This window comes from Bacillus salipaludis (assembly GCF_030938565.1).
GTDB classification, from domain to species: domain Bacteria; phylum Bacillota; class Bacilli; order Bacillales; family Cytobacillaceae; genus Neobacillus; species Neobacillus salipaludis_A.
Genome location: NZ_JAVGVR010000001.1, coordinates 5647844 through 5762883, shown reverse-complemented (window position 1 = coordinate 5762883; position 115040 = coordinate 5647844). Strand labels below are relative to the sequence as shown.

Below are 115040 nucleotides of genomic sequence, written 5' to 3'. Positions count from 1 at the left end.
TCCTTGTTAACTATTTTCAAAAAGGAAATTGCTTTCAACGAACGTGTTGGAAAGTTTTTTGGGGAAACAGTTAAAAAAGAAACAAATAATTCTTTAAGAAAAAAGAATGATGACAGGTTAAGAGAGCTTTTTGATCGGTATTGGAATAAGGGAACCAATTTATTAAATCAAAAGGTTTCCAAAGTGGAAAGAAAAAAACTAGATATCCTTTTAAGGGATGCGGGCTACCCTTTCAAGTCCGCAATCGATTTTAGGCTTTTTCAATTTGTATTGAGTATTGGTATAAGTGTGCCGATCGTTCTCTTTTTATTGCCAGTTGCGGACAATAAAATGTTAGTGTGGTTGATGGCAATCACTATGGCGATTTTAGGATTCCGGCTTCCTGTGTTCCAGCTTGGGAAGAAAAAAACAGCAAGGGTTAAAGAAATTAATAAATCAATGGCTGATTTTTTTGATACGGTAAACCTTTTGCTTGAGGCAGGGATGGGGCTGGATTTGGCACTCGCAGAGGTGTCAAAAAAATATAAAGGTCCGCTGTCAGAAGAGTTTCTTCGAACATTAGAGGATATGAAGCTTGGTAAATCAAGAAGAGAAGCTTTTTACGAGCTTCGGAAGCGTGTCCCATCTGATTCGTTTCAGAGTGTGATTACCTCGTTGATTCAAGCGGATCAGCTTGGGATTGGAATGGCAAAGGTTTTAGGGAATCTTACCGTACGTGTACGTGAACAGAGACGTGAAGCTGCAAGAGAACAGGCGATGAAGGCACCAGTAAAAATGCTGTTTCCAATGGTGTTTTTCATATTTCCAGCATTATTTATTGTCATATTGGGACCTCTAGTTATTACGTTAATCACAAAGGGTCTAGGAGGATAAATATTTTTTTAAATGTTTTGTTCTTTATTGTGAATGAAAAGTACAACAAAAAGAATCTGCTAGTCAAGGAGAGATTTTATGGAAGGAACTAAACTCAAATTACTTCGTGAAGAAAAAGGTTTATCAATAAGCCAGTTAAGTGAGTTATCGGGTATTTCAAAGTCTTATTTAAGTTTAATTGAGCGGGATATCCAACGGAATCCTAGTATAGAAATATTAGATAAATTAGCAACAACTTTAAAGGTAGACATAGACCAATTCATTAAAGGTAACCAAGATGGTGAAACAAAGATAAGCAGCGGCGTGATAAAGGGTACATTAAAGCTTGAAATCGAATTGTCCGAGGGTCAATTAAATACTCAAAAATTAAGGAAAATAAAGAATTTGATTCAAGAATTGAATACGGAGTAAAACTAAACCATGGTGATTTGTTATAAATCACCTTTCTTTATTTTGTATGAATATTCTCCCCTCCCTTCCCCCAAAAATATTTTCTTCATTGAATTTTTTTCTCTCAAAGTAAACAGCCAATAAATCATTGACAAAATGATTTCATCGCCATTATAGTTAACTTTGTTAATAGTTAACGAGTTGAACAATTAAACAGTAGAATCATTCGAGTGAGGTGAATCGATACATAATGGCTGATAAAAACATTCAAGAATTAGTGGACCGTTATATCACGCTTTCCTTTTCCGTTAATAAAAAAGGGGAATCGCTGGTAAAAGAGCAAATTAGCAGTGATCTCACTAGTGACCAGCACTATATGTTAAGGTATATCCACAAATCAGGTACCTGTACATCTACTGAATTGGCAGAAGTCTTTGAGGTGAAAAAAAGCGCCATCACTGCCATTATTAATCGGATGTGGGAAAAGGGTTTAATTCAACGTACCCGTGATGAGAATGACCGGCGTGTAGTGTATCTAACGTTAACGGAGAAGGGCATTGACTTATTTGAACAAACGGAGGATCGAATCTATAAATTAGTTGAATCCTTAATTACCCAATTCGATGAAACCGAAATCAAACAATTTTTAAATACGTATGAAAAGATAAATCGAATTCTTATCGAAAATAAAAAGCTACAGCAGGAGGAGTAAACGGTGAGGTTTATTATTAAAAGTAAATGGCTCGTGTTAATTGCCTGGATTGCAGTCGTAGTGGGGTTATTCATGATTGCTCCGAATATGGCTGACCTTGTCCGTGATAAGGGGCAGGTCGATGTTCCAAAGGGATATTCCTCCCATTTAGCTACGGAGATTATGAATCAGGTTCAGAAACAGAAGGATGGCGGCAAGGAAACCCAAGTCGCCCTTGTGTTTCATGATAATAAAAAGTTATCAAGTGCTGAAATAATCGAAGCAAAAAAGGCGATTCAAGCATTGGAAGACAACAAAGAAAAGCTTGGTATCACAGAAATCCTAAGTCATTTTAATGAAAAGAGCTTAAAAAATCAGCTTGTTGCTAAGGACGGGAAGTCCATCCTTGCTTCTGTTAAGGTGAACTGGAATGACCGTGAGCCCAAAGAAGTTAGTGCTGCCTTGTATAAAACAATTGAAACTGTAAAGGTGGATCATTATTACACCAGTAACTGGATGATCAATGAGGATTTGATGAAAAGCTCTGAAGAAGGCTTGAAGAAAACAGAGGGAATTACAGTCGTGTTTATTTTAGCTGTATTACTACTTGTTTTTCGTTCATTAATATCACCTTTAATTCCATTGCTAACAGTGGGTATTACTTATCTGGCTGCGCAATCGATTATTGCTATTTTAGTAGATAAGCTGAATTTCCCTGTATCCAACTATACACAAATCTTTCTGGTTTGCGTTTTATTCGGAATAGGAACGGATTATTGTATATTATTGCTTAGTAGATTCAAAGAGGAATTATCTCAAAGAGAAACGATCGTTGATGCAATCGTAGAAACATACCGAACCGCTGGACGAACGGTGTTATTCAGTGGTTTAGCCGTGATGATTGGGTTTGCAACGATTGGTTTTTCTCAATTCATCCTCTACCAATCTTCTTCAGCGGTAGCCATTGGAGTGGCAATGCTTTTGATCGCCTTATTTACAATCGTTCCATTCTTCATGGCGGTATTAGGCAGAAAACTTTTCTGGCCGTCAAAGGGCAGTGCGGAACATGCTGAAAGCAAGCTTTGGGGGGCTGTCGGAAAGTTTTCCCTGGCTCGTCCAGTGATTTCATTATTAATTGTTGCGGCTATTTGTGTTCCATTTTTAGTTACGTATGATGGGAAATTATCGTTTAACTCATTAGAAGAAATCAGCGGAAAAGTTCCATCCATCCGTGCTTTTAATGCGATTGCTGACAGCTTTGGTCCTGGTGAATCAATGCCGACCCAAATCGTGATTAAAAATGATGAGGCAATGAATTCAACAGACTATATGGAATTGGCAGAAAAAATTAGTCAAGAAGTAGAAAAGGTGGATCAAGTTGACACGGTCCGTTCTGTCACGAGGCCTACAGGTGAAAAAATTAAAGACTTTTACGTGAATAAACAAGCTGAAAGTCTTGGGGATGGTTTAGGAAAAGGAAAGGATGGAATTACAAAAATTAGTGACGGCTTGCAAGAAGCAGGCAGCAAGCTTTCAAAATCCGGGCCGCAATTAAAAGGAGCAGTGAACGGAATTAACGGGTTAATTTCAGGAACCGATCAATTGCAAACGGGTTTGACTGATATTCAAACCAACCTTGCCAAAATTGAAAATGGAATCCGCCAAGGCTCAGCAGGTTCTACAGAACTGATAAAAGGTTTAGAAAAAACGAAAGCTGGTGCCGAGGACTTACTTGCTGGCTATAAAAAGTTGCAAAAGGGTTATCATAACATAGATGCGAATCTAAAAACATTAAACACCAAATATAAGGATGTAGGCGGTGGATTAACAGCTTTATCCAGTGCTCTTGCCCAGATTAAGAACGAAGATTTTACCTATTTGGAAAGTCATTATGATGGATTGGCGAAAGAAGGGCAATATCAAAAAATAAAAGGAACCGTTCAAGTACTCCAGCAGCAGCTAGCACCTCTTTCCGGTGGACTTAATCAGTTAAACGCTGGTCTTTCTCAAATTACAAAGGGAATGGATACGGCGAACGCTGGATTTCAAAAAGCAAATGGCGGCCAGCAGGGACTTGCTGCTGGTCTGGAAAAGTTAATTAAAGGAATTGAGCAGCAGCAGGCAGGACTTGACAAGTTGGCAAACGGTCAAGGTCAAATTGTTGCTAATATGCCAAAACTGACTAGCGGTTTGTCTGGAATCAATGATGGACAAAAGCAACTGCTTACTGGATTTGGCGGTCTAACAGGCCAATTAACGCAGTTATCGAACGGGCTTGACCAAAGTGCGAAAGGGTTAAATCAAGTGTCGGATGGTCTTGGTTCTGCTCAAGGTTATTTATCCGATTTATCCGACTCGACCAGTATGTCAGGATTCCATATGCCAAAAGAAGTGGTGGAAAGCAAGGATTTTAAACAGGCAATGGATACCTATCTGTCGGATGACCGAAAAGTTATGACATTGGATGTGGTATTTAAAGCAAATCCATATTCAAATGAAGCGATTCACCAGGTTCCTGAAATTAAGGATGCGGTAAAAAGAGCGGTTAAAGGTACAAAGCTTGAAAATGCGGTTGTTGCCGTTGGCGGTATTACCAGCTCAAACGCAGATTTAAATAAAATGTCCAATCAGGATTTTTCACGGACAGTTGTCCTTATGCTGATTGGAATTACGCTGATCTTAATTCTTTTATTTAGATCTATTATCATGCCGATATATATTATTGGCTCATTGATTTTAACTTACTATACAGCGATGGCCATGAATGAAGCGCTATTTGTAAACCTGTTGGGCTATACAGGAATCAGCTGGGCGGTTCCATTCTTTGGATTTGTAATTTTGATGGCTCTGGGAGTCGATTATAGTATTTTCTTGATGGATCGCTTTAATGAGTATAAGGATTTAAAGGTAGCAGATGCGATGCTGTTATCGATGAAAAAGATGGGTACGGTCATTATCTCGGCAGCGATTATTTTAGGAGGAACATTTGCGGCAATGATGCCTTCAGGGATGCTATCATTGCTCCAGATTGCTTCGATTGTCTTAGTTGGTTTATTATTGTACGCGTTCGTCATCTTGCCATTGTTTATTCCAGTCATGGTTAAAAACTTTGGCAAAGCCAATTGGTGGCCGTTTAGTAATATGACAAATAATTTAAAATAGATTAAAAAAGAGGCATCTAAGTGATGCCTCCAGGCTGTCAAAAAACCTTCGACAGCCTTTATTTTATTCATCTGCTTTAACAATAAACCGCGTTAATTTATTATAATATAATTAACAAAATTATTAATAAAGTGGCGAATTCCAATGTTCAAACCTAAATAGTCCTCTCAAAACGAATATGAATTTGTATCTATAGATGAAATAGTTCTTGATGGAAAAAGTGTGTGGCAATATTTAAATTTATTATCCCTGTTGATTGGAGCGGAAGGTGCGAAGACTCATGCGGGAGTACGGGGCAGGGGAGACCCCGCAGGCGCCTAAGCGCCGAGGAGGCTCCCCGGCACGCCCGCGGAAAGCGAAGCACCTGGAGCGGAAATCAGCAGGACTTTGAGCATGCACAATATTTAATGATAATTCTGTTAGTTAGACTCAAACAAATTAAAAAATGCCGGTACATATACCCTTTCTCGACAATCCGGAGGTATCCAAGTGATGTCTCTTTTTTTAATCTATTTAAAGTAAAAACTTTTAATAGTTTTGTAATATTTTTGATATATTTGAAACATTTTGCGAGAAAAATCGTCTATAATGGGCGTAAGGACATAAAATTACAGCAAAGAGGGATTTAAAAAAATGGGGATGGGGAAAAATAGATGGTTAAAGGGAACCTTTCTGTGCAGTGTCGCTTTGGGCATACTCACTTCAGGGGCCTTTATCATCTATAATTTCGGTTCAAAGGCAGAAGCAAATGAACCTAGTATCGGAGAAAAGGACAGAAGTTTAATGTCTTTAAAAAAGACAGCTGGATCAATTTATCAAGTTACGATAGATGATTTGTTTGAAAAGGAATTATGGCAAGAGAAGCAGCATGCCGCTGATTTACGGCATTGGCAAAAAGTAGATGACGAGATTCATAATAAAGGATATAAAACAACTGTAAAGCATAGTGCTCCAGAACACACAGCCGCAAACAAAAATAAAACTCCTAAATCATCGAAAAAGGACACCGATTTAGTTCAGCCAAAGGATAACAAATTAAAAACAGTAAATAGCAGAAAAAGAACCATTTATTTAACTTTTGATGATGGACCGGAAAGCTTTTCGGAGGATATTCTTGCAGTACTGGAAAAATATCATTACAAAGCTACTTTTTTTATGCTCGATGGCAATATTAAAAGATATCCCCATGCGGTTAAAAAGATGGTGAAGCTTGGGGAAAGCATCGGCATTCATGGTGTAACCCATAATGTTAAACTTTTTTATGCATCGGAAAAATCTGTATTGGGAGAATTAAATAAGACCCAGTATTCTTTAAAAACCATAACAGGGGAAGATTCTCATTTAATTCGAACACCTTACGGAAGCTATCCATATATGACTAAAGAAGAAAAACAGGCAGTCTCAAAAAGCGGGTATAGGATGTGGGACTGGAATATTGACAGTCAGGACTGGTATTACAGGGACGAACGATTTGTAAAAAATGTAATCCAGCAATTGAAGCAGAAATCAAAACAAAAGGGGCCGATTGTAATCCTAATGCATGAAAAAAGGGAAACCTTGAAACACCTGCCTAAACTGCTGGACTATTTAAGCAAGCACGGCTATGAAAGTAAAGCGCTGGACGACTCGATGAAACCTGTCCATTTTTAACGTTGCTGGAAGGAATGTTTTTAAAAAGTAACAATTTTAAAAAATGATTTGTTATAATAAATTTAGTGTATTTAGACTATAAGTACAAACAATGGGGTTAGATTAAATATATGATCACTAAACTTTGGCAGAGCAGCGGTTTTAAAAGAATATTAATCTTCATTTTCATTGCCCTTATCATATATGGGATGAAAGAGATGATTAACTTAATTTTATTTACCTTTATTTTTACGTTTTTAATGGATCGTTTAGTTAAATTTATTGAGGGGAAAGTTCGACTGAATCGAAAGATCATTGTGGTGGTCTCCTATGCGGTGATTGTTGGATTGCTTTCGTATGGATTAGTCGTTTATTTACCGCTTATTGCAGCAGAAATAACGCAGCTTATTAAACAATTAACCACCTTCTATACAACAAAGCATGATAATATTGTTTTAAATTATATCACGGAAAAAATTGAAGAAATCCAAATATCGAATTACTTAGAGCAGGGATTTACCTTCTTAATCAAATATTTTACAGATATAAGTAAGGTAAGTCTGCAAATTCTTTTGGCACTTTTAATGAGTTTATTTTTCCTGCTGGAAAAACCAAGGTTAATTGAGTTTACAAAGAAATTTAAAAAGAGCAAGATTTCCTCCATTTACGTTGAAATTGAGTTTTTTGCCCGAAAGTTTGTGGGGACATTTGGTAAGGTAATCGAGGCTCAATTAATTATTGCAGTCGTTAACTGTATTTTAACAACGATTTCTTTATGGATCTTGGATTTCCCACAGCTGGGCGGACTTTCGATTATGATTTTCCTTCTAGGGCTCATTCCGGTAGCAGGGGTGATTCTATCGTTAATTCCACTGACGATTATCGCCTACAGTATCGGTGGTTTAATGAAGGTTCTTTATGTTGGAATAGCCATCGCGATTATTCATGGGATTGAAGCCTATATTTTAAATCCAAATTTGATGTCGTCTAAGACCAATCTTCCTGTTTTCTATACGTTTATTATCTTGATTTTCTCTGAGCACTTTTTTGGGGTTTGGGGTTTGATTGTCGGAATTCCGATCTTTGTTTTCCTTCTGGATGTTTTAGAAGTGACGGATCAAAAAAAGGTATAATTTGAACCCCCATTCTAAAAAGAATGGGGGTTGTGTTATTCTAAGGGTATTGAAGGAGGTTATAAGCATGAGCGAATGTAAGCTGGACCATTCACATGAAGATGTAAAAATGAAATATGAATCACAGGCAGCCTTTTTGCCTAAAGAGATGCAGCCATTATTTAAGCAGTTTTTTGAAAAAGAACATTCACAGGAATTATTGAATGAGGTTTTCCATTTATTAAAAAAATACGATCTCGTGTCCGATGATGAGAAAAGTGTACGAAACAATCGTTTATTTCTAGTTTTAGAAAATGCATAAAATGAGGGCCCGTTTTTAAGACGGGCCGCTTTAGCAGATACAGGTCTTTTTCTTTACGCCAATTTTTCCTTTTTGGTCAATTTTTTTAATATATTCAGTTGCAATTGGTACTTTACAGGCTGTTTTCCCTACATCGACCTGCACTTTTCCGATTTTTTCTGCCACTTTAATTGCCTCATTATGTAAGGAAACTATATATGCACCGACACATATCACAAAGAGATTCATCACGTAACGAACCCGATTTTTTTCTTCATGAATGGTTGCCTCGACCAGATCGAGTAATTTGCGAATTTCAGTTATATCTAAATTTTCATCAGGGGCAATCGATAAATAGTTTGCATAGGTGCTCCAGCCGCAAACGGCAATCATTTCTTTTTCAGACCTCATCCATTCCCGTGCAAGTTCAAGGGCATATGGACTTTCGGCGGCCACCCCTGCCACCGTGTATTCAGAAAGTAAATACCAATTTGCTTTCTTCACCCAACCCTGAAGTGTTTCTTTTGAGATTTTTTGCGGATTAATCGAAAGTCCTGCCAAATACATTGCATCATGGTTATCAGAATTAAATAACGCTAATGCTAATTCATGATCCTTTTTTACGTATTTTACCAATTTTTTTAAATCTCCAACCTTAACTCCAAAAAGAGGTTCTTTTGCTCCATGGTTGACAAAGGTTTTTTTCGTTTGTTCCGACCCAAGTTCAGCTAGCTTTTTCATCATTTCATCGAAAGTCATGTAATTTCTCCTTTTGTAGATATAAATACATCTTTGTTTCTTAATTTCTTGACGGGTTATTTAAATACCTTCTACAATATACCTTGTTTTCTAAAATATTCCGTTTTTATACAAGGGCTTCTTGAGATTTTTTCATGAATCCAGGTGATTTAGAAAATATTAAGGGTATTAATTATATAAAAAGAATAGGGGATACGATGAGAGAATTATTTCAGTTATTAAAAAAGGGCAATAAGTCAGCGATGCTGGCTGCGATTATTAATACGATCATAGCTATTATTAAAGGGGTTGCCTATTCGTTTACGGGAAATGTAGCGATGTTCGCTGAAACGATGCACAGTTTAGGGGACGCGGCAAATCAGTTATTTGTTTTTATTGGGTCTGCCTTAAGTAAAAAAGCACCAACGGAACGATTTCCCAATGGATTCGGCCGCTTGGTCAACTTAGTTCTATTAGGTGCCGTCCTAGTCGTTGGGATAATGGCATTTGAGACAATTGTGGAAGGCTATCATCATGTCATCCATCCTACAGCATCCCATGGATTTGTCCTTAATATTGTTGTGTTAGGAGTCTCAACGATTCTTGAGACATCCGTTCTATTTAGAGCGATGAAGGAAATTTTGCATGAAGTAGAGGTCCAGGCTAAAGGCTTAAATGTATTTGCTCAAAGTTTTGCGAATTTGGGGAGAGCAAAGCCCGCTACGAAACTGGTTTTTATGGAGGATATGGTCGCAACACTCGGCGGCTTGTTGGCAATTATAGCTGTCCTTATTTCTCATTTTACCGCTTTTCACCAGGCAGAGGGACTTGTTTCGATTATTATTGGAGCGATGATGTTCTTTGTCGTCGGCAGGGTATTTTTAGATAATGCCGCAGGTGTTATCGGGCAGGCAGATGAAGAAATGGAAGACAAAATTGGTAATCTCGTGATGGCAGATCCTGATGTGAAGGATATCCAGGGGATAACCGTTATTAAAGAGGGGGAGGATCTCCACGTTGAATTAGAAATAGAGGTTGATCCGAAATTGACAGTTGCTGCAGCAGATGATATAAAAGACCGCCTTGAAGAAAGAATTATGGCGGAAAAGGGTGTAGTCGACGTCACCATTGAAATTGACGAAGATGATCAGGTCATGAATTGGAAACCTCAGACGGAAGAAACGGCAAAATAAGTATAAAACAAATTGTATGTTGGGAACCTAATTTTAAACCGTGTTTTTAGGGGGGATATAATGGTTTCACATACGGCAAGATTATCCAGTTCAGAAATTGGGGGATTATGGGCAGTTTTTCTCCAAGAGGATATGGGAATTCGGTTATTGGAATATTTTCTTCATCATAATCAGGATGAAGAAATAAAAAGTGTACTAGAGCAAGCCCTTACTGCTTCCATTAGTCGTATTCAGCAAGTAACCGATATTTTTAAGGAAGAAGGAATCCCCCTGCCAGATCGACTCACAGATGAGGACGTCGACTTATCTGTCCCTCCTTTGTTTTATGATGCATTTGCTTTAAGCTTTGTCTATTCGGTGGGCCGTATGAATATGATCAATATGGGATTTGTCACTGCAAATGTCGCAAGAATGGATGTTCTGAATTTTTTTACAACCATAGTGAAAGAATCTGCCACTTTGTATCAAGATGCTACTACTTTAATGCTTAAAAAGGGAATCTATGACCGCCCTCCGATGATTCCGTACCCTAATAAGGTTGAATACATTGAAAAACAATCATATATTTTGGGACTTGGTAAGAAAAGACCGTTAAACACAGCGGAAATTACTGAAATTTTCTTTAATGTCGAACGGAATTATTTTTCAATTCTCATTTGTACGGCTTTTTTACAAATTGTTAAAGACAAGGAAATTAGAAAATATATTAAAGAAGGAAAAAAAATTTCTGAAAAGCAAATTCAAGTATTTAACGATCTTTTTATGAGAGAAGAGCTTTTAGGAGTAAAGCCAACTACAATGGCGGTAACGGATTCACAAGCAGCTCCTTTCTCCGATAAATTAATCGTTCTACTTTTTCATTCTTTAAATGCGATTGATATTACTTTCCTTGGGCACGCCCTGTCCTTATCAATGCGAACGGACCTAGCGGCTCATTATCAAAAGTTTATCCTTGAGATTTTGCTTTATGGAGAGAAGGGTTTTAATATCATGGTAAATAGAGGCTGGCTTCAAATGCCTCCACATGCACCAAATCGAAGAGAATTAGAGGGTTTAACGTAAAAAGGTTCGTCGTCTCGACGAACCTTTTCTTATTCCCATGGTTTATTAATGGTTAAGTGCTCTGCTAATTCTTTGCTGTTTTGTCTATGCACTTTTCGTTCTTCAGCCCGTTTTGAAGCCGTTTCATGTAGTTTTTTTTCTTCCTCAGTTTCAGGAATGATTCCAGGTACTGGTGCGGGTTTGCCGTCATCATCTAAGGCAACAAACGTTAAAAACGCGGTGGCAGCGATTTTTCTATCCCCAGTAATTAGATTTTCAGCAATAATTTTTACAAAGACTTCTAATGAAGTTCTCCCTGTCCAGGTTACAAACGATTCGAAGCAGACAGAATCATCAGGAGTAATTGGACTTAGAAAATCAACTGAATCGGTAGAAGCTGTAACACATTCTCTTCTTGAATGCCTTACAGCAGAAATGGATGCAATCATATCTACATCACTCATTAGTTTTCCGCCAAATAAGGTATTGTGATTATTTACATCATTGGGAAAAACTCTGCTTGTCCTTACTACTACTGACTCTTTACAAGTTTTTGCGTCCATATTTAATCCTCCCGTAAGTGCTCGCAATATATTTATTTTTTACCAGAACTTCTGGCACTAACCGAAAATTCTAATCAAATGTTCATGATAATTTAAGGGAAAAAGTGGTTTAATGGAAGCATTATGATAAAAATAAGAAAAGGATATGGATGGTATGGGGGATTGGAATGGTAAAAAATCTTCTAATTTGTTTTGTTGTCGTATTAATGATTGTTGGTCAAACAGCCTGCCAAAACAATAAAGGATTCATTAATCGTCCTAATCGGACTTTAGCAAAACAGCATGAAGTTAATCTTAAAAAGATTATCCAAAAGGGAAACAATGAACAAGAACGAATTAAAGATTATTTAACTCACATGCATCTTAATGGAAGTGTTACGGTTATCAAGAATCATAAGTTGGTCTTTAACAAAGGAATGGGCTATGCGAATTTCAAGAATCATATTTTGAACCAACCCTATACTACCTATCCAATTGGTTCGATTTCAAAGGCGTTTGTAGCGGTATGTATTTTACAACTGCAAGAAAAAGGCATGCTATCGATTGAAGACCCTTTATCAAAATATATTCCCGGTTTTCCTAATGGCCAAGAAATAAAATTAGTTCATTTATTAAGCCATACTTCAGGAATTCAAAAACCGTTGTGGAAAGTCTGGGATACTAAGCCCGTGGATATGATACACGAGGCGGAAAGAAGACCACTTCTATTTATACCGGGCACAAGATGGGATTATAAGGACATTAATTATCTCATATTGGGCTATATTGTTGAAAAGGTGTCGGGAACAACACTGCATGAATATATTCAACATAATATTTTTGCTCCTGCAGGAATGAAAAGTTCAGGATTTATTACGAGGGAAAATCTTTTTCCTTTTACATCAACTGGGTATTTAAAAATAGGTCAACATCTGCATTCCATTAAAAAGCTGAATCCGTATCCTCTTTTTGGTTGTGGAGATATTTTTACAACTGCCCTTGATTTATCTCGTTTTGATGAGGCATTATTTGGTGGTAAACTTATTTCTAGAAATCGTTTGAAGGAAATGCTTAGGCCAAGAAGTATCTCGAAATATGGACTTGGGCTTTATAACTATGGCAATCGCATATTTAGCAGAGGCGTTTTATTAGGGTGGGAATCACTTCATGTATATTATAATGATAAAACCCAAATTACGATTTTATTGAATATTCATTCCAAAAGGACAAAAATTAAAGCCATTGCAAATGATATTCACACAATCATAAAATTGGGGAAATCCCACAATTTGGAGATGTGACCTAGTAATTTCCTAATGGCAGTGTATAGAATGGAGGAAAAAAGATGAGTATGCAAAACCAAATTATGCAGGAGTTAAATGTATCTTCTGAGATTAACCCTAAAGAGGAAATTAGAAAGCGAATTGATTTTTTAAAAAATTACTTACATAAAACAAAGGCTAAAGGTTATGTTTTGGGGATTAGCGGCGGTCAGGATTCAAGCCTTGCCGGGCGCCTCGCGCAGTTATCGGTTGAAGAGCTGCGGAAGGAAGGAACGGAAGCTGTTTTTATTGCAGTCCGTCTGCCTTATGGTGTTCAACAAGATGAAGACGATGCACAAAGGTCGTTGTCCTTTATTCAGGCAGACCAAGACTACGTTTTTAATATAAAGTCTTCTGTTGATTCTGTTCAAACGGAGTATGATGGGATGTCAAAAGGTAAACCTTTAAGTGATTATCAAAAAGGAAATGTAAAAGCTAGGATGAGAATGATTGCCCAATATGCAGTTGGAGGAATGGAAGGGCTACTTGTAATTGGAACTGATCATGCTGCTGAAGCTGTTACCGGATTTTATACGAAATATGGCGATGGGGGCGCAGATGTTCTTCCGCTTTCAGGTTTAACAAAACGCCAGGGAAAAGCTTTGTTAAAAGAACTTGGAGCGGATGAGCGTTTATATTTAAAAGTACCGACAGCAGATTTATTGGATCATAAGCCAGGACAAGCAGATGAAACGGAATTGGGCATTACATACGATGAGCTTGATGATTACCTTGAAGGTCGACCTGTTTCAAAGGAAATTGCCGAGAAAGTTGAAAATCGTTATCGCATGACGGAACATAAACGCCAACTGCCAGCAACTATGTTTGATTCTTGGTGGAAATAACTTTTAATGACCTATTAGAATTTTCTGATAGGTTTTTCTACATTAATTTTTAATAATCGGATAAAATAACTTTACAGAAGTCATTAGTTGTAATATGATAATCCAAGTAAAACAATAAGAATTAGGGGGTTATATTGTGAAAAAGCTTTCAGTTTTATTTGCACTTTTACTCAGCTTTATGTTAATTCTGTCAGCATGTGGTACAAGTAATAATGATACCACTAAAGATAATAAGAATGATAATCAATCTGCTTCAAAGGATAAAGATTTATTGGCTAAGATTAAAGCAGATGGAAAAATTCTCATTGGTACGGAAGGTACATATGCACCATTTACGTTCCATGATAAAAGCGGTAAATTAACCGGTTTTGATGTCGAGGTAGCTACGGAAGTGGCCAAGCGTCTAGGAGTAACACCGGAATTTAAAGAAACACAATGGGATGCAATGTTTGCCGGATTAGATGCAAAACGTTTTGACATAGTTGCCAACGAGGTTGGAATTCGTCCAGACCGTCAGGAAAAATACGATTTTTCAAATCCATACATCACATCAAGCGCAGTTCTTATTGTACGTAATGACAACAATAAAGTGAAAAAATTTGAAGATATAAAAGGTTTAAAATCTGCTCAATCTATGACTAGTAACTATGCGGATATTGCAAGGAAATTTGGTGCAAATATTACCGGAGTAGAGGGCTTTAACCAAGCGATTGACTTATTGGCATCGAAACGTGTTGATGTAACGGTCAACGATAAAATTTCTTTCTTAGACTATAAAAAACAAAAGCCTGATGCACCTGTAAAAATTGCGGCAACTTCAGCAGATGCTTCACAAAGCGGATTTATGTTTAGAAAAAATAATCAAACACTAGTAGATGCAGTAAACAAAGCATTAAACGATATGATTTCAGATGGAACATACAAAAAAATCTCCGAGAAATGGTTTGGTGAAGATGTACTTAAATAGTATTTTTGCTGACCCGGAAAGAACAGCTCGTTTAATGGATATTGCACAAAGTTCCTTTCTGCCCCTTTTGAAAGGGGCTATTTTTTATACAATACCCTTAACGCTGATTACCTTTGTCATTGGTTTAATCCTTGCCATATTAACTGCGCTGGCGCGGATTTCGCATCTTAAAATTTTACAAATGATTGCTAGGATTTATGTTTCTATCATTCGGGGAACTCCATTGTTAGTCCAGCTGTTCATCATTTTTTATGGTTTACCGACGGTTGGAATTACACTGGATTCCTATGTCGCAGCTATTATTGGTTTTTCTCTCAGTGTCGGTGCTTATGGCTCGGAAATTATTCGTGCCGCGATTATCTCAATCCCAAAAGGACAGTGGGAAGCAGGGTACTCGATCGGAATGTCTTATTCTCAAGTACTTAGAAGAATTATTCTGCCTCAGGCTACAAGAGTCTCGATACCGCCATTATCAAACTCATTTATTAGTCTTGTAAAGGATACGTCGTTGGCATCTCTTGTTCTTTTAACGGAGTTGTTTCGAAAGGCACAGGAAATTGCTGCAACCAATTATGAATTTTTATTGGTTTATAGTGAAGCGGCACTTATTTATTGGGTCATTTGCTTTTTCCTTTCCATCCTTCAACAATCATTGGAAACGAGATTGGACCGCTATGTGTCTTAAGTAAAGGAGAATGACCATGATATCAATTAAAGGACTATATAAGCAATTTGATCAATTAGAAGTATTAAAAGGGATTGATCTTGAGGTGGAAAAAGGAAAGGTTGTTGTCATTATCGGCCCGTCCGGTTCTGGAAAAACAACGATGCTCCGCTGCCTGAATGTTTTGGAAACACCAACGAAGGGTGTAATTTCCATCGAAGGGAAAAGTCTTGATTTTTCTAATCCTGTTTCAAAGAAGAATATTGCTTCTTTTCGCCGCTTAACCGGTATGGTTTTTCAAAATTATAATTTATTCCCGCATAAAACTGCTGTGGAAAATGTGATGGAGGGGCCCATCATCGTAAAGGGGCAGAGTAAGGATACGGCTCGTAAAAAAGCAGTGTCTCTTTTGGAAAAAGTCGGACTTGGTGACAAAATTGATTACTATCCTGCACAGCTTTCCGGTGGACAGCAGCAGCGGGTAGGTATAGCAAGAGCGCTTGCAATGGAGCCGGAGGTTATGTTGTTTGATGAACCGACCTCAGCTCTAGACCCTGAACTTGTCGGAGAGGTTCTTAAAGTAATGAAGGATCTTGCCCAAGAAGGAATGACGATGATTGTCGTTACCCATGAAATGCGCTTTGCCCGTGAAGCAGCGGATGAAGTTATTTTTATGGACCAGGGTGTTGTGGTTGAAAGAAACAAACCGGAAGAGATTTTCACGAATCCAAAAGAAGAGCGGACACGGAAATTTTTAAATATGATTCAGTAAAGTGTTATGGCTACGGTCATAGCACTTTTTGTTTTTCAAGCGAAGAATGATAGTGCCCGTGCAAAGGGAAAAATCGTGAGCATGGGAACAAACAGAAGTTGATAGTGCCCGTGTGAAGGGAAAAATCGTGAGCCCAAGAACAAACAGAGGTTGATAGTGCCGTTTCGGAGAAATAAACCAAGAGCATGGGCACTTACAAGGATTCATAGTGCCTATGAAGAAAGGAAAAAAGAGAGTTCGCACACCATACATTGAGACAATTAACACATAAAAGCAAAGGCTGCCTGTGTTTCTTTCATCACAGGCAGCCTCGTTTTCGTGCTATTCAGCTGTCTTTTTCACTTCTTCAGTCAATTTCTCAATGCTTCTTTTCACATTGGATTTACCTGAATAATTCTCAATTAATTCCTTTACATCAATTCCACTTGAAGCTTTTAATGACTCTTGGAGACTCGCCATTAAGTTCGTCGCATAACTGGTGATTTTATTGGCACCGCCATTCGCTCCCGATTCGCCACCCGTATCAACAACGGTAATTTTATCGATATTCGAAAGCGGGCTCGCCACCTGCTTCGCATATTCTGGAAGCATTTTGATCACCATGTCGAGAATCGCGGCTTGACCGAATTGTTCGAACGCCTCGGCAATTTTTTCTTTTGCTTCTGCCTCAGCAAGACCTTTCAAGCGAATAATTTCAGCTTCGGATTGACCTTGTGCTTTCTGTGCTTCCGCTTTTGCAAGACCATCCATCCGGATACGTTCTGCCTCCGCTTTCGCCATTGCTTCAATCCGGTATTTATTGGCTTCCGCTTCCGCAATCTCTCTTGCCTTATTTGCAGCAGCTGCCTGCTCAACAGAGTAGCGGTCCGCATCCGCTTTTTTCTTTACTTCAGAATCGTACTGGCGCTCACGACGGAGAATTTCTTTTTCTTCCAGTTCAATTTGTTTTTGCCTTTCAATGATCTTAATCTGCATTTCCTGTTCCGTAACTTCTTGTTTCGATCTGGCACTTTCAAGATCATAGGCCATGTCGGCACGCGCCTTGGCAATATCCTGTTCACGGCGGAATTCAGCAATTTTCAACTGATTGATTTTTTCTGCTTCAGCGATTTCTGTTGCTCGTTCCAATTCAGAACGCTTTGCTTCCTTAGATGCTTCCGCTTTTTTGATCCGTGTTTCTTTTTCTGCTTCAGCTGTAGCAATATCGGCATCACGCTTTACTTGAGCAATCCGTGGTTTACCTAATGAGTCTAGATAACCATTTTTATCACGGACATCTTTAATCGTGAACGATACAATTGTTAAGCCCATTTTTGCCAGGTCTTGAGAAGCGACCCTTTGAACTTCCTGCGAGAATTTATCACGGTTTTTATAAATTTCTTCAACGGTCATCGAACCAAGGATTGACCGCAGGTGACCTTCGAGGACTTCACGCGCTTCATTTTCTCGGTCTTCCTTTGCCTTTCCAAGAAATTGTTCTGCAGCTGTAGCAATTTCACTAATCGACCCGCCAATTTTAATGATTGCTACCCCGTCAGCCATAACTGGTACGCCCTGTTCCGTATAAACCTCTGGGGTCGTAACCTCTAACTTACTGGAAAGAAGGCTGAGTGGTTTTGCTTGTTGAAATACTGGTAAAATAAAACTACCTCCGCCGCGGATAATTTTGATTTTATTACCCGATTCATCCACATGAACATTACGGTTTCCAAGGAAACTACCTGTTACAATCAGTGCCTCATCCGGCCCCGCGGTTTTATATTTTGTAATAAAAACTCCGATTAAGGCTATTAGAATTAATGCTACAATCCCAATAATCACCCAAATGATTCCAAAACCCATTGAAACTCCCCCTTATATAAAACTTTCTATTTCTTGATTAATGGTAACCTGAAGGATCCCATTTTCAACTTGGACTACAAGTACCTTTGTACCATTTGGTATGGCCACGTCATCAAAGCTCGAAGCTGGTTTGGCAATTCTGCCGCTAATATTTTCAATCATGACTTCCCCAAATCCGTCTGCTGGAATGGCTGTGATAACTGTGCCAATTCTGCCGCGTAAATCACTTTCTTTATAAACAAGTGACTCTTCTGCCGACGATAAGGGAATAAGAACGAAAACATTTAATAATGTCACCACTATAAAAGCCACGACCGCAGAAATCCCCAAAATCAATCCGTAATGGAGCGATGACAATTTTTCCAGCAGAAATCCAGAGGCTGAGAGTATGGTCACAAATGCAAAAATAAGGACCGGATTGAGAAAATGCAACCCGGCATCCCCGGCTCCATGAAAATGAAATACATCTGCAAACAAAACATACAAAATGGTTAAAACACCTGAAATAATAAGTGCGTATAAATAGATGGTTTCTAAAGGAATGCTTAACGGCTCCATAAATAGGCACCACTCCTTTTCTTTGTCTATATTTGTATATACGTATAAAATATGTAAAAAGTTTCACATTTTCATTTTACCGGAAAAATTTGGTTGAAGGAAAGGTTTTTTAAAGGAAAATTTTGATTTTGATATATTAATATTTTCGCCCATTATAAAGCAAAAAAATAAGATGTCCTTGCAACAGGACATCGGTATATAAAGAGAGAGGTTTAGGGAAAGAGGAGCCAGTGTTTCTTCCACTTTCGTTCTTACACCTACATATTAGCGGGAAAGATTGAAGATATGATGAAGAAGTTGTGGTGAATTTGTGAAGTTGAAAACATCACAGACATCAAATGTTATAGTTAGGGTGAGAGGGAGTGGTGTCCGATGAAAATTTTACTAGTAGATGATGAAAGAAGAATAATCGAAGTTCTCGAAGCCTACCTCGAAAGGGAAGGATATGAGATGCATCGTGCAGATAATGGCATTGATGCTTTAAAAAAGGTGAAAAACGTCCAGCCTGATTTAATTATATTAGATTTGATGCTGCCGGATATTTCCGGTGAAGAGGTTTGCCATCTGGTCCGAAAAGAATCCGATGTTCCGATTCTAATGCTGACAGCTAAATCGGCGGAGGATGACCGGATTAATGGGATCATTATCGGAGCTGATGACTATTTAACAAAGCCATTTAGCCCGAGAGAAGTGGTTGTTCGTGTACAAGCCATTCTACGTCGTGTGAAAAAATCAGAAAAAGTGGAACGGCTAGAATTCAACGGCAAAAAGCTTGCAATTGACCTAGAAAAAAAAGAAGTAACCATAAATGGACACGAAATTATGCTGACGCCGATAGAATATAAACTTTTAACTAATATGGCATTAAATCCGGGGAGAGTCTACAGCAGAATGGATTTACTCGAAAAAATTCAGGATGAAGGCATGTTTTACGAAGGGTACGAGCGCAGTGTGGATACCCATATAAAGAATCTTCGTAAAAAAATTGAGTTGGAGTCACGGCAGCCGGAATTTATTTTAACTGTATTTGGCATGGGCTATAAATTTGGAGGAGTTGCCGATGCTGCAGACATTACGGTCTAAAATTCTTTTTTATTTATTATTAATCTCCATGATTGGCATTCTATTGGTCAGCTTTTTTATCCAATGGGGGTTTGAAGCGAGCTTTAAAAGCTATTTAGATCGTAATCGTGAAAAAAAGATTGAAAGAGTGATTGTTGAGATTGAAAAAGATTATAAAAAAAATGGCCATTTTACAAGTGACCCTGTTTTTAACCTGCTTCATGAGCATGCCATGACTGACCAGCTCTATTTTCAATTATTCGACCGTTTTGGCCGCCTGCAAATGGACTCCTCAAAAATTAGAGGAATGTTAAATAGCTTGGGATTAACAGAACCGGTTACGATTGGCGAGGAGTGGCATACGAAATCCTATACGCTGAAGGTAGACCAAACGGTGATTGGGAAGCTAGTAGCCATATATCCAGAAGGATTAATTGATGATGAGCATACATTTTTGCAAACCATTCAGTTATATATTTATGGAGCTGTTTGTTTGACCATTGTCCTAGCAATCCTTTTTAGTATGCTTTTTTCCAAAAAATTAACTTTGGGTTTGAAAAAACTCTCTTTTGCGGCAAATGAACTGCAGCAGCATAACCTTTCTGTCCGGATCCCTTTGGTAGGATTGCCGACAGAGGTAAAAGATTTAGCGATTTCGTTTAATAATCTGGCCGAATCCTTGGCGAAGGAAGAAATGCTGCGTAAGCAATTTACCGGTGATCTTGCTCATGAACTAAGGACACCACTTACGACGTTAAGGAGCCAAATTGAAGCCTATCAGGATGGAGTTTGGGAACCAACACATGAGCGTTTACAACAGAGCCATGAGGAATTAATGCGTTTGGTTCGCCTTGTAAATGAGCTTGAAAAGCTGCTTGCAGCAGAAAACCCGCAAATTCGCTTGGAAAAAATCGAATTAGAAGCTGGAAGTGTCCTTGCGGCTTTATGGGATATGTTTTTACCAGTGTTTAATGAAAAAGGTGTTCATCTTGATATTGTTGAACCTGGGGAGGAAGAAATGTTTTTTGCGGATAAAGACCGCTTAGTGCAAATCCTTTCAAACGTTCTAAATAATGCATTGAAATACACGGTGGAAGGTAAAAATGTTAGGATTTCGGTTCTTACCAATGAAGAGGGGTATGTTGGATTTCAGATTGTGGATGAAGGCTCTGGAATCGCAGAGGATGATATTCCCCATATTTTTGAACGATTTTATCGGGGTGACAAATCTCGTGACCGTAAAACAGGCGGTGTCGGGATTGGCCTATCCATTGTAAAGGCTTTGATGGACGCCCACCAAGGAATGGTCAAGGTTAAAAGTACAGTAAACATTGGAACAAGCATTACGCTGTGGTTTCCAAGGGAAATTAAAAATTGAAAATGCCCGCCGTCATAGGCGGGTCAGATTAGGTCATTCACATTATAGATTCTGCCGGTTTCTGCTTCACCGCTAAGGGCAAGGTCAACAAGTGCATTCGCTACTTTTTCCGGTGGAAGCAGCAAGCTTTTTTCTTTAAACTCTTTAAAGTGCCCAAGCTCCTTAAATGCTTCATTGGATGAGGAACGAATGGTTTCCTGCATTTTTGTGTCCATAATTCCAGGACTTAGGGCATATATTTTATGAGTCGATTTTGCCGCAGCCTGCTCTAAGGCAACCGTTTGGGTAAACATATTTAACCCGGCTTTTGCGCTGCAATAAACGCTCCAGCCTTCAATCGAACGAACTGCTGCACCTGAAGTGATATTAATGACCTGAAGGCTTGTATTGGCCTGCTGGGCTTTCTTTAAAAATAGATTGGTAATTAGGATGGGGGCAATTAAATTCACATCGATATTGCGAATGATGGGAGTTTGGTCTAAATTGCCTACTGTATGAATCGGTTCAATCACCCCTGCATTGTTAAATAAAAAAATTTCTTCAGGATTTTCAAGAAAAATATAATGGGTGATGAGCATAAAGATTTCCTGTACTTCCTCTTCTATAGACAAGTTGCAGGAATAGTGTTTATAGTAATTTCCTTTTTCAGCTGCTAATTGTTTAATTTCCTCATTTTCTGTCCGGGAAACAGAAATGACTGCTATTTCTTCCATTAGTAATCTTTTCGCAATCGCTTCACCTAAGCCTTTTGAAGCCCCTGTAATAATAGCGTATCTCATGTCATCCCCCTAGATTCTTTTTGAATATTGTATTCCTCTTTTTTTCGTAAATCAACCAATCGTTCAGAAATTGTTCAAAAGTGAGCATAAAAGATTGTAGTACTATAGACGTAAGAACTTTTTATTAAAGGATGAGATTTTGATGATAAAGCTTCTTTATATAACTGTTAACCCAAAAAGGGATGGAAAGCTTTCAAAAGGAATGCAAATTGGTGAGGTTTTTCTTGAGGCTTTCAAGAAAGAAATCCCGGATGTGGAAATTGCACAGATGCATTTATATGACATGGAAATCCCGGAAATTGATATGGATTTAATGTACGCACGTGCCAAGCTATCCTTTATGGGACAAACTTTTGACCAATTATCAAAGGCAGAGCAAACCAAAATAACGAAAATGCATACTCTTGCGGATCAGTTTATTGATGCGGATTATTATGTCTTTGTCACACCGCTATGGAACCTTGGGTCTCCAGCCATATTAAAATCCTTTCTTGATAATCTATTTATTGTTGGAAAAACCTTTAACAACACAAAGGATGGTCCTAAAGGGCTACTAACTGGAAGAAAAGCGATTCATATTCAAACACGTGGAGGCATTTATTCAACAGGACCTATGGCTGATCTTGAATTTGGCGACCGTTTTTTAACGACAGCACTAGGCTTCCTTGGTTTGGAAATGATGGACTCAATTATTGCTGAAGGAACAGATTATAATCCAAAACAGGTACCGGAGATCATGGCAAGGGCCAAACAAGAAGCCATGGAAAAAGCAAAGGCAATGGCAAAAGAAACAGCTATCATTAGCAACTAAAGCGGCTCAGATGATGAGCCGCTTTTTTAAAACTTACCTGTTAATTGGAAAAACAAGACCGCAAATCCTAAAATCCAGACATAAATCGCAAAAGGCTTTAAGGAATGCTTTTTCAAAAATTCAACCATCCATTTGACGGCAATATAACCAAATATAGCGGAGGATACAATCCCAACTAATAACGCCGATAAAGAAATGGTTTCACCCTTACCCTCGAATAATTCAAAAGACTGAAGGACTACAGCACCTGCAATCGCCGGTGTTGAAAGGAGAAAGGAAAAGTAAGCCGCTGTTTCGCGGTCCAATTTTCTCCATAATGCGGCAACAATGGTCATACCAGAGCGGGAGATAGCTGGAAAAATCGCAGCTGCTTGAAAAGTGCCAATAATAAATGCATCCTTATAGCTGATTTGGTCCATTTTTTTATAGCCATTTTTTGCTGAATCCGCAAACCAAAGGAAAACCCCTGTAATTAAGAATTCCCAGCCGATTGTGGCTCCTGTTTTAGAAATTTCATCAAAATAATCCTTAAAGGTCAACCCAATAAGAACGGCTGGAATGGTTCCAATAATTAATAATAAAGTTAATTTGCTAAATGGCTTCTTGATGATATAGATGAACTCGTTCTTGTAAAATACCAATACAGCAAGCAGGGTTCCAAGATGGAGCATGGTATCCAATAAAAGCCCCGCTTCCTGCAAGCCAAACAAATTTCTACCTAAATATAAGTGGCCTGTACTACTAATTGGTAAAAACTCTGTTAATCCCTGAATAATTCCGAGCACCAGTGCTTCAAGTTTGGTTAACATATTTTCCCTCTCTTTTATGGTAATAGAAAGCTTGTTTACTTTATAAATATTCGTAAAAAGGCGGGCTATTCAATTATTTATTAAATTTCTCCTTATCTTCTCTCAAAGATTAGCAAATAATTGGATTGTTTAAGTAAAAATAGTGCAAAAGCTTTTCATTGTCCCATAAAATAGAAGTAAGTATGTTGGAGGGGAGAAGCACAGTGAAAAATAGCCATTTATTATTTAATACATCCATTGGTGTTCAAAAGCCTGAGAATATCCGAAATAAACAGCAAGCTTGCCCTTTTTGTGACCGCGACCAATTGACGGATTTGATCGAAGTCGATGGTCCTATTATTCTGTTAAAAAATAAATACCCTGTTTTGGTAAACGCTTATCAAACTGTTTTAATTGAAACAGATGAATGCCACCGGGAATTATCGATGTACTCGAAAGCACATTTACATAGACTTTTACAATTTGGCCTAAAACATTGGCGTGATATGGAGGAAAGTGGTCATTGGAAATCAGTCATCTTTTTTAAAAACCATGGGCCATTATCAGGAGGAACGATTGCCCACCCCCATATGCAGATTGTTGGCTTAAATGATCTTGATTACAAGGAGAAGGTTTCCGAAGGCGTATTTGAAGGGATTGTCATAGAAGAAACAGACGGGGTGGTCTTTTCTTTATCAACTAAGCCAAGGGTTGGCTTTTATGAATTTAACGTGGAAATGGCTGATGAAGGATACGTCGAGGCTTTTGGGGACTATATTCAAACAGCAGTCCATTATATTCTAAACCATTTTCCATTTAAAGCTACCAGCTATAATTTGTTTTTTCATCATATTCATCAAAGAATTTTTGCGAAAATTGTGCCTAGGTTTGTGACAACACCGCTATATATTGGCTATGGGCTTCCACAGGTACCTAATAATTTGGAATGGATGGTGGAAGAGGTTAAGAAATTCTACTTTCAACCTGAAATTCCCAGTGAAAATCTGGATTAACCATGTAAATTAACCCATTCGAAGGTTAGAAGTTGTGATTTGCGGATAATAAAAATATAATGAAGGAATGTAAAGATTCTTTTAAGGGTTGGTGCATTAAAAGGAGAATGAATGAGCATGACTTCCAATCACAATAACTCAACTTCGAAACTTGATTATAGTCTTATTTTTATCTTATTGTTACTCTGTTTAGCCAGTTGTATTTCGATCTATAGTGCACAGGCAAGCGGCCAATACAAGGAGAATTTTGTATTGAAGCAAATTGTCTGGTATGCGGTGGGAGGCGGAATCATTGCCGGGGTTATGACCTTTGATTCTGACCAATTAAAGAAAATCACATGGTACCTTTATGGCTTTGGTATTTTTCTTCTAGGATTATTGATTATTGCCCCGCCAAGTATTGCACCAGTCATCAATGGCGCGAAAAACTGGTTTAAGGTCCCTGGGATTGGTTCGCTCCAGCCATCAGAGTTTGTGAAAGTCTTTATTATCCTGGCTCTGGCATGGGTGATTGAAAATCATCATCATAAACATCTGGTAAAAACAATGCAATCGGATTTCTGGCTGTTAATGAAGCTGGGAATAGTAACAATGTTTCCGTTAATGCTGATTATTAAGCAGGACTTAGGGACTTCGCTTGTCTTTTTATCGATTATGTTAGGTATGATTTTTATCTCGGGAATCTCCTGGAAACTTCTTTTACCGATTTTTTCAGTCGGAACCGTGTTGATTTCCACGATATTTTATTTTGTATTGGTGAAACCGGATTTGTTGGAAAAGTATCTTGGGGTAAGACAGTATCAGTTCAGCCGGATCTATTCTTGGCTTGATCCCTATAATTTTCAAAGTTCTGCAGGTTATCAATTAACCCAATCCCTTCTGGCAATTGGTTCCGGACAAACATCAGGAAAAGGGTATGGGAACAGGGATGTATATTTACCCGAGAGCCACACTGACTTTATTTTTAGTATAGTCGGCGAGGAATTTGGCTTTGTTGGTGCAAGTGTTTTAATCAGTTTATTTTTCTTGTTGATTTACCACATTACCAAGGTGGGGATGGAAACGAAAAATAATTTCTATACGTATATTTGTGTCGGGGTGATCAGTATGATTACCTTCCACGTTTTTCAAAATATCGGGATGACCATTGGAGTATTACCTATCACCGGTATTCCGCTTCCGTTTATCAGTTATGGCGGCAGTTCGTTAATGGGGAATATGATGGGGCTCGGATTAATTTTTTCCATTCGCTACCATTATAAGAAATACATGTTTTCAACCACATCTTAAGTAGATGGAAGGTGTCGAAAGTGGAAGAAAAATTTTTACAGCAATTTGAAGTAATCCTCGATAAATACAGCGAACTCCTTGTCGGAGAATGCGATACAGAAACAAAAGAAAAAGTAAAAGTATGGGCACTCTACACCCATATTGCCAAATCCATGCCCGCGCTGGCCAAGCATTGGAATAGCATGTATCCAGAAGCAAAAGAACAAATGAAAGAAATTGTGGGCGAAATCAAACAAATGAATGAAGAACATCGTAAGAAATAAATTCGACAAAAATCGGGTGGTGCCAGGCACCACCCGATTTTTGTCGAAAAGCTATTACTGTCCAGCTCCAGCGCCTAGCCCCTCGAGTGGCTTCGGCCCTGCCGATGAAGTCAAAGAACGACTTCACCGTCAGGTCCTCCAGCGCTTGTCGGGTCTGATCAAGGCGCTTCCGCTTTTCTTACTGAACCATTCCGCCATTTGGAAGTTGGTTAGTGTAGCCTTGGAATTGCTGATAGGATTGTTGAAGTTTTTGTTGTTCGGCGGCCTCGACTGCGTACCAGCCTTTTTTAAACATTAGGTTATATAGGTCTCTTTGGCAATTTTGTGTTTCGGTAAAGATCTGCATCATGTCCTGATAGAGGCCTTGATGGCTTGCTTCGTGCAAGGCCATGCTATAGGAAGTGGTCATATACTTTTCAGTTGTTAATAAATCATTGATAAAATCGCGTTCATTCATTTGTGGTGTTTTCGGAACCTGTGTTTCGGGATTTTTAATTTTTTGTTGGTTTTGGTTCTGATTTTGGTTCATCATAATCTCGCGCTCCTCTCTTATTGCATACCATTTAGCGGTTGCTGTGAATTTGCATGGTGCCCAAGATGATTAAGCAGCTGCTGATAGTGGCGCTGATGCATTTGGCCGCATTTTTCTGCTTCCGTTTTTAACTCTTGGTCCTGACATTGCTGGGCAAAAAAATGGGCCTTTTTAGCCGCCAGTAAGTTCCAAGACATCATATCGGTTAAATAAAGAGAATCCTTTGTTGAAATAATCCCGGGAGGCTGCTGCATGATATTCTGTTGATTTTGCATATTCATATTCGACTGAGCCGTATTCATGTTTTGCTGCTGCATGTTCATATTTTGTTGCTGCATAGTGATTACCCCTCCTGTATCTATAATCTTTTACCACTTTATCCTTTGTTAAAAGGGAATTTTTATGCCCGTTAAAAAATGCATTTTCCGTGAACAAAAAACAGGCTGAAAAAATTCAGCCTGTTTATCTTTTCTTGAATTGGTTGTTTTGGCTGTTCCTTTTTCCGCCGCCGTCATTTTCAACGTTAGGACCAGCATCCCCCTGAACGCTTGCCGCGCTTACCCCTGCTTTGGAGGGGTTTTTCTTCATTTTGCCCATGATTATCACCTCAAAAATAGAATGCCCATTGATTAATTTTTATTGTATTAAACCAATAAAAATTAATTTTCAAAAAAATTTCAATTTTCCGCGATTATAGATTGCGCAAATTTTTAAAATCTTTTATAGTTAATAGTAACAGAACTCATTCAAGTGAATTTTTTTTACTCAAAAAATGAATGAGTATTCATTCAAAGTATCGGAGGGGGAGACCATGTTGAACCAACAAATTAAAAAAGCAGCTGTTCTAGGATCTGGAGTAATGGGCTCGGGAATTGCTGCCCATCTGGCAAACAACGGCATTTCAACACTTTTATTGGATATTGTGCCTCGGGAATTAACGGAAGAAGAAAAGGCGAAAGGGCTTACTCTTGGAGATAAACAGGTCCGAAATCGTATTAGTCATACATCCATACAAAAGCTTTTAAAACAAAAACCGGCACCATTAACGGTGAAAAAAAATCTTGACCTTATTGAGGCAGGAAATCTTGAAGATGATCTAATCAAATTAAAGGATGTTGACTGGGTCATCGAAGTGGTCGTTGAAAATTTAAATGTCAAAAAGCAGGTATTTGAGCGTGTTGATCAATATCGTAAGCCAGGCAGCATCATCAGTTCAAATACATCCGGAATTTCTGTCGAAGCAATGGTTGAAGGCAGATCAGACGATTTCAAGAAGCATTTCCTGGGAACTCACTTTTTCAATCCTCCAAGGTACTTAAAATTGCTTGAGGTCATTCCTACTCAATATACTGACCCTGAAGTTCTTGCTTTCATGAAAACCTTTGGTGAGGACGTATTAGGGAAAGGGGTTGTCATAGCAAAGGATACACCAAACTTTATTGCGAACCGTATTGGTACGTACGGACTTTTGATTACACTTCAGGAAATGCTAAAAGGCGGTTACAGTGTCGGTGAAGTGGATTCCGTTACAGGTCCGTTGGTTGGCCGTCCAAAAAGTGCAACCTTCCGTACTCTCGATGTGGTTGGTCTCGATACCTTTGTCCATGTGGCCAACAATGTATATGAACAAGTGGAAGGAAAGGAAAAGGAAATCTTTGAAGTCCCCACCTTCATGAAAACGATGCTTGAAAAAGGCTGGCTAGGCAGTAAATCCGGCCAAGGGTTCTTTTTGAAAAAAGGCAAAGAAATTCTTGAACTTGATCCTAGTACATTAGAATACAGTCCACGCAAAAAATTATCCACCCCTGCAATAGAACTGAGCAAACAGGAAAAGGGCAGTGCCAATAAATTGAAAGCGCTTGTATATGCCAAGGACCGTGCCGGTGAGCTTTTATGGAATATATTCAGTCCCGTTCTCGTTTATTCCGCTCAATTACTAGGCGAAATTGCCGATGATATTGTTGCGATTGACCATGCAATGAAATGGGGTTTCGGCTGGGAAATGGGTCCGTTTGAAACATGGGATGCCATTGGTGTAGAAAAATCCGTTCAAAAGATGAAAGAAAACGGACTTGAAGTCCCTGCCTGGGTTACAGAAATGCTTGAAAAAGGATTTACGACTTTCTACAAAGAAGAATCCTTCTACGATAACGGAGAATATAAATCGGTTGAATTTAATCCAAAGGTAATGGATTTGAAAAAAATTAAAAAACAAAAAGGGGTCATTAAGAAAAACAGCGGCGCCAGCTTAATCGATATCGGAGACGGTGTAGCGCTTCTCGAATTCCAATCTCCTAATAATGCCATCGGTCTTGATATCATCCAAATGGTAAACTTTGCCATTGATGAGGTAGAGAAAAACTACAAGGGCCTGGTAATCGGGAACCAAGGGAAAAACTTCTGTGTCGGAGCCAACCTTGCCATGATTTTGATGGAAGCCCAGGATGATAATATTTATGAATTGGATATGGTTGTTCGTCATTTCCATCAGGCGATGATGAAAATTAAATACAGCTTAAAACCAGTTGTAGCTGCACCATTTGCCATGACGCTTGGCGGCGGAGCAGAGGTTTGTTTACCGGCTGCCCATATTCAGGCATCTGCCGAGACTTATATGGGACTTGTTGAAGTCGGTGTCGGTTTAATCCCTGGCGGCGGCGGTAATAAGGAGCTTTACATTAAGCATTTAGAGAATCTTCCAAATGGTGTGCCATTTGATTTACAAAATGTCGCTAATAAAGTATTCGAAACGATCGCAATGGCTAAGGTGTCAACCTCTGGTGAGGAAGCGCGGGAAAATAATTTCTTAGATTTTGCTGATGGGATTAGTGTAAACAGCGATCACCAGCTATATGATGCAAAGCAGGCGGTCCTTGCGCTCCACGAAAAAGGCTATAAACCAAAGGTTCGCAGAAAAGTTCCTGTTGTTGGTGAAACCGGTTATGCGACCCTGTTACTTGGTGCAGAGGGAATGTTCCTGTCAGGCTACATCTCCGAGCATGACTTGAAAATTGCCAAAAAGCTTGCATATGTCATTGCTGGAGGGAAGGTTCCATTTGGTACTGAAGTAGATGAACAGTATCTATTAGATTTGGAAAGAGAAGCATTCCTGAGTCTTGTTGGAGAGCCAAAATCGCAGCAGCGGATGCAGCACATGCTTGTGAAAGGAAAACCATTAAGAAACTAAAATAATAGATTGGTATTTTTTAAAAGTGAAAGAAGGCGAGGGAACGTTATGAGAGAAGCGGTCATTGTAGCCGGAGCTCGGACCCCGGTTGGTAAAGCGAAGAAAGGAACGCTTGCCAATGTTCGTCCTGATGATTTGGGAGCATTGGTAGTAAAAGAAACTTTGAAACGTGCTGGAAATTATGAAGGAAATATCGATGACTTAATCATAGGTTGTGCCATGCCGGAAGCTGAACAAGGGCTTAACATGGCACGAAATATAGGTGCTCTTGCCGGGCTTCCACATACTGTTCCTGCGATTACCATCAATCGGTATTGTTCTTCTGGATTACAGGCTATTGCTTATGCAGCACAAGGAATTATGCTGGGCCACACCGATACTGCCATCGCGGGAGGTGCGGAATCGATGAGCCTAATCCCGATGATGGGTCATGTCACTCGACCAAATTTAAAATTAGCCGAAACCGCACCGCAATATTACATGAGTATGGGCCATACAGCAGAGCAAGTGGCAAAGAAATATGGAATTACCCGCGAAGACCAGGATGCATTTGCAGTGCGAAGCCATGAACGTGCAGCAAAGGCAATTCAAGAAGGAAAATTTGTCGATGAAATCGTACCGGTCGATGTCACCATCCGTTCAATTGGCAAAGACAATAAGCTTGTTGAAAAAACGATTCAGTTCTCACAGGATGAAGGGGTTCGTCCTGGCACGAACGTAGAAACCCTAGCGAAGCTCCGGCCGGCCTTCTCAGTAACAGGCTCTGTTACGGCAGGAAATTCTTCGCAAACGAGTGATGGTGCTGCTGCTGTGATGGTCATGGACCGTGAAAAGGCTGAATCGCTCGGTCTAAAACCGCTGGCAAAATTCAGATCATTTGCTGTTGGCGGTGTCCCACCAGAAATTATGGGGGTAGGCCCGGTTGTTGCTGTTCCAAAAGCTGTAAAACTGGCAGGACTCGAACTTTCTGATATCAATGTCTTTGAATTGAATGAGGCATTTGCTTCCCAATCGCTTCAAGTTATTCGTGAGCTTGGCCTTGATGAAGAAAAAGTGAACGTAAATGGCGGCGCCATTGCACTTGGCCACCCGCTAGGCTGTACAGGTGCCAAGCTTACATTGTCACTCATTCATGAATTAAAGCGCAGAAATGAACAATTTGGTGTCGTTACGATGTGTATTGGCGGCGGAATGGGCGCTGCCGGCGTATTCGAACTTCTTTAATCAAGGCTATGCTAAAGAACATTGTTGATTTTTATACAAAGTTGATTGTAGAGGAAGGCACGAATAACAAACAATTTTAATTTATTCAAAAGGGGCTGATTTGTAAGCGCCCCTTCTGAATAAATTCGATGAATTTCCAATGGGAGGAATTTTTTAATGGCAAACCAAACTGAAAAAATCATAAAAGGCGGAAGCTTTTTAATTGAAGATGTTTCCTATGACCGTGTGTTTACACCTGAGGATTTTTCGGATGAGCATAAAATGATTGCGAAAACAACCGAAGACTTTGTGGAAAATGAAGTGCTTCCACAGGTTGAGTATTTAGAAAAACATGAGTTCGACCGTACAGTAAAACTTTTAAAAGAAGCAGGGGAGCTTGGACTACTAGGTGCAGATGTACCGGAAGAATATGATGGAATAGGCCTAGATAAAGTTAGCTCATCACTTATTACTGAAAAAATGTCAAAGGCCGGTGGGTTCTCACTTTCACATGGTGCTCATGTCGGAATTGGATCCCTGCCAATCGTCCTGTTCGGAAACGAAGAGCAAAAGAAAAAATATTTACCTGCACTTGCTTCAGGTGAAAAGCTTGCTGCCTATGCCCTAACAGAGCCAGGCTCAGGATCCGATGCACTTGGTGCAAAAACAACAGCAAGATTAAATACGGAAGGAACTCATTATATTTTAAATGGTGAAAAGCAATGGATTACCAATGCCGGTTTTGCAGATGTGTTCTGTGTTTATGCAAAAGTGGATGGCGAGCATTTTACTGCATTCATCGTTGAAAGAGATTTCCCCGGCGTTTCAACGGGTGCTGAAGAAAAGAAAATGGGAATTAAGAGCTCTTCTACTCGGACGCTGATTCTTCAGGATGTACCGGTTCCAAAAGAAAACCTTTTAGGCGAATTTGGCAGAGGTCATGTTATTGCCTTTAATATTTTAAATATCGGCCGTTATAAGCTCGCAGTCGGTGCTGTTGGCGGTTCTAAAAATGCTTTTGAAATGACCGTAAAATACGCTAATGGGCGCCAGCAATTCAAAACACCCATCTCTCAATTCAACCTAACAAAAGAAAAATTCGGTACCTTGGCATCGAAAATATATGCTGCTGAGAGCTCTGTATATCGAACAATTGGATTATATGAAGATAATGAAGGAAAACTTTCAACCGAAGAAGCAAAGGATATTAAATTAGTGGCTAATTCCATTGCTGAATATGCAATCGAATGCTCTCTAAATAAATTCTTTGCAAGTGAAGTTTTAGATCAGGTTGTTGACGAAGGTGTTCAAATTCATGGTGGATACGGGTTTATGCAGGAGTATCCAATTGAAAGAGCCTATCGTGACTCCCGTATTAACCGAATCTTTGAAGGAACAAATGAAATCAACCGTCTTCTTGTACCAGGAACATTTGTGAAAAAGGCAATGAAAGGCGAACTGCCATTATTCCAAAAAGCATTACAGCTTCAGGAAGAATTAATGATGTTAATGCCGGAAGAACCTGGTGATGAGCCACTCGCACAAGAAAAATATTTAGTGAAAAATGCGAAGAAAATTGGTTTATTGGCTGCTGGTTTAGCTGCACAAAAATACGGCAAAGCACTTGAAAAAGAACAAGAAGTTCTTTCGAATATTGCGGACCTCGTATCCAATGCCTATGCGATGGAATCCGTTGTATTACGTACAGAAAAAGCAATTGCCAAATCAGGTGTTGAGAAGAATCAACAAAAGCTTCTTTATACGCAAATTTTCTGTCAAGAAGCCTTTAATGAGATCGAGCAGATTGCAAAAGAAACATTAGTTGCGATTGAACAAGGCGATACGCTTCGTATAATGTTGTCTTCGCTTCGTAAATTCACCCGCCATACCCCAATAAATGTTATTGCGAAAAAACGACAAGCTGCAGATGTGATCATTGAAGCAGAACGTTATATCGTTTAATTCATATGAAGCTCCCTTCTTTTAGAGGGGAGTTTTCTCTTTTTTATAAAAATTTATATGGCAGGAAGGATTTTTGCGAAGAAAGTCGAATTTTTTCTAATGGACTTGATGATAGAATCCATTCTTATTCCTGCTTAGCACGATTGATTTAAAATTGTCTTATTATTGTGCTATTTTTATATTAGGAATTTTGACTCCGTTATGGTAAGATTCAATTGTCACTCTGAAGTTTAATTTTGGAAAAGAGGGCGGTGAAACAGATGTCTCTGACTTTTTACTGGTATCCTAAATGCGGAACCTGTCGAAAGGCAAAGAAATGGCTGGATGATCATCATCTTTCCTACAAGGAAATACATATTGTTGAAAATCCCCCTTCTAAAGAGGAATTAACGGGATTTTATCAAAAAAGCGGTTTAGAGTTGAAAAAATTCTTTAATACTAGCGGTCAAAAGTATCGCGAATTGGGTATTAAGGATAAAATGAAGTCTGCATCGGATGAAGAATTAATTGATTTACTTGCATCAGATGGGATGTTAATCAAAAGGCCTATTTTAACAGACGGAGAAAAAGTTACCGTTGGCTTTAAAGAAGAAGAGTATGAGCAAAAATGGCTGTAAGCGTTTAACGATCTGCTTTTCTTGTCTTCATTATGGAAATCGATTTTTTTATCGATAATAGATTTTAGAAAAATTAATGGAGGGATTTTCGAATGAGTACACCAAAAGAGTTACGTTATTCTGAAGAACATGAATGGGTAAAAGTTGAGGGAGAAAAAGTGCGAATTGGAATTACTGACTTTGCACAGCACGAACTAGGAGATATTGTATTCGTTGAGCTTCCTGAAATTGGCGATGAAGTTTCTGCTGACGAACCATTTGGCAGCGTTGAGTCCGTTAAAACTGTTTCTGAGCTATATGCTCCTGTCAGCGGCAAAATCGTTGAAATTAACGAAGATTTGAGTGACAATCCTGAATTTGTAAACGAATCTCCATATGAAAAAGCATGGATGATTGTAGTTGAAGTTTCCGACAACAGCGAATTGGACAAGCTGATGACTGCTGAACAATACGAAGAAATGATTAACGAATAATTATGTAATCTAAGCACCTTGATATCAGGGTGCTTTTTTCACTTTATTACCATTTTTCAAAAAGTATATTAGGAAACAAATAATACAATATAACAGGAAATACCTTCATTTAAAAAGTTATCTTCCTTTCTAATTTTTTTGGTAAAAATGGACATAAAAGCAAGGCTCACGTTATATGTATATCTAGAATATGTTAACATAAACACAAGACTTCATAATACAGGTGATGATATGAATGACTCATATGTTGACAAGGTTCTTATTGTGGAAGGGACATCTGATAAGAGAAAGGTCAAAAGAATTGTAAAGGAACCTGTTGAGATCATATGTACCAATGGGACCATTAGTATTACAAAGTTAGATGAATTAATTGATTTTCTTGAGGACAAGGATGTCTATATTCTAGTGGATGCGGATGCGGCTGGAGAGAAGTTGCGAAAACAATTTAAAAGGGAATTTCCCCAAGCTGAGCATATCTATATTGACCGGTCTTACCGCGAAGTTGCAACGGCCCCTGAACACCATCTTGCGACCGTCTTATTAGGGGCAAATATTGATGTGCATACACAATTTTTGGAGAATTGCTGAGTGAATCAATGAAAGAATGGAATCGAGATGAATTCTCATTATTTATAGAAAATAAATCGACAGGGCTCGTGTACTTTTATACACCTTTATGTGGGACCTGTCAGGTAGCTTCAAGGATGTTGCAAGTCATTGAACAAATGGTGGATTGCAAAATGGGGAAAATGAACTTAAATTTTTACCCCGATTTTGGGAAAAGCTATGGTATCGAAAGCGTTCCGTGTTTAATGTTTATTCACAATGGTCAAGTGGTTGAACTGCTCTACGCTTTCCGCTCTGTGCCCTATCTAATTGAAAAAATCAATGAAAACCTAACATAAAACAGATGCTGCTATCCTAGCAGCATCTGTTTTAATTTGTCGACAGGTTTTGAAAGGATTCTGGTTCTTTTTGCTGAAATAGTTAGTAAGCAAATAGAACGGAGTGATAAAGATGATGGAAATGATTCAAATCTTTCTGATCAAGGTTAAAGAGCGTGATCACATACGATCTCTATTAAATAATGAGGATGGTCTGATGGTCCGTTTTATTTGCGGGCATCAAAACATTGATATTTTTTTAAAAAATGGAGAATGTACATTGTTGCATGATCCAAGCGAGAATTTTACAGAATGTGAAATTTACGGTGAGATAGAAACAGTTCAACAGCTTCTTTCGGGTGAACGGAAATTGAGATCTCTTATGCAGAAGGGGCGACTCCAAGTAAAAGCTTCTTTCCGAACCTTGCTGCTTTTGGAGGCGCTTTTTTATTTAACTAAAATTGACACAAAGTCTTACAGAATAATCTGAATAAACCTATTGACTCTATCGGAATAAAGGTGTATTATCTGTTTAAATATTCAATTAATAATAATAATTTAATAAATATTCTTATCCAGAGCGGTGGAGGGACTGGCCCTATGATGCCCGGCAACCGGTTTATACACGGTGCTAATTCCAGCGGAGCAATATGCTCTGAAAAGATAAGAAGAGAGAGTCCCCTCTTCTTATGAAGCGGGGTTATTTTTTTGACAATGTTTAACAGAGCCATTTTTTAAAAGGGAGTGGATTAGTGTGGGAGTCGATCAAAAAAAATTACGTTTTGAAACTTTAAGTGTTCATGGAGGCTTATCTCCAGATCCTGTAACGGGTGCTCGTGCCGTTCCAATTTATCAAAACAATGCCTATCAATTTAAAAGCACAGAACACGCCGCTAACCTTTTTGCGTTAGCAGAGCCTGGTTACATATATACACGGATTCACAATCCAACCACAACTGTCTTTGAGGAAAGGGTTGCCTTATTAGAAGGCGGTGTTGGAGCTCTTGCAGTTGCAAGTGGGATGGCCGCCATTACCTTGGCAATTTTAAACCTTGCTCAAGCAGGAGATGAAATTGTCGCAGCATCAACATTATACGGCGGCACTTATAATCTTTTCGCTGTAACATTACCAAAATACGGAATTAATGTGAAATTTGTTGACCCTGAAAATCCTGAAAACTTCCGTACTGCCATCACGGAAAAAACAAAAGCGGTTTTCGCCGAAACAATTGGTAATCCAAGCTTAACCATATTAGATATTGAAAAAGTGGCCGATATTGCCCATGCGGCAGGTGTTCCGCTGATTATCGACAATACCTTTGCAACACCATATCTCTGCCGTCCGATTGAACATGGGGCAGATATTGTCATTCACTCTGCTACAAAATGGTTGTTAGGAAATGGTACAACAACAGGGGGAATTATTGTAGACGGCGGTAAGTTCGATTGGAATTCGCCAAAATTCCCGGGCTTTACAACACCTGATGCGAGCTATCATGATCTTGTTTATGCGGAGGCACTTGGTGCGGTTGCTTATATTATCAAGGCACGCGTTCAATTGCTGCGTGATCTTGGACCGGCATTAAGTCCTCAAAATGCTTTCCAATTTGTACTTGGACTCGAAACCCTTCATGTTCGTATGAAAGAGCATGTTGCCAATACGAAGCAGATTGTGGATTATTTAGTAAACCATCCTGCTGTTGAATGGGTATCCTATCCAGGACACCCATCACATCCTGACCATGAGCTTGCTGAGAAATATTTACCAAAAGGTGCCGGCTCGATGGTTGTATTCGGTATCAAGGGTGGTAAGGAAGCAGGAGCTAAGTTAATTGATTCCATTACTCTCTGGGCACATGTGGCCAATGTTGGGGATGCGAAGAGCTTAATCATTCACCCGGCAAGTACCACACACCAGCAATTAGACGCTGAGGGTCTTAAAGCAGCTGGAGTTTCTGAAGATTTAATTCGTCTATCAATCGGTATCGAAAATGTTGAGGATTTAATTGAAGACCTTGAATCTGCTATTGAAGCAGCAACTGGGTTGATATCGTTAACGGCCAATGCCTAAAACTACCATGTCTGATTTTTTCTAAATATGTAGAATTTTCGTTGACACCCCTTTTTATCCGTGATACGATAGCTTTCGTAATAAAATGATTGCTTACATCATATGTGTGTTAATTGAATATAGGATGCTTAATGCTCTTATCCAGAGAGGTGGAGGGATGTGCCCGATGAAGCCCGGCAACCGTCAATTTGATTGAAATGGTGCCAATTCACACAAAGCTATTGCTTTGAGAGATGGGAGAAAGGTTGAATTTATTATGCCTTTCTGCCTGCGCAGAAAGGCATTTTTATTTTTCTAAAATAGAATGTTTTATTCGAAACCATCAAACCCTATGTTTAAGTGATACGGAGCAATTGGAATTTTTACTTTTACGTATATATGGAAAAAAGAAGGTGAATTCTATGATTTCTATAAAAAATGTTCGAAAAATTTTCCCTTCGAAACAGGGGCAGTTAAAGGCAGTAGACGACGTGAACCTGGAAATAAACAAAGGGGAAATTTTTGGGGTAATTGGTTATAGTGGTGCGGGTAAAAGTACGTTAATTCGTATGTTAAATGGATTGGAGCTTCCTACAGAGGGATCCGTTACTGTTGCCGGCCGTGAAGTTTCAAAGATTAAGGGCAGTGATTTGCGAAAAGCACGCCAAGAAATCAGTATGATATTCCAGCACTTTAATTTACTTTGGTCAAGAACAGTAAGTGAGAATATTGAGTTCCCATTGGAAATTGCAGGGGTAAATAAAGCGGAAAGAGTAAAGCGTGTCAGCGAGTTGGTGAAACTAGTTGGCCTTGAAGGCAGGGAAAATGCTTATCCTTCGCAGTTGAGTGGCGGCCAAAAGCAAAGAGTTGGTATTGCCCGTGCATTAGCGAACAATCCAAAGGTTTTGCTTTGTGATGAGGCAACCTCAGCCCTTGACCCGCAAACCACGGATTCAATTCTTGACTTGTTGGTCGATATCAATAAAAGACTTGGTTTAACGATTGTTTTAATCACCCATGAGATGCATGTAATTCGTAAAATCTGCCACAGGGTAGCTGTGATGGAAAGTGGAAGAGTCGTGGAGCTTGGTCCGGTGTTAGATGTGTTTAAAAACCCTCAGCAGCCGATTACAAAGCGCTTTGTTCAGCAGGTAACAGAACCGGAAGAGACAAAAGAAACTGCTGAGCATTTGCTTGAACTTTATCCACATGGGCAAGTGGTGCAACTCTCTTTTGTGGGGGAAGCAACAGAACAGCCATTAATTACAAACGTGATCCGGGATTTCGATGTTGTCGTAAATATTCTTCAAGGGAAAATTTCGCATACTCAAAACGGGTCATATGGAACATTATTTATCCATTTGGATGGACAATCTAATGAAATTCAAAAAGCCATCAATTTTATTCACTCACAGCAAGTTGGCGTGGAGGTGATCAGTAATGGCTAACCTAATGGAAATGGTAAATTGGGACGAATTAATTGCAGCAACACGTGAAACCATTTATATGACTTTTATTTCAGTGTTTGCAACATTTGTTTTAGGGCTATTACTAGGCTTGTTGTTATTTTTAACAGCTAAAGATAATTTATGGGCAAATCGAACAGTTAATGTCATTATAGCTGGCTTTGTTAATATTTTTAGATCGATTCCATTTATTATTTTAATTGTTTTATTAATTCCATTTACAAAATTAGTGCTTGGGACGATGCTCGGGCCAGATGCGGCGATGCCGGCCCTGATTATTGGAGCAGCTCCTTTTTATGCAAGAATGGTGGAAATTGCCCTAAGGGAAATCGATAAAGGTGTTATTGAGGCATCGCAATCAATGGGAGCAACACATGGCCGTATTATATTTAAAGTATTAATACCGGAATCTTTGCCAGCATTAATTTCAGGGATAACTGTAACGGCTATTTCGCTAGTTAGCTTTACAGCGATGGCTGGAGTCATTGGTGCAGGTGGACTTGGAAATTTTGCCTACCTTGAAGGTTTTCAGCGCAATAGACCATTTGTCACGTTGGTTGCAACAATAGCGATTTTAATTTTAGTATTTATTATCCAATTTATTGGAGATTATTTTACAAAGAAAACAGATAAACGTTAAAAGGAGGAGTTAGAAATGAAGAAAGTATTTAGTCTCATTTTCGTTGCATTATTAGCATTTGCTTTATCAGCGTGCTCAGGTGCAAAAAATGATACGGCAAAGAATGATGGTAATAAAAAATTAGTCGTTGGTGCAACTGCTGTACCGCATGCGGAAGTGCTTGAAGCGGCAAAACCTTTATTAAAGAAAAAAGGAATTGACCTTGAAATAAAAGTTTTTCAAGATTATGTTCTTCCAAATGTAGCATTAAGGGATAAAGAACTTGATGCAAACTACTTCCAGACACCAGGTTATTTAGCACTTCAAATGAAAGAAAACAAGGATTTTCATTTTGTGAGTGTTGGTGAAATCCATAAGGAACCAATTGGAATTTATTCTAAAAAATATAAAAGCTTAAAAGACCTTCCAACAGGTGCGAAAATTATTATGAGTAATTCACTTAGCGATCATGGCCGTATTTTACCTATTTTTGAAAAAGCAGGTTTAATTAAGCTTAAAAAAGGCGTTGGCGCTAATGCAAGAGTAGAGGATATTGTTTCCAATCCAAAGAAACTCGATTTCTCAACTTTAATTGAAGCGAAATTATTAGCTTCTTCTTTCCAAAGCGGTGAAGGTGATGCGGTTGTTATTAATACAAACTACGCATTAGAAGGCGGTATCGATATCAAAAAGTATGGAATCGCATTTGAAGGTAAAGATGTAGTTCCAGCAAATCTTGTTGTTGTTCGATCTGAGGACAAGGATCGCCCCGAAATTAAAACACTTGTTGAAGTTCTTAAATCAAAAGAAATTCAACAATTCATTAAAGATAAGTACCATGGTGCCGTTTTGGCAGCAGAATAAAAGAGAAAGAAACCAGTGCATTTATGTACTGGTTTCTTTCTATGAGCTTTGCTCAATTTAGAGTAGCTTTTCAGTTATGTTTGCATTACCTTACATGAAACTAATTCTTTATGTGAAAAATAAATTGAATTTGAGTTTTAATACCATGGCAATTGATTAATTAATAAGGTATTATTTTACTCGGGTGTTTTTTACATAATAGTTTGTCTGAATTTTCTTTTTTTATTCTCATTTAAGGTGGTTCCACTGAAAATCATTTCACGTTACCACTGTTTAGGAGTTGCTAACAGATTCTATTTGTTATAAGATTGTAATGAGAATAGAATGAGAATGAATTTTTTAAGTACTGCGTTCTATAAGACACAATAACTTTCTTTTCGGAGGTATAGATATGGCTGGATCAACATTAACTATCAAGGATCTACATGTAGAAATTGATGGAAAAGAAATTTTGAAAGGTGTAAACCTTGAAGTAAAAGGTGGAGAAATCCACGCAATCATGGGACCAAATGGTACAGGTAAATCGACGTTATCGTCTGCAATCATGGGTCACCCTAAATATGAGGTAACGAGCGGAAATATTATTTTAGACGGTCAAAACGTCCTTGAAATGGAAGTAGATGAGCGAGCTCGTGCCGGCCTATTCTTAGCTATGCAATACCCAAGTGAGATAAACGGCGTAACGAATGCCGACTTTTTACGTTCAGCAATCAATAGCCGCCTTGGTGAAGGCAATGAAATCTCCTTGATGAAATTTATCCGTAAAATGGATAAACAAATGGAATTCCTTGAAATGGACCTTAATATGGCGCAGCGTTATCTAAATGAAGGATTCTCCGGCGGTGAGAAGAAGCGTAATGAAATTCTTCAATTAATGATGCTTGAGCCTAAAATGGCGATCTTAGACGAAATTGACTCTGGTCTTGACATCGATGCCTTAAAGGTTGTTTCAAAAGGAATTAATCAAATGCGCGGTGAGGATTTCGGCTGCTTAGTTATTACTCACTATCAACGACTTTTAAACTATATCACTCCTGACTACGTGCATGTAATGATGCAAGGCCGTATCGTGAAATCAGGCGGTCCAGAACTTGCACAACGCTTAGAAGCAGAAGGATATGACTGGATCAAGAAAGAACTTGGAATTGAAGATGAAACAGTTGAGCAAGCTTAAGTAAGCGTTAGGAGGATTACGATGACAACAGAAACGAAATTACCGTTTGATCAGGATTTTGTTCGCTCCTTTTCAAAGCAAGCAGGTGAACCTGCTTGGATGGAAGAGCTCCGCGTAAAGGCATTTGCTGATGTCAATATACTTCCAATGCCAAGACCGGAAAAAACAAAAATTGATAAATGGAACTTTACCCAATTTACTTCACATACTGTGAAAAGCGAGCCATTCTCTTCTCTAAATGAATTACCTGAAGAAGTAAAATCGCTCGTAGCAGAAAATAAAAATCTATACATTCAACGCAATCAAACACCTGCGTTTTTATCTTTATCAGAAGAACTTAAAAACAAAGGCGTCATTTTCACAGATCTTTTTACTGCTGCAAAAGAGCATGGTGATTTGTTGAAAAAATATTACATGACTCAAGCGATTAATGCCGATGAGCATCGCTTGACTGCACTTCATGCAGCTCTTGTAAACGGTGGAGTATTCTTATATATTCCAAAAAACTTAGAAGTTTCCGAGCCAATTCAGGCTGTCTATTTACATGATAATGCTGAAACGAATCTTTTCAACCATGTCATTGTCGTTGCGGAAGATAATAGTTCTGTTACGTATGTTGAAAACTATATTTCTACAGTAGATTCAGCTGCTGGAATCTTCAATTTAGTGACTGAAGTAGTTGCAAACGCAAATGCTCAAGTTCGATATGGTGCAGTTGATAATCTTGCAAAAGGTATCACCACTTATGTAAACCGCCGTGGTGTTGCCGGCAGAGATGCCAGAATTGAATGGGCACTTGGGTTAATGAATGAAGGAAACACCATTTCCGAAAACACCACCAATCTTATTGGTGATGGTTCTTATGGGGATACCAAAACGGTTGTGGTTGGACGTGGTGAACAAACACAGAATTTCACAACGAAAATCGTCCACTTTGGCAAGAACACAGAAGGATATATTTTGAAGCATGGTGTAATGAAAGACAGCGCGACATCAATTTTTAATGGAATTGGTAAAATTGAACATGGTGCATCAAAATCGAATGCCGAACAAGAATCACGCGTGTTGATGCTTAGCGAAAAAGCCCGCGGTGATGCAAACCCAATTCTTTTGATTGATGAAGATGATGTCACAGCTGGCCACGCTGCTTCTGTTGGTCGTGTTGATAACGTTCAGCTTTACTACTTAATGAGCCGCGGTATTCCAAAAGCGGAAGCAGAACGATTAGTTATTCATGGATTCCTCGCACCTGTAGTAAATCAACTTCCAATTGAAGGTGTTAAAAAGCAGTTAACTGAAGTGATTGAAAGGAAAGTGCGTTGAGATGAATATCCAAGATATTCGCAAACTGTTTCCGATTCTAGACCAAGAAGTTAATGGTAAGCCACTTGTGTATTTGGACAGTTCCGCAACATCGCAAAAGCCTATTCAAGTGATTGAGGCCGTTGAAAAGTATTATCGTGAAATCAATTCCAATGTCCATCGTGGTGTGCATACACTAGGTACAAGAGCAACAGATGCATATGAAGGTGCCAGGGAAAAGGTTCGCAAGTTTATCAACGCAAAATCAACTCAAGAGATTATTTTTACTAGAGGAACAACGACTTCTATAAATACGGTTGCAGCTAGCTATGCGGCAGCAAATTTAAAGGAAGGTGACGAAATCGTCATTACTTATATGGAGCACCATAGTAATATCATCCCTTGGCAGCAGGTTGCCAAACGGACGGGTGCCATATTGAAGTATATCGATCTCCAAGAAGATGGCACTATTTCTTTAGATGATGTAAGAGCACAGGTTACACCAAATACGAAAATTGTTTCCGTTATGCAAGTTTCAAATGTACTGGGTTCTATTAATCCTGTTAAGGAAATTGCTAAAATTGCTCATGAAAATGGCGCAGTAATGGTGGTAGACGGAGCTCAAAGTGCACCACATATGAAAATTGATGTTCAAGATTTAGACTGTGATTTTCTTGCTTTTTCCGGACATAAAATGTGCGCTCCAACGGGTATCGGCGTTCTTTATGGCAAAAAGGAGCTGCTTGAAAATATGGAGCCAATTGAATTTGGCGGTGAAATGATTGATTTTGTACATTTACAAGAATCAACATGGAAGGAACTGCCGTGGAAATTCGAGGGCGGTACCCCAATTATTGCCGGTGCTGTCGGCCTTGGAGCTGCCATCGACTTTTTAAATGAAGTTGGTTTGGATAATATTACCGAGTATGAACATAAACTTGCTGCTTATGCATTAGATAAATTATCTTCCGTACCTGGTATTACGATTTATGGACCTCATGATCCAGCAAAACGTGCAGGCTTGGTTACGTTTAATATTGATGATGTTCATCCACACGATGTTGCAACTGTCCTCGATGCAGAAGGAATTGCCGTCCGGGCAGGACATCACTGTGCACAACCGTTAATGAGATGGCTGAAAGCCACAGCGACAGCACGTGCCAGCTTTTACCTATATAATACGGAAGAAGATATTGATAAACTCGTTGAAGGGCTTGTCAAAACAAAGGAGTATTTCAGCGATGTCTTCTAATTTAGATTTAGATGCACTTTACCGAAGAGTTATAATGGACCATTATAAAAAACCGCGTAACCGTGGTATTTTAGAGGATGGCAGTCATACGATTAATATGAATAACCCAACCTGTGGCGACCGCATTCAATTAACCTTTAAGGTGGAAAATGGAATCGTCGAGGATGCCAGGTTTGAGGGTGAAGGCTGTTCGATTTCCATGTCCTCTGCATCGATGATGACGCAGGCGATTAAAGGAAAAAAAGTCGAAGAGGCTTTAAAACTTTCAAAAATCTTTTCAGATATGATGCAGGGAAAAGATGTAGATGATGATATCGATTTAGGTGATATTGAAGCACTTCAAGGTGTTTCAAAATTCCCTGCCAGAATTAAGTGTGCAACCTTAGCATGGAAGGCCATGGAAAAAGGTTTGAAGGAAGAGGAATAATAATATAACGGTAAGGAGTTCACTCCTTACCTGTTTAAAAAGGAGGAAGACGACGATGGCAAAAAAAATGCCTGAAATCGGTGATTATAAATATGGTTTTGCCGATAAAGACGTTTCCATATTCCGATCAAAACGTGGTTTAACACGTGAAATTGTTGAAGAGATTTCAAAAATGAAGAGTGAACCTCAGTGGATGCTTGATTTTCGCTTAAAATCACTTGAGCATTTCTATAATATGCCAATGCCACAATGGGGCGGAGACCTAAATTCATTAAACTTTGACGAAATCACTTACTATGTAAAACCATCTGAGAAATCGGAGAAGTCATGGGACGAAGTACCGGAAGAAATCAAAGCGACATTTGACAAGCTTGGTATTCCAGAAGCAGAACAAAAGTATCTTGCAGGGGTTTCTGCTCAATATGAATCTGAGGTTGTTTATCATAACATGAAGGAAGATCTTGAAGCTCTAGGAATCGTATTTAAGGATACTGATTCAGCTCTTAAAGAAAATGAAGATATTTTCCGTGAGCACTGGGCAAAGGTTATTCCGCCAACAGACAATAAGTTTGCCGCTTTGAATTCTGCAGTTTGGTCAGGTGGTTCCTTCATCTATGTGCCGCCGGGTATTAAAGTGGATACGCCATTACAAGCGTACTTCCGCATTAACTCAGAAAATATGGGGCAATTTGAAAGAACATTGATTATCGTTGATGAAGGAGCAAGTGTACACTATGTAGAGGGCTGTACAGCACCGGTTTATACAACCAACTCCCTTCATAGTGCCGTTGTTGAAATTATCGTTAAAAAAGGCGGTTACTGCCGTTATACAACGATTCAAAACTGGGCAAACAACGTTTATAACCTTGTTACGAAACGTACAGTCTGCGAAGAAAATGCCACAATGGAATGGATTGATGGCAACATCGGTTCTAAATTAACGATGAAATATCCTGCGGTTATTCTTAAAGGTGAAGGCGCCCGCGGTTTGACACTATCCATTGCGATTGCCGGCAAAGGTCAAGTTCAAGATACAGGTTCTAAGATGATTCATTTAGCACCAAATACATCTTCAACGATTGTATCGAAGTCCATTTCTAAGCATGGCGGAAAAACAAACTATCGTGGTTTGGTTCATTTTGGCCGTAAAGCTGAAGGTGCGCGTGCTAACATTGAGTGTGATACGTTGATTATGGATAATTTATCGACATCGGATACAATTCCATACAATGAAGTGTTAAATAACAACATTTCACTGGAGCACGAAGCAAAGGTTTCTAAAGTATCAGAAGAACAGCTCTTCTACTTGATGAGCCGCGGAATTTCTGAACAAGAAGCAACTGAAATGATTGTTATGGGCTTCATCGAGCCATTTACAAAAGAATTACCAATGGAATACGCCGTTGAAATGAACAGATTAATCAAGTTCGAGATGGAAGGTTCTATCGGTTAATATGAAAAATCCGCTTGCTGACTTTGGCAGGCGGATTTTTGTGTATTTTGGTATTTAACTGAAGTTACAAAAATACACAAAAAATTAGGTTATGCTATTATTATAAACGGAGGTGATGTGGATTGATTTACATCGGTGTTACAGGCTGGGGCGATCAAGACAGCCTTTATCAGGGGCAAATATCACCAAGGGATAAACTAAAAGAATATGCGGGGCATTTTCCGATTGTTGAAGTTGACTCGGCTTTTTATGCTATCCAGCCACAGCGAAATGCCGAGAAGTGGGTTAATGAAACACCCGAATCCTTTCAATTTATTGTAAAAGCCTATCAGGGGATGACGGGACATATGCGCGGTGAAATTCCCTTTCACAATAAGCAGGAAATGTTCTCGGCTTTCAAAGATTCACTTGAACCATACATAAACAAAAATAAATTGGCGATAGTCCTATTTCAATTCCCACCATGGTTTCATTGTTCACGTGAAAATGTTGAATATTTAAGATGGTGTAAAAATGAAATGGGTGAAATCCCATGCGCACTAGAATTTAGACATCAATCGTGGTTCACATCGCAATACCGAATCAAGACACTTGATTTTATGAAAAAAGAAGAATGGATTCATAGCATTTGTGATGAACCGCAATCCGGTGAGGGGTCTATTCCCACTGTTTTAGAAACCCTTGATTCTGAACGGGTCTTAGTCCGCTTGCATGGCCGTAATGTTCACGGCTGGCAAAAACGGAATGCCGATAATTGGCGTGAGGTCCGATACCTTTACCGCTATAATCAGCAGGAACTTGAGGAATGGGCTGCTAACCTAAAAAAATTAGAAACTGAATCCAAGGACGTTTACGTTCTCTTTAATAATAATTCAGGCGGAGACGCGGCGGATAATGCGAAAGAAATGATTGACCTGTTAGAAATAGAATATGAGAGCCTTGCCCCAAGGCAATTGGATTTATTTTAAAGAAGGAGAATACAGAAATGGAATGGGTTATTTTACTGATTGTCGGACTTTTAGCCAGTTCTTTAGGTTCGCTAATCGGTCTTGGCGGGGGAATTATTGTCGTTCCAGCGCTTCTCTATTTTGGGGGATTATCGTGGTTCGGTCATGTTTCACCTCAAGTAGCAGTTGGGACTTCATTGTTTACAATGATTTTTACGGGTTTATCTTCAACACTTGCGTATATGAAACGGAAAACCGTTGATTATAAAAGTGGTCTTATTTTTTTGATTGGAAGCGGACCCGGAAGTATTTTAGGTGCATGGGTCACTGAAAAATTGAATTTGCACTCATTTAGTATCTTTTTTGGAATCTTTATTATTTTCGTATCCATTGTTTTATTGTTAAAGGATAAGTTAAAGCCGATTCCCTACCGTAAAGATAAGGGGATTGTACGCACTTTTAGGGATAATGAAGGCAAAAGCTATGAATATGGATTCAATCCATTTGTCGGGATTCTAATCGCCTTTATAGTTGGATTTTTGTCAGGAATCTTTGGTGTGGGCGGAGGTTCATTAATGGTTCCGACCATGATATTAGTGTTTTTCTTTCCGCCGCATGTTGCAGTGGCAACTTCAATGTTTATGATTTTACCAACATCTGTCCTCAGTTCGATTACTCATGTGGTTTTAGGAAATGTGAATTGGCTTTACGCTTTAGCATTAATTCCAGGTGCGTGGATCGGGGCTAAGGTAGGGGTTTATTTGAATTCAAAGCTTAAAAGCAAAACGATTGTTTTGATTTTACGAACGATATTAGTGATTGTTGGGCTTCAACTTATTTATGAAGGAATTATAGGATAAGGAAGAGAACTTAGAATGGAAATCATTCAGATTTATCATACAAATGATATTCATAGCCATTTAGAGCATTGGCCGCGAATTGAGAAATTTTTATTAACCCAAAAGGAACTCGACCAAAAGCAAGGAGATGAAGTTTTCCTTTTTGATATTGGTGATTTCATCGACCGCTGGCATCCTTTATCAGAGGGAACAAAAGGAAGAGGAAATATTGAACTGTTAAATGGTTGCGGCTATGATGCTGTAACGATTGGCAATAATGAAGGGATTAACCTGCCTTTTCATGATTTGGATCATTTGTATGACGATGCACAATTCGATGTGTTGCTGGCGAATTTATATAAAGAGGGAAATACCTCTCCTGAATGGGTACAACCCTATAAAATTTATCAAACAAAAAAGGGGACCCGAATCGGGGTTATTGGCTTAACGGCACCGTTTACGCATCTTTATCAATTGCTTGGCTGGGAGCTTTCTGATCCAATTGCAGAGCTCAGGAAATGGATGAAACCATTATCGGAAAAAAGTGATCTTATCATTTTACTGTCCCATCTTGGTTTAAATATTGATGAGCAGATAGCAGTAGATTTCCCTGAAATTGATGTTATTCTTGGGGGCCATACCCACCATATTCTTCTAGAAGGAAAGCAAATAGGGGAAACCCTTCTTGCTGCTGCAGGAAAGTACGGCAACTTTATTGGTCTGGTTACCCTAACACTACAGCCTGATAAAAAAATTGCAAACAAACAGGCAATTCTTTTTCCGTTTGAGACGCTTTCCGAAGTGAAAAATGAGCAAAGCAAGATAGATGAATTTTTTTCAACTGGCAAGGAGCTTTTAAAAGAGAAAATTACTTTTTTAAAGGAACCTTTAGAGGCTAACCCCTTTGAAAAGACCAAGCTTTCTAGGATATTGTGCCAGGCACTCCGCGAATGGTGCAAGGCAGATTGCGCCTTTATTAATACAGGATTACTCTTAGGCCCGCTATCAGGAGAGGTTACAGCAAATGATTTATTAGCCATTTGCCCCCACCCCATTAATCCTTGTAAGGTAGATTTAACCGGACGTGAATTGCAGGAGGTTCTCGAAAAAACGAAGGATCCCGATTGGCCGGAAAAGAAAATCCTGGGGCTTGGTTTTAGGGGAACAGTAATGGGAATGATCGTATATGAGGGGGTCATCTTCCAAGAGGATGCCATCTATATAAATAATGAGAAATTGGATTTTGAAAAAATTTACTCTTTGGCTCTTCCCGATATGTTTACGTTTGGACATTTCTTTGACGAAAATTTTAAAAGGAAACAAAAAAAATACTATCTCCCAGAATTCCTACGTGATTTATTGAAATGGAAATTACAATTGGATGCTTAGGGTATACACTCTTTTTCGGGCACTGTCATAAAGTGTAGAAGAAGGGAGTGTGGGAACTTGATTGATCTTTCACCAATCGAATTGAACGGCCATACTTTTTTAGCAGTAACTGTACTGCTTCCAAAAACAACGTTGCTGTCAATCTCAAACGATAAGGGATATATTATGTGCGGTGCCTTAGATGTTGGATTATTAAATGATCAATTAAAGGATCGTAAAATTGTTGCCGGCCGGGCAGTAGGAGTAAGAACCATCGACCAGCTCCTTAACGCCCCGCTGGAGTCGGTAACATTTGAGGCTGAAAGCTTAGGGATTTATAAAGGCATGATTGGCAGGGAAGCCCTGCTGAAAATGATTTAAAACAGCTTGTCTGATGGCAGGCTGTTTTTTATGATTTGTGCTAGGTCCACCAGTTCAAGCATACACATAGCTTGTAAGGGGGGATTTTTTTGGCAAAATTTCGTTCGCGATATAAGCGTAAGGGACCACTGCCTCTCCGCTATGTGATGCTGCTGTCATTTGTCTTTTTTCTCTTTTCTTCTGCACTTGGCTTATGGATGATCAACAAAGGGCTAGAGCCGACATTAATGAGATATGCTGAGTCCCAGTCCAGAAAAATAGCTGCATCTGTGATCAATAACGCCATCACGAAAAAAACAGTGGACGTTGGCGATGTGATTGGAATTGAACCTGGGACAAATGGAAACGCACAAAGCGCCTATTTGAAAACAGAATTAATTAACCAAAAATTATCGGAAATTACCAGTCAGATACAGAAAAATTTGTCGCGTGCGGAAAAGGGAGACGTCGATGCACTAGAACAATTAACAGATGTTGAAATCGAAAAAGAATCAACCGAAAAAACGGATGGGATTGTTTGGTATGTACCCTTAGGTCAGGCAACCAATCTTGCTCTATTTGGTAACTTGGGTCCAAAAATACCGGTAAGATTTCATGCTATCGGGGATGTGCGTCCGGATGTAAAAATTTCTACAGAAGCATTGGGAATCAACAATACATGGATTAAGGTGAACATCCATCTTGAGGTAGCGGTTCAGATTATTACACCATTTGCAACGAAAATTACCAAGCTAACTCAAAATATCCCCGCTGGAGGAAAACTAATCGAAGGTAAGGTTCCACAATTCTATAACAGTGGAGGCGGTTTGCTGCCATCCATTCAATTACCGGATTCAACAAACAGTAACAAAACCACTACCACTAACGAAGAGAAATCTAAGTCCAAAAAATAAAAGGACTGTCTTTTAGCGGACAGTCCTACCTTCTTTTTCTTATTTTAATTCTTTCCTGACGTTCCCACATGGCTAAATGTGGATATGGATCAAATGACCATTCGGTGATTCCATTGTCTTTATACATCCCATAGTGTAAATGTGGAGGGAATTTACCGGATGTTCCTGGAGGCCCATAACCAGAGCTTCCAACACTGCCAATGACCATTCCCGGTTCGACCACCTGACCAACGGATAAATCCTTTGCAAATCCATTTAAATGAGCAAAATAATGGTACGTATTATTTATGTCACGTATACCAATTCGCCAGCCGCCGAATTTATTCCATCCCTTCATTTCTACAATCCCATACTTGGTTGCCCTTACAGGGACACCGTAACCGGCAAAAATGTCGGTACCTTCATGGATTCTTCGTCCACCCCAGCCTCGTGCATCGCCCCATGTACTGCGATAGCTGTGATTTGCCCGAATAGGCATTGGGAATGCTTGGTCATCAAGATTTAGTCTGCCAAAGTGACGGTAGACCTTTGCCTTTCCCGCAATGATTCCAACGGTTTTATCACGATGATAATAATTCCACAAACCAATCTTAAGATTATCATGATCCAAGCCATAAGAAAGAAGGTAATGGGCAAATGTATATAAAACATCTTCATCATTATTACTATCCGCTTTTCCATCTCCATCCCCGTCGACGCCCAATCCATTAAAAAGCTGAATCGTTGCGGGATTTTGATCTGTTGGGTTAGGGTTTGTAAGACCTGCCCATTTTTCTGGGCTGATATAAATCGCAATCACACTTTCTGCTTTCGGCAAGTCTCTACGGACTTGACGGATACTTCTTTCATATTGATCAATGGCAGCAAGGTAGTACCAAGGAATCTGTGTAATCGTTTCAACTTTTTTGTAAAGTTTCATTCTTTCCTGGTATACATCAGGTTCTTTCGCATGAGCATCCCTGACAGCAAATGTAGAGGAAAAGAATAAAAGGAAAGTTCCAATTATCAGAGCTGCCCGCACAGGAATCCTCCTTCCAATTAATGTACACCATTAGTTTATGATTCTTTAGCCATTTCATAATGGTTAATAAATGGTAATGAATGTTTTTAGAATGAAATAATTCACAAAGTTGCAAAGTATTCTCGACTTGTCCTTCTGTGTACTCTATGTTAAAGTGACAACTGAGAGAACTCATTCACATACATAATGTAGGGGTGGAATACATGAGCACAAAAGAACCAATTTTAAGAAAGCCGGAATGGCTAAAAATAAAATTAAATACAAATGAGCATTATACTGGCTTAAAAAAAATGATGCGTGAAAAGAGCCTTCATACCGTTTGTGAAGAAGCGCGCTGCCCGAACATTCATGAGTGCTGGGCGGAAAGAAGAACGGCTACCTTTATGATTCTCGGAGATGTTTGTACCCGGGCATGCCGCTTCTGTGCGGTTAAAACAGGTCTGCCAACTGAATTAGATTGGCAAGAGCCTGAAAGAGTGGCTGACTCTGTTCAGTTAATGAACTTAAAGCATGTCGTCGTTACAGCTGTAGCCAGAGATGACTTGAAGGACGGCGGTGCTGCTGTATTTGCAGAAACCGTAAGAGCCATTCGTAGAAAAAATCCGTTTACCAGTATTGAAGTTCTGCCTTCAGATATGGGTGGCAAGGAAGAAAATTTAAGAATCTTGATGGATGCAAAGCCGGATATTTTAAATCATAATATCGAGACCACCAGACGCTTGACTCCAAGTGTAAGGGCAAGGGCTAAATATGATCGCTCATTAGAATTTTTACGTCGTGCAAAAGAAATGTATCCGGAAATTCCAACTAAATCAAGCCTAATGATTGGGCTTGGGGAGTCAAAGGAAGAAATTCTTGAAGTTATGGACGATTTAAGGGCAAACCAGGTAGATATTATGACCATTGGCCAATATTTACAGCCAACGAAAAAGCATTTAAAGGTTCAGAAATATTATAGCCCTCAGGAATTTGAGGAATTACGACAAATCGCCATGAGTAAAGGCTTCAGTCATTGCCAAGCAGGGCCACTTGTCCGTTCATCCTACCATGCAGATGAACAAGTAAATGAGGCGGCAAAACATAAGCAAGCTTTAGGTGAGCAAGAAATAAAAGAAGCATAACAAAAAGAGTTCAGCCGAATGAAAACGGCTGGACTCTTTTTGTTATTTAATGCATTTTACGGTCATCCGATGTTAAACCATTTTCATCTTCACTATCACTTAAGCGGTTTCCTTGTGGAGAGTCTTTCATTTGTCTGATAACATAGTTAATCGAATGTCTGGCGTTTTTGTTCCTTGCATCCATATGCGAAAGGTTTTCAACATCGCGCATTAAAGCTTTTTTATCGGTAACATATACATGATAGTATCGTGGAACAACAGACATGGCTGTCCTTTTTACCTGATCCGCTGTTAAATTACGATCCTTGGAATCGGTTGTATAAGCAACCAAAACCTCCTGGTCGGTTACCAAGGTTGCTACATCATGTACATTCGGCAGGTTTGTACTGTACTTACTAATAATATTCGCTACCTGTTCACGATCAAGGGCAGTGTAATGATTATTAGCTGTATTATCGTTCATGATTGGACTTTTTTGATGGCGGACATATCCGAAATCATTACTGACATTTCGAACACCCCGGCCAGCCCCCTCATTATAAAGCTCAGTCCTTTTATTGTTCACATTTATGGAATTTCCGCTTTCCTCGTAGACATCCCGGTTATTCATATCCTTTGAGCAGCCTGTTATGGTTGTAATCGTACATAACCCAAGGATGATCATCAACTTTTTCAATTTAAAACACCTCCTTTTTTTAGAATAGCCAGAAGGAGGATTTTTTTTCTTAGTAATTGATGGTGAATCGGTTATAATGGGAAGTAGGATTGACTGGTAAAATGAGGTGATAACATGATTGTAATAAACAATACCATTTATGATATGGTCGAGGAATACCGTAACGGATTTAACGAAGAGGCCTTTAAGGCAAGGTACAGTGATATTTTATCCAGGTATGACTATGTTGTCGGAGATTGGGGCTATGGGCAGCTCCGTTTAAAAGGATTTTTTGATGATCAAAATCAAAAGGCGACGTTCGATACAAAAATAAGCACACTTAGCGAATATATATATGAATACTGTAATTTCGGCTGTGCTTATTTCGTTTTGAAAAAAGTAAAAAAATAATGAAAGGACCCAAAAGCGGGGTCCTTTCATTATTTTATTCATTCATGGAATACGGCGGCTGTGCATCTGTATCCGGGTCATCATGCGGCTGATGTGCAGGTTCTATTTGTCGAGGTGCATCTTCATGCAATGATTTGAATTCCCAGTTAAAAGCTGAATAACGGCGCTGTCCTTCTTTCCAAGGAGTACTCTTATTCTGTACGGGATCATTTACTCGGAAAGTTGAGCCATAGGGTCCTTCTGGAAACTCTTGGGCGGTCAAATAATTTTCCCGCTTTTCCACCGTTGATATTTCTGTATATTTTTCCGCATCCTTTTTAGACATGTACCTCACTCCTTTTATCGTTAGTATGATAAAAGAAGTTCCTAAACATAATATCAATTTTTTGGTTAAACGATTTCAGAAAGAAAAGATCTTAATTCCTCTGCATCCTCTTCATTTAATTGAAAAGCGAATTCTAAATATCCTTCTTCTTCCAGGTCATCATGTCCGATAATGGCAAAACGGTTCCCTTGCATATCAAGGACAAGATGTTTGCCATAATGACGACTTGTTTGGACAATCGCTAGATCAAAACGTTGGTTTTCACCCACAAAGCTGACAAATCTCGTTCTTGTATTTTCTGTATCATCATATAAGAAAAATCGTTCGTTCATAAAACGGTCTCCTTTATTCACAACTTTTTTCGACACTCCCTTAATCATATCAAATATACAGTAATAAAGGGAGGAATGTTTTTTAATAATTAAAATGTCGTGAAAAGACAAAAGGTGCCAAAATGTGGTATAATTGTACTAATCACGTATGTTGACTTTTGAGAGGAATGAATGGAATGGTCCGTTGTTACATTGAAAAAGTTAAACGTGTAATACAATGGGGAAAGCTCCTTTTACCTCTTGCGTCCATACGATATTATCCCCCTCAATTTAATTTGCGCAACCCAATATTGGAAGGTGTTTCTGCTGCTTTTAAAGCAAGGCATGATGTAGCAGTAATTGTTTTTACCATAAAAAATTATTATGAATTGTCAGAAGCGGAGGGAAACTTTCATTCCTCTCCATTTATAAAAAAAATGAAACGAGTTTTTCAGAACTGTATAGAAAAGGAAATGGAAAAAAATGATGTTATTGCCCTTCATGACTATTATGAAGATGGCATTACCCTAATGATTAAGGTGGACTATGAACGGCATAGCCTCTCTGAAATTGATGAACTTGTGAATAAAATTATCCAAGAAGTGGAGCGTGATCTTCTCCAGCAAAATCCACCAGTCAGACCTGTTTTTGATGGTGGTTATATGTTCGTGGAGAAACATAATTTTTCGATTCAAAGCTCCATTGAAAGGGCTCATCGCCAGGCAATTGCAATGGCGGAACGAAAGATAGATGCAGAGTTGAATGAAATGATTTTTACGTTTAAGAAAATCATCTCTAAAAAAGAAATTCACCTATGGGCACAGCCGATTATTGATGTGGCAACAAGCGAAATTCACGCTTGGGAAATGCTAACTCGTGGTCCCAAGGGTGTATTAGAGGATCCTTTTCCGCTTTTTTCTGTTGCTAGGCAGACAGGAATGCTATATGACCTTGAAATGATTATTTTCGAAAAGATTTTTCAACAATTAAAGGCAACAAAAAGCAGGGAAAATATTTTTGTGAACTGTACGCCGCTGACGATTGGAAATATCCGATTTCCCCGCGATATTAAACAGTTACTTGAAAAATATAGAAGAATTTCCCCCAAACAGATTACGTTTGAAATAACTGAACATGATTCAATTGATGGAGTTGAAAATTTTACCTATAATCTTAAGGTCTTACGGTTAATGGGATTTCGATTTGCTGTTGATGATACTGGAGCAGGTTATAATAGTTTAAATACGATTAGTGAAATCATGCCTGATATCATTAAAGTGGATCGTTCCGTGATTGAGAATATCCACAAAAGTCCTGTAAAGGAATCCATGTTGAAGGGATTATTACTCGTGGCACGAGAAGCAGGGTCGTTAGTGGTAGCGGAAGGTATCGAAAATGAAGAGGAAGCCTCTGTATTAACGCGTAATAAGGTTGATTTAGCCCAAGGATACTATTATGCTAGACCTACCGCACTGGTGAAAGGAATTGCAACATAAGAGAAGCGGAAACAAGGAGTGGACAATCATGTATTTTGTTGATAGGGAAAAAATTGAAGCCATTTTAGTTTTTTTTGAAAAGCAAATTAGCCTTTTTTTAAGCCAGAAAAATTGGTCATCGCCAATTGAAAAGGCTGCTCTCGAACGTTTGACGCAGATGATGCTCGAGTCCGTACTGGATGTCGGCAATTCGATGATTGATGGATTTATTATGCGTGACCCTGGAAGCTATGAAGATATTATTGAAATTCTTACAGACGAAAAGGTGATTTCTGCAGAAAACGGCAATCGTCTAAAGATTCTCATTCAATATCGAAAATCTCTTGTGCAAAATTATACCGAAATCAATCATGATGAACTGTTAAAACAATTTTTAGAGAACATCGAAGCATTACACCAATTTTCGGCCAATGTCCGAGAATATATTGTAAATGAATTAGGCCCCGTTTCAGCATTTAAAAATTAATTATAAGACCGTCATTTGCGGTCTTTTTCCTATTTAAGGAAGGAGTATCTAATGAAAAAATATCAAGGTTATTTAATTGATTTAGATGGTACGATGTACAAAGGAACAGAGCGAATCGAAGCGGCTGCCGATTTTGTCAAAAAACTAGCAAACAAAGGAATCCCTTATTTATTTGTAACCAATAATTCTTCACGAACTCCAGCGCAGGTTGCGGATAAACTACGTGAATTTGATATTCCTGCAGAAGAGCATCAAGTGTTTACAACTAGCATGGCAACAGCTAATTATATTTTCAGTCAAAAGCCAGATGCTTCAGTTTATGTGATTGGTGAGGAAGGAATCCAAACCGCCATAAAAGAAAAAGGATTTCTAACTGCATCCGAGAGCGCTGATTTTGTGGTGGTTGGAATTGATCGTGCGATTACCTATGAAAAATTAGCAGTTGCCTGCTTGGCTGTAAGGAATGGGGCTGTGTTTATTTCTACCAACGGCGATATTGCGCTTCCGACAGAGCGAGGATTACTGCCTGGGAATGGTTCATTGACCTCTGTCATTTCCGTATCAACCCAGACAAAACCAATTTTTATTGGGAAGCCTGAATCGATTATTATGGAGCAGGCACTAAAGGTGTTGGGGACGGCCCAAGATGAGACCTTAATGGTGGGGGATAACTATGATACAGACATCATTGCGGGAATGAGTGCCGGCATGGATACTTTGTTAGTACATACAGGCGTTACCACAAAAGAATTGCTCGCCGGATATGACCGCAAACCAACCTATGTGGTGGATACATTAGACCAATGGGAGCCATAAAAAAAGAATGGAAGAGAGTTCCATCCTTAGGTTGTGTAAAATAGGGATTTTTCTCAGTAATTTTCTAAATCTAAAAACCAATTGTTTTTGAAAGTTCCTACAAAAGGGCTTGTTGCACAGACCAAACTTTAAAAATAATTAACGCGGTGAATTGTTAAAGATAACAAATAAAAAAAAGGCTATCGAAAAAGATGATTTTCGACAGCCTGAGGATGGAAGAGTTCCATCCTTTTTATTCTTTATCCTGTTCCTCTTTGCGTGCAGCCCGGTGTGCCAAACGGCTTGATGCAGCGGCAGCAATCGCACCGACAATATCATCAAGGAAGGTGTGGCATTCACCAGTTGATTTATCGTTTAAATGAGCAAGGATACCTGGTTTCTGCTTATCAATATAACCGTAATTTGTAAAACCAATTGAACCGTAAACATTCACAATTGATAACGCAATAATTTCATCCACACCATAAAGGCTCTCGTCACGTTTAATAATGTCCTGGAGCGGCTCCTCTAATAAGCCTTTTTCCCCTAGTTTATCGAGCTGTATCCCTGTTAAAATTGCGTTTTGAACCTCGCGCTTTGACAGTACCCTTTCTACGTTGGCAATACAGTCCTCCATTTGTAAATTTTCATGATACTTATTTTGGAGAAAATAAACTAAATCGGCAATATCCTGAATTTCAACGCCTCTTTCTTTAATCCATCTTCGAGCGGTTTCTTCAAGAATATCCATTTTTTTGTCTGCTGCCATACAATCACCTTTTCTATGAATTTTCACGATTGTTCTCTATATATTATTGATTTTTTCCTTAACATATGCACTTTTTTCAAAAATGAATTGAAAAACGGGAACCAACAAGTTTTTAAAGACCCTTACATATATATAAAGGAAAAAGAGGTTTCGAAAGAGGTGGCGGCATGCTGCAGAAATTACTGGAGAACCAGTATGGAATAAAGGTTGAGGAATATCTGAAATTAGATTCCTATGACGCTTTAAGGGGAAATGGCTGGCTTTATTTAGTCTCTAAGCCCGGTGGCAAGGAGGAAACGGATATTTCGGAATTGGAGAAAATAGCAGTGCATCTTAGAAACTTTGGAGACCAGCATGTTCCAGTTTTCCTTTCATCAAAAGACGGGAATTTGATAACAACCTGGGAGCAAAATAAATATTGTGTTCTCGCAAACAAGCAGACTGAAAAACCACAAAAAATTAAATTAGGCCGCAAATTGGCCAAATTCCATGAGCGCGGCCGAAATGTTCCGTTTCAAATCGAAAGAACTAGCAGGATTGGCCAGTGGAAGTCCCTATGGGAAAAGCGCCTGGAGCAAATGGAGAAGGTATGGAATGGACAGTTGTTTCAAACACCGGAGGATGAATTTGAAAAAATGTTTATTGAATCTTTTCCTTACTATTTGGGGTTAACCGAAAATGCCATTCAATACTTAGTGGATACCGAAATTGACGATGAACCTATGGACTTTGATGCTGGAACTGTGTGCCACGAACGATTTTCAAAAAATTCTTGGGGCAGAAATTATTATATTAAAAATCCATTTGATTGGGTATTTGACCATCGGAGCCGGGATCTTGCTGAATGGACCAGGGAGCGCTATTTCAGAAACAATCAAACATATGATCAGGAATTAAAACAGTTTTTCGATGAATATCAAAGCATTGCTCCATTGTCTTCCTTTTCTTGGCGGCTTTTATATGCTCGTTTATTATTTCCATTACATTATTTTGAGTGTGTTGAAAATTATTATATTACTCGATCTGAACAAGATAAAAAGCTTTTGGAGGAGAAATTAAGTAAAATCTTAAGGCAATCATCAGAGTATGAACAATTTCTTGGGGGCTTTTACCTATTATCAGGAGCTCCAATTAAAAGACTGAATCTACCACTGCCTGAATGGCTTATGGTAAAATAATTTTAAAAGTGTGGTAAGGAAGGAAATACCAATGAAGCCATATATTTATATAACAAGGAAGTTGCCAGAAGAAGCAATTGCGCCGATTCGGCAAAAATATGAAGTCAAAATGTGGGACCACGATGACGTTCCTGTGCCGAAGGACATCTTACTAGCGGAAATCAAACAAGCAGATGCCCTGTTAACCATGGTATCCGATACGATTGATGAAAAGGTACTAAATGAAGCGAATAACCTGAAAATAGTGGCCAATTGTGCTGTTGGGTATGACAATATAGACCTTACTGCGGCTGCTAAAAATAGGGTGATTATTTGTAATACCCCTGATGTTTTAACAGATACAACGGCTGATCTGACCTTTGCATTATTAATGGCCGTTTCCCGCAGGGTGGTGGAAGCGGCTGAATTTATTAAAAAGGGACAGTGGAAAAGCTGGAGTCCGTTTTTATTAGCAGGTCAGGATATTCATCATAAAACACTTGGAATTGTTGGGATGGGGAAAATCGGAGAAGCGGTTGCCAAACGTGCGTCCGGATTTGAGATGAATCTCCTTTACCATAATCGAACTAGGAAGCCGGAAATCGAACAGAAACTAGGCACTGTTTATTGTTCGTTTGAGGACCTCATAAAAAAGGCTGATTTTGTCGTCTGTTTAGCACCGCTAACCGACGAAACCCAAAATATGTTTAACCGGGAAGTTTTTCAGAAAATGAAGCATTCCGCCATTTTCGTTAACGCTTCAAGAGGACCCGTTGTAGATGAACAGGCCCTATATGAGGCACTTGTTACAGGAGAAATCGCCGGGGCTGGTTTGGATGTATTTGAGAAGGAACCTATTGATGACGGCCACCCATTACTTGAGCTTTCAAATGTTGTTGCTCTCCCGCATATCGGAAGCGCAAGTGTAGAAACAAGAACGGCGATGATCAATTTATGTATTGCTAATATTGAAGCGGTGTTAGAGGGGAAGCTCCCCTTAACAATGGTGAAAAAGAATTCGAAGATCTGTACGAATTCTAAATAAAAAGAGCGATTGCCGATAAGGCAATCGCTATTATTTTATTAAAATACTTGTTCAACTTCGACAATTCCAGGAACTTCTTCAAGAAGTGCTCTTTCAATGCCGGCTTTAAGCGTGATGGTCGAACTTGGACAGCTGCCGCATGCACCTAATAAACGAAGCTTCACAATACCATCCTCAACATCAACTAGTTCACAATCCCCGCCATCGCGAAGAAGAAATGGTCGTAATTTATCTAATACTTCTTGGACTTGTTCTTTCAATTCTAACTCTTCCATTCCCATCGACTCCTTTCCTATTTATATTATAAAGTGATTGACAGTAAAAATCCATTCCGAAGAAACTGGCAAAACACCCATTTAATCATTTTCTTTCATTTTTAAGGAATAGATGTTGTAAAATAAAAGAAAAAAACAAGGATGAGTCAAATGGAACATAATCAAGTAGAAATTATATTATACGGAGCAGAGCAGCTTTGCCCAAGCTGTGTAAATCTCCCCTCATCGAAAGAAACATTCGAATGGCTGGAGGCTGCTATTGCACGGAAATTTCCGGAACAGCCCTTTAAAATGACTTATGTAGATATTCATTTTCCTCCTGCAGAGCCTGAAAAGCAAAGTTTCGCTCAAAAAGTGATTGAAGAGGATATGTTTTATCCTGTGGTGGTCATCAAAGACAAAGTGGTCGGCGAAGGAAATCCGCGGTTAAAAACGATTTTTTCCGAGCTTGAAAAATATGGATACAAAGCGGTTTAAACAAAAGAAGGGGATGATCCATTTATATGGACATCCCCTTCTTTCATGCCATTATCCATTATGATATTTGTACATCCATAAGATACCGGACTTGATCAGGCGTGCAACACGTCCTGTAATCGCTGAATTGCCCATCATTCCAAATCCTTGTTTCTTCCCTAGGGATCCGAGTATGCCTTTTAATTTGATTGGTGGGAACGATGCAGGCGGTTCTTCACCATTCCAACGTTTTCTCAATACCTCCACAATTTGCTCTGCTTGCCCTTCCGCTAATTGTGCACTTGGTGCATGTGGGAGGCTTGCACAGTCACCGAGGATATAAATATGTTCATCGGTTTTCAGGTTGTGTTGAGGAGTAAGGACCACTCTCCCCATGTTATCTTTTTCCTCAGGAAAATCACGAACAATTTTGTTTGCTTGAATTCCAGCTGTCCAAACGATGACATCACAATCAATCGGTTCATCATGGTTATATAATCTTTTTTCTTCTACTTTTGTTATATTGGAATTGTTGATAATTTCAACGTTATGCCTATTAAACCAATTTTCAACATATTTACTTAGGCGGTCAGGAAATGAAGATAGAATGTGCTTTCCTCTGTCAAACAACTTAATTTTAAGGTCATCCCGGCTTTCACTTAATTCACTTGCAAGCTCTACGCCGCTAAGACCAGCTCCGACAATGCTGACCACTGATCCGGGAGGAAGATTATTTAAAACAGAATAAGTTTCACGGGACTTTCCAATGCTTTGAATACTGTAAGTAAATTCATCAGCGCCAGGAACACCATGATACTTGTCCTCACAGCCAAGACCAATAATTAAATCATCGTAGTTAATTGGTTCATCATCTTTTAGAAGAACCTTTTTTTCTTCTCTTGCGATTCCGGTAACTTCACCAAACTTTATATTTAACCGAGGATGTTCAGGAAAACAAACACGAACCTCTTTATCGGAAATGGTTCCTGCCGCTAATGCATAGTATTCGGTTTTAAGACAGTGATATGGGACTCGGTCCACAAGTGTAATCGTTACGTCTTCCGGAAGATTGTTCGGAAGGAGTTCACTAAGAATTTTCATTCCTCCGTATCCTCCGCCAAGAATTACCAGGTTTCTCATTTTAAAATTTCCCCTTTTTACAAAACAATTGTATTCCTATTTTTAATGTTCCTTTTTTTTCGATTTATTGCACGTAGAATAAAGCAATAAATTGGAATCAAGGATTTAATGGTTTATGAGGTCAAGAGCAATTTCACACAATTACGAGTATAGCTAAGAATTGGCGAAATAACAACAATTTTCATGTTTTCTTGACAAATTGAATGCACTTTGTTAATTGACGGTATCCCCTAAAAAGAGTACGATTAGTAGGTATGAAGAGGTGAAGGCATTGATTAAACCAATCATTGAATTTTGTATAAGCAACTTAGCAAATGGCGCACAGCGGACGCTTGAAATATTAGAAAAAGATCCGAATTTAGACATTATCGAATATGGTTGTCTTGGATATTGCGGAAAGTGTGCAATTACACTTTATGCACTCGTTAATGGGGAAGTAGTATCTGGAAAAACTCCGGAAGATCTTGTAGATAATATTTATCAATACTTGGAAGAAAATCCAATGTTCTGAGAAAAGCAAAAAGCGCCTGTTTAGCCCTGACAAGAAACCTTAGTGGAGCTAGGCGGTGGAGCTAGATAAAAGAAAGGAGCGTTAACCGCTCCTTTTTTCATTTTTTATCATATAATAGTTATTATAAACGATTTGTTGTACCAGTAATCTGAAGTGGATATACTAAATTAAAAAGCTTAAAAGGGGGAACTAGAATGAGTAATGAGGTTGTTATTTTAACCGAGGCGGCTGCCATGCAAATAAAAGATATGATGAAGCAAAATGAAGAAGAAGGAGCCCTTTTACGTGTGGGTGTCAAAGGCGGGGGCTGCAGCGGCTTATCTTATGGAATGGGATTTGATCATGAAGTAAAGGAAGATGATCTTCATTTCGAACTGCATGGAATTCAAATCCTCGTCGATAAAGAAAGTGCTCCTATTTTGCAAGGAACAAAAATTGATTATAAACAATCGATGATGGGCGGCGGATTTACGATTGAAAATCCGAATGCTATTGCCTCGTGCGGTTGTGGATCTTCTTTCCGAACAGCAACGGCTGCAGGTTCACCTGAGGAATGTTAGCACTTAAAGGGAAAAGGCGTCCGCATAACGGGCGCCTTGTAAGATTATTGATTAAACATCGAAGAACTGTGTAATGGCTGAACTTTTGCCTTTGGGTCAATATATGATTTTGCGTTGTTAACGGCAGTTGGTGCCTCACCAAATCCACAGGCAATTAATTTCACTTTCCCATCATACGTGCAAATGTCCCCTGCAGCATAAATTCCCGGTACATTTGTTTCCATTTTAGAGTTGACTAAAATCGAATTCTTTTCAATTTGCAGGCCCCACTCTTTTATCGGTCCAAGAGATGACACAAAACCATAATTACAAATGACGGCGTCGACATTAATGGTAACCTTTTCTTCACCGTTCACACTTTCAAGAATAACTTGCTTAATTCCGGAATGGTCTCCAATTAGTTCTGCAGGAACATAGGGAGTTTTTACATTAACCTTTGAATTGAATAAGTTTTTAACACTATGTTCATGGGCTCGAAATTTGTCTCTGCGGTGAACAATCGTCACTTTTTCTGCTATCGGTTCCAACATTAAGGCCCAATCCACTGCGGAATCTCCGCCGCCAAATATTACTACTTTTTGATCGGCAAATTTATTTAAATCTTCGATAAAATAATGGAGGTTTTTCCTTTCATACTGTGCAGCACTTTCTAGTTCTAAGCGGCGAGGCTGGAATGCACCGTTTCCTGCCGTAATTACCACGGTTTTTGAATAATGAACTTCAGCATTTGTTGTTAATTTAAAAATACCGTTTTCTAGCTTTTCTAACTTTTCAACAGATTGTTCAAGCGCAACCACTGGATCAAATTTCGCCATTTGCTCTTTTAGGTTATTTACCAATTCTTGAGCACGAATTTTTGGAAAACCGGCAACATCATAGATATATTTTTCAGGGTATAGCGCTGACAATTGACCGCCAAGTTGTGGTAAGCTCTCAATGATTTTCACTGAAGCTTGTCGCATCCCTCCGTAAAACGCGGTAAATAAACCAACAGGACCTCCCCCGATAATGGTGAGATCAAATACCTTTTGATCATCTTGCACTATGAATCCCCCCAGCTAGGCAGTAACAATCTTCACCCCAATCATACCATAAAAATATTAAATGCTCACTTGAATTGCGGGGAATATTCGCTCAATTAGAAATTGCGCGTTAATTCATTACCTTAGTTGGAATACATGAATCGAAAATGTTCAACCTATAATTATGTTAAATAAATTAAAAAACCGCTTGAAAACTAGATGAAAAAGGAATAAGATGAATTGTGTATATATTGTTACTATTATGTGACAATATCAGAACATTGTTTAATTAAGAGAGTTTATAAAAAATAGGAATATTAATGTGCATCCTACTGTAATGAGAAGTAGCTGCTGATTTCTTTGCACCTATTCGTGAAAAATATCACAAAGATTTCGCCTTGTAAACCTAAAGAAATCTGCCGATTGGCAAGCGCCAGTGGGGCCCAGTTGTGCTATCGACAAATAAAAACAAAGAAATCAGTGGATGATAAGGCAAAAGGTTCATTAAAATAAAATAAAGGTGGAAGTGATTACTTTGAGAAAGCCAAAAATTGTTATTGTCGGGGCAGGATATGGCGGACTTATGACAACAGTTCGTTTGCAAAAATTATTAGGTGTGAATGAAGCGGAAATCGTGTTAATTAATAAAAATGATTATCATTACGAAACTACATGGTTACATGAAGCATCAGCAGGCACATTACACCATGATAAAGTGCGCTATGATATCCGCAATGTAGTGGATCGGAGTAAAGTTGAGTTTATTCAAGATACAGTTGTCGAAATCAATAAAGAAGAAAAGAAAGTCATTTTAGAAAATGATCAAGTCAATTATGATTACCTTGTTATTGCACTTGGCGGTGAACCAGAAACATTTGGAATTAAAGGGTTAAAAGAATATGCTTTTGGTATTACCAATGTCAATTCCTCTCGTCAATTACGCGAGCATATTGAGTACCAATTTGCTACGTACAATATGGAAGAAGAAAAGAACGATAATCGCTTATCTATTGTAGTTGGCGGTGCCGGATTTACTGGGATTGAATTCCTTGGCGAATTAACGAACCGTATTCCAGAGCTTTGCCAGGAATATGATGTGGATTTCCAAAAAGTTAAAATTACTTGCGTGGAGGCAGCGCCAACTGTTCTTCCAGGCTTTGATCCGGAATTAGTTAGCTACGCAGTTTCTCAATTAGAGCGGAGAGGCGTAGAGTTTTTAATCGGTACTGCAATTAAAGAAGCTACTCCTGAAGGAATTTTTGTCGGTAAAGGCGATGAAGAGCCTTATGAAATTAAGGCTGGAACTGTCGTTTGGGCTGCAGGTGTACGTGGGAACGCCATTATTGAAAAATCTGGTTTTGAGGCAATGAGAGGCCGCGTGAAAGTACAACCGGATCTTCGTGTACCGGGATTTGATGATGTATTTATTATTGGTGACAGCTCCCTAGTTATTAATGAAGAGATTAATCGTCCATATCCTCCGACTGCACAAATTGCCATGCAGCAGGGTGAGGTAGTTGCTAAAAACATTACAGCACTTGTTCGAAATAAAGCAGAGCTTGAAAACTTTACCTTTGATAATAAAGGTACTGTTTGTTCCCTTGGTGAAGATGATGCGATTGGTGTAGTATTTGGCAAAAAAGTGACTGGTTCAAAAGCAGCCTTCATGAAAAAAGTGGTTGATAACCGGGCCCTTTATATGATTGGCGGTACATCACTAGTACTGAAAAAGGGCAAGTTGAATTTCTTTTGATAAAATTTTTAACAAAAGGGCAGAAAAATTCTGCCCTTTTTTTTCATATCTTTTCATGAAATTGTAATTTAGGAGGTTCCCATGAGTAAACGCGGTAAGGTGTGGCTGGCCGTCTCGGGATTGGTAAAGTATGACGAGAAATGGCTTGTAGTTAAGAAAAGATACGGTGGGTTAAAAGGTCAATGGTCGTTGCCGGCAGGCTTTGTTAATGAAGGAGAAACAGCGGATGAAGCTGTTATTCGGGAGGTCAAAGAAGAAACGGGTATTGATTGCGCAGTGAAAGGTTTAATTGGGCTAAGAACAGGTGTAATAAAAGAAGAAGTAAGTGACAATATGCTTATGTTTTTACTTGAGCCGAAGGGCGGTGTTCAAATTATTCATCAAGACAGCGAACTCTATGAGGCGCGATTTATGACACCTGAAGAGCTTCTGCAAGAAAAGGAGGCCTCTATTCTTTTAAGCTACCTAATAAATCAAACCAATTCCTTTTTAATACCTTGTAAAGATGGTTTGAATCCGGGTAATCAGTTCGGATATACAGCATATAAAATATTTTTGTAATTTTTAGAAAATTTAAGGAACCATTCGAAAATGAAAGAAAACTCTAGATGTATCCGTTTTCTTATGTTAATTTGCTTGTATTTCCTCCTTTTCTTTTTTTCATTTTCTTGATATATTATCAGAAAATTTAGTTAATAAAAGAGGAGGATGAATAGTGTGACTGTAAAAAATTTGGATACAAAAACATGTGATTATTGTTCTGGAAATGGTTATTTTCAACTTTTACTTGGCGGCTCTGAAACCTGCTCCTGCTGCGAAGGTACAGGAAAGAAGCAGGAGTAAACAAATGTAACTGAGAAAATTTGCTTCTTCGAATTCTTCGGAGGGCTATTTTTTTGGCATAATCGTTGACCTTGAGGATTCTTCCGCTCAGGCTTATAGGTTTGTGCTTTTCGCCCCTGAGCAAGGCGCTTCCGCTTTTCTTTTCTATTGACTCCCTTTTGGACATTCAGTACACTTAATGTTGATGTGTCAAAGGGGGAATTTTCAATGCAGATGAGCATTGTTGTCTTAATTATCTCGATGTTATTATTTCTTGTGTTATTTTTTGGAATAGGATTTATCCTTAATATGCTTTTAAGAATGTCATGGATTATGGCGATTATTTATCCAATTGTCGCGATTTTAATTGTTGATAAAGTACGTTTTATTGAATATTTTACGAATAGTAAAGCTGCCTTCGGACAACTCGGGCATCGGTTCAGTTCACTTGCAACTGCTGACATCTTAATTTTAGTTAGCGGGCTGGCTGGTGCTATTGTCTCAGGCATTGTCATAAAGCTTTTAAGAAAAAATGGATACCAGATGTTCTAAGACTTTTTACCATGGTAAGGAGTCTTTTTTATTTACTTCTTGAATAATTCTTTTCCCCTTGGGAAATGAATATTTTTTGAGGAGTGAAAAATTTTGATGACTATTTTAAAAAGTTGGGCTAAGCGCTTTGTGATGACAATTCTTTTCTTCCTGGCGCTTTTAGTAACCTATCAATCCCTTTCCGGGGTGAATGCCCAAACAGTATTGAATTTTGTTGATCCGTTTATTTCGTCCAGTAAAACGGCAGCAGGTACAGTCCCAACGTTAGAAGAAGCCATTGATTGGTCTAAATATCCGAAAAAAACGGTTATTGCCACGGGTTACACTGCAGGGTTTGAGTCAACAGGAAAATATCAAGGGCATCCTGAATATGGAATTACCTATTCGGGTGTAAAAGTGAAACGGGATTTATATTCAACCATTGCAGCAGATTTAAATGTTTTTCCGGTAGGGACCATTTTATTTATCCCCGGCTATGGCTATGGTGTAGTAGCTGATAAAGGCGGGGCAATAAAGGGAAATGAGTTGGACCTGTATTTTAATACGGTTAAAGATGTTTATAATCAATGGGGCAAAAAGAAATTGGATATTTATGTTGTTCAAAAAGGAAATGGAAGTCTTTCTGAACAAGAATTAACAACATTAAATGAAAAAAAGTCGATGCAAGTATTCAGGCAGCAATATATTCATTCTGAGAAAAGATAAAAGCAGGCAGCCGCCTGTTTTTTCTATTTTCCAGCCTCTAGTCAAGCCGCTCCCGCTTTTCCTATTGTTTTCGATTCTCGAAAGAATTTTTCTTTTTCGTTATAATAAAGTTATAAAGATACTAAGGGGGAAAAGTCATGTTTGAAATGAAAACAGAATTTAATGAATCAAATGAACATGAAGGTTTGGTCATCGGTCTTTTTGACCGGCCCGAAAAATTCACGGGTTTATTGGCAAGGCTTGATGAAATATTCGAAGGACAGCTTAAAGAGCTTGTAAAGTCTGGAGATATTACCGCTAAATTTAAAAGTATTAATAAAATACATACTCTTGGAAAAATGGGTGTAAAACGAATTTGGTTTGTAGGTCTGGGTAAAGAAAAGGAACTATCCTTTGAAAAAGCACGGGATGTGTTCGGGCAACTTTTTAAGCTGATAAAAGCACAAAAACAGGAAGAATTAGCTTTTGCTATGGAAACGTTTACAACAGAGGGGCTGACAGCGCTGGATGCTGCTCATGCAGCCGGTGAAGCATTGGCACTAGCGACTTATGAGTTTAAAGGCTACAAACAGAAGTCAAATGAACCGGAGAAGAGGCTGGAAAATCTAACAATCTATTGTGGATCCAATGATTTTGAAGAACTAAAAGCATCGTTAACAGTAGGATATGCGTTTGGAAAGGGAACTAATTCAGCCCGGACACTTGTGAACACACCAGGAAATTTGCTGACAGCTTCCGATATGGCTGATTATGCAAAGAATCTTGCTGCTAAGTATGACTTTGAAGTGGAAATCTTAGAAAAAGCGGAAATTGAAAAGCTGGGGATGGGTGCGTTTTTAGCAGTAAATCAGGGGTCAACAGAGCCACCGAAAATGATAGTTCTTAAATATCAAGGAAAGGATGACTGGAAGGATGTTATTGGTCTTGTCGGCAAAGGGATTACCTTTGATACCGGAGGCTATTCCATTAAAACAAAAACAGGGATTGTTGGGATGAAATCAGACATGGGCGGTGCGGCAGCTGTGTTAGGGGCAATGGAGATTATTGGGGAAATAAAGCCTGAACAAAATGTTGTCGCTGTTATTCCGTCTACTGACAACATGATCAGCGGATCGGCCTTTAAGCCTGATGATGTGATTACTTCGATGAGCGGTAAGACGATAGAGGTACTAAATACGGACGCTGAAGGTCGTTTAGTCCTAGCGGATGCTGTTACATATGCAAAGCACCACGGTGCTGAATACCTTGTGGATGTTGCAACCTTAACAGGGGGTGTGATTACTGCACTTGGTCTTCACACAACGGGTGCCATGACCAATCATGACTCTCTATATGAGCAGGTTTTAGAAGCATCAAAGGAATCCGGAGAACGGATTTGGCAATTGCCACTGTTTGATACCGAGAAAGAAAGAGTACGAAACAGTAAAGTGGCTGATTTAAATAATTCACCTGGAAGTGAAGGTCATGCCCTTGTTGCGGGTGCGTTTATCGGAGAATTTGCGGAAGAAACACCATGGGTACATTTAGATATTGCAGGAACCGCAACTACCTCTAGGGAATACGACCTTGGACCTGCCGGTGCAACGGGTGTCATGACCCGGACACTCGCTCTATTTGTTGAGCGTTTTGATCCAATTGAAAAATAACTTCATCCTCTGAGCCATCTTGGGTTTTTTATGTATTTGCCCACTCAAAAACCTTTCTGTTCGCATATGAAATAGTGTAGGCAAGTATATACGAAAGGGAGGTATGATGGCATGTACCCTTATCGATATCCCTATCCCGTTCAAGATCAAAGATTTATCGGGTTGGGCTGGCCGTTGGCGATAGGTGGACTTGGCTTTTTAGGAGGATTATTAGGTGGAGGATTAGGCGGGTTTGCAGGAGCAGCATTAGGAAGCCGCCCGCCATGGGGCTATCCCGGATTCGGCTATCCAGGCATTGGTTACCCTGGATTTGGTTATCCGGGCATGGGTTACCCTGGATTTTATTAAACAGAGTAAAAACAGCTCCAAGGGCTGTTTTTACACTTTTTAGAAGAGCAATTTTACATTACATAAAATAATCTCTAAAGGAGAGGTAAAAATGGTTAAAAACACATTATTAGAAGCATTAGGGATTGAAATAACCCATTTAGAGGCTGGGAAAGTAATTGCAACGATGCCGGTGGATGAGCGTACAAAGCAGCCTGTTGGTTTACTGCATGGCGGGGCGTCTGTGGCGCTAGCAGAAACGGTTGCTAGCTTAGGTGCTTATGAATTGGTGGACAAAGAAACACAAGGGGTTGTAGGTCTGGAAATAAACGCAAACCATGTACGGTCTGCAAGAGAGGGTATTGTGACAGCAGTTGCAACCGTTCTGCACCAAGGAAAAACAACAATGGTATGGGATATAAAAATAAGCGATGAAAAAGATCGGCTTATTTGCGTATCCAGATGCACAATGGCGGTCATTTCCTTAAAAAAATAAAGTCACCGAAAGGATGAATTTTTCATCCTTTTTTCTTTGGATGATTTGTAGGAAAATTTAAAAAAATCACGACCATTTCATGTTATAATAGAAAATAATAAAAAATTTCTTATATGTACAATTTTTTGTACAGGTTTCTCAATATAATGTAGTAAGAAATTTGTTAGAAAAGGTGGTGAAAAAGGATGGGAAAGCGGCATTGTTTATTTATTGATTTTGAATTTACCATGCCAGAAAGAAATGTCCGTATGAAGGAGTTTTATCCTGAAATTATTGAGGTTGGTATTGTTTCAGTAATAGATGATCAAATCGTTGATCAGTTTTCATCCTATGTGACCCCGCTTAAATTTCCTACGCTTTCAGAACGCTGTAAATCATTTCTACATATTTCTCAGGATCAGGTAAACAAAGGGATTACTTTTTTTGAATTAATTCGAAAAATGGAGGAGTTCAATCAAGGGTATGAAATGACCATTGTTACTTGGGGAAATATGGACATGAAGGTGTTGCGCCATAATTGTCTTGCAGCCGGAATTCCGTTTCCATTTCATGCAGCTGAGTTAGATCTATCCATGGAGTATAAACGATTTTTTGGTGATCAAAACCAAACGGGTCTTTGGAAGGCGGTTCAAGAGTATGGCAAGGAAGGGACAGGCAGACACCATCGTGCACTTGATGATGCGCTGACTACTTATAATATATTCAAGCTTGTAGAAAAGGATAAACGTTACTTGGAAAAACCTAAACCAACGACGATTGGGGATCGAGTGGATTTTTCAAAACTATTAAATGAATTCGCATAAAAGGCCAAATCATTCAAATTGATTTGGCTTTTTATGTGTATATATATAGGCTGTTTTAGTAAACTTTGTTGCTAATGAACATGGGTGGTTGATTTCCACTCCAGGATGCTCGCTTTCGCCGGGCGGGCGGTGAGCCTCCTCGTCACTATACTCCTGCCGGGTCTCACCTGTCCCGCTGCACCCGCAGGACACTGAATTGCTTCCTTGAATCCACCCACGCACGAAGAAAATGCGGTAGCATTTTCGAGGAGTCTCGCACCTTCCGCTCCAATCAACCTATTTCCTGGAAATTGCCAATCATAACATATTAAAAATTAACAACCCTTTAGAAAAGACCTTTATTTAAAATAATCCTTTTCCAAGGAATCTATCATTTTTAAGCTCATTTCTGCCCAGTCTGAGGGGGTTTCATTTAGCTCTTTCTTCATTACCTCAATGGCTTCTTTTAAAGATGCTTGGTAATCCGGTACTTCCTCCTCAAAATGCTTGACCATTTGCTTCGGTATATTGGCTTGTTCTCTAAAGGCGAGTGCGCGTCTTTCGTGAAAAAAAAGTACATCTGCACTCTTCGGATTATGTAAGTCGCCTTGCATCGGATGTTTCTTAACCGCCAAAACCTTTACTAAATAATGTTGCGTCCGTTCCTCTGTTATTTCACCAATATATTTGCCTGTTTTATATATCGCTGTAACACGATCGCCAATTTTAAATTCCGCCAAAATAAGCCCTCCCTGCTCCTTCATATCTTTCATTTTAAAAGAATTAAAAACAAAGTGCAAAAATAGTAAATTTCGGTTAAATTAAAAAAATGGAGGGATGATAATGAAAAAGAGCTTAAAAATATGGACTGCATTGCTTATCATCATGTTTGTAATAGCTGGATGCGGGACAAGCAATGACAAGCATGAATCTAAATCCAAAGGCAGTACATTAAGCACGGAACAAAAGGAAGGGGACAAAAAAGTGTCAAACGCCGTCTATCCTCAGCTAACAAAGGAAGTCTCTGAAAAGGAAAGATTAGTCGAAATGGAAACTTCAATGGGAAATATTAAAATAAAATTATTCCCGGAATACGCTCCAAAAGCGGTTGAAAATTTTGTGAAGCACAGTGAGAAAGGCTATTATGATGGTCTTATTTTTCATCGTGTAATAAAAGATTTCATGATACAAGGCGGAGACCCGAACGGAAATGGAACGGGAGGGGAAAGCATCTATGGTGCACCATTTGAAGATGAATTTTCGAATAATCTCTTTAATCTTCGCGGTGCATTGTCAATGGCTAACTCAGGTCCGAATACGAATGGGAGCCAATTCTTTATCGTACAAAATTCTGATCTTGATCCATCCATGAAGGAGCAAATGGAAAAGATAGAGTATCCGAAGGAAATCATTGCGGCTTATGATAAAAATGGTGGAACTCCATGGCTAGATCACCGTCACACAGTGTTTGGACAAGTCATTGAGGGAATGGATATTGTAGATAAAATTGCTGATACACCCGTCGATAAAAAGGATAAACCAACGAAAGATGTTGTCATTAAAAGGATTAATGTCTTAAAATAACCCTGACTATAAACTTGGTTGAAACTATTTTTATTGCTATAATGGTATGAATGGATTTCCTTGATGAAAGGGAGAAAGAAAATGTTTCAACCACACATCTTGTCGTTATTTTTATATTTTCCGAAAGATAAATCAGAATATATCCCCGCTGCCATCACGTTTTTCATCTTCTTTATTGGAGCTGTTTTTGCAATGAAATTTATCATTGCTATTTCCAAACGTGAAGCCAAAAAGGCAAAAGAGTTAGAAGATCGAATCATGAATCAGCATAATCAAAAGGAACAGTGAATCAGGCTGTTCCTTTTTCATTTATGAATAGCCCCTAGACACATTGGAGATACTATTTACAAAATGTCTATTGTGGAGGTATTAGATGAAGAAATATTGGCTGATCCTTCCTTTGCTTTTACTTGCAGGATGTACCGAAGAAAATCCTAAAAAGATTGATGTTCAAATGTTTAATCCGGTTGGTGATTCCCTAGGGAAAATTACCTTATCAGAACAGGCAAGCGGAGTAAAGATGGAAGTAAATTTATCTGGATTAACACCAGGAGTACACGCGATACATATTCACGATACAGGAAAATGTGAGGCTCCTGATTTTAAATCAGCGGGAGGCCATTTTAACCCGGAAAATAAAAAACATGGACTGCTGAATCCGAATGGAGCCCATGCCGGAGATATTCCCAATTTAATTGTCGGAGATGACGGGTCGGTGAAAGCGGAGCTAATGGCACCAAATGTCTCTTTAAAGGATGGAAAAAAATCTTTATTTACTAAAAAGGGCACTTCCATTGTCGTACATGCGGGAAAAGACGACGGCATGACACAGCCGGCCGGAGACTCCGGAAAACGAGTGGCTTGCGGTGAAATTACAAAAGACAAGAAGCAAAAAGGTCAAGGTTCTCAAGATGAAAAATAAAAAGTAAATGTTTGGCTTTCTCCTGCCTTGGAGAGGCCTTTTTTTCATGCCTATTGATTACTATAACTTGATTTCTGTTCTCACTTTGCTGAAAATAATAGTCGGAGTTTATAAAGAAATTTAGGAGTGCACAGCCATGCGGAATAAATTATATTATCAAGACCCGTACATTCAGACTTTTTCATCCGCCATTTTGAAACAGGAAAGCGATGACTCTGGAAACTGGTATGTTGTTCTAAAGGAAACGGCTTTTTATCCAACTGGTGGCGGTCAGCCGCATGATACCGGAACAATCGGTGGAAAAGCTGTCATAAATGTAGAAGAAATCGAAGGGGAAGTTCGTCATTATCTTGAAGAGCCTTTAGAGGAAAAGGATAAAGAAATCCAGGGAGCAATCAATTGGACACGAAGATTTAATCATATGCAGCAACATTCTGGGCAGCATATTTTATCAGCTGCGTTCGACCAATTGTTTCATTATCAAACCGTGGGCTTCCATTTAGGGAAAGAGACGGTGACCATTGATTTAGAAACAGATACTTTAACGGCGGAAGAGGCCTATACAGCTGAGGAACTAGCCAACCAAGTGATCTTAGAGAATCGGCCAATCGAAGTAAAATGGGTGACGGAAGAAGAATTATCCTTTTACCGGCTGCGTAAAGCAACAAAAGTAAAAGAAGATATTCGACTTGTGATTATTCCCGAATTTGATTACAATGCATGCGGCGGGACCCACCCGAATACAACGGGAGAAGTACAAGCTATCAAAATACTTGATTGGGAAAGGCAAAAGAAAAAAGTCCGAGTTCAATTTGTTTGTGGGAATCGTGTTCTTCAGCAGCTGAACGAAAAGAATAAAATTTTATTGGATCTAACCCGGCTCTTAAATGCCCCTGAGAAAGAAATGGGACAGGCTGTAATACGTCTTCTTGAAACTGGAAAAAGCCTTGAGAAATCACTTGAACAGACCCAGGATCAGCTTTTACATTATGAGGCAAAGGAATTGCTTATAAAATATAAAGATCAAACCATCGGCGAAGTTTATCAAAACCGTACGATTCAAGAGCTACAAAAGCTGGCGCGTTTGATTACAACCGAAAATGGAGGTTCACTTGTCTACCTGTTGTCCGAAAATGAAAACCGCTTGCAAATCGTATGTGCAAGAGGCACTGCCAGGTCGGAAAATATGAAAACAGTTATTGGAAAGGCTCTTGCCCTTATTAACGGAAAAGGCGGCGGCAATGACTCTTTTGCTCAGGGCGGTGGGGAAATGAAAATCTTAGGGGAACAAATGCTGCAACACCTAGTTAATTCCTAATTAAAATTTAAAAAAAGGCAAATGTTAATAAGTAGGAAGAGAAGAAGTATTTCGATAGAATTTTTTGCATAAAAGTTGTTTGAAATAAATTTTCTATTATAATTAGGGGTAAATGAAATTTTTTTCAACTACTGAAGGGATGAGTTTAATTTGAGGACACAACAAGTAGGAGTAGTTGGCGTTGGTGTTATGGGAAGAAGCCTGGCGCTAAATTTTGAAAGTAAAGGTTTTTCTGTCTCTATTTATGATCTATCAATTGAGAAAGTAAATGAAATACTTGATAGTAACCAAGGAAAAAACCTATATGGGACAACAGATATAAAAGAGTTTATTCAATCACTTGAAATTCCACGCAAAGTTCTATTAATGGTAAATGCCGGGCCGATTACGGATAAAGCGATCGAGTCTCTCTTACCCTATTTGGATAAAGGTGATATCCTCATTGATGGTGGAAATAGCTTTTTCAAGGATACAATCCGTAGAAATTCCGACCTTGCCGAAAAAGGAATTCTGTTTATTGGCGCAGGCGTTTCCGGCGGGGAAGAAGGGGCGCTTAAAGGCCCGGCAATTATGCCAAGTGGTCAAAAAGAAGCATATGATGAGGTAGGACCGCTTTTAACGGCTATTTCTGCAAAAGTAAACGGGGATCCATGCTGTACATATATTGGGCCAAACGGGGCTGGGCATTACGTGAAGATGGTTCATAATGGCATCGAATATAGCGACATGCAGCTTATTTGTGAGTCCTACCATCTCATGAAAGAGCTGCTTGGTTTAACTGCAGAGGAACTCCATGAAGTATTTAAGGAATGGAACGAAGGAGAACTGGACAGTTATTTAATCGAAATCACGGCGGACATTTTTTCGAAAAAGGATTCTGACACAGGGAAACCGCTTGTTGATGTTATTTTGGATACGGCTGGTCAAAAGGGAACGGGAAAGTGGACAAGTCAAAGTGCGCTTGATTTGGGAGTACCGCTTTCGATTATCACGGAATCTGTTTTTTCACGATTCCTTTCCGCTTTGAAACAGGAACGTGTTAAAGCGAGCAAGATTTTAAACGGTCCTGCCAAATTTGATTTTACCGGGGATAAGAAACAATTTATCGAATTGATTCGAAAATCATTATATTTAAGTAAAATTGTTTCCTATGCACAAGGATTTGCCCAATATAGGGTGGCTTCTGATGAGTATGGATGGGATTTAAAACCAGGAGAAATTGCGATGATTTTCCGTGGCGGCTGTATCATTCGTGCAGCATTCCTGCAAAATATCAAAGAGGCATATGACCGTAATCCGAATTTGGAGAACCTTTTATTGGATTCATATTTCCAATCAATCGTCGCTGATTATCAGGATGCTGCGAGAGAGGTGGTTTCCGTTGCCATTAAGGCTGGTATACCGGTTCCGGGGCTATCTAGTGCCATTGCTTATTATGACAGTTATCGCTCTGAGGTTCTTCCAGCGAACCTGCTCCAAGCACAGCGGGATTATTTTGGTGCTCATACCTATCAGAGAGTGGATAAAGAAGGCACCTTCCATACAGAATGGCTTGCAAAATAGAATGGACAAAGCCAGGCAGATTTTATAAATTTGCCTGGCTTTTTATTAGGGAGAAAAAAACGTATACTAAAACTATTAAATGGGGGTGAGATCAATGGGAATTTTTGATGGAATAATGGGGAATGCATCTGAAGTAACCCCTGCAGAATTACAAAGGGAATATGCGAAAGTCCTTGCATCAAATGAAAAAATTGAAAAAGCGTATAAATTAATTCGAGATTTATTTATTTTTACAAATAAACGCCTGATATTAGTGGATAAACAAGGGTTAACGGGGAAAAAGACCGAATATCACTCCATTCCATATAAAAGTATTACACATTTCAGTATTGAAACAGCAGGTAATTTTGATTTAGATGCTGAATTAAAAATATGGATTTCCGGAAATGCGCTGCCGCTTCAAAAACAATTTAATAAGAACTTAAATATTTATGAACTTCAAAGCGTTTTGGCGGAATATGTACTTAAATAGGGGAATTTAGGTGATAGGAATATGGAAATTAGTCAGCTTCAAACGAATTTAAAATTTGTCGATTTATTAAATGAATGGGATCCTTTTCAATTAAAAGAGGGGAACTATGATACAGAGATTGCTGATACGATTCAGGCGATTCATGAATTGGAGGATCCGTCCGAACTTGCGGAAAAAATTCAAAGCATTTACGAGTTTTCTTTTGAACAGGTCATACCCATCGACCTCTGTCTTGAGATTGCGGGGAAACTGTTGGTCATAAAAAACAGTGACTCCTGCTCAATTTAAATAGGTTGTTATTTCCGCTCCATGCACAAGCGGTTCGTGGGCGGTCAGGGGAGCCTCTTCCGCGGGTCTCCCCTGCTCCATACTCCCACAGGACATTGAACTGCATCCTTGAATCCACCCACGCACGAAGGAAATGCGTTAGCATTTTCGAGGAGTCTTCGTGCCTTTCGCTCCAATCAACGTTGTTCATAAATCAACATCGTCCTTTAACACAGCTAAATAAAAAAAGAGGACATCCCGGAATAGGGTGTCCACTTCAAAAAGGGGGAATACTAGAAAGCCTTATAGAATAAGGATTTCCAGTTTCCTTTTTTTATACATAAAATGGAGAAAAAATAAAAAAAGCGGCATATGCCGCGCCATATCATATACTCAAATGTTTCTACAATCCTTGATCAATGGTAGAGGATTGTGTATGAAACGCTTGGTCTAAAAGTTCTGATGCAGGAATATCTAATACGGTTGATAGCTTTAAAATCGTCTGTCTGCTTGGAACTTGCTCTCCAGATTCGTATTTTTCAATCGTAGATAATCCTACTCTAACCTTTTGCGCCAATTCTTGCTGTGTCATATTTTGCATTTCACGGCAGTTTTTAATTATTTGGCCGATTGATCTCATACTATTCACCTCTCCTAGAAAAAATTACTTTTATACATATTTTATCATACTATATCAATAAAGCCGATGGTGAAATTGAACATTGTGTTAATTTTTAAAATATTTCTAGCAATTTTTATTGCCTTTTTGATTTAATGCCATAATTGTGATATAATTTTTTATTGCATATATTGGGATATAAATAAATCATGATTTAGGAGTGTTTTCATGTCGGAAAAAATCGAAACAGGCAGTATATTAACAGGTAAGGTAACAGGAATTCAGCCTTACGGTGCATTCGTAGCGCTAGGGGAAAATACACAAGGTCTTGTGCATATTTCTGAAATTACACACGGCTATGTAAAGGATATTAATGACCATCTTAAAGTTGGCGATGAAGTAAAAGTAAAAGTTTTATCTGTAGATGAGGAAGCAGGTAAAATTGGTTTATCGATTCGAGCTACCGAAGAAGCTCCTGCTCAGCAGGCTGCAAAGCCGGTCAAAAAGCCTCGCAAGCGCCAAGCAGCTGCAATTGTTCCAGATGCTGAAGGAATGCAAGGATTTAATACACTAAAAGATAAGCTTCAAGAATGGATTGACCAATCACAGCGCGAAGAAATAAAAAAATAATAACCAAAAAGCCCGGATGTTTAGAGTTCATATAACATCTGGGCTTTTTTATTGGCTATGTTAAAGACCCTGTTGATTTTTAGTAAAGTTGATTGGAGGGGAAGGCACGAAAGACTCCTCTAAAATGCTAACGCATTTCCTTCGTGCGTGGGCGGATTCAAGGATGCAATTCAATGTCCTGTGGGAGTACGGGTCAGGGGAGACCCCGCAGGAGCAATGCGACGAGGAGGCTCCCCGAACCGCTTGTGCTGGAGCGGAAATCAACAACCAAGTTTAACAATGCCTTTTTATTAACAAAATCTAGTAAAAATCTTTTTTGATATTGGGTCATTCTTTTTCTTCCCTCGGCTACAATAATATTAGTACATATTTCATCATTGAAATGGAGGAAAGCTTTATGGCAGCAGAAATAGATACAAATAAAGTAATTGAACAAACAGAGAAATATGGTGCCCATAATTATCATCCGCTTCCAATTGTCATTTCACGTGCAGAAGGAGTATGGGTGGAGGACCCTGAAGGCACTAAATACATGGATATGCTTAGTGCCTATTCGGCCGTTAACCAAGGACATCGTCATCCAAAGATTATTCAAGCCCTAAAGGATCAGGCGGATCGAGTTACCTTAACATCAAGGGCCTTTCACAACGATCAGTTAGGGCCTTGGTATGAAAAAATTTGTAACTTAACAAAAAAAGAAATGGCTTTGCCTATGAATACAGGCGCAGAAGCGGTTGAAACAGCCTTTAAAGCAGCACGCCGCTGGGGATATGACGTGAAAGGAATTCCGGAAAATCAGGCGGAGATTATTGGTTGCAATGGGAATTTCCATGGCAGAACAATGACGGCTGTTTCTTTGTCATCCGATCCCGAGTACCAAAGAGGTTTTGGTCCAATGCTTCCGGGGATAAAGTTAGTTCCATATGGTGATTTAGAGGCATTGAAAGCAGCGATAACCCCTAATACTGCGGCCTTTTTAATTGAACCGATTCAGGGAGAGGCTGGAATTGTCATCCCACCGGAAGGCTTTATTAAAGCGGCATTTGATCTTTGTAAACAAAATAATGTTCTTTTTATTGCCGATGAGATTCAGGCTGGCTTGGCACGTACCGGGAAAATGTTTGCATGTGAATGGGAAAACATTGAACCGGATGTATATATATTAGGTAAAGCATTAGGCGGAGGGGTAATGCCGATTTCATGTATTTGTGCCAATAAAGATATATTGGGTGTATTTAATCCGGGATCCCACGGTTCTACCTTTGGGGGAAATCCACTTGCTTGTGCTGTTTCTATTGCTTCGCTTGATGTATTGGTCGATGAAAGGCTTGCTGAAAAATCCCAAGAGCTTGGCGAGTATTTTATTAGTAAGTTAAAAGAAATAAACAATCCAAAAATTAAAGAAGTCCGCGGACGCGGGTTGTTTATTGGAGTGGAATTAACTGAACCTGCACGTAAATATTGCGAAGAATTAAAGGAGCAAGGACTGCTTTGTAAAGAAACGCATGATACAGTCATTCGATTTGCACCACCGCTTGTGATTACGAAAGAAGAATTGGATTGGGCAATAGAAAGAATTCAAAAGGTGTTGGGCTAAAAAAAAAATCCTTGCTAAATATAAAATGTACCCTTTGTAAAGGACATTTTGAAAAAAGGGATTAAGCAACCTGAAGAAGATGATTTCTGTATTGTACAGGGGTCATCTTTTTTAGGTTCCATTGATATCTGGTATGGTTATAGTGGCGGATATACTTGTCTATTTCACATTGAAGCTCCTCGAACGTCTTACACGCTTTTATGTTTACCTCGTCTTTCAGATGACCAAAGAATGATTCGATTGGGGCGTTATCCCAACAGTTCCCTCTCCTAGACATAGACTGACGTAACCTTAGTTTCCGAACGAGTTTTTGGAAATCGGGATGGGTATAATGTGTCCCTTGATCAGAGTGGATAAGAGCATTTTCAGCCTTCTTAAAGTTTCGATTCTTCTTTAATTTGAGTAAGGTGTTAGTGGCCAAATCCATGGTGATGCGATTAGAAAGATAGTGCGCCAATACTTCCCCGGTAGACCCGTCTTTAACCACAGACAGGTACGCTCTTTGTCCACTATGGTAGTTTAGGTATGTGATGTCCGTGAGCAGTACTTTACCTGGTGCATCTTGTTTGAATTGACGGTTTAATAGGTTAGGAACCACTCTGTGTTCCTGAGTGGCTTTCATCATTCTTCGGTATGGATTTGCTTTCCTGATTGGGCAGACAATATCATATTTTTTCATGATTCTACGGATCTTCTTCAAATTGAAGACACACTGAAATTGGCCCGCCAATGTCATTTTAATTTGACGTGCCCCTTTCATTTTACCTTTAAAGTGAAAGGCCTTTAATATCAACGCTTTTGATTCTTCATCCTTTGCATCTTGCCGTTTTCTCTGTTCTACGGACTTCTGAGAGAAATAATTATAATACCCGCTTCGTGAAACATTAGCTGCCTCACAAAGGAAACTCACCATGTGCTTCAAGTTGTATTTCTCAATGACGTACCGAATGAGGATATATTTTTGACTAGCAGGGAGTTTTACTTCACCAGCCCCCTTTCTAGCATGCGGATCTTTTTTAGGAGTTCATTCTCTGCCTTTAAGAGATTCATTTGAGCTTCTAACCTGGCATATTTCTCCTCAAGGGATAACTCCGTTACACGTGGTCTACCAGAACTTTCTTTCCTAGTGTCATTAAGTCCCAATACCCCAGCCTTCTTAAAGGCATTCCTCCAACGTTCTGAAGCTGATTTAATTCTTTGTATCCCGATAATATCAACGTCAAACCCTGCTTCTTCAAATATTTGTCTCGAGAATTTCCCCTTATTGAACTCTGAGATAAAGTGTTGCTTAAACTCATCAGAGTATGTAATTCCTTTTGAACTAACAGATTGTATATATGGATTCTTAGATAGTATAGCGATTTCTTTCTCTGTAAAAGTCTTTTTACTCATGATTTCTCCGTCTCCAGTATGTCTCTAGTTGTGTTATTAAATTATATAAAAAAAGTACCCTATAGAAAGCACTTTTTTTAAGTGTCTACTCTATAGGGTACATTTTAATATAGGCAAGGATTTTTCTTTTTTGTTCAGTTCGAGCACTTGGCATCTCCGATTTTTATTACCTTGTTTCTGTTTCAGGTGACTCTTCAAAGTGTTCATTTGCCTTGAATAAAAGGCCGAGATTTAAGAGTCCAGCTACTCCAACTAATCCATAAATAATCCGTGCGAGTGCGGTATTTTGGCCGCCAAAAATGGTTGCCACAAGATCAAATTGGAAAAAACCTATTAATCCCCAGTTTATCGCACCGATGATGGTAAGTACTAAGGCAATCCGCTGCAGAGAACCCATATATGTAGACTCCTCCTTTTTTATTAATTCCTATCTTTAGAATGAAACAATTTCCAAAATTATATTCGCTTTTTCTTTTGAAAACATAAAACTAGTTTTTTGCAATTAACATCATAATAATAAATAATGAAGAAGGAAAAGGAGTTGAGATTTATGGAGAATTTTACTTTTTGGAATCCAACGAAATTGATTTTTGGAAAAGGGCAACTTGAACAATTAAAAAACGAGATTCCGAACTACGGACATAAGGTTTTACTGGTGTATGGAGGCGGAAGTATTAAACGAAGCGGCCTTTATAATCAAGTATTAGATATATTAAAAGAACTAAATTGTGAGGTTTTTGAGCTTCCAGGTGTGGAACCGAACCCCCGTTTATCAACGGCTCGAAAAGGTGTAGAAATTTGTAAACAAGAAGGAATCGAACTCCTATTAGCCGTTGGCGGAGGGAGTGTGATTGATTGCACAAAGCTGATTGCTGCCGGGGCTAAATATGATGGGGATGCCTGGGATTTAGTAACTAAAAAGGCAATTGCCACTGATGCACTGCCATTCGGGACGGTCTTAACACTTGCTGCAACTGGTTCTGAAATGAACTCAGGTTCTGTGATCACGAACTGGGAAACAAAGGAGAAGTATGGTTGGGGAAGTCCTGCCACATTCCCGAAATTTTCAATTTTAGATCCAGTTCATACTTTTACGGTCCCAAAAAATCAAACCGTTTATGGGATTGTTGATATAATGTCACATACTATAGAGCATTATTTTCATCTTGAAGAAAGTACGGATTTTCAAGATCGCATGTGCGAGTCATTATTAATTACTATAATGGAAGCAGCGCCTAAATTATTGGCGGACCTTGAAAATTATGAATACAGAGGAACGGTTCTTTACTGTGGAACAATGGCATTAAACGGCATCCTTAATATGGGCTACCGCGGGGATTGGGCTACCCACAATCTGGAGCATGCCGTTTCAGCCGTTTATGATATTCCGCATGGCGGCGGACTTGCCATCCTCTTTCCTAACTGGATGAAGCACAATCTTAACGTTAAGCCTGAACGTTTCAAACAGCTTGCTGTCCGGGTATTTGGTGCAAACCCGGATGGAAAGAGTGCGGAAGAGGCAGGTCTGGAAGGAATTCAAAAACTGCGTGACTTCTGGAACAGTCTCGGAGCCCCATCACGTCTGGCAGATTACCAAATTGATGATAGCAAAATTGACCTGATGGCTGACAAGGCAATGGTAAATGGTGATTTTGGTAATTTTAAAAAGTTAAACAGGGAAGATACTTTAGCAATTTATCGTAGTTCAGTATAAGCTTCAAAGGCCCAGGCAGCCAATGCCTGGGTTTTAAAAAATCTGTCGAAAATGGACGCGCTTTCATTGTGTGCCCGTTCTTGATTATCAACCCGGCATTCGTTAAAGTGGTTATTGAAACTAAATTTAATGGAGGATCCTACATATGACACACGTTCGCTTTGACTATTCAAAAGCATTAACCTTTTTTGGGGAACATGAACTTACATATTTACGTGATGCTGTGAAAGTTGCACACCATTCTCTTCATGAAAAAACAGGGGCTGGCAGCGACTTTTTAGGGTGGATTGACCTTCCAACTGAATATGACAAAGAAGAGTTTTCCAGAATCCAGAAAGCTGCAGAAAAAATTAAATCCGATTCAGATGTTTTACTTGTAATTGGAATTGGCGGTTCATACCTTGGGGCTCGTGCAGCGATTGAAATGTTAAACCATAGCTTTTATAATGTCCTTCCTAAGGAAAAACGGACTACACCTCAAATTATTTTTGTCGGCAACAACATCAGTTCTAGTTATATGAAAGATGTCATGGACTTGCTGGATGGCAAAGACTTTTCAATCAATGTTATCTCTAAATCTGGGACAACAACAGAACCGGCAATTGCTTTCCGGATCTTCCGCAAGCTGCTGGAGGAAAAATACGGCAGGGAAGAAGCACGTAAAAGAATTTTTGCAACCACTGATAAGGCAAGAGGGGCTTTGAAAACATTATCCAATGAAGAGGGCTATGAAACGTTTGTGATTTCGGATGATGTCGGAGGTCGTTATTCTGTTTTAACAGCAGTCGGTCTTCTGCCAATTGCGGTAAGCGGAGCAAACATTGAAAAAATGATGGAGGGGGCAGCACAAGCCCAAGAGGACTTTAGCCATTCGGAACTTGAAGATAATGCAGCCTATCAATATGCTGCTGTAAGGAATGCTCTGTATAATAAAGGCAAAACGATTGAAATGCTCATCAACTATGAGCCGGGACTTCAATATTTTTCAGAATGGTGGAAGCAGTTATTTGGCGAAAGTGAAGGTAAGGACCAAAAAGGAATTTTTCCTTCGTCCGCTAATTTTTCAACTGATTTACATTCATTAGGACAATATGTTCAGGAAGGGCGCCGCGATTTATTTGAAACGGTAATAAAGGTTGAACAGCCACGTCATGAATTGACCATTGAAAAGGCAGATAATGATTTAGATGGCTTGAATTATCTTGCCGGTCAAACGGTTGATTTTGTGAATAATAAAGCCTTTGAAGGAACGATGCTCGCCCACACAGATGGCGGAGTACCAAATTTAATCGTGACCATCCCATCACTCGATGAATACACATTTGGCTATCTTGTTTATTTCTTTGAAAAAGCCTGTGCAATGAGCGGTTATTTACTTGGAGTGAATCCATTTGACCAGCCGGGTGTTGAAGCTTACAAGGTAAATATGTTTGCCTTATTAGGGAAACCAGGATTTGAGGAGAAAAAAGCAGAACTTGAAAAGCGGTTAAAATAACAGAAAGAGAGTGCTGAAAATCATCAAGCACTCTCTTTTTGTTTTGAAATTCTTTCTGTTGGAGAAACTATCTTCATTGAAGATAAGGAGGTTTTATGATGATTGAGTTACCATCAAAGGTAGAGGGGCAACAGTTTGATTTATATAAGCTGGAACAAAAATTGAAGCCAATCGGCTATATGATTGGCGGTAATTGGGATTATGATCATGGTGCATTTGATTATAAAATCGATGGTGAAGACGGGTATGAATTTTTAAGACTTCCATTCCAAGCGGTTGACGGGCAGCTTGATGCAAATAATTGTACAGTTGAATTAGGGAGACCATTTCTCCTATCCCATGAATACCAATCGGACATCGATGAACGTGTCGATTCGGCAGGGACCTTTAATCAATTTCAGGAACCTGTTGATAAAGATGCCAGTTTCCCTACTCAGTTTATTGACAATGGTAAAGCACTTGTACAAGAATTAGAATCAGTTTTATTATCAGAGTAGGGATTATTTAAAAATTAACAGTAAATCATGTTTTTCTATTCTGAGGGAGTGGGAAGGATTTAAAATGGTTTCTTCCCCTCTTTTGATCCCCATTACTAAACTTCCTTCTTTTAAATGATGATGACAGACCTCTATGAAGGTTTTTCCCATTTCATTTTCATTTACAGTGTTGGCGGACAATCTGCTTTCCTGTAATTGATGGACGAAATCCGATAAAAGCCCATCCCCGTTAGAATGAAGACTGTTTACCATAAATACACTTGTTAATTTATTGGATTGAATGACCTCGTCTGCTCCTGCTCTAAGTGCATTTACCACTTGTTCCGCAGTTAAGATTTCCACAATACATTTTACCTTTGAACATAAGCCTTTAATGGTTAATAAGGTTAAAATACTGTTCATATCGGCTTGAAGTTCATCATTTCCCCGATCGGCCGTTATCAAAACCTTTTCTGCCACCGATATATTACTTTTTGTAATCGTTTCATCAACATGACCCTTGCCTTGAATAAAGTGGACAAATTTTGAATGGACCGGGTTTGCTTCAAGAGTTTCGTCAATTAAAACAACCATTTGCGGAGACGTTGAACGGGTGATCTTATCAATCAACTCTCTTGACCTTTCATTCCAGCCAATAATGATAATATGGCCTTCTCCTTTAAATGCAATTTTTCCTTCGGATAAGGCATCCTGTTTTGTCACAGCAGCAGCTGCTAAGGTTCCAAAATAAGAGGAAACGATACCGGCGCCAAGCAAAATTAGAATTAAGGCGATAAACCTGCCCAAAAGGGAATGTGGAACATAATCCCCATACCCTACCGTTGTTCCGGTAATAATCGCCCACCAAATACCATCAAATATAGAAGGGAAGGTTTTGGGCTCGACAAAATGTATAGAAATTCCAAATACTAGAAACACTAGTAAGGCAATTAAGAGGATTCGAATTAAGAGAGGTAATCTTAAAAAACTAATATAAACACGGTTTGGCATGTTCTCACCCCGATACTCGATTCTATTCCATTATTGACGTAAAGAAGGCTAATCTAATCAGGTATCAATATTTTCTATTGCTAATTTGTCACAAAAAAATTACCTTTTTCATGGATTGTTCTATTGTAAACATTTACAAAATCGAATAAATTATGAATAATAGTATGCAATCAGAATCAACATGAAATGGGGTCTGAGGACATGAATATTACAGTAAACGCACTATTATCCAATATTGAAAAAACAAGATTAGAAATGATTCTATTAGCTCATCAGTTTGGATATTCTAATCCCCATGTGGTTCAATGCAGTCAAAAACTCGACCTTTTGCTAAATGATTATAGTAAAAAGATAAATATGAATTAAAAAAACCTTCCTGGTCTCAGGAAGGTTTTCAGATTGTCGAGAAAGGTTATTTTTCTCGGCAATTTTCCATTTTGTCTAAATCTAAAATACCAATTTTTATTATATGATTGTCCATGCTAGTGGGCCTGTTGATTTCCGCTCCAATCAACAGGGATTAGATCATTAAGAATTGCAACACACCTTTTCCAATCTGGCTAAGTGTGTTGCAATTTTTTTTATATTTGGGCTGGCCCCAGTAAGGAGAGCCTGTTCACTTACATTCTCCATCCCCATAATCAGCAGTAGCGAAGCCGTACAGCCATTTTGAATCTCCAAAGTTTAGCTCAATTTTTTCCTTTCTAAATTTATAAAGCATTTTTCCCCATTCTGATAAGGAATAGAAACATGAACATTGCCAGGCGTAATGAGTGGAATCCGTAAATAAAAATACGCCCCTCGGCCATTTTGTGATTCTTTGTCTTGAGACCAACTTCATCGAAAAAATCGTTAAATATATCAGTATCTTTAAAATATGGTGTTGACGATTTCCGTTGAATCGTTGAATGCTGTGGAACGAATCATGGAATTTTAGGAGTAAAAATCGATAGCAAATGATCATTGTAATTTCTCTCTTTCAGAACGAATAAAAAGTACCCCATCAACATTATTTTAAAAAGAATTAGGGAATCAGATAAGAGACCATTATTCTTGCTATAAAAGACGAAATTTTTTTAGGAAAAAAGAAAAATCTATATGATTTTGTAGGTAAAGAAGGTGGTCTTCCGGAACTAATCTATCAATAAAGACAAATTCATATTCACTTTTCCTAGATTCTATTAGCTTAAACATTAAATTTACTACTGATTTTTATTAATTATTGGGAGTTGTAGGACTGTATTGTAAACACCTGTTGATTGGAGAGGAAGGCACGAAGACTCCTGCGGGAGTACGGGGCAGGGGAGACCCGCAGGAGCAAAGCGACGAGGAGGCTCCCCGACACGCCCGCGGAAAGCGAAGTGCCTGGAGCGGAAATCATCAGACCAGTTGAACAGCCTATATATGAACCTTATTATAATAAATTATTAAAAGAAAAGAATGGAATAAAGAGCTATCGAAAGTTTTTCAACAGCCTAAACACCTTCCTGGTCTCAGGAAGGTTTTTTTCTTATTAGGAGTATGAAAAGTTTTCCAATCATATGAAAGGGATAATTTTCTACTGGAATGCAAAATTTAACTATAATTAAAAATTTTGAGGTGTAGCAGGTGTTTAGTGAAACGAAAAAGGAGCAAAAGTTGATTTTTTTTGCTTTGTTGGTTTTGGCAATTTATTTATCCCCGCTTTTTATACTACAGGAAAATGCCCATATCCGTGTTCACGATAATTTAGATTCAAATTTGGCGTGGTATAAGGTGCTGGCAAAAAGCGGAGAAATGTTCGGCCCGGTAAATGGAATGATTCCTCAAATTATTAATGGAGTACCAAGAAATACATTCGGAACAGAGTTTAGCCTGATTGTCTGGCTATATGCTCTATTTCCAACGATGATTGCCTATGGAATCAGCCAAGCCATTACAAGGATTGTTGCTTTTTTTGGAATGTATTTGCTTCTAAAGAAACATTTTCTGCCGGGGGATAACTGGAGTTTTTATCAAGTAAGTGCTGCATTAGCCTTCGCCCTAACCCCATTTTGGCCGTCGGGAATGTTAAGTACGTTGGGAATGCCTCTTGCCCTTTGGGCTTTTCTAAATATCCGTAAGGGACAAGGAACAGCCAAAGATTACGTAACACTTACGTTGCTGCCGTTATATTCAAGCATCGTTCTAGGATTTTTCTTTTTTTTAAGTGCAATGGGAATTTTTTGGCTGGTTGATGTGATAAGAAGGAAAGGGTGGAATCTACATTTTTTATTTTCCATCGTGTACATGATCTTCATTTTCATGATAGTAGAATACCGTTTAGTGTATTCCTTTTTATTCGTTTCGGAAGCAAATAGCAGGGATGAATATTTCCATGCCCATTTACCTTTATGGCGGGCGATTAGACTGACATTTAAAAACTATGTGCTGGGGCATACCCATGTCATGACTGTACATACTCTCTTTATCCTCCCAGCGACATTTATTGCTTTGTATTTTATTTATAAGAAAAATATATGGAAACAAGAAAAGCTCTACGTGTTCTTATTTATCTTAAATTTTGTATTGTCCCTTTGGTATGCCTTTTGGTTTTACAAGGGGTGGTTGCCAATTACAAAGCGGTTTCATTTTATGGATACGTTTAACTTTGCCCGTTACCATTTCCTACGGCCGCTCGTCATTTACGCTAGTTTCGCTCTTGCCTTAAAAATTATTTCGCTTCAAGGGAAAAGTTGGGCTAAAACCGCTAAATGGTTTGTCGTACTGCAACTGCTGGTTTTAGGGTTATTTAACGATGAAATTATTTACCATCAGAAACCGACAGTAAAAGAATTTTATGCAGAGGACTTGTTCAAAGAGGTAAAAGAATACATCGGTCTTCCACAGAAGAATTACAGGGTTGCCAGTATTGGGATTCACCCGGCTGTATCTCAATACAATGGCTTTTACACGCTTGATACGTACAATAATTTTTATCCGCTAACCTATAAGCATCATTTCCGGAAAATAATTGAAAGGGAATTAGCAAAAAATAAAACAGTTCGCACCTATTTTGACAAATGGGGTGGGCGCTGTTACCTATTCACGGCCCAGCTTGGAAAAAGATACATGATCAAAAAAGACTCAAAAAGGCACTTAAAGGATTTACAGCTAAATACAGCCGTGTTTAATCAATTGGGCGGCCAATATATTTTTTCAGCCTTACCGATTGATAATGCAGAGGAAAATCAACTGAGCCTTGAAAAGGTGTTTAAGTCAAAAACCTCAGCATGGAAAATTTATTTGTATAAAACAATCGAGACATCGGAGGTAATGACTAGATGATTGAAGCAAACCTTACGATTGTGGTTCCTTGCTATAACGAGGAGGAAATCCTGCCTGATACGATTTTCGAATTAAAGCAGCTTTTAGAAAGCTTGAAAGAGGAAAAGCTTGTTTCCTCTTTCAGCAAAATCCTTTTTGTCGATGATGGCAGTAAGGACCGCACCTGGGAAATTATTTATAAAGAAGGTTTGAAAAATGAAGCGATCCGAGGCCTTAAGCTATCTCGAAATGCCGGCCACCAAAACGCACTATTAGCGGGTCTTTTTACGGCAAAGGAAACGTCAGACTGTCTAATTACGATTGATGCCGATCTCCAAGATGATATTCAAGTAATCCGGGAGTTTATCAAAAAATATCATGAAGGCTGCGAGATTGTTTACGGGGTCCGAAAAGGTAGGGAAACGGATACAATCTTTAAAAGAAGCACGGCGCAAGGTTTTTATAAAGTGATGAAAAAAATGGGTGTCGATTTAATTTATAATCATGCTGATTTTCGACTAATGAGCAAAAGGGCAGTAGAGGAACTGGAACGCTTTAAAGAGGTAAATTTATTTTTAAGGGGAATTGTTCCGCTCCTTGGTTTCCGTTCAGATGTTGTTTATTACGACCGGAAAGAACGGCTTGCCGGCGAAACGAAGTATCCATTAAAAAAGATGATTGCCTTTGCCCTTGACGGTATTACTTCTTTCTCCGTGTCTCCGATTCGTTTTGTCTTGTTTATCGGTTTTGTCTCCTTTTTTATGAGTCTTTTATTTGGGGGGTATTTTTTAACTCTTAAGTTTTTAGGGAATACGCAAACTGGGTGGACCTCGCTTATTACGTCCATTTGGCTGATTGGCGGCTTACAGCTGATTGCTATTGGATTGATTGGAGAATATGTTGGGAAAATCTATAAAGAATCAAAGCAGCGTCCAAAATATATCATTGATATTGATTCCTTTAATTTGCCGGTTTCCAGGAACCACTTACTAAATCGAACCCTTGAAGATGAATTTTTTAAAAGAGAGCTAAAAAAAGTTACTGAAAGGAACTAAGCTAAAACGAGTTTTTCTGAATATAGGAAAACTCGTTTTTTTGTGGTACAACCCATCTTTCCCGAATAAAAATGAAAAGACAGGCTTTATTTTTATGCAGGGGGAGAGAATAATGAATATATTTCTAAGCTACATTTTATTGGGATTATCACTTGCCGCGCCGATTGGTCCTATTAATGCAGCACAAATAGACAGGGGAATTCGGAGCGGCTTCATGCATGCCTGGTTAATCGGGGTGGGGGCCGTTGTGGCAGACGGGATTTATATGCTCATCGTTTACATAGGTGTGGTTCAGTTTCTTGAAACACCAATCGTCCAAACCTTTTTATGGCTCTTTGGCTCTTTTGTACTTATTTATACGGGAGTAGAAAGTATTTTAAAGGCCGGTACATTAAGCTTGGAGTATACACGAAACAAGGAACCCCTAATCAAATCGTTTTTCTCGGGTTTTTTCATGTCAATTTCCAACCCATTAACGATTCTATTTTGGTTAGGGATTTATGGTTCGGTACTGGCAAAAACAGCTGCCACCTCGAATAGTGCGGAGTTAATTGTTTATAGTACTGCGATATTTATTGGACTTTTACTATGGGATATTACCATGGCGGGGGTTTCAAGCAGCTTTCGTAATTTTTTAACTTCCCGCTTGCTAGTTATGATTTCCCTTTTTTCTGGGCTTTCTTTAATTGGCTTCGGACTCTATTTTGGAATTCAAGCTTATCAGCTTTTATTTTAATTGTAAATTGAGTATTTAGACTTTTTAGAATTGTATTTGTTGACAAAGAAAACAACCTCCTATTAATATTATGTTTATAAGACGATATTTGGTAAATCGTAATACTGGTTTAATTGAAGATGGAAACTTTAAAAAGGGGGGAAGTTTGTGCATCTTACAGCTCAAAGAAGTGAATTAATCGAAGTTGCCAAAGGCGAACGGCCCGCAGATTTATTTATAAAAGGCGGAACGGTTATTAATGTGTATTCAGGGGAATTCTTGAAACTTAATATTGCCGTGTATAAGGATTGTATTGCCTGCGTAGGGCCAAGTGAATCCTCGATTGGAGCCCAAACAAAGATCATTAACGCAGAAGGGAAGTTCGTATCCCCTGGATTTATCGAGGCACATGCTCACCCATGGGTGGTTTATAATCCCGTTAGTGTTACGGAGAAAGTGCTGTCATTAGGAACCACCACCACTGTTAATGATAATTTATTTTTTTATCTACATATGGGGGCAAAAGGATTTAAAGCAATGGCAAACGATTTAAAAGTATTGCCTGGAAATTTCCTCTGGCTGGTCCGGCTTGTTTCACAAGCCGATTATCCGGGTGAACGTGAGTGGTACAATCATAAGGATATACAGGAACTGTTGGAACTTGATAATGTTGTAGGATCAGCGGAGGTAACGCGTTGGCCGCTTTTATATCAAGGGGATCCATTTTTACTTGAAACAATGGATTTTATAAAGAAACTGGGTAAGGTTTCTGATGGGCATACAGCGGGTTGCTCTTATGAAAAATTAAACGCGGTTGTGGCATCCGGTGTAACAGCATGTCATGAAGCAATTACAGCTAAGGAAGCTTTTGACCGCCTAAGACTGGGCATGTGGACGGTGCTCCGAAATAGCTCATTGCGCCCGGATTTAGGGGAGCTTGTCAAACTTATTGTTGACGGGAAGGTAAACACGAGCAGAATCGTAATGACAACGGACGGTCCGCATCCAGGATTTATTGAAAAAGAAGGCTTTGTTGATGGACTTGTCAGACAGGCTGTTGAACTTGGTGTCCCTGTGATGAATGCCATTCAGATGGTCACCGTCAATGCTGCAACCTACCTAAGGCTTGATGACTACATTGGAGGTATTGCTCCCGGCAAAAAAGCAGATATTTTGCTGCTTCCGAATTTAGTTGATTTTCAACCTGATATGGTCATTGCATCAGGGGAAATTGTTGCTGAGAATGAAGAATTAAATATATCTCTTCCTGAGATCGACTGGAATCAATATATTGTAAGGGAACCATTTGCTTTTTCAAAATCAGCTTTAGAAAATTTGAATCTGTACCGATATCCGCATCCGTCCGAAAAGGTTCCTGTGCCAGTTTCCTATTTTAAAAGTAATGTCATTACCCAAAGAAAGGATACGGAACTTCCGTCCGTAAACGGATATGCGGATCTTTCGCACCATGAAGGGCTTGTATATGCTGCTTTAATTGATCGAAGGGGTGAATGGGTCTCAAAGGCGATATTAGAAAGATTTGCCGTAAATCTGGATGGTATGGCTTCTACCTATAATACGACCACTGAGCTTCTCGCGGTCGGAAGAAATCCGGAATCGATGAAAAGAGCGGCAGTAAGAGTCCATGAAATGGGAGGAGGAGTTGTCATTGTCGACGGTGATGAAGTGGTGTTAGAAATTCCTCTGCCGCTGACGGGAATGATGACATCGGATCCAACCTTTTCTGCAGCAGTGAATTACCATGACCAACTTTTGGCCGCTGTACAGGAGCGTGGTTTCCCATTCCATGACATTCTTTATACATTGTTATTTTTAACCTGTGATTTTCTACCGGGGCTTCGGTTAGTTCCATATGGTTTATATGAGGTCAAGACGGATGAAATTTTACTGCCTTCTGCACCATTAAATTCACTAACCTATCAAAATAATTAAAACAATAGCAGCAGCCATGGAGGCTGCTGTTTATATTTTTAGATTGCTGTTTTGTAATTTTGTTAGAAAATCGACCTAAATTCTAGAGGTGACTGATGGATTTGGTCTTCATAAGGAGGATGAAGCCCCAAACGCTAGAGATGCAGTTGGATTTGGTTTTCATAAGGGGGATGAAGCCCAAAACGCTAGAGGTGACTGATGGATTTGGTCTTCATAAGGGGGATGAAGCCCGAAACGCTAGAGGTGACTGATGGATTTGGTCTTCATAAGGGGGATGAAGACCGAAACGCTAGAGGTGACTGATGGATTTGGTCTTCATATGGGGGATGAAGACCGAAACGCTAGAGGTGACTGATGAATTTGGTCTTCATAAGGGGGATGAAGCCCGAAACGCTAGAGGTGACTGATGAATTTGGTCTTCATAAGGGGGATGAAGCCCGAAACGCTAGAGGTGACTTGATGGATTTGGTCTTTATAGGAGGGATGAAGCCCAAAACGCTAGAGATGACTGATGGTTTTAGGCCTCAAAGATGGCCCGAAGCCCAAAACCAGCTGCTTTCACCATTTATTATTTTACCGAGTAGTGCCATACCCCGTTTACAAGCTCTTTCACAATTTTCCCCTGTAATTCAAGATAGTCTAGTTGACCGATGATTTCGGACATGACAAGAGAGAATTGATCGTAATAAGTATTTTTGTAATAGGCTTCAGCAATTGCACTTCCAGTAGTGCATCCTGATTGAATTAATTGGATCACGCGTTCTGCTTTTTTCTCAATCCGCTCCAGTCGTTTTACAATCAATGAATCAGGTTTTTCAATTAAGATGCCATGGCCTGAAAAAACAAGATCCGCATGAAGGGATAGGCATTTTTTTAAGGAAGCAATCTGCTGTGAGAGGGTTGGAAGCCGAGCACCATATGAGTCCGGCTCAACTAATGCATTACTTGAAATATGCTCAATCAACAAATCCCCTGAAAACAACCAGTTTTGTTTTTCATGATAAAAGGCGATTTGGTCCGGAGAATGTCCCGGAACCTCAACGATTTGAAAATTGCTTACTTGCTTATCCTCAATGGGAATGAGATTAGCTTGAATCATATTTTTTTTATTTTGCTTTATAGCTTTTTTCAAATAGGCTGTTTGGTGTTCCCCCTTATCCCCACAGCCCATTTCCCTGTAAAGTTTTGAATAAAAATCTACCCTCATTTCAGGAAGTTTTTGTCCCGTTTTAAGCGGGCAATGGAATCTGTGTGACAATATACTGGAATTGGGCTTATAGATGTAATTCTATCCACTAAGCCTACATGGTCGATATGATGATGCGTAAGGAGGATTTCCGTAATATCCTTTATCGTAAATCCATTTCTTTTTAGGCCATCCATTAAGCCATTCCAACATGCCTCATTATTCCATCCGGCATCAATCAACGAAAGGGATTGATCTTGTTTTACTACATAGAAGTTTACGCTTTTTAATGATGACGGTTCAGGAATCATGATAGGGAAGACCTCAATGCAGGATTTATTTAATTCAATCAAAGATTACACCCCTTTTTATTTTCGAAATTGCGAAATTAATGTAAATTATACCAATGAATGGATGTATCAACAAAGAATATGCATCGCTCTTTTTTATGTTTTTACTACGTCCGTATTAAAAAAGTGTAAAAGTAAGAAAACAGAAGAATGGGTATGGAAATGAAAGAAAATTGCAGATTATTATGGGGAATTGAGTGTATTTGGTATTTTAAAAATAATAAGAAAATTATGTATATTATGTATATAGCACGACAGAAATAAAAGCATAATAAAACCTTGAGGAGGATTTTAAATTGACAACAGTAACCGAAACGAAAACATTAACAGTAAAAAAACTAGATGGAGTTGCAGAGGTTCACATTCATGTAAACAAAACGAATGCATATGACTTGGAATATTATAAAGAATTAAACGCAGCCATTGATGACATTCGTTTTGACAGCGATATTAAAGTTGCTGTATTAATGAGTGATATGCCTAAATTCTTCTCAGCAGGTGCGAATATTAATTTCTTAAAAGCAGCAGAGCCGCGCTTTAAAACTCAATTCTGCCTATTCTGTAATGAAACACTTGATAAGATTGCCCGCTCTCCACAAATTTGGATCGCATGTTTGGAAGGGCACACCGTTGGCGGCGGTTTAGAAATGGCGTTAGCTTGCGACTTACGCTTCATGGGTGACCAAGCTGGTAGAATCGGTCTTCCGGAAGTATCTCTTGGCGTATTGGCAGGTACAGGCGGTACACAGCGCTTAGCCCGCCAAGTTGGACATTCTAAAGCGCTTGATTTAAACATTACTGGTGAAACATTAACACCTCAAGAAGCTCTTGAAATTAAATTAGTTGATCGAGTTTTCCCACAAGAAGAAACGAGAGCAAAAACATTAGAATATGCACAAAAAGTTGCCAAAAGCGCATCCTATGCAGTTTCCAATATTAAGCTTTCGATTATGAATGGTAAAGAAATGCCTCTAAATGTGGCAATCCGTTACGAGGGTGAACTACAAAACCTATTATTCCGCTCTCAAGATGCAAAAGAAGGACTAAGCGCATTCATCGATAAACGTGAAGCAAATTGGACTGGGCAGTAAAATACAAAATGGCGATATCGGCAATCGATATCGCCATTTTAATCAAAGAAATAGAAGTGGGGGATTTGCATGCGTTCAAACGAACTGGAGGTTTTAATTAATTGGGGAGACACGGATAAAGCGGGAATTGTCTATTATCCTAACTTTTTTAAATGGTTTGATATCGCAGGCCATCAATTTTTTAGAAGTTGTAATCTAGCTCCTGCAAAATTGGAAGAAGAACGGGGAATCATTGTTCCATTACTAGATGTTCAATGTACATTTGAAAAATCATTACTCTATGATGATCTCATCATCATCCATACAAAAGTAGAAGAAATCAATCGGAAAACAATTAAATTAAGACATGTGATCTATAGAGATGGTGTTCGCTGTGCACAGGGGTATGAATTACGGGGCTGGGTAGAGAAATCACCGGAAGGAATCAAGGCTGTTATTATTCCAGAAGACGTTAAAGGCATTTTAAATGAGAATATTGAAACAAAGGTTGATAAAAATAGACCTAGGTTTAATGCATAAGCTAAGACAATCCTCTATAATATTAATGTCTCTTAAGAATTTACATAAAGTGAAACTTCAATCAGTGGGGGGTTTTTTTCACCTCCCACTGATTGTTAGTTGAACCAATCGGGCTTTTACGGGCAGTTGATCCCCCACTCACTCTTCCTGCGTACACTAAGCCCTTAAGTGGGGGTCTTACTGCCCGTTAACGCGGGATAAAATGCGAATACTACTAAGTACTGGATGGTGGCAGCAATGAAACCGAGATCACTAATGTTTACTCTATATGGAGAATACATTCAATATTATGGAGAAGAAATCTGGGTAGGGAGTTTAATTCAATTAATGAATGGATTTGGTATCTCAGAATCCTCTGTCCGCGGTGCCATTTTAAGAATGGTACAAAAGGATTTATTGCAAGTGAGAAAGAAAGGAAATAAAAGCTATTACTCTGTAACAGAGCTGGGGAGAAGAAGGGTCGAAGACGGGGTAACAAGAGTATATTCAGCCCCTAGAGCACATTGGGACGGGAAATGGAGAATTTTAAGTTACTCTTTTCCTGAGGAAAAACGTGAGCTTCGCAATGAAATTCGCAAGGAGCTGACGTGGACTGGATTTGGAATGCTTTCAAATAGTACCTGGGTCAGCCCGAATCCCCTTGAAAATCAAGTAATGGAAATGATTAAAAACTATAAAATAGAAGAAAATGCGATCCTTTTTAGCTCCTCCGACGTTGTTTCACATCCTAAAGAATGGATTATGGAAAAGGGCTGGGATTTTCAACAAGTTACCGATAATTACATTCATTTCATTGAAAAGTATTCACCTAAATTTGAACAACTGCGTGAAAAGGCGTTGAATAATGAGTTATCTGATGAAGAATGTTTTATTAAGCGAACTACGATTGTTCATGAATATCGAAAGTTCCTTTTTCAGGACCCGGGGTTTCCGCGGGAGTTAATGCCTGTGGACTGGGTTGGAACAAAGGCTAGGGAGCTATTTTGGAATATTCATCAATTAATATCGATTCCCGCTGTCCGTTATTTTGAATCTATATATGAAGCTGCTCCTGATCGTGATATTAAACCTCAACGGGACAAGGCCATTAATCCGTTTAAAGAAGTTTATGTGTAGACAGGAAAGCGCAAAGGGAGGAAGACATGATAAACACCTTTCAAAACGGTGAAACTGTGACCATTGAAAAAATTGTTTTTAATGGATATCGCATTGGGATTCCCATCCCTTTTCCGATTAAGTATGTGTATTGCTATCTGTTTAAACAACAGGATGGATATGTTTTAATTGATGTTGGCTACAACAACAATCGTGGAAAAACAGCCTGGGAAGATGCCTTTCGAGAACTTCATATGGAGCCGGGCGAGATTAAAACGATTTACTTAACCCATTTCCATCCTGATCATGCCGGGCTTGCAGGCTGGATGCACCAATTAACGGGGGCGCCAATCTTTATGCACGAGATTGATGCCAAAATGATGGAGCATGTTTGGGGAGAAAATAGCAGCCAAGCAAGAAACATCAAGAAAATGGTAATCGAACATGGGACCCCTCAGGAGTTAGCTGGCGAGATTGAAAAACAAATGGATGTATTAGTACATCATGTGCAGCCACTCCCTGCCATTCACACGATTACTTACCAGGTGGTGTTTGCAAATAGAGAATGGAAGGTCATACATACACCGGGTCATAGTACAGGGCATATTTGCTTTTTCCAAGAAGAAGAGCGTGTGTTAATCTCAGGGGATCATATTCTTGAAAAAATTACCCCCAATATTAGTGTGTGGCCGGGAGCGAGCCAGACACCGCTTCATGATTATATAAATTCTCTTCATAGAGTAGCAGATTTACAGGCTAAAATAGCCTTTACAGCCCATAGAAGGCCAATTGGGAACGTAAATGAGCGGATTAAGGAACTTCTGCAGCACCATGAAGAACGGTTAGAATCCATTTTGGCGCTGGCACAAAACCGGACAGCTTTTGAAGTTGCCGGGGATCTATTTGCCCATAAGGAGCTAACCCCGCACCAGTGGCGTTTTGCTATTGCTGAAACAATCGCTCACTTAGACTATTTATCTATTGAAAACCGAGCAGAAAAAATAATGGGATTTCCGATAAAATATGAAAAATCGAACGAATAAAAAGGACAACACATTTGATATGTGTTGTCCTTTTTTACTTCGTCGTATAAAAAACGTATAACCAAGGACTGGTTATTAGGATAAAAGAAGCCCACCAAGCTTTAAAAAGTAAGCTATTGGGAGGGGTTACTTGGGAAAACAGGCCTTTATCATAATTAAATTACGTTTTTAATATTAACAACATAAAAACGTAATAAAGTAATTGACAGATAATTATTAATATTCTATATTATATTATATAAACGGTATATAAAAAAACGTAATGAAGAGGGGAGCTAAATATGAATCAAGCTGAGGTTTTGTTAGATGAGATTCGCAATGGTTTTGTCGTGGAATGTAAAGAGGATATGAACGAGGAGTACCTTCGTGCCTTAAAGCAAACATTAACGATTGTTGGCGACACTGAGCTTTTAAGTGTTCCGCCTTTATTAACGGTATACAATCAAGCTCCCAATCTTAACTATAAGATTACTGCTTTAGCCGTGATCCAAGATGAAATTGGCCATGCCCATATCGCCTACAGGCTATTAGAGGATTTAGGGGAAGATGTGGAGGACCTTCTTTATAAACGTCCTGCAAATCGCTGGAAAAATCCTTACGCTTTTGATTTTAAATTAGACAACTGGATTGAGCTTGGTGTATTTAATGGGCTATTTGACAGGGCCGGCTACACACTGCTTGGAGATGCATTCGAGAACACCTCCTATGGACCCTGGAAACGTGCTTTAGTAAAAGTGGATAAAGAGGAATTGTTCCACCTCCGAAATGGCGAAATCATTATGAAGGCGGGAATGAAAAATCCGGAAACAGCTAAGCAAGTACAGAAGGCTGTTGATTGGATGTTCTTAATGGGCTTAGAGTTCTTCGGTGTTGCTGATAATCTAAAAAGTCGTTCAGCCCAATTAGATTACAAGTTAAAGGGCAGGACAAATGACCAGTTGAGGCAAAAATGGCTGTCAACGGCAGTTCCATTCTGTGAATCCATCGGGGTAAAGGTCCCAGCTCACTATGATGAGGAACAAGGCAAGTTTTTTATTGATATTCCATTTCCTTGTAAATTCGATGTAGAAAATAAAAAATGGCTGATCGATCAACCGGACACCTGGGAAGGTGTAATCGAACGGTTTAAAAAGCGTGGACCGCAAAATCAAGAGTTTGTAAGACGAATTCAAAAGGGCTTCGATGAAATGGAAGAACTGCGTGCCGAGGAGGTAAGTTAATGATGCAAATAATGGAGACGGAGAAATATTGGGATGCTTTAACTGAGGTCATGGATCCTGAATTTCCTATAAGTGTTGTCGATATGGGATTGATTTACGGAATTACGAAGGTCGATGAAGGAAAGCTCGCAGTAAGGATGACCTATACTTCAACAGGTTGTGGCTGTATGCAGTGGATTGAAAACGATATCAAGGAAAGGCTGCTCCAAGAAGAAGATATCGCCGAGGTGGAAATCGAAGTAGTTTGGAGTCCTCCGTGGACCGTTAATAATTTATCTGAAAAAGGAAGAGCAAAACTTAAAACATGGGGGGTAAGTTCATAATGGTCAATAATCAAAAACTAGAATACCTCCTTTTTACCCGTATCAAACGAGGGGATGATTTGATTCAAATCGGGTCATTTCAAGCGGAAAGTGATGAATTGGCAAAGGTGTATGCACAGTATATTTACGATGAAGAAGACTGGGTTGAAATGCAAGTCGTAAGAAAAGAAGCATTTATTGCTGTACGCCTTCCGGAACCACTATTTGAAAAAGAGGGTGTAAATTAATATGAAAAATCAAAATCTAGTTTCTCTCGTTGAGGTAGCAGAAACGATTGCAGATAACAAATTTATTTTAGGCGATCGTCTTGTTGAAATAGGAATCAGCGGTCCGAACCTGGAAGCAACGCTTTCCTCAATTGCAATGGCGCAGGCAGAACTTGGTCATGCCAGACTGATGTATAAATGGGCAAATGAATTACAGGGTTTAAATGGAACCAAGATTGAAGTGAGAGGACAAACAGGCAAAGCATTTCCATCTGTAGTCAATACGACTAATTGGATTGGTTTGATCGCTGGTTTATATGCTGTGAATGTTGCGGTTGATCTTGTTATGAAAGCGGTGATCAATACCAATCATCCCAAGGTAAATACCCCATTTAGTAAAATGCTCAAAGAACAAGAGGAACATCTTCTTTATTCAAAAAGCTGGTGTAAACAATTGCTAAATGACACAGGGGCTGTTCCCAAAACATTCAGGCAGGAATTAGAAAAAGTAACAGTTGAAGTCGGGCAGTGGTTAAGGACTGTGGAAAATGACGAACTATTAATCTCTGAAAAAATATTCAGGGAAAATAGTAATCTTATAGCCCTCTACAAAGAAACCATCGAAAAGCTAATCAGCCTTGGAGATGTACAGCATGTCTAATCAACAAAATCTAATTCAATGCTCATTTTGTTCATCTGAAGACGTTGAAAAAATCTCTTCATTCGGTACAGCACAATTGGTTCGACAGTATTATTGCAACCACTGTCATTCAGTCTTTGAATATATTCGCTGGCAGGGCGCACCTTCGGAAAATGAGGGGTGTCTAGCATCAAAAGAAGGAAATTAAGGTTCTCATTTTTTCTCCGGCAAGGACAATGTGTATTAGGGTTGGTCATTTCCATGATGTTGAAACTCTTGATTTATATACCGAAACAAAGAGTGTTGTTTCCTATGTTGGGGCAAAACCGCTAAATATTATCGGAATATAAAAATATTTCATAAAATATATATATTAAATTTCCAGGAGGAATTATCATGACTCAAGTCAAATTAAATACTAAAACATTAACGGTAAAAAAAGAAAATGGTGTTGCTGAAGTCCACATCCATGTGAATAAAACAAATGCTTACGATTTGGAGTATTACAAAGAATTGAACGCAGCGATTGATGATATTCGTTTCGATACTGACATCAAAGTAGTTGTATTAATGAGCGATATGCCGAAATTCTTCTCAGCTGGTGCAAATATCAATTTCTTAAAATCAGCAGAGCCAAGATTTAAAACGCAATTTTGTTTATTCTGTAATGAAACATTAGATAAGATTGCCCGCTCACCGCAAATTTGGATCGCTTGTTTAGAAGGACACACAGTTGGCGGCGGTTTGGAAATGGCGTTAGCTTGTGATTTGCGTTTTATGGGCGACACTGCAGGAAAAATTGGTCTTCCGGAAGTATCCCTAGGAGTATTAGCAGGAACGGGAGGAACACAACGCTTAGCCCGTCTAGTTGGACATTCAAAAGCGCTTGATTTGAATATTACCGGCGAAACTTTAACACCGCAAGAGGCTCTGCAAATTCAATTAGTTGATCGTGTGTTCCCTCAAGAGGAAACCCGTGATAAAACATTGGAATATGCAAGAAAAGTTGCAGATAGTGCAACATATGCAACTTCCAACATTAAGCTTTCCATCATGAATGGTAAAGAAATGCCGTTAAATGTAGCGATTCGCTATGAAGGAGAATTACAAAATTTATTATTCCGTTCCCAGGATGCAAAAGAAGGATTATCAGCCTTCATCGAAAAACGCCAGCCAGAGTGGTCTGGTCAGTAAGAAGACTGGGTCTAACCTTTTAAAAGAAGGTTAGACCCTCCTTTCGTGTGGGTGTGCCCGTTCATTTTCTGTAGGTAGATAAATGAGATTTTAGTCTTCAATATACTTCTGGGGGTTAAAGAATGCTAGAATTAGCGAAACAATTAAATGGCATAAAAGATTATTACAATTGTACAACTTTTTTTATCGAAGAGAAGGTTCGTAATGGACTCGGTAATAAAGTGGCAATTTTTTCTGACAGCGATGAAATTACATACCAGGAGCTCCTTTTTAAAGTAAATCAATTTGGAAACGCTCTCAAAAGTATTGGCGTTGAACAGGAAAATCGAATTTTACATGTCATCTATGATTCCCCAGAATTTATCTACTCTTTTTTTGGTGCAACAAAAATTGGAGCCATTCCAATACCTGTCAATACAGCAATGAAACCAAAGGATTATGAGTATTTTTTAAACCACAGTCGTTCAAGGGTCCTGGTCATCCAAGAGGACGTTTGGGAGACCATTAAGGAAAATAGGGATCGATTCATTTTCTTAAAATATATTATCGTTATTTCAGAAACCGGGACCCTCTATGAGGATACCATTGATTATGATGAATTCATCAGTCAAGCCTCTTCTGAGTTGGAAGATGCTGTTACTACCTCTGAAGATCAAGCTTTTTGGCTGTATAGTTCCGGCAGTACTGGCAATCCAAAAGGAGTTGTTCACATTCATAGGAGCATGGAAGTGGCTGTTAAAAACTATGCCGAAAACATTCTAAAAGTAAATGAAAATGATCGGACGTTCTCTGCTTCTAAACTTTATTTTGCTTATGGACTTGGAAATGGAATGTACTTTCCACTTGGAACTGGAGCTTCGACCATTTTAATGAAAGAGCGGCCAACACCGGAAAATATTTTTAAAACCATTGAAAAAAATAAGCCAACAATCTTTTTTTGTGTACCGACATTATATGGTTCGCTTATTCAGTATGTCGAAAAAACAGGGGTAATTCCAGATCTATCCTCTGTTCGAATATGTGTATCAGCAGGAGAAGCTCTTCCGTCCACCTTTATGAAAAAGTGGAAAGAGTTGTTTAACCTTGATATTTTAGATGGAATTGGTTCAACAGAGGCATTGCATATTTTCCTTTCTAACCAGGCACACGATATTAAAGCAGGAAGTACCGGAAAAGTGGTTCCAGGTTATAAGGCTAAAATCGTAAACGAAGAGTCTAAACCGGTGGGTGTTAATGAAATTGGCGACCTGGTTATTCAAGGAGATAGTGTTAGTATTGGGTATTTTTGCAACTTATTAGAAAATCAACGGAAGTTCCACGGTGAGTGGATGTATACAGGAGATAAATATTATCAGGATGAGGAAGGATATTTTTGGTACTGCGGACGCTCGGATGACATGCTTAAGGTAGGGGGAATTTGGGTTTCACCGATTGAAATAGAATCGACCTTAATTCGTCACGAGTATGTGCTTGAAGTGGCCGTTGTCGGGTCGAAAAATGAGAGTAATCTTGTTTATCCAAAAGCTTATATTGTCTTACGAGATGAGATTGAACCAACGGAAGACTTGAAAACAGAGCTTAAGCTTTTTGTTAAACAAAATCTCGCTCCTTATAAATACCCACGGGAAATTGAATTTATCTCAGAATTACCGAGAACCGCGACTGGAAAAGTACAGAGGTTTAGGTTGAAACAAGTGTAATAGTATAGGTGGAAATAGCCAGACCTTTGGTTCTGGCTATTTTTAATAAGAATTTGGACTGACGAATGATAAAAAGTGTATTAAATATCTCTGCCCGTTGCCCCAACCGATTTATCGGTATCTTCCGCGCTATTATATTCCGGGTCGTTAAGACCTGGTTGCTGTCTTTTTTCACTTCCTAAATAACTTGCCCGATGTTTTTGCTGAATTTTATTAAATTCGTTCCAGTTTTCATTTACCATTAGTTTCCCTCTTTTCTTGGCTGCATTTATATTTTTTAAGATACTCGCACCAGGGAATCTTATTCAGTTATTCCATGGAAATGCCATTAGGATTTTGATGGAATTAAATTTTCATTACATAAACATTCGTAAAAACATTGAAACTAAATAAGAAAAGCGGAAGCTTCTTTTTGAAAGGGGTTTGAGCAATGCTGTCGACTGAGCAGTTAGCTGAATTACGATTGCAATTGTTAAAGGAAAAAAACGAAGTGGAAAATAACTTGAAACAAAATAACCATTTTGGCTTGGAACAAGGGTTTTGGCATGAATCAATGGGGGAATTATCAAGTTATGATAACCATCCGGCTGATCAGGGATCGGCGCTTTATGAGCGCGAAAAGGATATTGCTTTAAAGGAGCATTATGAATTGCAATTAAGCAATATTAACCACGCTCTAGAGGCAATGGAGAATGGAACTTACGGGAAATGTGAGGTTTGCGGTAAGGATATACCAACTGAACGTTTAGAAGCCTTACCAAACACCACCTATTGCAAGGAGCATAGTCCTGACCAAGTCGTTTCTCATGAGCGCCCGATTGAAGAAGGGGTATTAATGCCGCCATGGGGTAAATTTGATATGGATAATCAGGACGAAGATGTTGCCTTTGACGCGGAAGACTCCTGGCAGGCTGTTGCCGAATGGGGAACATCTGAAACACCATCTGATATGGTCAATCCACAAGATGATTACAATGATATTTATATTGAGGCTGACGAAAACATAGGATATGTTGAGGACTTTGAAAATTTTACCGGTAACGATATGTATGGCAAAAATATTACCGTTTACCCGAATGCTCAGCATGAACGCTATGAAGATGCGCTTGATGAAGAAGGCATTATGACAAGCTTCGGCGATCTTCCTGCATTTGAACATGATGCGTATGTAGATAACAATAACAAAAACGAAAGAAATATCTAATTCTGGTGCCAGACAATATAAAGAAAACAGCTTTCATCGATGAGAGCTGTTTTCTCTGAGTTCTTATTCTTGTTCATTTAAATCGTTTGTTTCGATGACGCCCTCCATATAGGTATCACTTACCTGTTCGTGAGTTGTTGCCAGACCTGAAGACAAAGCATCATTTTTTTGATAATCATTTGCATTAAAATTACGTCCTGCGATTTCTGTACTGCCGTTTTGATTTTTTTTAACCATAGAAACCACTCCTTTATTGAAAAATCTTACAGACGTATTTTCTCTTATTAACTGATATTTAGTCTAACTATTTTAGGAGTTGATAATTATGAATAAAAAAAGCTCATTTCCCTCTAGAGAAGAATTAGATCAAGCTTTTCATTTTCTTCAGGATGAAATTACCAGAATTTCTGTAGTTGAAGAAGTTGAAATGGTGAAACAGGAAAATAAAGGACAGGTCGAATAATAATTTGTTGAATGTGTCCAACTATGGTTCAAGGGGGCAAGACTTTTTCTCTAGACCCATCCAGGAAAAGTTTGGTATGATTTCAAGAGAATTTTTTGAGGTGGTAGACGATGGAAATGAGAGAAACTCTTGCTAAAAAAATAGCCTGGATAAGTGTAGTCAGTAATATTGTCCTGACATTGGGGAAAATCTTCATCGGCTGGCTCGGGCATAGTGATGCCGTGTTTGCCGATGGGATTCACTCTGCAGCTGATGTATTTGCTTCCGTCATTGTTTTATTGGTGATAAAAATTGCCAATAAGCCGGCCGATAAAGAACATCCGTATGGACATGGAAAAGCAGAAGTTATTGTTTCCGAGATAATTGGAATTTTGTTGTTTGTCGTAGCCCTATATGTGGTTTATGAAGGAATCAGCGGATTCTTCCATAAGGTTGAAACACCAAGTTATTTAGCAATGTGGGTAGCGGTTTTTTCTTTTTTTGCAAAAATAATTCTTTACCGTTCATCCTTAAAAGTAGCAGAAAAGCATAGGAGTAAGGCAATCGAAGCGATTGCTTTTGATCATAAGGCTGATATTGTTGCTTCCATCGCAGCAGCCATCGGCGTTCTTATTTCCATTATCGGCGTGAAATTTGATATTCATGTTTTACTTTACGGTGATAAGGCGGCCAGTATTTTTGTTGCCTATTTAATTTTTAAAATTGCGAAAGAAATGATAACGGAAGCATTTGACATCTTACTCGAGAGAAATATTAACAGCGAAATTCTTCAAGAATATATCTCCATTATTTCCGAATTTCCTGAAGTAAGGAGAATCGACCGAATTCGGGCGAGAGAACATGGACATTATATATTGGTGGATTTAAGGATTTCCATTGATCATTTTAAAACCATTAAAGAGGGTCACGATCTTTCTCATTCGATTAAACAAAAATTGATGGACCATTTTGATAATATTAAGGAAGTGCTGATTCATTTAAATCCATACTTCCCTAAGGAAAAATAAAACCAAAAAAAACTGCTTTGTACTTTTTGCCTTTAGGGTTTATGATAAGAAAGGAATAAAAAAGTTAAAGGAGTTGATATTTTTGAGTTATTCCATAGACCCGGACCCAAGTAGGCGAGGGGAAGTCAATGTGATCTTTGAATTGATTGAATTGGTTTCTACAAGAATATCAGCTCTTGAAAAGGTTGTTGGCTTCCTCAAAAACGAATAATGAGGAGGTTTTGACATGTTGGAGATTTTCAAAAGTACAGAAACAAAGGTTTTAGAAAAAGTAGATGTTGTATCAAAGGGCTGCTGGATTAATATGTACGCCCCAACAGCTGAAGAAATAAGCCGGATTGCAAATGATGCACAAGTCGATGTCGATATCATTAAAGATGCCCTGGATGATGAAGAACGTCCAAGGATTGAGCGCGATAATGGTCAAGTATATATTATCGTTGACTTTCCCTATATTGTTCACGATGATACCGGTTTAGCTGTTTATGAAACGATTCCAATTGGGATTATTCTAACGGACGATTGTGTAATCACCGTATCCTTAAAGGATACACCGATTTTAGAAGAATTTAGAAAAAATAGAGTAAAAGAGTTCTTTACGTTTAAAAAGACCCGTTTTGCCCTGCAAATTTTATTTGTCATTTCATCTTATTACCTACGCTATTTAAAACAAATCAATAAGAAAACAAATGAAATTGAACGTGAAGTGCATCAATCATTAAAAAATAAAGAATTATATGCCTTTCTTGCCTTAGAGAAAAGTTTGGTTTATTTTACAACCTCACTAAAATCGAATAAGGTTGTCCTTGATAAGATTTTGCGTTTTAATTATTTAAAAATGTATGAAGAAGACAAAGATTTACTTGAAGATGTCATCATTGAAAAAACACAGGCGATTGAAATGGCGGAAACCTATCGTTCCATCTTGAGTGGGATGATGAATGCCTTTGCTTCCATCATTTCGAATAACCTAAACATTGTCATGAAATTTTTAACATCGATTACGATTATCCTATCATTCCCGACGATGGTGGCAAGTTTTTATGGGATGAACGTCGATATTCCGTTCCAGCATGCAACCCACTCGTATGCCATTCCATTAGTTATCTCGGCCCTTTTAACGAGTTGTACGGCTTTTATTTTTTGGAAAAAGAAATATTTCTAGAGTATTAGTTTTTTATATTAAAAATGACAGGCACATTTGCGGCCTGTCATTTTTCTATCTCCTTGTAATTTTGAAAAGTAAAGTTGGGGGAAAGGATTGGGTCAGTACTCTTGTCTTGGTTTTTATATTTCCTTCCTTTTTTTGTGTAATGGGCATCCATTCCCGCCTCAAGTTCTTTTTTCATCATATTAATTAGTAAAATTAAAAAGAAGTAGGCAAATAAGGGGTCCAAGATAATCCAGGGGACTCTGTAAAATTCTCGATAGTTTTGACCGATTAATCCTGACCATTCCCTCGTTAGTGAAGCATCCTGGGCTGGAACACTATGAGCGCCAATTCCTATTCCAATCTGTTCCGTTCCGGCAATTCCTTCCGCCGAAATCCCGCCCATATAAATATTGAAGGTACCAAGAAACATGATTAATACCAATGTATTCAGTAATTGTTGAACAAAGATGATCAAACCGTAGGAGGTCATATAGGGTTTCAAATGCCTTTTAATAATATGGAAATGACCCGCCCCCATTAAGTAGGAACTTTGAATAAAAGATTTTCCCTTTAATTCAGAGATGATATCGGATGTATTGATTAATACAGAAGGAATTCCGATAAGGACTAATATGATCATCTGATAAACAATGATGAAAGGAGCAGCCCCTTTTATATAGGTAGTTGAAGTAGCTGTAATTAGTAATAAGGTGATAATAATTGGGGGAATGATCCGAAATACAACAAATAAGTTTTTTACAATCGGCAACAGCAGATTAAGCCAGAAGGAGAATATAATTCCTAACACTCCTCCTATCAAAAATCTTAGGATGGTGATCCCAAAAGTGATGAGGATTGTATATTTTGCTCCATAAATCATCATCAGCAGGATGTCTGCGCCATTTCGGTCAGAACCGAGAAGGAAATGCGATGAAGGAGAAAAGGGTCGAACATCAATCATCTTACCTTTGTTATCATATAGAATGATTGTCGTGTTGAAGTCAGGTGGACCGTATAGGGGATAAAGGAAACTTAGAATTAGGATTAGAATCAAGATGAGTAAGCCAAAAGTTGTTTTTTTGTATTTGAATATCTTCATAGACTGTTCTGTTCCTTTCTGTTCATTCTAATGGTTACAATCCACGCAAGTAATTGTGAGAGAATAACAGGAACGGCAAAAAGCAGAAGGCTTATTATATATGGGACGATCCGCTTAGCATAGAAGGATTTCACAATTACAATATAGCCATTAATATTAAATAAGTACTCAACGACAATAATATTTGTAAGAATGTACCAAATAATTACTTTTAAATGAATTAGTAATAAAGGAATCACGTTACGCATGATATGTTTAAAATAAATGGTTCCCCGTGAAAGTCCTTTTGCTCTTGCTAAAAGAACATAATCCTTTACCTCTTCATCTGCAAATACCTTTAATAAATACTGAATCAAAAAGAGTGCAGGTAGAAAAGACACCACGAAAACAGGTAAAAAATAAGGTTGTGTACTCATCCCGCCATATAACTGAAACAATTTAATCCCGTATGTCTTATAGATATAGATGACCATATATTGTAATAGAAAGATAATTAATAGTTCAGGTGCAGTCGTTGTAAAATCAATTAAACCTTTTAATCTTTTACGGACATTTGTCGGCAGCATCATAATGGCAGCGGAAATAACTACCCCAATAAGGATGACAGATAGAAGGGCCAGTGATAAGATGCTCATTGTATAATAATATTTATCAATGGTTGAAGCATTTAAATATTAAAAATAAATGGAACTTCGTCTTTGATATGTAGAAACCAGCTTAAGTTACTTTTTGAGTACTCCCAGTATAAGCTAAGATCCATTTCGATTCTTTTTTCTTCAGCATTGATTTGGAGGAATATAGGGATATTCATCAAAAAGACAAAACCAGCTAAAATGGCGGTTACTTGTATGGGGAGAAATAATAATTTTTTAATCAGATTTATCCATCCCTTCCAAAATATACTAATTGGCAAAATCTATTATAAAATATTCAAACTTAAATTGTCATTTGTTTTCTTAGGGTAGATGTTCGAATGAGTAATCTGCAATTTAGTCAGCTTTATAATCTTCCCTTATTATGAAGCATAAGAAATGATGATTGGAAAAATTTGTTTGTATCCAGTAATGTTAAAAATGGGGTGAGGGGGATGAACAAGGAATTTTTTAATTCAATTGAAAAAGAAACCTATACGAAACGGCCTGTCGACCCACAGTGGATGGAGTTAGTTCAATCAAGGGCAAATGTTTCTGGGAAGATTGCAGTGGATATTGGTGCAGGCGGCGGAATCTATTCAGTTGCATTAGCGAAATTGGGAGCGGCAAGTGTCATTGGAGTCGATATCTCTGAAAATATGATTGCCGGAGCGAAGGAGAATTGCCGGGAATATCCGCAAATTAGCTTCCAGGTTGGAACAGCCAGAGAATCGAATCTTCCAGGAGGGACAGCAGATGTGCTGCTGGAGCGTGCGTTAATCCATCATTTAAAGAATCATCAATTACCGGAATGTTTCGCGGAGGCTAAGCGAATTTTAAATGAAAACGGTGTATTCATCGTTCAGGACCGGACAATTGAGGATTGCTCGTTAGCTGGAAGTAATGAGCATATTCGTGGTTTCTTTTTTGAACAATATCCGGAATTGCTGAAAAAGGATATTGCTAGAAGGCATTCAGCTGACACAATTAATTCTTATTTAACAGAGGCAGGTTTTCAGCATGTTGAGGTTCTGTCTTTTTGGGAAAATCGCAAAATTTATAATACGCTTGATGAATTGAAGCAGGAGATCACTTTGCGTAAAGGCCGTTCGATTTTGTTTGAATTAAATGATGAACAGGTTCAGCTTCTAGCTAACGGTATTGGAGAACGAGTAACGAAATCTTTTCCGTTGGTTGAAAAAGAAAGATGGACGATATGGTTTGCAAGGGCATAGACAAAATTTTGTCTATGCCTTTTTTCGTCCCTTTTTTAGGAGAATGGACTGATTATATTAAATTAATGTTCTGAATAGTTTAGATAAGCAGCGGTGTGCTGTAAATAGAAGGGGTGAGGTGTGCGAGTGAAAACGAGAAGAGTAATCGGTTCAGTAGTACTTAGCGTGGCAATGGGGGTATCCATGTTTGCAACAGCGGCATTTGGGCAGCAAACCAGCAGCCAAAGTCGGGATTCCTACCGAGTTTTAATTAATGGACCGGCCTCTGAAAAAGCGAGGGCAAAAGACAGCTACGGAAAACGTTGGGATTTTGGTAGCAAAGGATTTACTACAACGGTTAATGATCATCAGTATCAGGCGTTATTGAAAAATAAAAACTTAACAATTGAAAAAGTTCCGGAAATTCAGATGGAGAAAATTGTGGACCAAAAAGGTAAGCCTGGGGGCATTGCTAGCAGCGTTCCAAGTGATCGGACACCATGGGGAATTCAGGCAATCTATCATGATTCTGCTATAACAAAAACAACAGGCGGCAGTGGAATTAAAGTAGCAGTTTTGGACACGGGAGTTTTGAAAACGCATAAGGATTTAACTGCAAATGTCGAGCAATGTAAAGACTTTTCGCAAAGGAAAACCGCATTGGTTGAGGGCAGCTGTGCGGACGGCAATGGACATGGAACACATGTATCAGGAACTGTTTTGGCAAATGGCGGAAGTGGTAGTGGGATTTATGGAGTTGCTCCGGAAGCAAAGCTTTGGTCCTATAAAGTATTAAACGATCGAGGTTCGGGTTACTCGGATGATATTGCTGCGGCGATCAGAAGGGTTGCCGATGAATCCGTTGCGAATAAAGTTCATGTCATTATTTCGATGTCACTTGGTTCCAGCACGAAGGACTCACTAATTTCAAGTGCCGTTGATTATGCATATGGTAAGGGTGTACTTATTGTGGCGGCTGCCGGAAATGATGGTCCGGGAACAAATACTATTGGGTATCCAGGTGCATTAATGAATGTGGTGGCGGTTGCTGCTTTAGAAAATGTTCAAGCAAATGGAACTTATCGTGTTGCAGATTTCTCTTCCCGCGGGAATCCGGCAACCGATGGTGATTATATAATTCAAGAACGAGATGTTGAGGTTTCTGCACCAGGTAGAGCAATTGAATCCACTTGGAATGACGGCTCTTATAATACGATAAGCGGTACATCAATGGCCACACCGCATATATCCGGTCTAGCCGCAAAAATTTGGGCTTCTAATTTATCATGGTCCAATACTCAGCTTCGGACAGAACTGCAAAATAGAGCAAGAACTAATGATATTTTAGGCGGAACTGGCGCTGCAGCAGGAGATGACTATGCATCAGGATTTGGTTTTCCACGAGTAAATTAGCTCTTCTTGTATATAATAGAAAAAATAAAAATACAAGAGGAGGATGAATAAGATGAAAGAAAAAGAACCCCAATTTCAAAGTGGCGAAGAAATAGAACAACTGGCAAAAGGCCTCTACGGACTAGACCCAGAAATGAGCCTACTATCCGTCAACTTTGCAACCACAGAAAATCCTCTATTAAATGAACATTATCAAGAGGATCCAAAAGAAGACGATTGATTCGACAAAATTCGGGTGGTGCCTGTCACCACCCGAATTTTGTCGATAATATTTTGAATTTTCCGGTGGTTTTTGGTTGATTACTAGATTTTAACAATGATACTATAAAACTCGAGGGTTGAAAGCGTATACAAATTGCTTTTATTCTCAGAATCTTGTACATAGGGAGGAATTACATTTGAGTCAAGTAACAGTCGGTCTAAAAGAAAAGGTAGAAAAATTTCTATTAGGGAAAAAGAAACTGTATATTGATGGTCAATTTGTTGAAAGTCTCTCTCAAAAAACATTCGATACGTATAATCCTGCAACGGGTGAAGTGCTTGCTGCAGTTTATGAAGCCGGTCCGGAGGATATTGACCGTGCAGTAAAAGCTGCTAGGAAAGCCTTTGATGAAGGTCCCTGGTCGAAAATGAGTGCAGCTGCACGCAGCCGCTTAATGTACAAGTTAGCGGATTTAATGGAGCAAAATCAAGAAGAGCTTGCCCAATTAGAAACACTTGATAACGGAAAGCCAATACGGGAAACGTCTAATGCGGACATTCCGCTTGCCGTTGAACATATGCGCTACTATGCCGGCTGGTCAACAAAAATTGTTGGGCAAACCATTCCGGTAAACGGACCATTCCTTAACTATACACGCCATGAAGCGGTTGGAGTCGTCGGACAGATTATTCCATGGAACTTCCCGCTGTTAATGGCAATGTGGAAGCTGGGTGCAGCCCTTGCCACAGGCTGTACGGTTGTATTAAAACCTGCAGAACAGACTCCGCTGTCTGTTTTATATCTGGCTGAACTAGTTCAAGAAGCAGGATTCCCAGATGGGGTAATCAATATTGTCCCTGGTTTCGGTGAAACAGCCGGCCAGCCGCTTGTTGATCATCCGTTAGTTGATAAAATTGCTTTCACAGGCTCTACTGAAGTTGGTAAATCCATTATGGAGAAAGCTTCAAAGACGCTTAAACGCGTAACACTTGAGCTTGGCGGCAAGTCACCAAATATTATTTTACCGGACGCGGACTTAACAAAAGCTATCCCTGGTGCCTTAAATGGAGTTATGTTCAACCAAGGCCAGGTTTGCTGTGCTGGGTCCCGCGTATTCATTCAAAAGAAACAATTTGATAATGTTGTTGCCGATATGGTAAGCCATGCAAAAAAAATTAAGCAGGGAGCAGGTTTACATGCTGACACGGAAATCGGACCGCTTGTATCTGATGAGCAGCAGAAACGCGTGCTTGGATATATTGAAAAAGGTTTGAAGGAAGGTGCCGAATTGTTAGTGGGCGGAGATAAGCCATATGAACAAGGCTACTTTGTTTCTCCGACCATTTTCGCTGATGTCCGTGATGAAATGACGATTGCTAAAGAAGAAATTTTTGGGCCAGTTATTTCCGCAATGCCATATGAGGACCTGGATGAATTGATTAATCGCGCAAATAATAGTGAATATGGCTTAGCCGCAGGGGTTTGGACGAAGGATGTAGCTAAGGCACATTATATTGCAGGGCGACTCCGTGCTGGTACTGTATGGGTAAACTGCTACAATGCTTTTGACGCAGCATCACCATTCGGAGGCTACAAACAATCCGGAATTGGCCGTGAAATGGGTTCATATGCATTGAACAACTATACGGAAGTCAAGAGCGTCTGGGTTTCGTTAAAATAATAAACTGACTTATAAGCTAGCAAAAACGTTTATGCGTTTTTGCTAGCTTATTTTTATTGGACACCGTTTTTTAGAAATTTGAATAAAGTATTGGAAGCAGACTTCTTTTGAGGGAGTGTCTTCATGAGTAATAAGAATGGAAATTTTTCAGAGTTGGAACAAAAGAGGCTAAATATTGAAAAACAAATTTCACTTGGTATTTGGATTCAGGTGATTGGGGCAACAATCGAATTCTTAGGGATTGCAAAGTTAAGGGAGATTAGCGATAATCCAGATTCGATCCCTGAAAAAGAAGTACTAACTGGTGCCGGCATTCAAGCACTCGGAACATTTTTTGAAGCGATTGGGGTTTCCGGACAGATTACTGGAAACGACAATAAACTTAAATTAGACGCCCAAAAATTAGCAATAACAGGTGATTGGCTCCAGTCGATCGGTGCGGCCTTAGAAGCTGCCGGTGGAACTGGGGAGTTTTTGGAGGAACAAGAAAAGGCAAATTTATTTGTTCCATAAGGTAGGATTAAATGGTAAAAATGGGCATGCTAACTGTATGTGTTGATTAAATTGTAGGAGGTTATTATGCAATCATTTATCGTTAGTTTCCATCAGGAAGACAATGTAGATAGCATGCAAATACAAAAACTAAACCAACAGGATTTTGAAAAAGCAACCGAAGGTGGAACAAGACATTTATTTGATTTAGATACTAACGTTGGCTTTTTTGTCTTTTTTGATTCAGAAGATGTCGACGGCGTTGTCTCTTATTTAATGCTTCAATATGAAGAAGACAATGAAGAACCTGTTGGCTGTTACTCTTTCCGACTAGAGGATTTTTATGAATTCACGGCGCTTTACCTAAACGACCTGGAATTTAATGAAGAAACTGAGGAAGAGGAAGAAGAGTACGGACCGATACACCATTTAGCACATTTATTGTTCCATATTGTTGAAGAAGGTAAGGACATTGAGGTGTAGTTTTGGACTTATTGTTGAATCGGGCGCTTTCGAGAGCGCCCTTTTGATTGTTATCAGCGAATTTTTGCAGTTTATCAGCGAATCGCGGGGATTTATCAGCGAATTGGACCACTTATCAGCGAATCCATTTTTACCAAGGAATTGTCTTAGGAAAATAAGTACGATTTTTGTTCGCCCCGGAAAACTTAAGATTTGAAGCCTGTAATAATCTTTTAGCTGTATCAATTGATTTAATATGCATAAACTCCCGAAACTCTCGATTTGTTATTTTCATATCAATCAATAAAAAATAGTCTTTAAGTGCACCAATATGAGCATCTATTGAATAATGCTGACATTTAGCACAAAACCATTTCTGTTTCTTTCGAATCATAGGGAGATATTTACAGTAGGGGCATTGCACGCCAGTTAATAACTCTAACCTTTGAATACCGAATTTCTGAAGAAGATATCCTGTTGGTGGAGTGTTCATTTTCAATAGAAGGCGAGAAAGCTTACGGAGGTCTTTTGCTGTTAGAATGGGGGTAGTATAAATACCTTCAAGATCTTGAATTCTTTTTAACATCACATCCCCTTTACATACTTTTGGTTTTACTTTATAAGCATTTTTTCCCGTAATGACATACGAAGCATAACTATTGCTTATAACAACTAAATAAACAACTGGAACAGGGGGAAAATGATTCGCAGCCAATAGCTTCTTTATATATTCTTGATGCCTTTCTGCCTGCGTAATTGGATAGGAATACCCTTTTTCTTCCTCACCTTTAATTTGGATAAATTGCTCATTTTCCGTATCAAATATTAATTTTCCGGCCATATTT

General features: G+C 38.8%; 128 protein-coding genes, 1 pseudogene and 2 riboswitches (2 of these 131 running past the window's edge). Of the genes and pseudogenes, 100 read left to right on the top strand and 29 right to left on the bottom strand.

Translation table 11 applies throughout. The features are described from left to right. From RCG21_RS28755 to RCG21_RS28725, 7 genes are all read left to right on the top strand, one after another. Positions 1 to 873, top strand: the 3' portion of a protein-coding gene (locus RCG21_RS28755; RefSeq protein WP_308914025.1) for a type II secretion system F family protein. 60 nt of this gene lie to the left of the window's left edge; the window shows 873 of its 933 coding nt (coding positions 61–933); the start codon falls outside the window, past its left edge; its stop codon occupies positions 871 to 873. A 78-nt stretch (positions 874 to 951) separates the two neighbouring features. Beyond that, positions 952 to 1284, top strand: a complete 333-nt coding sequence (locus RCG21_RS28750) for a helix-turn-helix domain-containing protein (protein WP_133334011.1) — start codon at positions 952 to 954, stop codon at positions 1282 to 1284. Positions 1285 to 1513: 229 nt separating this feature from the next. Further along, a complete protein-coding gene (locus RCG21_RS28745; protein ID WP_133334012.1) occupies positions 1514 to 1975 on the top strand; it encodes a MarR family winged helix-turn-helix transcriptional regulator in 462 nt (153 codons plus the stop codon). A gap of 3 nt (positions 1976 to 1978) precedes the next feature. Further along, positions 1979 to 5116 carry an MMPL family transporter gene (locus RCG21_RS28740; RefSeq protein WP_133334013.1) on the top strand — a complete coding sequence of 1046 codons (3138 nt, stop codon included), beginning with the start codon at positions 1979 to 1981 and terminating at the stop codon, positions 5114 to 5116. Positions 5117 to 5749: 633 nt separating this feature from the next. After that, positions 5750 to 6766: a polysaccharide deacetylase family protein gene (locus RCG21_RS28735; RefSeq protein WP_133334014.1), complete on the top strand. Its 1017-nt coding sequence runs from the start codon at positions 5750 to 5752 to the stop codon at positions 6764 to 6766. Between the two features lie 110 nt (positions 6767 to 6876). Further along, positions 6877 to 7878 carry an AI-2E family transporter gene (locus tag RCG21_RS28730; protein ID WP_133334015.1) on the top strand — a complete coding sequence of 334 codons (1002 nt, stop codon included), beginning with the start codon at positions 6877 to 6879 and terminating at the stop codon, positions 7876 to 7878. A gap of 67 nt (positions 7879 to 7945) precedes the next feature. Continuing rightward, on the top strand, positions 7946 to 8179 hold the full coding sequence (locus tag RCG21_RS28725; RefSeq protein WP_133334016.1) for a group-specific protein: 234 nt from the start codon (positions 7946 to 7948) through the stop codon (positions 8177 to 8179). A gap of 30 nt (positions 8180 to 8209) precedes the next feature. On the opposite strand, the gene RCG21_RS28720 is transcribed toward RCG21_RS28725, so the two are convergent. After that, positions 8210 to 8917 carry a DNA alkylation repair protein gene (locus RCG21_RS28720; RefSeq protein ID WP_133334017.1) on the bottom strand — a complete coding sequence of 236 codons (708 nt, stop codon included), beginning with the start codon at positions 8915 to 8917 and terminating at the stop codon, positions 8210 to 8212. A gap of 197 nt (positions 8918 to 9114) precedes the next feature. Between RCG21_RS28720 and RCG21_RS28715 the strand changes: the two genes are divergently transcribed. Together RCG21_RS28715 and RCG21_RS28710 are read left to right on the top strand one after the other, a co-directional pair. After that, entirely contained in the window at positions 9115 to 10089 is a 975-nt protein-coding gene (locus RCG21_RS28715) for a cation diffusion facilitator family transporter (protein ID WP_133334209.1), read from the top strand. Between the two features lie 60 nt (positions 10090 to 10149). Next, positions 10150 to 11151 (top strand): DUF3231 family protein, encoded by a 1002-nt coding sequence (locus RCG21_RS28710; protein ID WP_133334018.1) that lies wholly within the window; start codon positions 10150 to 10152, stop codon positions 11149 to 11151. 29 nt (positions 11152 to 11180) lie between these two features. Here RCG21_RS28710 and RCG21_RS28705 read toward each other — a convergent pair whose 3' ends face one another. Further along, a complete protein-coding gene (locus RCG21_RS28705) occupies positions 11181 to 11693 on the bottom strand; it encodes an acyl-CoA thioesterase (protein ID WP_133334019.1) in 513 nt (170 codons plus the stop codon). A gap of 167 nt (positions 11694 to 11860) precedes the next feature. Here RCG21_RS28705 and RCG21_RS28700 point away from each other — a divergent pair, with 167 nt between their 5' ends. From RCG21_RS28700 to RCG21_RS28680, 5 genes are all read left to right on the top strand, one after another. Beyond that, positions 11861 to 12973 (top strand): serine hydrolase domain-containing protein, encoded by a 1113-nt coding sequence (locus RCG21_RS28700; RefSeq protein ID WP_308914024.1) that lies wholly within the window; start codon positions 11861 to 11863, stop codon positions 12971 to 12973. Between the two features lie 44 nt (positions 12974 to 13017). Further along, positions 13018 to 13839, top strand: a complete 822-nt coding sequence (nadE, locus tag RCG21_RS28695; RefSeq protein WP_133334021.1) for an NAD(+) synthase — start codon at positions 13018 to 13020, stop codon at positions 13837 to 13839. Between the two features lie 136 nt (positions 13840 to 13975). After that, positions 13976 to 14806: an amino acid ABC transporter substrate-binding protein gene (locus RCG21_RS28690; RefSeq protein ID WP_308914023.1), complete on the top strand. Its 831-nt coding sequence runs from the start codon at positions 13976 to 13978 to the stop codon at positions 14804 to 14806. Then, positions 14793 to 15491, top strand: coding sequence for an amino acid ABC transporter permease (locus tag RCG21_RS28685; protein ID WP_133334022.1), 699 nt, complete (start codon positions 14793 to 14795; stop codon positions 15489 to 15491). Before RCG21_RS28690 ends, RCG21_RS28685 begins: the two co-directional genes overlap by 14 nt. Before the next feature lie 16 nt (positions 15492 to 15507). Next, positions 15508 to 16242: an amino acid ABC transporter ATP-binding protein gene (locus tag RCG21_RS28680; RefSeq protein WP_133334023.1), complete on the top strand. Its 735-nt coding sequence runs from the start codon at positions 15508 to 15510 to the stop codon at positions 16240 to 16242. Between the two features lie 321 nt (positions 16243 to 16563). Here the strand turns inward: RCG21_RS28680 and floT are convergent, their stop codons facing one another. Further along, a complete protein-coding gene (floT, locus tag RCG21_RS28675) occupies positions 16564 to 18084 on the bottom strand; it encodes a flotillin lipid rafts scaffold protein FloT (RefSeq protein WP_133334024.1) in 1521 nt (506 codons plus the stop codon). Between the two features lie 12 nt (positions 18085 to 18096). After that, on the bottom strand, positions 18097 to 18642 hold the full coding sequence (locus tag RCG21_RS28670; protein WP_133334025.1) for an NfeD family protein: 546 nt from the start codon (positions 18640 to 18642) through the stop codon (positions 18097 to 18099). A gap of 372 nt (positions 18643 to 19014) precedes the next feature. Here RCG21_RS28670 and RCG21_RS28665 point away from each other — a divergent pair, with 372 nt between their 5' ends. Beyond that, complete coding sequence (locus tag RCG21_RS28665; RefSeq protein WP_133334026.1) at positions 19015 to 19725, top strand: response regulator transcription factor; 711 nt, start codon at positions 19015 to 19017, stop codon at positions 19723 to 19725. Continuing rightward, positions 19703 to 21082, top strand: a complete 1380-nt coding sequence (locus RCG21_RS28660; protein WP_308914022.1) for a HAMP domain-containing sensor histidine kinase — start codon at positions 19703 to 19705, stop codon at positions 21080 to 21082. The genes RCG21_RS28665 and RCG21_RS28660 overlap by 23 nt, the downstream gene beginning before the upstream one ends. 23 nt (positions 21083 to 21105) lie before the next feature. Here the strand turns inward: RCG21_RS28660 and RCG21_RS28655 are convergent, their stop codons facing one another. Then, positions 21106 to 21861 (bottom strand): (S)-benzoin forming benzil reductase, encoded by a 756-nt coding sequence (locus tag RCG21_RS28655; protein ID WP_308914021.1) that lies wholly within the window; start codon positions 21859 to 21861, stop codon positions 21106 to 21108. Between the two features lie 142 nt (positions 21862 to 22003). Between RCG21_RS28655 and RCG21_RS28650 the strand changes: the two genes are divergently transcribed. After that, complete coding sequence (locus RCG21_RS28650; RefSeq protein WP_308914020.1) at positions 22004 to 22672, top strand: FMN-dependent NADH-azoreductase; 669 nt, start codon at positions 22004 to 22006, stop codon at positions 22670 to 22672. A gap of 26 nt (positions 22673 to 22698) precedes the next feature. Here the strand turns inward: RCG21_RS28650 and RCG21_RS28645 are convergent, their stop codons facing one another. After that, positions 22699 to 23481 (bottom strand): undecaprenyl-diphosphate phosphatase, encoded by a 783-nt coding sequence (locus RCG21_RS28645; protein WP_308914019.1) that lies wholly within the window; start codon positions 23479 to 23481, stop codon positions 22699 to 22701. A 203-nt stretch (positions 23482 to 23684) separates the two neighbouring features. Between RCG21_RS28645 and RCG21_RS28640 the strand changes: the two genes are divergently transcribed. The 3 genes from RCG21_RS28640 (at position 23685) to RCG21_RS28630 (ending at position 26026) form a co-directional block, all read left to right on the top strand. Next, positions 23685 to 24473 (top strand): DUF4931 domain-containing protein, encoded by a 789-nt coding sequence (locus RCG21_RS28640; protein ID WP_308914018.1) that lies wholly within the window; start codon positions 23685 to 23687, stop codon positions 24471 to 24473. Positions 24474 to 24590: 117 nt separating this feature from the next. Beyond that, complete coding sequence (locus RCG21_RS28635; protein ID WP_308914017.1) at positions 24591 to 25763, top strand: FtsW/RodA/SpoVE family cell cycle protein; 1173 nt, start codon at positions 24591 to 24593, stop codon at positions 25761 to 25763. A gap of 20 nt (positions 25764 to 25783) precedes the next feature. Continuing rightward, entirely contained in the window at positions 25784 to 26026 is a 243-nt protein-coding gene (locus tag RCG21_RS28630; RefSeq protein WP_308914016.1) for a DUF2573 family protein, read from the top strand. A 178-nt stretch (positions 26027 to 26204) separates the two neighbouring features. Here RCG21_RS28630 and RCG21_RS28625 read toward each other — a convergent pair whose 3' ends face one another. The 3 genes from RCG21_RS28625 to RCG21_RS28615 all read right to left on the bottom strand — a co-directional run bounded on the left by RCG21_RS28625 (position 26205) and on the right by RCG21_RS28615 (position 27155). Then, entirely contained in the window at positions 26205 to 26555 is a 351-nt protein-coding gene (locus RCG21_RS28625; protein ID WP_133334211.1) for a spore coat protein, read from the bottom strand. Between the two features lie 20 nt (positions 26556 to 26575). Next, complete coding sequence (locus tag RCG21_RS28620; protein WP_133334212.1) at positions 26576 to 26860, bottom strand: hypothetical protein; 285 nt, start codon at positions 26858 to 26860, stop codon at positions 26576 to 26578. Positions 26861 to 27020: 160 nt separating this feature from the next. Next, entirely contained in the window at positions 27021 to 27155 is a 135-nt protein-coding gene (locus RCG21_RS28615; protein WP_081810862.1) for a YuzL family protein, read from the bottom strand. Positions 27156 to 27369: 214 nt separating this feature from the next. Between RCG21_RS28615 and RCG21_RS28610 the strand changes: the two genes are divergently transcribed. From RCG21_RS28610 to yunB, 22 genes are all read left to right on the top strand, one after another. Beyond that, a complete protein-coding gene (locus tag RCG21_RS28610) occupies positions 27370 to 29745 on the top strand; it encodes a 3-hydroxyacyl-CoA dehydrogenase/enoyl-CoA hydratase family protein (RefSeq protein WP_308914015.1) in 2376 nt (791 codons plus the stop codon). Positions 29746 to 29793: 48 nt separating this feature from the next. Then, complete coding sequence (locus tag RCG21_RS28605) at positions 29794 to 30969, top strand: acetyl-CoA C-acetyltransferase (RefSeq protein WP_308914014.1); 1176 nt, start codon at positions 29794 to 29796, stop codon at positions 30967 to 30969. A gap of 156 nt (positions 30970 to 31125) precedes the next feature. Continuing rightward, positions 31126 to 32910, top strand: a complete 1785-nt coding sequence (locus RCG21_RS28600; protein WP_308914013.1) for an acyl-CoA dehydrogenase FadE — start codon at positions 31126 to 31128, stop codon at positions 32908 to 32910. 260 nt (positions 32911 to 33170) lie between these two features. Next, a complete protein-coding gene (locus tag RCG21_RS28595) occupies positions 33171 to 33527 on the top strand; it encodes an arsenate reductase family protein (protein ID WP_133334037.1) in 357 nt (118 codons plus the stop codon). 92 nt (positions 33528 to 33619) lie between these two features. Beyond that, positions 33620 to 34000: a glycine cleavage system protein GcvH gene (gene gcvH / locus RCG21_RS28590; RefSeq protein ID WP_308914012.1), complete on the top strand. Its 381-nt coding sequence runs from the start codon at positions 33620 to 33622 to the stop codon at positions 33998 to 34000. Positions 34001 to 34231: 231 nt separating this feature from the next. Beyond that, positions 34232 to 34588 (top strand): toprim domain-containing protein, encoded by a 357-nt coding sequence (locus RCG21_RS28585; RefSeq protein WP_026576030.1) that lies wholly within the window; start codon positions 34232 to 34234, stop codon positions 34586 to 34588. A gap of 8 nt (positions 34589 to 34596) precedes the next feature. Next, positions 34597 to 34905 carry a thioredoxin family protein gene (locus RCG21_RS28580; RefSeq protein ID WP_133334039.1) on the top strand — a complete coding sequence of 103 codons (309 nt, stop codon included), beginning with the start codon at positions 34597 to 34599 and terminating at the stop codon, positions 34903 to 34905. A 112-nt stretch (positions 34906 to 35017) separates the two neighbouring features. Further along, on the top strand, positions 35018 to 35374 hold the full coding sequence (locus RCG21_RS28575; RefSeq protein ID WP_133334040.1) for an SCP2 sterol-binding domain-containing protein: 357 nt from the start codon (positions 35018 to 35020) through the stop codon (positions 35372 to 35374). A 78-nt stretch (positions 35375 to 35452) separates the two neighbouring features. Continuing rightward, positions 35453 to 35554: riboswitch (SAM riboswitch) on the top strand. Between the two features lie 84 nt (positions 35555 to 35638). Beyond that, positions 35639 to 36955: an O-acetylhomoserine aminocarboxypropyltransferase/cysteine synthase family protein gene (locus RCG21_RS28570; RefSeq protein WP_133334041.1), complete on the top strand. Its 1317-nt coding sequence runs from the start codon at positions 35639 to 35641 to the stop codon at positions 36953 to 36955. A 134-nt stretch (positions 36956 to 37089) separates the two neighbouring features. Continuing rightward, positions 37090 to 37195: riboswitch (SAM riboswitch) on the top strand. A gap of 161 nt (positions 37196 to 37356) precedes the next feature. Beyond that, positions 37357 to 38382: a methionine ABC transporter ATP-binding protein gene (locus RCG21_RS28565; protein WP_133334042.1), complete on the top strand. Its 1026-nt coding sequence runs from the start codon at positions 37357 to 37359 to the stop codon at positions 38380 to 38382. Next, on the top strand, positions 38375 to 39040 hold the full coding sequence (locus tag RCG21_RS28560; RefSeq protein ID WP_133334043.1) for a methionine ABC transporter permease: 666 nt from the start codon (positions 38375 to 38377) through the stop codon (positions 39038 to 39040). The genes RCG21_RS28565 and RCG21_RS28560 overlap by 8 nt, the downstream gene beginning before the upstream one ends. A 15-nt stretch (positions 39041 to 39055) precedes the next feature. After that, positions 39056 to 39883, top strand: a complete 828-nt coding sequence (locus RCG21_RS28555) for a MetQ/NlpA family ABC transporter substrate-binding protein (RefSeq protein ID WP_308914011.1) — start codon at positions 39056 to 39058, stop codon at positions 39881 to 39883. Positions 39884 to 40274: 391 nt separating this feature from the next. Then, positions 40275 to 41057: a Fe-S cluster assembly ATPase SufC gene (gene sufC / locus RCG21_RS28550; protein WP_133334045.1), complete on the top strand. Its 783-nt coding sequence runs from the start codon at positions 40275 to 40277 to the stop codon at positions 41055 to 41057. A gap of 21 nt (positions 41058 to 41078) precedes the next feature. Beyond that, a complete protein-coding gene (gene sufD / locus RCG21_RS28545) occupies positions 41079 to 42380 on the top strand; it encodes a Fe-S cluster assembly protein SufD (RefSeq protein WP_308914010.1) in 1302 nt (433 codons plus the stop codon). Between the two features lies 1 nt (position 42381). After that, positions 42382 to 43611, top strand: a complete 1230-nt coding sequence (locus RCG21_RS28540) for a cysteine desulfurase (protein ID WP_308914009.1) — start codon at positions 42382 to 42384, stop codon at positions 43609 to 43611. Further along, positions 43601 to 44038: a Fe-S cluster assembly sulfur transfer protein SufU gene (gene sufU, locus RCG21_RS28535; protein WP_308914008.1), complete on the top strand. Its 438-nt coding sequence runs from the start codon at positions 43601 to 43603 to the stop codon at positions 44036 to 44038. The genes RCG21_RS28540 and sufU overlap by 11 nt, the downstream gene beginning before the upstream one ends. Positions 44039 to 44093: 55 nt before the next feature. Further along, positions 44094 to 45491, top strand: coding sequence for a Fe-S cluster assembly protein SufB (sufB, locus tag RCG21_RS28530; protein WP_308914007.1), 1398 nt, complete (start codon positions 44094 to 44096; stop codon positions 45489 to 45491). A 122-nt stretch (positions 45492 to 45613) separates the two neighbouring features. Next, the gene (locus tag RCG21_RS28525) at positions 45614 to 46459 is read left to right on the top strand and encodes a DUF72 domain-containing protein (protein ID WP_308914006.1); all 846 of its coding nucleotides are present in this window, start codon (positions 45614 to 45616) and stop codon (positions 46457 to 46459) included. A gap of 17 nt (positions 46460 to 46476) precedes the next feature. After that, on the top strand, positions 46477 to 47298 hold the full coding sequence (locus RCG21_RS28520) for a sulfite exporter TauE/SafE family protein (protein ID WP_308914005.1): 822 nt from the start codon (positions 46477 to 46479) through the stop codon (positions 47296 to 47298). A gap of 15 nt (positions 47299 to 47313) precedes the next feature. Beyond that, complete coding sequence (locus RCG21_RS28515) at positions 47314 to 48666, top strand: bifunctional metallophosphatase/5'-nucleotidase (RefSeq protein WP_308914004.1); 1353 nt, start codon at positions 47314 to 47316, stop codon at positions 48664 to 48666. A 57-nt stretch (positions 48667 to 48723) separates the two neighbouring features. Next, positions 48724 to 49026: a YunC family protein gene (locus tag RCG21_RS28510; RefSeq protein ID WP_133334053.1), complete on the top strand. Its 303-nt coding sequence runs from the start codon at positions 48724 to 48726 to the stop codon at positions 49024 to 49026. Between the two features lie 89 nt (positions 49027 to 49115). Next, positions 49116 to 49919 carry a sporulation protein YunB gene (yunB, locus tag RCG21_RS28505; RefSeq protein ID WP_133334054.1) on the top strand — a complete coding sequence of 268 codons (804 nt, stop codon included), beginning with the start codon at positions 49116 to 49118 and terminating at the stop codon, positions 49917 to 49919. A 25-nt stretch (positions 49920 to 49944) separates the two neighbouring features. On the opposite strand, the gene RCG21_RS28500 is transcribed toward yunB, so the two are convergent. After that, positions 49945 to 50940, bottom strand: a complete 996-nt coding sequence (locus tag RCG21_RS28500; protein WP_372512731.1) for a M23 family metallopeptidase — start codon at positions 50938 to 50940, stop codon at positions 49945 to 49947. Between the two features lie 203 nt (positions 50941 to 51143). Between RCG21_RS28500 and lipA the strand changes: the two genes are divergently transcribed. After that, positions 51144 to 52061 (top strand): lipoyl synthase, encoded by a 918-nt coding sequence (lipA, locus tag RCG21_RS28495; RefSeq protein WP_133334055.1) that lies wholly within the window; start codon positions 51144 to 51146, stop codon positions 52059 to 52061. Between the two features lie 46 nt (positions 52062 to 52107). Here lipA and RCG21_RS28490 read toward each other — a convergent pair whose 3' ends face one another. Continuing rightward, complete coding sequence (locus tag RCG21_RS28490; protein ID WP_133334056.1) at positions 52108 to 52737, bottom strand: YhcN/YlaJ family sporulation lipoprotein; 630 nt, start codon at positions 52735 to 52737, stop codon at positions 52108 to 52110. Positions 52738 to 52851: 114 nt separating this feature from the next. On the opposite strand from RCG21_RS28490, the gene RCG21_RS28485 reads away from it, so the two are divergent. Then, complete coding sequence (locus RCG21_RS28485; protein ID WP_133334057.1) at positions 52852 to 53127, top strand: YutD family protein; 276 nt, start codon at positions 52852 to 52854, stop codon at positions 53125 to 53127. Between the two features lie 34 nt (positions 53128 to 53161). On the opposite strand, the gene RCG21_RS28480 is transcribed toward RCG21_RS28485, so the two are convergent. Both RCG21_RS28480 and RCG21_RS28475 read right to left on the bottom strand, forming a co-directional pair. Beyond that, positions 53162 to 53452: a cytosolic protein gene (locus tag RCG21_RS28480; protein WP_133334058.1), complete on the bottom strand. Its 291-nt coding sequence runs from the start codon at positions 53450 to 53452 to the stop codon at positions 53162 to 53164. A gap of 65 nt (positions 53453 to 53517) precedes the next feature. Then, on the bottom strand, positions 53518 to 53784 hold the full coding sequence (locus tag RCG21_RS28475) for a DUF3055 domain-containing protein (RefSeq protein WP_026576053.1): 267 nt from the start codon (positions 53782 to 53784) through the stop codon (positions 53518 to 53520). A 176-nt stretch (positions 53785 to 53960) separates the two neighbouring features. Between RCG21_RS28475 and RCG21_RS28470 the strand changes: the two genes are divergently transcribed. The 3 genes from RCG21_RS28470 to RCG21_RS28460 are packed head-to-tail and all read left to right on the top strand — an operon-like array spanning position 53961 to position 56541. Then, positions 53961 to 55259 (top strand): EAL domain-containing protein, encoded by a 1299-nt coding sequence (locus tag RCG21_RS28470; protein ID WP_235824772.1) that lies wholly within the window; start codon positions 53961 to 53963, stop codon positions 55257 to 55259. Positions 55260 to 55287: 28 nt separating this feature from the next. Continuing rightward, positions 55288 to 55725: a DUF86 domain-containing protein gene (locus tag RCG21_RS28465; protein WP_026576055.1), complete on the top strand. Its 438-nt coding sequence runs from the start codon at positions 55288 to 55290 to the stop codon at positions 55723 to 55725. A gap of 51 nt (positions 55726 to 55776) precedes the next feature. Further along, positions 55777 to 56541: a TIGR01457 family HAD-type hydrolase gene (locus RCG21_RS28460; RefSeq protein ID WP_308914003.1), complete on the top strand. Its 765-nt coding sequence runs from the start codon at positions 55777 to 55779 to the stop codon at positions 56539 to 56541. Positions 56542 to 56773: 232 nt separating this feature from the next. Here RCG21_RS28460 and RCG21_RS28455 read toward each other — a convergent pair whose 3' ends face one another. Next, entirely contained in the window at positions 56774 to 57289 is a 516-nt protein-coding gene (locus RCG21_RS28455) for a phosphatidylglycerophosphatase A family protein (RefSeq protein ID WP_026576057.1), read from the bottom strand. A gap of 167 nt (positions 57290 to 57456) precedes the next feature. Here RCG21_RS28455 and yutH point away from each other — a divergent pair, with 167 nt between their 5' ends. Together yutH and RCG21_RS28445 are read left to right on the top strand one after the other, a co-directional pair. Continuing rightward, entirely contained in the window at positions 57457 to 58467 is a 1011-nt protein-coding gene (gene yutH, locus RCG21_RS28450; RefSeq protein ID WP_133334061.1) for a spore coat putative kinase YutH, read from the top strand. 31 nt (positions 58468 to 58498) lie between these two features. Continuing rightward, on the top strand, positions 58499 to 59491 hold the full coding sequence (locus tag RCG21_RS28445) for a 2-hydroxyacid dehydrogenase (RefSeq protein WP_308914002.1): 993 nt from the start codon (positions 58499 to 58501) through the stop codon (positions 59489 to 59491). Between the two features lie 38 nt (positions 59492 to 59529). Here the strand turns inward: RCG21_RS28445 and RCG21_RS28440 are convergent. Then, positions 59530 to 59821, bottom strand: a pseudogene (locus RCG21_RS28440) (NifU family protein). A gap of 95 nt (positions 59822 to 59916) precedes the next feature. On the opposite strand from RCG21_RS28440, the gene RCG21_RS28435 reads away from it, so the two are divergent. Continuing rightward, positions 59917 to 60243: a YuzD family protein gene (locus RCG21_RS28435; protein ID WP_026576061.1), complete on the top strand. Its 327-nt coding sequence runs from the start codon at positions 59917 to 59919 to the stop codon at positions 60241 to 60243. A gap of 51 nt (positions 60244 to 60294) precedes the next feature. Here RCG21_RS28435 and RCG21_RS28430 read toward each other — a convergent pair whose 3' ends face one another. After that, positions 60295 to 61362, bottom strand: coding sequence for an NAD(P)/FAD-dependent oxidoreductase (locus tag RCG21_RS28430; RefSeq protein WP_133334064.1), 1068 nt, complete (start codon positions 61360 to 61362; stop codon positions 60295 to 60297). A gap of 271 nt (positions 61363 to 61633) precedes the next feature. Between RCG21_RS28430 and RCG21_RS28425 the strand changes: the two genes are divergently transcribed. Then, the gene (locus RCG21_RS28425) at positions 61634 to 61873 is read left to right on the top strand and encodes a YuzB family protein (protein WP_133334065.1); all 240 of its coding nucleotides are present in this window, start codon (positions 61634 to 61636) and stop codon (positions 61871 to 61873) included. 194 nt (positions 61874 to 62067) lie between these two features. Next, complete coding sequence (locus RCG21_RS28420) at positions 62068 to 62433, top strand: HesB/IscA family protein (RefSeq protein WP_026576064.1); 366 nt, start codon at positions 62068 to 62070, stop codon at positions 62431 to 62433. Between the two features lie 44 nt (positions 62434 to 62477). Here the strand turns inward: RCG21_RS28420 and RCG21_RS28415 are convergent, their stop codons facing one another. Further along, a complete protein-coding gene (locus tag RCG21_RS28415) occupies positions 62478 to 63476 on the bottom strand; it encodes an NAD(P)/FAD-dependent oxidoreductase (protein WP_133334066.1) in 999 nt (332 codons plus the stop codon). Between the two features lie 505 nt (positions 63477 to 63981). On the opposite strand from RCG21_RS28415, the gene RCG21_RS28410 reads away from it, so the two are divergent. The 9 genes from RCG21_RS28410 to kapD all read left to right on the top strand — a co-directional run bounded on the left by RCG21_RS28410 (position 63982) and on the right by kapD (position 70559). After that, a complete protein-coding gene (locus tag RCG21_RS28410) occupies positions 63982 to 65208 on the top strand; it encodes an NAD(P)/FAD-dependent oxidoreductase (protein WP_208025343.1) in 1227 nt (408 codons plus the stop codon). A gap of 81 nt (positions 65209 to 65289) precedes the next feature. Continuing rightward, on the top strand, positions 65290 to 65769 hold the full coding sequence (locus RCG21_RS28405) for an NUDIX hydrolase (RefSeq protein WP_133334068.1): 480 nt from the start codon (positions 65290 to 65292) through the stop codon (positions 65767 to 65769). Between the two features lie 156 nt (positions 65770 to 65925). Beyond that, on the top strand, positions 65926 to 66051 hold the full coding sequence (locus RCG21_RS28400) for a YuiA family protein (protein WP_372512730.1): 126 nt from the start codon (positions 65926 to 65928) through the stop codon (positions 66049 to 66051). A 207-nt stretch (positions 66052 to 66258) separates the two neighbouring features. Beyond that, positions 66259 to 66582, top strand: coding sequence for a YuiB family protein (locus RCG21_RS28395; protein ID WP_133334069.1), 324 nt, complete (start codon positions 66259 to 66261; stop codon positions 66580 to 66582). A 96-nt stretch (positions 66583 to 66678) separates the two neighbouring features. Then, positions 66679 to 67287, top strand: coding sequence for a stationary phase survival protein SpsC (spsC, locus tag RCG21_RS28390; RefSeq protein WP_133334214.1), 609 nt, complete (start codon positions 66679 to 66681; stop codon positions 67285 to 67287). Positions 67288 to 67424: 137 nt separating this feature from the next. Further along, positions 67425 to 68933: a leucyl aminopeptidase gene (locus RCG21_RS28385; RefSeq protein ID WP_308914001.1), complete on the top strand. Its 1509-nt coding sequence runs from the start codon at positions 67425 to 67427 to the stop codon at positions 68931 to 68933. 111 nt (positions 68934 to 69044) lie between these two features. After that, on the top strand, positions 69045 to 69281 hold the full coding sequence (locus RCG21_RS28380; protein ID WP_308914000.1) for a hypothetical protein: 237 nt from the start codon (positions 69045 to 69047) through the stop codon (positions 69279 to 69281). A 91-nt stretch (positions 69282 to 69372) separates the two neighbouring features. Next, on the top strand, positions 69373 to 69756 hold the full coding sequence (locus RCG21_RS28375) for a hotdog fold thioesterase (protein ID WP_133334072.1): 384 nt from the start codon (positions 69373 to 69375) through the stop codon (positions 69754 to 69756). A 185-nt stretch (positions 69757 to 69941) separates the two neighbouring features. After that, positions 69942 to 70559 carry a 3'-5' exonuclease KapD gene (gene kapD, locus RCG21_RS28370; RefSeq protein WP_133334073.1) on the top strand — a complete coding sequence of 206 codons (618 nt, stop codon included), beginning with the start codon at positions 69942 to 69944 and terminating at the stop codon, positions 70557 to 70559. Between the two features lie 338 nt (positions 70560 to 70897). Here the strand turns inward: kapD and kapB are convergent, their stop codons facing one another. After that, the gene (gene kapB / locus RCG21_RS28365) at positions 70898 to 71278 is read right to left on the bottom strand and encodes a kinase-associated lipoprotein KapB (protein WP_133334074.1); all 381 of its coding nucleotides are present in this window, start codon (positions 71276 to 71278) and stop codon (positions 70898 to 70900) included. A gap of 103 nt (positions 71279 to 71381) precedes the next feature. Here kapB and RCG21_RS28360 point away from each other — a divergent pair, with 103 nt between their 5' ends. From RCG21_RS28360 to RCG21_RS28330, 7 genes are all read left to right on the top strand, one after another. After that, positions 71382 to 72122 (top strand): peptidylprolyl isomerase, encoded by a 741-nt coding sequence (locus RCG21_RS28360; protein ID WP_133334075.1) that lies wholly within the window; start codon positions 71382 to 71384, stop codon positions 72120 to 72122. An 81-nt stretch (positions 72123 to 72203) separates the two neighbouring features. After that, positions 72204 to 72410 (top strand): hypothetical protein, encoded by a 207-nt coding sequence (locus RCG21_RS28355; RefSeq protein ID WP_308913999.1) that lies wholly within the window; start codon positions 72204 to 72206, stop codon positions 72408 to 72410. An 85-nt stretch (positions 72411 to 72495) separates the two neighbouring features. Beyond that, a complete protein-coding gene (locus tag RCG21_RS28350; protein WP_133334077.1) occupies positions 72496 to 73044 on the top strand; it encodes a superoxide dismutase family protein in 549 nt (182 codons plus the stop codon). 136 nt (positions 73045 to 73180) lie between these two features. Continuing rightward, positions 73181 to 74362, top strand: a complete 1182-nt coding sequence (locus tag RCG21_RS28345) for an alanyl-tRNA editing protein (RefSeq protein ID WP_308913998.1) — start codon at positions 73181 to 73183, stop codon at positions 74360 to 74362. Between the two features lie 150 nt (positions 74363 to 74512). Beyond that, positions 74513 to 75925, top strand: coding sequence for an NADP-dependent phosphogluconate dehydrogenase (gene gnd / locus RCG21_RS28340; protein ID WP_133334079.1), 1413 nt, complete (start codon positions 74513 to 74515; stop codon positions 75923 to 75925). Positions 75926 to 76019: 94 nt separating this feature from the next. Continuing rightward, positions 76020 to 76397, top strand: a complete 378-nt coding sequence (locus RCG21_RS28335) for a PH domain-containing protein (RefSeq protein WP_026576079.1) — start codon at positions 76020 to 76022, stop codon at positions 76395 to 76397. A gap of 21 nt (positions 76398 to 76418) precedes the next feature. After that, the gene (locus tag RCG21_RS28330) at positions 76419 to 76685 is read left to right on the top strand and encodes a DUF1871 family protein (RefSeq protein ID WP_133334080.1); all 267 of its coding nucleotides are present in this window, start codon (positions 76419 to 76421) and stop codon (positions 76683 to 76685) included. A gap of 382 nt (positions 76686 to 77067) precedes the next feature. Here RCG21_RS28330 and RCG21_RS28325 read toward each other — a convergent pair whose 3' ends face one another. After that, a complete protein-coding gene (locus RCG21_RS28325; protein WP_026576081.1) occupies positions 77068 to 77304 on the bottom strand; it encodes a helix-turn-helix domain-containing protein in 237 nt (78 codons plus the stop codon). Positions 77305 to 77511: 207 nt separating this feature from the next. On the opposite strand from RCG21_RS28325, the gene yugI reads away from it, so the two are divergent. Together yugI and RCG21_RS28315 are read left to right on the top strand one after the other, a co-directional pair. After that, a complete protein-coding gene (gene yugI / locus RCG21_RS28320; protein WP_026576082.1) occupies positions 77512 to 77913 on the top strand; it encodes a S1 domain-containing post-transcriptional regulator GSP13 in 402 nt (133 codons plus the stop codon). 397 nt (positions 77914 to 78310) lie between these two features. Next, positions 78311 to 79510 (top strand): ornithine--oxo-acid transaminase, encoded by a 1200-nt coding sequence (locus RCG21_RS28315; protein ID WP_308913997.1) that lies wholly within the window; start codon positions 78311 to 78313, stop codon positions 79508 to 79510. Between the two features lie 61 nt (positions 79511 to 79571). On the opposite strand, the gene RCG21_RS28310 is transcribed toward RCG21_RS28315, so the two are convergent. Beyond that, positions 79572 to 80902 (bottom strand): IS3 family transposase gene (locus tag RCG21_RS28310; RefSeq protein ID WP_308912891.1). Its coding sequence is split into 2 segments (ribosomal slippage): positions 79572 to 80530 and positions 80530 to 80902, totalling 1332 coding nucleotides; the frame shifts between segments, so codons are not numbered across the junction. A 166-nt stretch (positions 80903 to 81068) separates the two neighbouring features. Then, positions 81069 to 81299: a DUF378 domain-containing protein gene (locus RCG21_RS28305; RefSeq protein WP_133334082.1), complete on the bottom strand. Its 231-nt coding sequence runs from the start codon at positions 81297 to 81299 to the stop codon at positions 81069 to 81071. A gap of 153 nt (positions 81300 to 81452) precedes the next feature. Between RCG21_RS28305 and RCG21_RS28300 the strand changes: the two genes are divergently transcribed. The 3 genes from RCG21_RS28300 (at position 81453) to RCG21_RS28290 (ending at position 84608) form a co-directional block, all read left to right on the top strand. Then, positions 81453 to 82616 carry an iron-containing alcohol dehydrogenase gene (locus RCG21_RS28300; RefSeq protein WP_133334083.1) on the top strand — a complete coding sequence of 388 codons (1164 nt, stop codon included), beginning with the start codon at positions 81453 to 81455 and terminating at the stop codon, positions 82614 to 82616. Between the two features lie 145 nt (positions 82617 to 82761). Further along, a complete protein-coding gene (locus tag RCG21_RS28295; protein ID WP_133334084.1) occupies positions 82762 to 84111 on the top strand; it encodes a glucose-6-phosphate isomerase in 1350 nt (449 codons plus the stop codon). Between the two features lie 98 nt (positions 84112 to 84209). Beyond that, positions 84210 to 84608, top strand: a complete 399-nt coding sequence (locus tag RCG21_RS28290) for a YugN-like family protein (protein ID WP_133334085.1) — start codon at positions 84210 to 84212, stop codon at positions 84606 to 84608. A gap of 3 nt (positions 84609 to 84611) precedes the next feature. Here the strand turns inward: RCG21_RS28290 and RCG21_RS28285 are convergent, their stop codons facing one another. Beyond that, complete coding sequence (locus RCG21_RS28285) at positions 84612 to 85598, bottom strand: potassium channel family protein (protein WP_133334086.1); 987 nt, start codon at positions 85596 to 85598, stop codon at positions 84612 to 84614. Between the two features lie 186 nt (positions 85599 to 85784). Here RCG21_RS28285 and RCG21_RS28280 point away from each other — a divergent pair, with 186 nt between their 5' ends. From RCG21_RS28280 to RCG21_RS28260, 5 genes are all read left to right on the top strand, one after another. Then, positions 85785 to 85964: a Spo0E family sporulation regulatory protein-aspartic acid phosphatase gene (locus tag RCG21_RS28280; protein ID WP_308913996.1), complete on the top strand. Its 180-nt coding sequence runs from the start codon at positions 85785 to 85787 to the stop codon at positions 85962 to 85964. Between the two features lie 1242 nt (positions 85965 to 87206). Next, the gene (locus RCG21_RS28275) at positions 87207 to 88904 is read left to right on the top strand and encodes a DUF6044 family protein (RefSeq protein ID WP_133334088.1); all 1698 of its coding nucleotides are present in this window, start codon (positions 87207 to 87209) and stop codon (positions 88902 to 88904) included. Next, positions 88901 to 89938 carry a glycosyltransferase family 2 protein gene (locus RCG21_RS28270; protein ID WP_133334089.1) on the top strand — a complete coding sequence of 346 codons (1038 nt, stop codon included), beginning with the start codon at positions 88901 to 88903 and terminating at the stop codon, positions 89936 to 89938. Before RCG21_RS28275 ends, RCG21_RS28270 begins: the two co-directional genes overlap by 4 nt. A 112-nt stretch (positions 89939 to 90050) precedes the next feature. Beyond that, a complete protein-coding gene (locus tag RCG21_RS28265) occupies positions 90051 to 90674 on the top strand; it encodes a LysE family transporter (protein ID WP_133334090.1) in 624 nt (207 codons plus the stop codon). A 147-nt stretch (positions 90675 to 90821) separates the two neighbouring features. After that, the gene (locus RCG21_RS28260; protein ID WP_308913995.1) at positions 90822 to 92606 is read left to right on the top strand and encodes an adenine deaminase C-terminal domain-containing protein; all 1785 of its coding nucleotides are present in this window, start codon (positions 90822 to 90824) and stop codon (positions 92604 to 92606) included. Between the two features lie 568 nt (positions 92607 to 93174). On the opposite strand, the gene RCG21_RS28255 is transcribed toward RCG21_RS28260, so the two are convergent. Continuing rightward, the gene (locus tag RCG21_RS28255) at positions 93175 to 93813 is read right to left on the bottom strand and encodes an MBL fold metallo-hydrolase (RefSeq protein ID WP_308913994.1); all 639 of its coding nucleotides are present in this window, start codon (positions 93811 to 93813) and stop codon (positions 93175 to 93177) included. Further along, positions 93810 to 94145 carry an MBL fold metallo-hydrolase gene (locus RCG21_RS28250; RefSeq protein ID WP_308913993.1) on the bottom strand — a complete coding sequence of 112 codons (336 nt, stop codon included), beginning with the start codon at positions 94143 to 94145 and terminating at the stop codon, positions 93810 to 93812. Before RCG21_RS28250 ends, RCG21_RS28255 begins: the two co-directional genes overlap by 4 nt. A gap of 293 nt (positions 94146 to 94438) precedes the next feature. On the opposite strand from RCG21_RS28250, the gene RCG21_RS28245 reads away from it, so the two are divergent. The 11 genes from RCG21_RS28245 (at position 94439) to RCG21_RS28195 (ending at position 103173) form a co-directional block, all read left to right on the top strand. After that, complete coding sequence (locus RCG21_RS28245; protein ID WP_026576759.1) at positions 94439 to 95233, top strand: enoyl-CoA hydratase/isomerase family protein; 795 nt, start codon at positions 94439 to 94441, stop codon at positions 95231 to 95233. 69 nt (positions 95234 to 95302) lie between these two features. Continuing rightward, on the top strand, positions 95303 to 95752 hold the full coding sequence (locus RCG21_RS28240; protein ID WP_133334093.1) for an acyl-CoA thioesterase: 450 nt from the start codon (positions 95303 to 95305) through the stop codon (positions 95750 to 95752). Positions 95753 to 95989: 237 nt separating this feature from the next. After that, positions 95990 to 96868, top strand: a complete 879-nt coding sequence (locus RCG21_RS28235) for a PaaX family transcriptional regulator (protein WP_133334094.1) — start codon at positions 95990 to 95992, stop codon at positions 96866 to 96868. A 26-nt stretch (positions 96869 to 96894) separates the two neighbouring features. Further along, positions 96895 to 97890 (top strand): MBL fold metallo-hydrolase, encoded by a 996-nt coding sequence (locus tag RCG21_RS28230; RefSeq protein WP_308913992.1) that lies wholly within the window; start codon positions 96895 to 96897, stop codon positions 97888 to 97890. A 281-nt stretch (positions 97891 to 98171) separates the two neighbouring features. Then, on the top strand, positions 98172 to 99110 hold the full coding sequence (locus RCG21_RS28225) for a Phenylacetic acid catabolic protein (protein ID WP_308913991.1): 939 nt from the start codon (positions 98172 to 98174) through the stop codon (positions 99108 to 99110). 2 nt (positions 99111 to 99112) lie between these two features. After that, positions 99113 to 99433, top strand: a complete 321-nt coding sequence (locus RCG21_RS28220; protein ID WP_133334216.1) for a metal-sulfur cluster assembly factor — start codon at positions 99113 to 99115, stop codon at positions 99431 to 99433. Further along, the gene (locus tag RCG21_RS28215) at positions 99433 to 99660 is read left to right on the top strand and encodes a hypothetical protein (protein ID WP_133334097.1); all 228 of its coding nucleotides are present in this window, start codon (positions 99433 to 99435) and stop codon (positions 99658 to 99660) included. The genes RCG21_RS28220 and RCG21_RS28215 overlap by 1 nt, the downstream gene beginning before the upstream one ends. A gap of 1 nt (position 99661) precedes the next feature. After that, positions 99662 to 100300, top strand: a complete 639-nt coding sequence (locus RCG21_RS28210; RefSeq protein WP_133334098.1) for a Phenylacetic acid catabolic protein — start codon at positions 99662 to 99664, stop codon at positions 100298 to 100300. Continuing rightward, positions 100293 to 100487, top strand: a complete 195-nt coding sequence (locus tag RCG21_RS28205) for a PaaD-like zinc ribbon domain-containing protein (protein ID WP_133334099.1) — start codon at positions 100293 to 100295, stop codon at positions 100485 to 100487. Before RCG21_RS28210 ends, RCG21_RS28205 begins: the two co-directional genes overlap by 8 nt. Before the next feature lie 188 nt (positions 100488 to 100675). Then, a complete protein-coding gene (locus RCG21_RS28200) occupies positions 100676 to 101473 on the top strand; it encodes an enoyl-CoA hydratase/isomerase family protein (protein ID WP_133334100.1) in 798 nt (265 codons plus the stop codon). 122 nt (positions 101474 to 101595) lie between these two features. Then, positions 101596 to 103173, top strand: coding sequence for a benzoate-CoA ligase family protein (locus tag RCG21_RS28195; protein WP_308913990.1), 1578 nt, complete (start codon positions 101596 to 101598; stop codon positions 103171 to 103173). A gap of 80 nt (positions 103174 to 103253) precedes the next feature. Here the strand turns inward: RCG21_RS28195 and RCG21_RS28190 are convergent, their stop codons facing one another. Continuing rightward, complete coding sequence (locus tag RCG21_RS28190; protein ID WP_155925865.1) at positions 103254 to 103415, bottom strand: hypothetical protein; 162 nt, start codon at positions 103413 to 103415, stop codon at positions 103254 to 103256. Positions 103416 to 103603: 188 nt separating this feature from the next. Between RCG21_RS28190 and RCG21_RS28185 the strand changes: the two genes are divergently transcribed. Beyond that, positions 103604 to 104377: a yteA family sporulation protein gene (locus RCG21_RS28185; protein ID WP_133334102.1), complete on the top strand. Its 774-nt coding sequence runs from the start codon at positions 103604 to 103606 to the stop codon at positions 104375 to 104377. A 63-nt stretch (positions 104378 to 104440) separates the two neighbouring features. On the opposite strand, the gene RCG21_RS28180 is transcribed toward RCG21_RS28185, so the two are convergent. After that, positions 104441 to 104614 (bottom strand): YozQ family protein, encoded by a 174-nt coding sequence (locus tag RCG21_RS28180; RefSeq protein ID WP_081810920.1) that lies wholly within the window; start codon positions 104612 to 104614, stop codon positions 104441 to 104443. An 88-nt stretch (positions 104615 to 104702) separates the two neighbouring features. Between RCG21_RS28180 and RCG21_RS28175 the strand changes: the two genes are divergently transcribed. From RCG21_RS28175 to RCG21_RS28160, 4 genes are all read left to right on the top strand, one after another. Continuing rightward, a complete protein-coding gene (locus RCG21_RS28175; RefSeq protein ID WP_165976234.1) occupies positions 104703 to 104840 on the top strand; it encodes a hypothetical protein in 138 nt (45 codons plus the stop codon). Between the two features lie 110 nt (positions 104841 to 104950). Further along, positions 104951 to 105847 (top strand): cation diffusion facilitator family transporter, encoded by an 897-nt coding sequence (locus RCG21_RS28170; RefSeq protein ID WP_133334103.1) that lies wholly within the window; start codon positions 104951 to 104953, stop codon positions 105845 to 105847. 82 nt (positions 105848 to 105929) lie between these two features. After that, on the top strand, positions 105930 to 106058 hold the full coding sequence (locus tag RCG21_RS28165) for a hypothetical protein (protein WP_268884067.1): 129 nt from the start codon (positions 105930 to 105932) through the stop codon (positions 106056 to 106058). 15 nt (positions 106059 to 106073) lie between these two features. After that, complete coding sequence (locus RCG21_RS28160) at positions 106074 to 107012, top strand: magnesium transporter CorA family protein (protein WP_133334104.1); 939 nt, start codon at positions 106074 to 106076, stop codon at positions 107010 to 107012. Positions 107013 to 107058: 46 nt separating this feature from the next. Here RCG21_RS28160 and RCG21_RS28155 read toward each other — a convergent pair whose 3' ends face one another. Together RCG21_RS28155 and RCG21_RS28150 are read right to left on the bottom strand one after the other, a co-directional pair. Beyond that, entirely contained in the window at positions 107059 to 108099 is a 1041-nt protein-coding gene (locus RCG21_RS28155; RefSeq protein ID WP_308913989.1) for a hypothetical protein, read from the bottom strand. Beyond that, entirely contained in the window at positions 108096 to 108734 is a 639-nt protein-coding gene (locus tag RCG21_RS28150; RefSeq protein WP_308913988.1) for an ABC transporter permease subunit, read from the bottom strand. The genes RCG21_RS28155 and RCG21_RS28150 overlap by 4 nt, the downstream gene beginning before the upstream one ends. 452 nt (positions 108735 to 109186) lie before the next feature. Between RCG21_RS28150 and RCG21_RS28145 the strand changes: the two genes are divergently transcribed. The 6 genes from RCG21_RS28145 (at position 109187) to RCG21_RS28120 (ending at position 114216) form a co-directional block, all read left to right on the top strand. Next, positions 109187 to 109966, top strand: a complete 780-nt coding sequence (locus RCG21_RS28145; protein ID WP_133334107.1) for a class I SAM-dependent methyltransferase — start codon at positions 109187 to 109189, stop codon at positions 109964 to 109966. A gap of 126 nt (positions 109967 to 110092) precedes the next feature. Then, positions 110093 to 111358, top strand: coding sequence for a S8 family peptidase (locus RCG21_RS28140; protein WP_133334108.1), 1266 nt, complete (start codon positions 110093 to 110095; stop codon positions 111356 to 111358). Positions 111359 to 111410: 52 nt separating this feature from the next. Next, the gene (locus tag RCG21_RS28135) at positions 111411 to 111578 is read left to right on the top strand and encodes a hypothetical protein (RefSeq protein ID WP_208025346.1); all 168 of its coding nucleotides are present in this window, start codon (positions 111411 to 111413) and stop codon (positions 111576 to 111578) included. A gap of 178 nt (positions 111579 to 111756) precedes the next feature. Continuing rightward, positions 111757 to 113241, top strand: a complete 1485-nt coding sequence (locus tag RCG21_RS28130) for an aldehyde dehydrogenase family protein (protein ID WP_133334109.1) — start codon at positions 111757 to 111759, stop codon at positions 113239 to 113241. Between the two features lie 123 nt (positions 113242 to 113364). Next, the gene (locus tag RCG21_RS28125) at positions 113365 to 113754 is read left to right on the top strand and encodes a hypothetical protein (RefSeq protein WP_133334110.1); all 390 of its coding nucleotides are present in this window, start codon (positions 113365 to 113367) and stop codon (positions 113752 to 113754) included. A 66-nt stretch (positions 113755 to 113820) separates the two neighbouring features. After that, positions 113821 to 114216 (top strand): cytosolic protein, encoded by a 396-nt coding sequence (locus RCG21_RS28120; protein WP_133334111.1) that lies wholly within the window; start codon positions 113821 to 113823, stop codon positions 114214 to 114216. Between the two features lie 130 nt (positions 114217 to 114346). Here the strand turns inward: RCG21_RS28120 and RCG21_RS28115 are convergent, their stop codons facing one another. Continuing rightward, a protein-coding gene (locus tag RCG21_RS28115) for a nuclease-related domain-containing protein (RefSeq protein ID WP_165976236.1) crosses the window boundary here: on the bottom strand, positions 114347 to 115040 show its 3' portion. It continues 281 nt past the right edge of the window; only the last 694 of its 975 coding nucleotides appear in the window; its start codon lies beyond the right edge, outside the window; its stop codon occupies positions 114347 to 114349.

Coding starts and splice junctions, on each gene's coding strand:
- RCG21_RS28750 (WP_133334011.1), top strand. CDS start 952: ATGGAAGGAACTAAACTCAAATTACTTCGTGAAGAAAAAGGTTTATCA.
- RCG21_RS28745 (WP_133334012.1), top strand. CDS start 1,514: ATGGCTGATAAAAACATTCAAGAATTAGTGGACCGTTATATCACGCTT.
- RCG21_RS28735 (WP_133334014.1), top strand. CDS start 5,750: ATGGGGATGGGGAAAAATAGATGGTTAAAGGGAACCTTTCTGTGCAGT.
- RCG21_RS28730 (WP_133334015.1), top strand. CDS start 6,877: ATGATCACTAAACTTTGGCAGAGCAGCGGTTTTAAAAGAATATTAATC.
- RCG21_RS28725 (WP_133334016.1), top strand. CDS start 7,946: ATGAGCGAATGTAAGCTGGACCATTCACATGAAGATGTAAAAATGAAA.
- RCG21_RS28720 (WP_133334017.1), bottom strand. CDS start 8,917: ATGACTTTCGATGAAATGATGAAAAAGCTAGCTGAACTTGGGTCGGAA.
- RCG21_RS28715 (WP_133334209.1), top strand. CDS start 9,115: ATGAGAGAATTATTTCAGTTATTAAAAAAGGGCAATAAGTCAGCGATG.
- RCG21_RS28710 (WP_133334018.1), top strand. CDS start 10,150: ATGGTTTCACATACGGCAAGATTATCCAGTTCAGAAATTGGGGGATTA.
- RCG21_RS28705 (WP_133334019.1), bottom strand. CDS start 11,693: ATGGACGCAAAAACTTGTAAAGAGTCAGTAGTAGTAAGGACAAGCAGA.
- RCG21_RS28700 (WP_308914024.1), top strand. CDS start 11,861: ATGGTAAAAAATCTTCTAATTTGTTTTGTTGTCGTATTAATGATTGTT.
- nadE (WP_133334021.1), top strand. CDS start 13,018: ATGAGTATGCAAAACCAAATTATGCAGGAGTTAAATGTATCTTCTGAG.
- RCG21_RS28685 (WP_133334022.1), top strand. CDS start 14,793: ATGTACTTAAATAGTATTTTTGCTGACCCGGAAAGAACAGCTCGTTTA.
- RCG21_RS28680 (WP_133334023.1), top strand. CDS start 15,508: ATGATATCAATTAAAGGACTATATAAGCAATTTGATCAATTAGAAGTA.
- floT (WP_133334024.1), bottom strand. CDS start 18,084: ATGGGTTTTGGAATCATTTGGGTGATTATTGGGATTGTAGCATTAATT.
- RCG21_RS28670 (WP_133334025.1), bottom strand. CDS start 18,642: ATGGAGCCGTTAAGCATTCCTTTAGAAACCATCTATTTATACGCACTT.
- RCG21_RS28665 (WP_133334026.1), top strand. CDS start 19,015: ATGAAAATTTTACTAGTAGATGATGAAAGAAGAATAATCGAAGTTCTC.
- RCG21_RS28660 (WP_308914022.1), top strand. CDS start 19,703: ATGCTGCAGACATTACGGTCTAAAATTCTTTTTTATTTATTATTAATC.
- RCG21_RS28655 (WP_308914021.1), bottom strand. CDS start 21,861: ATGAGATACGCTATTATTACAGGGGCTTCAAAAGGCTTAGGTGAAGCG.
- RCG21_RS28650 (WP_308914020.1), top strand. CDS start 22,004: ATGATAAAGCTTCTTTATATAACTGTTAACCCAAAAAGGGATGGAAAG.
- RCG21_RS28645 (WP_308914019.1), bottom strand. CDS start 23,481: ATGTTAACCAAACTTGAAGCACTGGTGCTCGGAATTATTCAGGGATTA.
- RCG21_RS28635 (WP_308914017.1), top strand. CDS start 24,591: ATGACTTCCAATCACAATAACTCAACTTCGAAACTTGATTATAGTCTT.
- RCG21_RS28625 (WP_133334211.1), bottom strand. CDS start 26,555: ATGAACCAAAATCAGAACCAAAACCAACAAAAAATTAAAAATCCCGAA.
- RCG21_RS28620 (WP_133334212.1), bottom strand. CDS start 26,860: ATGAATACGGCTCAGTCGAATATGAATATGCAAAATCAACAGAATATC.
- RCG21_RS28615 (WP_081810862.1), bottom strand. CDS start 27,155: ATGGGCAAAATGAAGAAAAACCCCTCCAAAGCAGGGGTAAGCGCGGCA.
- RCG21_RS28610 (WP_308914015.1), top strand. CDS start 27,370: ATGTTGAACCAACAAATTAAAAAAGCAGCTGTTCTAGGATCTGGAGTA.
- RCG21_RS28605 (WP_308914014.1), top strand. CDS start 29,794: ATGAGAGAAGCGGTCATTGTAGCCGGAGCTCGGACCCCGGTTGGTAAA.
- RCG21_RS28600 (WP_308914013.1), top strand. CDS start 31,126: ATGGCAAACCAAACTGAAAAAATCATAAAAGGCGGAAGCTTTTTAATT.
- RCG21_RS28595 (WP_133334037.1), top strand. CDS start 33,171: ATGTCTCTGACTTTTTACTGGTATCCTAAATGCGGAACCTGTCGAAAG.
- gcvH (WP_308914012.1), top strand. CDS start 33,620: ATGAGTACACCAAAAGAGTTACGTTATTCTGAAGAACATGAATGGGTA.
- RCG21_RS28585 (WP_026576030.1), top strand. CDS start 34,232: ATGAATGACTCATATGTTGACAAGGTTCTTATTGTGGAAGGGACATCT.
- RCG21_RS28580 (WP_133334039.1), top strand. CDS start 34,597: ATGAAAGAATGGAATCGAGATGAATTCTCATTATTTATAGAAAATAAA.
- RCG21_RS28575 (WP_133334040.1), top strand. CDS start 35,018: ATGATGGAAATGATTCAAATCTTTCTGATCAAGGTTAAAGAGCGTGAT.
- RCG21_RS28565 (WP_133334042.1), top strand. CDS start 37,357: ATGATTTCTATAAAAAATGTTCGAAAAATTTTCCCTTCGAAACAGGGG.
- RCG21_RS28560 (WP_133334043.1), top strand. CDS start 38,375: ATGGCTAACCTAATGGAAATGGTAAATTGGGACGAATTAATTGCAGCA.
- RCG21_RS28555 (WP_308914011.1), top strand. CDS start 39,056: ATGAAGAAAGTATTTAGTCTCATTTTCGTTGCATTATTAGCATTTGCT.
- sufC (WP_133334045.1), top strand. CDS start 40,275: ATGGCTGGATCAACATTAACTATCAAGGATCTACATGTAGAAATTGAT.
- sufD (WP_308914010.1), top strand. CDS start 41,079: ATGACAACAGAAACGAAATTACCGTTTGATCAGGATTTTGTTCGCTCC.
- RCG21_RS28540 (WP_308914009.1), top strand. CDS start 42,382: ATGAATATCCAAGATATTCGCAAACTGTTTCCGATTCTAGACCAAGAA.
- sufU (WP_308914008.1), top strand. CDS start 43,601: ATGTCTTCTAATTTAGATTTAGATGCACTTTACCGAAGAGTTATAATG.
- sufB (WP_308914007.1), top strand. CDS start 44,094: ATGGCAAAAAAAATGCCTGAAATCGGTGATTATAAATATGGTTTTGCC.
- RCG21_RS28520 (WP_308914005.1), top strand. CDS start 46,477: ATGGAATGGGTTATTTTACTGATTGTCGGACTTTTAGCCAGTTCTTTA.
- RCG21_RS28515 (WP_308914004.1), top strand. CDS start 47,314: ATGGAAATCATTCAGATTTATCATACAAATGATATTCATAGCCATTTA.
- lipA (WP_133334055.1), top strand. CDS start 51,144: ATGAGCACAAAAGAACCAATTTTAAGAAAGCCGGAATGGCTAAAAATA.
- RCG21_RS28485 (WP_133334057.1), top strand. CDS start 52,852: ATGATTGTAATAAACAATACCATTTATGATATGGTCGAGGAATACCGT.
- RCG21_RS28480 (WP_133334058.1), bottom strand. CDS start 53,452: ATGTCTAAAAAGGATGCGGAAAAATATACAGAAATATCAACGGTGGAA.
- RCG21_RS28475 (WP_026576053.1), bottom strand. CDS start 53,784: ATGAACGAACGATTTTTCTTATATGATGATACAGAAAATACAAGAACG.
- RCG21_RS28470 (WP_235824772.1), top strand. CDS start 53,961: ATGGTCCGTTGTTACATTGAAAAAGTTAAACGTGTAATACAATGGGGA.
- RCG21_RS28465 (WP_026576055.1), top strand. CDS start 55,288: ATGTATTTTGTTGATAGGGAAAAAATTGAAGCCATTTTAGTTTTTTTT.
- RCG21_RS28460 (WP_308914003.1), top strand. CDS start 55,777: ATGAAAAAATATCAAGGTTATTTAATTGATTTAGATGGTACGATGTAC.
- RCG21_RS28455 (WP_026576057.1), bottom strand. CDS start 57,289: ATGGCAGCAGACAAAAAAATGGATATTCTTGAAGAAACCGCTCGAAGA.
- yutH (WP_133334061.1), top strand. CDS start 57,457: ATGCTGCAGAAATTACTGGAGAACCAGTATGGAATAAAGGTTGAGGAA.
- RCG21_RS28445 (WP_308914002.1), top strand. CDS start 58,499: ATGAAGCCATATATTTATATAACAAGGAAGTTGCCAGAAGAAGCAATT.
- RCG21_RS28435 (WP_026576061.1), top strand. CDS start 59,917: ATGGAACATAATCAAGTAGAAATTATATTATACGGAGCAGAGCAGCTT.
- RCG21_RS28430 (WP_133334064.1), bottom strand. CDS start 61,362: ATGAGAAACCTGGTAATTCTTGGCGGAGGATACGGAGGAATGAAAATT.
- RCG21_RS28420 (WP_026576064.1), top strand. CDS start 62,068: ATGAGTAATGAGGTTGTTATTTTAACCGAGGCGGCTGCCATGCAAATA.
- RCG21_RS28405 (WP_133334068.1), top strand. CDS start 65,290: ATGAGTAAACGCGGTAAGGTGTGGCTGGCCGTCTCGGGATTGGTAAAG.
- RCG21_RS28395 (WP_133334069.1), top strand. CDS start 66,259: ATGCAGATGAGCATTGTTGTCTTAATTATCTCGATGTTATTATTTCTT.
- spsC (WP_133334214.1), top strand. CDS start 66,679: ATGACTATTTTAAAAAGTTGGGCTAAGCGCTTTGTGATGACAATTCTT.
- RCG21_RS28385 (WP_308914001.1), top strand. CDS start 67,425: ATGTTTGAAATGAAAACAGAATTTAATGAATCAAATGAACATGAAGGT.
- RCG21_RS28380 (WP_308914000.1), top strand. CDS start 69,045: ATGTACCCTTATCGATATCCCTATCCCGTTCAAGATCAAAGATTTATC.
- RCG21_RS28375 (WP_133334072.1), top strand. CDS start 69,373: ATGGTTAAAAACACATTATTAGAAGCATTAGGGATTGAAATAACCCAT.
- kapD (WP_133334073.1), top strand. CDS start 69,942: ATGGGAAAGCGGCATTGTTTATTTATTGATTTTGAATTTACCATGCCA.
- RCG21_RS28360 (WP_133334075.1), top strand. CDS start 71,382: ATGAAAAAGAGCTTAAAAATATGGACTGCATTGCTTATCATCATGTTT.
- RCG21_RS28355 (WP_308913999.1), top strand. CDS start 72,204: ATGTTTCAACCACACATCTTGTCGTTATTTTTATATTTTCCGAAAGAT.
- RCG21_RS28350 (WP_133334077.1), top strand. CDS start 72,496: ATGAAGAAATATTGGCTGATCCTTCCTTTGCTTTTACTTGCAGGATGT.
- RCG21_RS28345 (WP_308913998.1), top strand. CDS start 73,181: ATGCGGAATAAATTATATTATCAAGACCCGTACATTCAGACTTTTTCA.
- RCG21_RS28335 (WP_026576079.1), top strand. CDS start 76,020: ATGGGAATTTTTGATGGAATAATGGGGAATGCATCTGAAGTAACCCCT.
- RCG21_RS28330 (WP_133334080.1), top strand. CDS start 76,419: ATGGAAATTAGTCAGCTTCAAACGAATTTAAAATTTGTCGATTTATTA.
- RCG21_RS28325 (WP_026576081.1), bottom strand. CDS start 77,304: ATGAGATCAATCGGCCAAATAATTAAAAACTGCCGTGAAATGCAAAAT.
- yugI (WP_026576082.1), top strand. CDS start 77,512: ATGTCGGAAAAAATCGAAACAGGCAGTATATTAACAGGTAAGGTAACA.
- RCG21_RS28315 (WP_308913997.1), top strand. CDS start 78,311: ATGGCAGCAGAAATAGATACAAATAAAGTAATTGAACAAACAGAGAAA.
- RCG21_RS28305 (WP_133334082.1), bottom strand. CDS start 81,299: ATGGGTTCTCTGCAGCGGATTGCCTTAGTACTTACCATCATCGGTGCG.
- RCG21_RS28300 (WP_133334083.1), top strand. CDS start 81,453: ATGGAGAATTTTACTTTTTGGAATCCAACGAAATTGATTTTTGGAAAA.
- RCG21_RS28295 (WP_133334084.1), top strand. CDS start 82,762: ATGACACACGTTCGCTTTGACTATTCAAAAGCATTAACCTTTTTTGGG.
- RCG21_RS28290 (WP_133334085.1), top strand. CDS start 84,210: ATGATTGAGTTACCATCAAAGGTAGAGGGGCAACAGTTTGATTTATAT.
- RCG21_RS28285 (WP_133334086.1), bottom strand. CDS start 85,598: ATGCCAAACCGTGTTTATATTAGTTTTTTAAGATTACCTCTCTTAATT.
- RCG21_RS28280 (WP_308913996.1), top strand. CDS start 85,785: ATGGGGTCTGAGGACATGAATATTACAGTAAACGCACTATTATCCAAT.
- RCG21_RS28270 (WP_133334089.1), top strand. CDS start 88,901: ATGATTGAAGCAAACCTTACGATTGTGGTTCCTTGCTATAACGAGGAG.
- RCG21_RS28265 (WP_133334090.1), top strand. CDS start 90,051: ATGAATATATTTCTAAGCTACATTTTATTGGGATTATCACTTGCCGCG.
- RCG21_RS28255 (WP_308913994.1), bottom strand. CDS start 93,813: ATGAGGGTAGATTTTTATTCAAAACTTTACAGGGAAATGGGCTGTGGG.
- RCG21_RS28240 (WP_133334093.1), top strand. CDS start 95,303: ATGCGTTCAAACGAACTGGAGGTTTTAATTAATTGGGGAGACACGGAT.
- RCG21_RS28235 (WP_133334094.1), top strand. CDS start 95,990: ATGAAACCGAGATCACTAATGTTTACTCTATATGGAGAATACATTCAA.
- RCG21_RS28230 (WP_308913992.1), top strand. CDS start 96,895: ATGATAAACACCTTTCAAAACGGTGAAACTGTGACCATTGAAAAAATT.
- RCG21_RS28225 (WP_308913991.1), top strand. CDS start 98,172: ATGAATCAAGCTGAGGTTTTGTTAGATGAGATTCGCAATGGTTTTGTC.
- RCG21_RS28220 (WP_133334216.1), top strand. CDS start 99,113: ATGCAAATAATGGAGACGGAGAAATATTGGGATGCTTTAACTGAGGTC.
- RCG21_RS28215 (WP_133334097.1), top strand. CDS start 99,433: ATGGTCAATAATCAAAAACTAGAATACCTCCTTTTTACCCGTATCAAA.
- RCG21_RS28210 (WP_133334098.1), top strand. CDS start 99,662: ATGAAAAATCAAAATCTAGTTTCTCTCGTTGAGGTAGCAGAAACGATT.
- RCG21_RS28205 (WP_133334099.1), top strand. CDS start 100,293: ATGTCTAATCAACAAAATCTAATTCAATGCTCATTTTGTTCATCTGAA.
- RCG21_RS28200 (WP_133334100.1), top strand. CDS start 100,676: ATGACTCAAGTCAAATTAAATACTAAAACATTAACGGTAAAAAAAGAA.
- RCG21_RS28195 (WP_308913990.1), top strand. CDS start 101,596: ATGCTAGAATTAGCGAAACAATTAAATGGCATAAAAGATTATTACAAT.
- RCG21_RS28190 (WP_155925865.1), bottom strand. CDS start 103,415: ATGGTAAATGAAAACTGGAACGAATTTAATAAAATTCAGCAAAAACAT.
- RCG21_RS28185 (WP_133334102.1), top strand. CDS start 103,604: ATGCTGTCGACTGAGCAGTTAGCTGAATTACGATTGCAATTGTTAAAG.
- RCG21_RS28180 (WP_081810920.1), bottom strand. CDS start 104,614: ATGGTTAAAAAAAATCAAAACGGCAGTACAGAAATCGCAGGACGTAAT.
- RCG21_RS28175 (WP_165976234.1), top strand. CDS start 104,703: ATGAATAAAAAAAGCTCATTTCCCTCTAGAGAAGAATTAGATCAAGCT.
- RCG21_RS28170 (WP_133334103.1), top strand. CDS start 104,951: ATGGAAATGAGAGAAACTCTTGCTAAAAAAATAGCCTGGATAAGTGTA.
- RCG21_RS28160 (WP_133334104.1), top strand. CDS start 106,074: ATGTTGGAGATTTTCAAAAGTACAGAAACAAAGGTTTTAGAAAAAGTA.
- RCG21_RS28155 (WP_308913989.1), bottom strand. CDS start 108,099: ATGAAGATATTCAAATACAAAAAAACAACTTTTGGCTTACTCATCTTG.
- RCG21_RS28150 (WP_308913988.1), bottom strand. CDS start 108,734: ATGAGCATCTTATCACTGGCCCTTCTATCTGTCATCCTTATTGGGGTA.
- RCG21_RS28145 (WP_133334107.1), top strand. CDS start 109,187: ATGAACAAGGAATTTTTTAATTCAATTGAAAAAGAAACCTATACGAAA.
- RCG21_RS28135 (WP_208025346.1), top strand. CDS start 111,411: ATGAAAGAAAAAGAACCCCAATTTCAAAGTGGCGAAGAAATAGAACAA.
- RCG21_RS28125 (WP_133334110.1), top strand. CDS start 113,365: ATGAGTAATAAGAATGGAAATTTTTCAGAGTTGGAACAAAAGAGGCTA.
- RCG21_RS28120 (WP_133334111.1), top strand. CDS start 113,821: ATGCAATCATTTATCGTTAGTTTCCATCAGGAAGACAATGTAGATAGC.